The following is an 82,445-nucleotide window of genomic DNA, read 5'->3' as shown; positions in this document are numbered from 1 at the left end:
CGCTACGGCGAGCGCTGGGGCCGCTATTGGCTCGACGCCGCCGGTTACGCCGACTCGGAGGGCAAGCGCGAGCAAGACCTGCCGCGTCCGCATGCCTGGCGATATCGCGACTACGTGGTCCGCGCGTTCAACGACGACAAGCCCTACGACCGTTTCCTGCTGGAGCAGCTCGCTGGCGATGAACTGGCCGACTATGAACGCGGCGAAATCACGCCGGAGATTTACGACAACCTGGTGGCGACCGGTTTTCTGCGGATGGCGTCGGATGTCACTTGGGCGAACATCACGGGCTATCTTTCGGACCGCGTCGAAGTGATCGCCGACGAGATCGACGTGCTCGGCTCGGCAGTGATGGGGCTGACGTTGAAGTGCGCTCGCTGCCATAGCCACAAGTTCGACCCCATTCCGCAGCGCGACTATTATCGGCTGGCCGCGGTCTTCAAGGGCGCGTTCGACGAATACAACTGGCTCAAGCCCGACATTCGGTCCGGCGCCCCGCTGAGTCAAGACGTCGCCGGCCTCCGGCAGCTTCCGTTTGTCACCACGGCCGAGCGCCGCGCCTGGGAGGACCACGAGACCGCGATCGACGCGGAGCTGGCCGCGGCGAAGGCACGCTCCGTAACGGAGAACGAGCTGAAAGCGATCGAAGCCCGTCGCCGGCCCGAGCCGCAAGTCCGCGCCCTCTGGGACCGCGGCGAACCATCGCTCACCTATACCTATCGCCGCGGCGAGCCGACGAACCTCGGTCCGCTCGTCGGGCCGGGCGTCCCCTCGGTGCTGACCGACGGCCGCACGCCGTTCGTCGTCGAGCCGCCCTGGCCCGGAGCGCGGCAGACGGGCAGGCGTTTGGCCTTCGCGCGTTGGCTCACTCAGCCCGACCATCCGCTCACCGCCCGTGTGGCCGTGAATCGGATTTGGAAGCACCACTTCGGCGGCGGCATCGTGAAGACGCTGGGCAATTTCGGCAAGGCCGGCACGCCGCCGACGCACCCCGAGCTGCTCGACTGGCTGGCCCGCGAGTTCGTGCGGCAGGGCTGGAGCATGAAGGCGATGCACCGGCTGATGATGACCAGCGCCGCCTATCGGCAATCGTCGGCCGTGACGGCCCAGCATGTGCAAAACGATGCCGCGAGCGCGCTCTTCTCTCGCATGCCGCTCGTGCGGCTCGACGCCGAAGCGCTCTACGACTCGATGCTGCTCGTGGCCGGTCGGCTCGACGAGGCGCCCTTTGGTCCGGCCGACGCCGTGCAATCGCGGCCGGACGGGCTGGTGACGCCCGTCGCCACGCCGCGCGGCTGGCGGCGGCTGGTCTACGTGCAGCAGTTGCGCAAGACGCTCCCCACGCATCTCGACGCCTTCGATTACCCGCAGATGAGTCCCAACTGCCTCGAACGGCGGGAATCGATGGTCGCGCCGCAGGCGTTGCACCTGATGAACAACGGCATGGTCTTCGATCTGGCCGAGCAGTTTGCCGCCCGCATCGAGCGCGAAGTTGGGCCTGATGTAAGCAGACAGATCGAACGGCTGTATCTCATCGCGCTTGGCCGCCCGGCGAACGACGATCAGCGGCGGCTGGCGCTCGATGCCCTCGACCAGCTCGCAGCGCAGTGGGAGAAACAGCTCGCGGCGGCCGGCACACCCGATGCGGTGGCTGCTCGGCACAAGGCGCTGACGGCCGTCTGCCACGCCGTCCTCAACTCGGCCGCTTTCCTTTATGTGGATTGACTAACCATGAAGCTGTCATTGAACCGCCGCGATCTTTTCCAGCGAGTTTCCGGAGGCATATTCGGCGCGGCGCTGGCCTATCTGGCCGGCGAAGAGGCGGGCGGCGGGCGGCTGATGGCCGCCGACATCGAGGCGCCGCACGCCGATCTCAAGCCCCGCCCGCCGAACTTCGAGCCGAAGGCCAGGTCGGTTATCCACCTGTTTATGAACGGCGGTCCAAGTCAGATGGACCTTTTCGATCCGAAACCGGCCCTCGACCAGCACCACGGCGAGGCCTATTTCAACAAGATCGCCGGCGAAGTCGAAAACCCCGCCAGCGCCGGCGCGCTGATGCGCAGCCCGTTCAAGTTCGCCCGGCACGGGCAGTGCGGCATGTGGGTCTCCGACGCCCTGCCACAGCTTGCCGGGCAAGTCGACGACATCGCGCTCATTCGCTCGATGTACACGACGAACCTCACGCACGAGCCGGCCATCTATCTGATTCAAAACGGCAAGATGTCGCCGGGCCGGCCGACGCTCGGCTCGTGGGTGGTCTACGGCCTGGGAAGTGAATGCCAGGACTTGCCGGCGTATGTGGTGCTCGACGATCCGCTCGGTCTGCCGATCAACGGCGTCGAAAACTGGCAGGCCGGGTTCTTGCCGCCGGTGTTTCAGGGGACGCGGTTCCGCTCGACCGGTTCGCCGCTGTTGAACCTGCGGCCCGAGGTCGATCGGCCGGCCGGCGTCGTCGAGACCGAGCGCGTGCTGCGCGACCGGCTCGACCGGATGCACCTGAGCGAGCGGCCCGGGCAGCCGATTATCGAGGCCCGTATCGCCAGTTACGAGCTGGCCGCGCGGATGCAGTTGGCCGCCAGCGACGCGCTCGACCTGGCGCGCGAAACGCCCGCCACGCTTGACATGTACGGCGTGGGCCGCGAGCCGACCGATTCCTACGGTCGCCGCTGCCTTTTTGCCCGGCGGCTGGTGGAGCGCGGCGTGCGTTTCGTGCAGCTCTACATCAACGGCCAGATCTGGGACAATCACACCGCGCTGGCCGACGGGCTGAAGACCGCCTGCCAGCGCACCGATCAGCCGATCGCGGCCCTGCTGCGCGACCTTCGCCAGCGCGGCTTGCTCGACGGCACGCTGGTGGTCTGGGGCGGCGAGTTTGGCCGCCTGCCGATCGCCCAACTGCCGGCCGACAAAGACGAACGCAAGGCCGGCCGCGATCACAACAAAAACGCCTTCTGCGCCTGGCTCGCCGGGGCGGGCATCAAAGGCGGCACGACCTACGGCGCCACCGACGAGCTGGGACTCGCGGCCGTCGAAGATCGCGTGAGCGTGCCCGACTGGCACGCCACCCTTCTCCATCTACTCGGCCTCGATCACGAACGACTGTATGTGCTCGACAACGGCCTGAAGGAGCGGCTGACCGGCGTCGAGCAGGCCCATGTTGTCGAGGGGATTCTGGCATGATCGTCTGACAAAGAGTATCGACTCCCGCGTTGCCGGCTGCCGTCTTTGATTGACAGGAAGAACGTTTCTGTTATCCTGCATTTGCGTATCCGTTTTCTCCCTGATGGAACGATCTCCGATGAGTAGCGCGCAGCCAGTGCCTGCCGAGGTAGACACCGAGCGAAACTACTTTGAGGTTATTCGTTTTCCGTCCGATGAAGCGAGGCGGCAGGCGTACAGCGCGCTGATCGCGTCAGGCAAGAAGCTCTCTTTTTCGACGTCCGAAATCAACGTGTGGAACGTGCGGACCGAGGTAGTTAGAGCGCTTCTGGCGGCGAAGGTGCCTTTCGAGTGGCTCACCCGCGACGTGAAGTGATCGCGCCCATGCCTCCGCGTCGGCCCGTCGATCTATCGGCACTTGAAGAACATGTCAGCCTGCTGAAGTGCAAGACGGGCATCGCGCGCGACGATTCACGCAAGAAGACCGTGAGTGTGCCGAAGGACTCGCTCGTCCCGATAATTCAGGCCGAGGTCGGCAGTGTGGTGCCCGTGGATGTTGCCCGCTATCGCCTTCTCGTGCCGATTGCGCAGCTCATCGCATCAACCTCCGGCAAGGTTGAACGGGTGATGGTCGCATCGTTGAACGATTTGGATACACTCGAAAAGACGTTCGTTCGGCATCTGGTCGGTGCAACCGTCCACCTCCAGGAACCTTCTCCCATTCGCGGCGTGGGTGCCCGCGATCCGATGGACGTTGTGGGCACGGGCGAACAGAACGAACACGCGATGTTTGAAGTCTATGCCGCCCCAATCCACGCCTCTGACGAATACTTCCGCGCAGTTCGACGTGAGCTGGAGGATGCCCTCGGCGAGGGCGTAATTCTCATCGAGCGCCAGCACGTGACCCTGATCTGAGAGGCATCATCAGAGACACTGTGGCTACGCGTCGAGCCAGCCCTGCGTCTAGACTAGTCGACGTACAGGAAAGCGTTCAGGTTGAACATGGCCAGGGCGAACTCGCCGAGCGGCTGCTGCGAGAGAAACTCCGCGGCCAGCCCCGCTTCGCGATCGCTGGGCGGCCGGCCGGTCACCAGCCGATAGGCCAAGTCCACCTGGCGGCCCGGATCGCCCGCCGCCTCGCGCGCCAGCCGCTCGGCAAATGCGTCGGCCAATTCGTTCGACAGCCGCCCGTTGAGCAGCTCCAGGGCCTGCGGCGCATGTGTGCTCGATTCGCGGCGAGCGCAACTGATTTGCAGGTCGGGCTGGTCGAACACCTCCATGAACGGCAGCCGCAGGTTGCGCTTGGCCAGCAAGTAGATGCTTCGCCGGTCGTATTCGCCACGGTCGGCCGTCACTTGCCATTGCGAAGGCGCATAAAGCAACTCCACCAAATCGCTTTCGACCGGCACGATCACGCTCGGTCCGCCGGCCTTCAGGTTCAACCATCCTGCGACAGCCAGCATGGCGTCGCGGATTTCTTCGGCCTGAAGGCGGCGCCGCGGGAAGTGCCACAGCAGCCGGTTTTCGGGATCCTTGACGCTGGCGGCCGCGTCGATCGCGCGCGCCGACTGCCGATAGGTGCCGCTGGTGACGATCAGGCGGTGCAGCGACTTCAACCGCCAACCGTCCGCGATGAACCGATTGGCCAACCAGTCGAGCAGCTCCGGATGGCTGGGCTTGTCGCCGTTGACTCCCAGATCGTTGGGCGTGGCCACGATGCCGCGGCCAAAGTGATATTGCCAGACGCGATTGACGATCACCCGCCCGGTGAACGGGTTGCCGGGGTCGATCATCCATTCGGCCAGCCGGGTGCGCGGATTGGGCACATCGGCCGGCAGCTCCGGGGCGTCGTCGGGCAAAAGCACGCCCGGCACGCGCGGCCCCACCGCCGCGCCCGGCTTGTCCCAGTTGCCGCGCTCCAGCAGATGAATTGGAGTACGGCGGGCAGCGTCGTTGGCCACGGTGCAGATCGCGTCAAGCGGCGGAGGCAACTGCCGTTCGAGGTCTTTCAACCGCGATTCCAAGTCGGGCCTGGTGCCGGCCGCTGCTTTCTCCAGTTCCTGCTCGACCTGCTTGAGTTCGGCCTTCAGCTTGTCGGTGCGTTTTTTCCAGGCGGCCTGCTCGCTTTCGCTGGCCAGCGGCAGGTTATGTTCATAGGTCGCGGCCAGAAAGGCTTCCAGCCGGTAGTAGTCTTTCTGGTGGATCGGGTCGAAAAAGTGGTCGTGGCAGCGGGCACAACCAACCGTCAGCCCCAGAAAGGCCGAGCCGATTGTGTTCGTCATCTCGGTCAGCACTTCGTTGCGGCTGCCGGCGACTTCCTGATTGCCGGCGTTTCGCCGCACGGGTCCCAGCCGATGAAAGCCGGCCGCCACCGAGAGCGACCGATCGGCCGAGGCCAACTCGTCGCCCGCCACTTGTTCCAGCACGAACCGGTCGTAGGGCTTGTCGGCGTTGAGCGACTCGATGACCCAATCGCGGTAGCGCCAGGCACCGGGCAGATAGTTGTCGTACTCGAAGCCTTCGGTCTCGGCGTAGCGGACCACGTCGAGCCAGTGCCGGCCCCAGCGCTCGCCGTAGTGCGGGCTGGCCAGCAGCCGGTCGACGACGGCCTCGTAAGCCTGAGTGGATGGATCGCGAACGAATGCCTCGACTTCGTCCGGCGTCGGCGGCAGTCCGATCAGGTCGAAATAGAGCCTGCGAATCAACGTGCGCCGGTCGGCTTCGGCGGCAGGCCGCAACTGCGACGCTCGCAGTCGGGCCAGCACGAAGGCGTCGATCTCGTTGTGCGGCCAGTCGCGGTCGGCCGCTTGAGTGAAGCTAGGAGGTTGCGGCGCGCCTCGCGGTTGGAACGACCAATGGCTGCGGTCGTAGTCATCCTCTTCGGCGCGCGGGTCACCGGCGCCCCCGATGAGCAGGGCGGCGGCGAGGACGATCGAAAGCGGTCGCAAGGCAGGCTCCAAGCATGGCGTGATGAACCGCCCTCAGTCTAAACCGGCGCGTCGCGAATGGCGAGTCGTCTAATCCAGGTAGACGAACTCGTTAGCCGTCAAGAGGATGCGAGCATAGCTTGCCCAGGCCTCGCGCGCGTCGGCCGCCGCGCCGGACGCCGCCAACTGCCGCAGATACTGGTTGAGATAGGTCACTGCCCGTTCGCATTCCTCGCTGCGACAGTGCCGCCCAAAAGCCAGGCGGAAACCGAGATCGACTCGCTGGCGATCATCACCGGCCGACGCCAGCAAGCGGTCGGCCAGACGCGCGGCCTGCTCGGCGACAAACGGATCGTTCATCAGCCACAGCGCTTGCAGCGGCACGGTGGCGCTGGTCCGCACATCGGTCGAGGTGTTCGGGTCGGGACCGTCGAACAGGGCCAGATAGGGATGCCGCTGGATCCGCTGCGTCATCAGGTACAGGCTGCGATGATTCGACGGATAAACCGCCTTGAAGGGATTATGCTGCGTCCAGCCCCACTCGCCGACCGCGGGGAACGGGTGGCCATCGGGGCGCATGCGGTCGAGCGTGCCCGACACGGCCAGCATTGCGTCGCGAATGGCTTCGGCCTCCAGGCGGCGGCGGTCGTGGCGGCCATACCAGCGGTTCGCCGGATCCTTTGCCACCGCTTCCTCATCGTCGCTGACCGAAAGCTGCCACGTGTGCGAGTGCAGAATCAGCCGGTGGAGATGTTTGCCCGACCAGCCGCTCTCAATAAATCGGGCAGTGAGCCAATCGAGCAGCTCCGGGTGCGTCGGCGGTTCTCCGCGTAATCCAAAGTTCGACGGCGTGAGCACCAGCCCCTTGCCGAAATGGTGCTGCCACACGCGGTTGACCATGACCCGTGCCGTGAGCGGATGTTCGGGCCGGGTAAGCCATTGGGCAAGTTGCAGCCGACCGCTGGATCCCGCCGGCAGATCGAACGGCCGGCCGCCCAAGAAAGCGGGCGGACCGCGCGGCACCACCTCGCCGAGATTGGCCGGATCGCCGCTGCGTTGTACGCGGGTCTCGACCACCGCTCCCTCCGAGACGGCGTAAGCGCCAGGCAAGTCGGGCGGAAGTCCCGGCCGCCGCAGGTTGCGCAACTGCGTCCGCAGCGGGTTGAGCTTCGCTTGCAATTCGCCGTCCGTCTTGGAACGCTCTTTTTCCAGTGCGGCCAACTCATTGGCCGCCGTACCACTTTGACCGGCCGCGGCGAACTGCTCTTTCTTGCTTTTGATCGCCGCATCCAGTTCTGCGATTCGCACCGCGGCCGGATCTTCCTTGGCCAGCCGGTCGATCTCCGCCTCGCGCTTCCGCTGCTCCTCTTGCCACGCGGCCAGCCGCCCGGCCGCCTGCTCGGGCGGCGTCAAGGGCACGAAATGCTGCCGGAACAATCCCTTCGAGTGCAGTTCTTCCGCCCCCGCCCAGGCAAACTGCGTCGAGGCAAAGATGCCGTAGAGCGCGTAGTAGTCCTCCGTGGTGACCGGATCGAATTTGTGGTCGTGACAGCGGGCACAACGGAGCGTGAGTCCCATGAAGGCCCGGCCGGTGGTATCGATGGCGTCTTCCAGCGTCAGGTGCCACAGCTCGTAGGGCGCGGTGGCGTAACGGCGCGCGAGGGCCAGATAGCCGGTGGCCGCCACGCGCTCGGCGTAGAGCTTCGGACCGTCCTTCGCCTCCCCCGCCAGCAGGTCGCCGGCAAGCTGTTCGCGGAGGAATTGGTCGTACGGTTTGTCGCTGTTGAAGGCGTCGATGACGTAATCGCGGTAACGGCGGATTTCGGGAATGGGATAATCGGCGTTGTCGCCCGCCGTATCGGCATAGCGGACCACATCCATCCAATGTCGGCCCCAGCGCTCGCCATAGTGCGGCGACGCCAGCAGTCGCTCGACCAGCCGAAGAAAGGCGTCGGGACGCTCCTCGGCGACAAACTCCTCGACTTCTTCCGGCGTGGGCGGCAGGCCGATCAGATCGAAGTAGGCCCGGCGGACGAGCGTCAACGGGTCGGCCGGCGGCGATGGCTCGATGCGGAGCTCGCGCCATTTTGGCGCGATGAAGCGGTCGATGGGCTGATCGGACCAGCCGGTAGGATCTTCCGGGGGCGTCGCATCGCGGACCGGCAGAAACGCCCAATGCCTTGCTTGCCGCTCGCCATCGGCGATAAGCGACGTCTGTTCGGGCCACGGCGCGCCGCGGCGGACCCATTCAGTGAGAGCGTCCACCGCGTCGGCAGACAGCGGCTCATCGGGCGGCATTTTGCGCTGGCCCCGCCGAACGGCATCGATGAGCAAGCTCTTGTCGGGCTCGCCCGGCACAATAATCGCGCCATGTTTGCCGCCCCTGATCAGCGAGTCACGGCGATCGACCTTCAAGCCGCTCGACACCTTATCGCCGCCGTGGCACTTGAAACACTTGCCGACGAGCACCGGCCGGACCTTGGTCTCAAAGAACGTTTCGTCATCGTCGCGCGGCGGCGCGGTATGTCCGATGGCCGACAACGTCAGCCAAACCGCACCGAACAACGCTGCTTCAACTCGATGATCCGCCATTGGCACAACACGCTGATTGCTCGGGATTAGCTATACTGCACGGCCTGCCTCCTTGAACGTGTGCCGTCGGGATTGAGCTTACTGCGGGAGCGCACGTGGAGCAAGCAAGGCGACTGGCGGGCAGTTATGCACGTCGGGCTCCTTTACTTGGCAGTGTCGCCCCAACGGGAGGTTTCGCCCTGGCACGTCCGCCTTAGTTGCCAGTCGGTGCGATTCACTCGCTCGGCCCACGAGTTCATTCTCGTTCGGCGGCGCGCGTGACAAACACTTCAGGGGCTTTAAACATATGCCGAATCAGCGCATTCGCCGGCTTCGTCGGCAGCGAACGGCCGCCCTCCCAACGCGCGTAGGTCTTTTCTTCCACGCCTAGCAACCACCGTTGCTGCGAACTACCACCGACCTTCGCGGGCTGGTCAGGTCGCGTTTCCGGGCTCAGGTCCCAGACCAGTGCCGTGCCGTCGTTCATGCCGGTCACCAGGTATTGGGCGTCGGGCGAAAAAGCGAAGGCGGTGGCACGGCCTCGACCGGAGTCGAACGTCGCGATGCGACGCCCGGCCTTCAGATCGAAGACGCGGATGTCGCCGCAGCCGGGGTCCGTCATACGGAGCAGATCGTTGACGGCCAAGAACCGGCCGTCTTTGGAAACTTCGATCTTGCCGCCCCGGTCGGCGCCTTCGGCCGGAATCGTCAGCATCGGTTCGCCGCGGCTCACATTCCAAACGACGATCTCGCGGCCCTGCCGGGTGATCAGCGTTGCGGCACGCCGATCGAGCAACGAACCGATGCCGATTCAAAATCCCAGATCAAAATCTTGTCCTTACAGCCTGCGGCGAGCGTGCGACCGTCTTTTGACAGGGCGATTGGACCGTATCCGGCTTGTTTGTCGGGCGTCGCCAGCTCGCGCACGAGTTGTCCGCCGGCCACGTCCCAGACGCGCAGTTGAACCATGCGCACGGTCTGCGCGGGATACGGCTTGCCGAACTGCTCCCTTGGAATGGTGACATGGCCTCCGGCCACGAGCTGCTTGCCGTCGGGCGTGAATGCCAGGCCTTGCAGCTTTCCGCGGGTTTCGTCGATGAAACGAGCCGGCTGGTTGGCAACGACGTCCCAGATCACGATCTTGCCGGCCTTCGACTGAAATGGCCGCTCGTCCATACCGGCGGCCAAGAACCTGCCGTCCGGCGAGAAGCTCAACGCGGCAATCGTCGGGGGCACCGATCCAAGAAGGAGGTCGTCGGTATCTTTTGGCCGCGTAAACGTATCGAACGACAAGAGCTCGCGGCCTCCGTCGGTAGTCCAGACGCTAACGACCGCCTTCTGGCTTTGGTCAACCGCATAGAGTCGTTTCGCATCCATAGAGAACGCCATCGCAGAGACGCCCAGAAGGTTGCCGGCGATTTCGAGGCGCTTCTCGCCACTTCCAACGTCATGCACATAGCGGCGTAACGACGGATCAGTATGGAAGAACCTGGCAGCCAGGCAGGCGTGCCCGAAGACGTTCATACGCCTTGGGGCTGATTTGTCGAGGGTTAGTCAATCTGAGCACAACAAGACCGCTGAGGCGCTCTAGCGGCAGCAAGGAGGCGTCGTCGATCGCTCCCGCGTCGAGCATGAGCATCTCCAGGTTCCTCAGTCGTCCCAGCGAGGCCAGGGCTTCGTTATCCAGCCGAACATCGGACAACGTGAGCCGCCACGGAACGCGTAGATGAGCAAGGATCTCTAAATGGGCGGCCGTGACCGTCGGGCCGCGCAGCTCAAGCTCCAATCCCACGTTGCCAAGCTGTGACAACTGCCTGACGCCCTTCTCTGAAAGGTTTGGCGCCGACAGTTGCAGCGACCGCAGCCGCGGCAGAGCGGTAAGAAATCCGAGACCATCGCCCGTCAGGCTCCGACTTTGCAGTTTCAAGCTCACGAGATTCGTCATCCACGCGACATGCTTCAGGGCCCCGTCGGTAAAATCCGCTTCGATCTCGAGCCGTTCGACATCTCGAAACTGCCGAAGCGGCTCAAAATAGTCGTCGCCGCGCTCTCCACCCATGATGTGCAGCGAGATGACGCGATCGAGCGGCTTGAGCCGGCCGCCGGACAGATAGGGAATCGTGTGACGGACCGAAGCGGGAAGCCCGTATCGCACGTCAAAACTGCAGCGCAACCGCTCCAGCGCGGCGTCTTGCCAACGGTGCAGAAAAACGATCCATGCGAAGCCTGCGCCCAGAGCCAATTCTGCCACGAGCATCTCGTTGACCGTGAACTGCCACACCGTTTTTCGCCCGTGGCGACAGCGATACTCGCAAAGGGCGCCTGCCGCCAGGATGATTGCCAGAGCGATGGCCAGATCAAAGGCCAGCTCTCCGCCCCGGAATTCAACTACGCGGCCCTTGGTTCGGAAAAGCCACATTCGAGAAGTGTCGCGGTTAAGGAACTCGTGCGGCCAGCCATACACGTCGCCATACCGTTGGAGAGAACCGGGAGTCGTACCTGGGGCCGCATTCATCAGGATCAGCACGGCCGCCGCCACGATGGCCACCGCCCCCGTCGTGCGGTGCCACCTCCAGAGCGGTCGCCGCGATGGTTCGTCTCTCATTTCTCAATCTCTCATCTTTCGTCGGCGGCAGGACTCGCTCCGCTCGCTCCACCCTGCGGATCTACGAATCGTTGCTTCTCAAATAGACCCACACTTGACCGTGCGGCGCGACGATCGGCTTGGGCGGGGGCCTCGTAAGCTCGCGGCGCATGGAGCGCATCTGGTTGCCGATCACGCGCAGGCCTGCCAGCCGCTGCTCTCGCGCGGAGCCGGTCTCGTTGTCCAGCGCCCCGCGCTCGGCCGAGAATTTTTTCGACAGGGCGGAGAGCTTCTTTTCCAACGCCGCGTCGTGGGCCCGCTCCTCCTCGGAAAGCTTGACTTCCGGTGTCACTACGGATGTCCATACGCCGCCGACCAGCAGGTCGAGCCGGCCGTCGGCGTCGAAATCGCAGACGCAAGGCCGCGCGCCACGGCCGGGCTTGGGCACTTGCTCTTCTTCGTCGAAGAAGAACGGCGGCACCAACTCCTTCCCGTCCTCAACCGTTGTCGCCTGTTCCGCGCCAGCGTGGCGATAGTATGTGACGCTGCCGTCGCCGGCGCCGACGATGAGATCGAGCAGGCCATCGCCATCCCAATCGGCCATGACCGGCGCCGTGCTGCCGGACCACGTGTAGACCGGGTCGTCGTCTGCCGTGAACGCTTCGGCAGGGCCGTAGGTTGGCTGCCGGCGGCTGCCCGTGTTGCGCAACAGGCCCAAGCCTACTGGCTGGACCGGGACGACCAGATCGAGACCGCCGTCGCCGTCCCAATCGGCGGCGTGAGCTGCCGCGCCCGGCAAACCAACAATCTCCAGGCCGTCTGCTCGCTTCAAACTCTCGCCTTCGGCAAACGAGCCGTCTTTCCGGCGTCGGAAGACGACGATGGCGCCGTTGCCGGTGCAGGAAAGAACGTCGAGGAGGCCGTCGCCCTCGAAATCGACTAATTGCGGCACAAAGCCGACGGAACCACCAATCCCGCCGTCGTTGGGGCCGGGGAACACCTTCGCGGCTTCGCCCGCGGCGCCTGCCTTGAACCACTGGAAATCGTCGAACCGCGGACGTTCTCTCGTGCCCCGGTTGGGATAGATGCGCAGCTTGCCGTCGAACTGGCCGACGAAAAGGTCGGGCAAACCATCGCCGTCGAAATCACCAAAGTAGGGCGCCAGGCCGCCCTGTTCGATGTCGATGGGCGTGCCGCCGACCTCGACGGGAGTCGGCTCCGATAGTGCCGCCGCCGGCCCAGGTTCGTCGCCTCGCGCAGACAAGGTCAAGCCGGCGGCAAAAGCTCCGGCCGCGAGAAAACCGCCGTAGACGCGCCGTCGAGCGAATCCTGTTTGTTTCATGCGGGCGTCTCAGGGTTTATACTGAGGGGCGAACGACTTCTCGATCGACGTTCAGTTTAGCTTATTCGCGGCACGGCGAACACCAACATCGACATCTATTACCTATGCCAGCTTCCTACACCGGTATTGTTCGTGGCAACAGCATCCAGTTTGAGGGGGAATTGGGCTTGCCGGATGGTCAACGCGTCAGCGTTACCTTGAAGCCCGTCGGCGCGGCACGCGGTGACGCGAACGGACAACTGCAATCTGAGTTTAACCGACTGTCGGCCGAGTGGAAGAATGCGACGGGGCATCTCTCCAACATCTCTCAAAAGACCAGACATCCGGCCTACCAAGCAATCATTGCGATGGGAAAACCGGCGGTGCCTTTGATACTTCGTGATCTGGCGGCCGCCCCGTGCGACTGGTTTGCAGCGTTGGAGCAAATCACAGGCGCGGATCCGGTCCCGGAATCCTCTTATGGGGCCGTCAATAAAATGGCGAAAGCCTGGCTCGATTGGGGCAAGAGCCGGGGGTATGACTGGTAAGCGCCGGAAACGTTTGAAGACGCCGGTACGGCTGCGACCCTTGTCCGATTCTTGCCCGAAGCTGAACAGCGGCAATCACAAGGTCACCAGCCCCGCAACTTTTCGTTACAACTGCGTTGCTTGGGCCGCGGGAGTCGCCACCCAAAAATGGGGCGATCAAAAGCCCTATTTCTGGCCCAAGGAGGTGATGCGTGGCGGCGACGTCGGCTCGCTGATCAAGCTGTTCGAGTGGCTTGGATACGAGCAATGCGGCGACGGCATGTTCGAGCCGGGGTTCGAGAAAATAGCGATCTATGCGATTGGCGGCATTTGGACCCACGCAGCAAGGCAAAAGAGCAATGGTCTATGGAGCAGCAAATTGGGCGACTTCGAAGACATCGACCATGCTTCTCCCGAAGCTGTTGCCGGCGGTGATTACGGCGAGGTCGCCGCGTTCCTGAAGAGAAAGCGACCCCGCAAGAAAACTAAGTGACCCGGCAAATGAAACACTTCAAATACTCGCTGTCCAAACAGGTGGCGCTGATCGGATGGTCCGCGCCGGCGCCGCGCTGCTCGAGCACCTGTATCTCGCGGCCGCTGCGGGCCGCGACTTCTGCCAACGTATGCAGAAAATCTTCCCGCGTCACGTAGCCCGAACAACTGCACGTCACGAGCACTCCGTCGGGTTCCAACAGGTCGACCGCCAGGCGATTGAGCTTGTGATAGGCCCGCAACGCCTCTTCCACCGCCTGGCGACGCCGGGCGAATTTGGGCGGATCGAGCACGATGCCGCCGAACCGCCGCCCCTCGGCCGCCAACGATTCCAACGAGCGAAAAGCGTCGCCGCACTCGAACCGCACGTTGGCCGCCTCGTTCAATTCGGCGTTGGCCTTCGCCAAGGCAATCGCCTTCGGGCTGGAGTCGATCCCCAGCACGTCGACCGCACCCCCCAGCCGCGAGGCGCAAAGCGAAAAAGCGCCGCTGTAGCAGAACATGTCGAGCACGCGCCGGCCGCGCAGATAGCCGGCGGCCGCGCGACGGTTCTCGCGCTGGTCGAGAAAGAAGCCGGTCTTTTGCCCGGCTGAAAGATCGACGCCGTAACGCAGACCGTGCTCTTCGATGAACACCGGGCCATCGGGCGATTCACCCCAGGCCAACTCCTCGCCCACGATCGGCGGCAGCCCTTCGAGCTTGGCCACATCGGGATCGTGGCGAAGGAGAATGCCGCGCGGTTTGACAAGCTCGGCCAGGACCGAAACCAACAGCGTCAGCCGCGACGCCATGCCGAGCGCCGAGACCTGCACGACCAGGTAATCGGCGTAACGGTCGACGATCAGCCCGCTGACGCCGTCGCCTTCGCTGAACACCAGCCGCGCCGCCGTCGTGCCGGCGCCGTCGGGCAGCCCCTCGCGCAGGGCGAGCGCGGCTGCGATGCGGCGCCGCCAGAACGCTTCGTCGAGCGGCTCGTCGGCCCGCCAAGTGTAAAGCCGCACGCGAATGCGGCTCTGCCCGTTGTAAATGCCGCGGGCGATCCACTCGTCGCGGTCCGAGATCAGGTCAACCACATCGCCGTCGGCCGGCCCGCCCTCGGTCCGCTCGACCGCGGAATCGAGCACCCAAGGATGCCGGCCGAAGAAGGGACGGGCTTTGCGCGGCTTGAGCACCAGCCGGGCCGCCGTTTGGGTCGATGTCATTTGGCCCCCAGCACTTCCTCGACGTCGGTCTTGAGCGAACGCATGTACGACCGCCATTCCTGGTCCAGCCCTCCGCGGTCGGCGCCGAACGCGCGGTCGAACAGCGGGTTCAGCACGTCGGGCGTAAAGTCGATGTCGGGCGGCAGCTCGCCCAGGGCTTTATAGAACCGCATCAAGTCGTCGAAATGTTTTTCGACCAGAAAGTGCGTCAACGCCCAGGCCTGGCCATAACCGTGCAACATGGCGCCCAGCGAACGGGCGTAATCGAAAATCTGGTCGCCGACGATGAAGTTGAGATTGGAGTGCTCGCGGTCGGGTTCCAACGCGCGGTAGTATTTGAGCCGCAGTTCGTTGACCGCGCCGATGCCGCTCCAGGCCCCGTCGTTGGGCGACTCGAAATACGCGGCCAGCCCCTCGTGGACCCACTTGGGCACCCGCACCTGGTGCGGAAACAAGCCCGTGTTGGACGCCATCTGGTGCGTCGCCTCGTGGCTGACCACTTCGATGTCCTGGCTTTCCTGGTCGATGTCGATGAGCAACTCGACGGTGTTGGCCAAGCGCACGATGTTTTTGGCGCCGCGGGCCTTGGCCTTCACCGCCCGTTGTCCCGCGTCTTTGAGCGTCGTGGAAAGCTTGTCCAGCATTTTGAACTTTGCGCTGGAGCCGTGGTCGAAGAAGAAGCTGATGTTCTGTTCCGGCAGATAGAAACCGGAGGCGTTGATCAACTCGGAGCTGAGCCGGGTCGAAAAGTCCTTGTAATCGGCGTAGTTGTTGAACAGCACGACCTGCAGCCGCTGCTGGGGCACTTCCAGGTCGACGCCATGCGAATAGAACGTGAGCAGGAAGCTCTCGTAGACGCGTTCCAAAAGCTCCAGCCGCTGCTGATGGCGAGGCTTCTTGCTACGGGCATTCTTATCGGGTTTGTCGGGCGTGTCGTACAGCAGCGAAAAATGGTCGCTGGTGGCGAACTTCATTTCGTTGCGGTGGACGAACTTTCGCAGTGCTTCCGCTTCGCCGTCGCGCTGCGGCAGCGGCTTGTGCAGTTGATCGCGCAGCGCCAGGATGCGTTTGGCCTCGGCGTTCTTGGGATCGACTTCCAACGCCGCTTCCACGGCCTCGTAGTACTCCTTGATCATGCCGTGCTTCAGCGCCCAAACGCCGGCCTGGAACATCGCCGCGGCGTCTTTCTTGTTTTGGCCGGCGACAAGACGTTTCTTGTACTGCTGGTTGAGCGTGGGCACCGGGTGAATCTTGCAGTCGTGCAGATCGAAATAGAGTGTGCCCAACGGATGCTGAAGCGACATATTTCCGCCTTGCAGGCCGGTGGCCTTGCCTTGCAGCAGAACGCGGAGCGTGGTGCCCGGCAGGATGTATTCGACGAAATCCGCCCGCGCCGCGGCGGTGGACAGCAGCAGCGACAGCAACGCGACAATGACGACGGTATAGGATCGCACGGGTTTGTTTCCCCCTCGGCCTTCAATTTTGGATTTTGGATTTTGGATTTTGGATTTCGTTGCTAGTCAATCCAAAATCCAAAATCGAAAATCCAAAATCCCACTACGGCGCATGGGCCGGCAGATCGACGGTCTCGCCGCCGTGAATCGTACACAATGCCCGGAACACGGCCGGATCGATGTCTTTGGAGATCCGCCTGACCGAACCGTCGGCCAGGGCCACCACCGCGCCTCCGCCGGGGTCGCCGGCCGGGCCGAAGCCGGTGATCGGGTCGAAATAGGGCGCCCGCGCGCCGCGGACGGTGGCGCCGCCACCCGATGCCCACGGTCCCACGATCTTTCCGGCGTTGACGAGCATCAGCGTGTTGCCGGCGCCGTCGGTGATCTCTTCGGGCCGGGCGATCTGGTCGTAGCCGAAGATGCCCGCCCGCGGATCGCTGCGCGGCAGAGAGGCGGCCACCCGATTGCGAGAGTCCTCGACGCCGGCCATGCCCACATAGTGCGTGAAGGCCGGCCCGATCACGTCTTTGGCGCCGATGATCTGCATGTTGCGGTTCGGATTCGAGGGGTCGATGAACGCCGGAATGACCTGGCACGTCAGCTCAATGTTGGCCTCTTCGTGCCATCCCTTATTGAAATCGAAGCGGTTATAGAGATCGCTATGCCCCAGGTAGGGAAGCAGATCGATCATCCAACTGTAGCCGGCCACCACCGACTTCTCTTGAAATCGCTTCACGCCGGCCAGTTTGCCCCCTTGCAACCGCCATTGATTCGCCGCGGCGGACAAGGCAGACAGATCGCCGGAAGCCATCGCGCCCGAAGGGGCGTTGCCCTGGGTCAGCCGAGGCGCGACCGAACTGCCCGCTGCCGATGTGCCTGCCGGCATCGCATCGGGCACCGTGGTGGCCGGGTCCGCAGTCACAGAACTCGTTACGGCGGGGCCAGTCACCACGGGCCCCGTCCCAGCGGGGCCGTTGACTTCGGGGCCGCTGGTTACGGCACCGTTGACAACCGGCCCGGCGTGCATGGCGCCGGCAGACGCGGTCGCGGGCGGCATGGCAGTCGTTGCTGGAGCCGGGCTGGCTGCGGTGTTCGGCTGGAATACGCCCGTGCCAAGCTCGGTCACGCCGGAGCCGGCCGGCGCGGCCGCCGGGTTATTGGGCTGCGACTTGCCGCAGCCGCAAAGGATTGCCACGGCAACCGAGCCACCTACCGCAACGAGCGTGCGTGAATATGACATGAAGCCCTCGATTCGCAGAAAAAAGAAACCGCTTGCACGGGGGCGCCGCTGCCCTCAACGCGATCTTGCCTGAAGGACATGATAGCGAACTTGCTCCCCGTTTCAAATGATTTCATGGCCCCCGGCGGTAGGACCGGCCTCAGCGCCGCCTTGCCAACGGCTGGAACTTCTCCTTCGGAAAGCATATCATTGTCTAACAAGCGTGCCGGGCCGTTGTGGTCCGCGCGTGCTACCGGCCCGGCGCCGCTTCGATGGGCCTTGTCTCGGCGCACCAGAAGCGAATGTCCAAAGGCAAACTCCGGCAGCAAATCGCCTGGGAAGCTGCCCGCTTGATGTACGAGCGCGTCGAATCGGAATACTACCGGGCAAAACTCAAGGCCGCACGCCGCATGGGCGGCTGGGTGAAGCCCAAGGATCTGCCCAGCAATCGGGAGATCCGCGACGAGATCCAGGTCTTTGCCCGGCTTTATGAGGGCCAGCGGCGGCTGGAAAATCTCCGCGACATGCGGATCGCGGCCCTGAGAATGATGCGGCTTCTGCGGTCCTTCCGGCCGCGGCTGATCGGCAGCACGCTCACCGGCCACGTGCGCCGCGGCAGCGACATCGACCTGCACGTTTTTTCCGACAGCATCGAAGCGGTCGCCGCCGCGCTGGAGCGGGAAGGCTTGGGCTACACGGTCCAACGCAAACAGGTGCGCAAGCAGGGCGAAGAACGCATCTACACCCACGTACACGTCGTCGATCGTTTCAGGTTCGAGCTGACCGTCTATGCCGAGAACATGGCCCATTTCGCATTCAAAAGCTCGGTGACGGGCAAGCCGATCGAGCGTGCCAGCATCGCCGAGCTGGAGCAGTTTCTGGCCCGCGAGTATCCCGACTTGGCGCTCGACGACGCCCTGGCCGAAGCCGAGAACCAGGTCGACCGCTTCCAGATCTACCACATGCTGCTGTTGCCGCTGGAGCAAGTGAAGCAGTCGCCCAAGTATCACCCCGAAGGTGACGCGCTGTATCACAGCCTGCAGGTGTACGATCTGGCGTCGCACGAGTTGCCCTACGACGAAGAGTTCCTGCTGGCCGCCCTGCTGCACGACGTCGGCAAGGCCATCGACCCGCACGACCACGTGGCCGCCGGGCTGGAGGCCCTGGAAGGATTCATTACCGACCGCACACGCTGGTTGATTGAGCACCACATGGAAGCCCACGCTGTCCTCGACGGCAGCCTCGGGCAGCGCGCCAGAAAGCGGCTCGCCGAGCACGAGGATTACGAAACGCTCATCTTGCTGGGCCGTTGCGACCGCCACGGCCGCGCGTCGGGCGTGGCCGTGCCCGAACTCGAAGAAGCCCTCGATTACGTGCGTCAATTGTCCGACACGTGCGGCTGAACGTTTTTGCACAAGTGGCACGCAAGGGTGGCTGGGGCAGAGCTTGGCCGGGATGGCTTGGCCGTACGAGAACGCAGCGGTAGTTGGCTAAACTTAAGGTTGGCGCCCACGGCTAAACTCCGCCGTCCCTACGGGACGAATCCGCCTGGAACAAAACCGGCACAACGTCAACGATCGCGGGGGCGTGAGATTTGCGCTGCCCCATGCTATGCTGTCCCAGATGACCCGGCAAACGATCAGCTTCGAGCGCAAACGGACCGACGCCGAGCGGCGGACGAAACAGGCTGAAAAGTTCCTGCGAATGCTAAAGCTGCTGGAGTTGCTCGCCGGCCGCGGACGCCGGACGCCGCAGTCGCTGGCGCGTGAACTCGGTTGCAGCCAGCGAGAGGTGTAGGTCATCAAGCCCGTCGAGTTGCGCCGGCGGTTCGTCGAGCAATTGGAAGAAGGTTTGCGAATGAATCGTGAAGGAAAACCAAGCAGGTCAGGCCGAACTCACGCTTTCAGCGAACCGCGGAGGCCCAAGATCAACTCGACTTCGCCGATGGGGCTGCCGATGCGAGTCGCAATGGCGGGGGTCGAGAGGCCCTGGTCGGCCAAGGCGTAGATTTCGGTCTGGCGCCGCGCCGCGGAAGCGCCTGCCCGCGTTCCCGCGGCGTCGATCCGCAAAACGCTCGGCTCGACGGGCGTTTTCTTCTCGGCGGCTGCCTGCGGAGCGACGGCTGCCGCCAACTCGATGGCCGCCTCCAGCCGCTCGGCTTGCCGCGTCGCCTGGCGAATCAGCTCCTCAAGAATCCCGATCTTCGTGTCGAGCTGGGCGTTCAACTCGCGCGCCAGGCCGTGTGCCTCGACTTCCCAGCGCCGCAGGTCTTTCGGCGCGTCAAGGCGATGGGCCGGGCGCGGCTCAGACTGAGACTGCGACCAGCCCGACGGCGACGGCAGCTCCGCTTTCGGCCTCACGGCGAGTTGCCGGTGCGTGCGAAACAGCAGCACTCCGCACGTCAGCGCAAGGCCGCCCAGAAAAAGGATGGTCGTGCCTTCAATCTGGCCAAGAAGAAACATCCTTGTTTGTCCGTTGTCCGCCCACTGACCAGTGGTGAGTGGATAGTGGGTAGTGGATAGTTGGAGGAGCCGCTGCGCGGCACTAACCACTAACCACTAACCACTAACCACTAACCACTAACCACTAACCACTAACCACTAACCACTAACCACTAACCACTAACCACTCCCTACGCCCGCTTGCCACGCCCGCTGCGCGGCTTCATACACGTCCCGCAACGGCACGTCCCGTTCACGGGCAATCCGGCTGCACGACTCATATTCGGGCGAAAAACTCGGCTCCTGCCCGGCAATCCAGCCCAGCTTGCCGTCGATCGGGCCGAACTCGGTCTCGACCTGGTGCGGCTTTCGCTCCAGCTTGTGTCGGCTGGCCGGCCAGCGACGCACGCCGAGCGTGCCCGTCTCGCGAAACAAAATCCGCTCCACATTCTCCGCCAAGGACGGCTGGCAGAGCACGGTCAACGTCACTCCCGGCCGGTTCTTTTTCATCTGAATGGCGGTGGTGTATACGTCGAGCGCTCCGGCCTCCAACAGCTTGCCGGTGGCGAAACCGATGACTTCGCCCGACACGTCGTCGAGATTCGTTTCGAGCACCCACACCTGATCGGCCGCCAGGCCATCGGCCGACTCGCCGACGAACAGCCGCAGCAGGTTCGGCTGCTGTTCCAGGTCGCGCGTTCCGGCGCCGTATCCGATGCGGTCGATCGTCATCGCGGGCAGCGGGCCAAACTGATCGACGAGCGTCGCGGCGATGGCCGCGCCCGTGGGCGTGGTCAGTTCCGCCGCCACCTGCGACTCCGCCAGAGGGATGCCTTGCAGCAGCTCGGCCGTCGCCGGAGCGGGAATGCTGCACGTACCGTGGGCGATGGTCACGGTCCCGTGTCCGGTGGGAACCGGCGAGCAGGCAATGCGGTCGACGGCGAGCAGGTCCCAGCCGATCGCCGCACCGACGATGTCGGCGATGGAGTCGACCGCCCCGACCTCGTGGAAATGGACCTTGCGAATCGTCGTGCCGTGAACCTTGGCTTCCGCTTCGCCGAGCTTCGTGAAGATGCGCTTGGCCAGATCTTTCTGACGGCCGCTCAGCGTGCTGCCGTCGATCATGTCGGTGATGTGGTGCAGATGGCGATGGGCGTGTTCCGGCGGGTGTTCGACGGTGATGTGGAGGCCGCGGAAGCCCTTGCGCTTCGCCTCGTTGGCCGTCAGTTTCACGCCGGGCAGCCCCAGCGAGTCGATGCCGGCGTTGATGGCCGCCAGATCGACGCCTGCGTCGACGAGCGCGGCCAGCGTCATGTCGCCGCTGATACCGCTCAAGCAGTCGAGATAAGCAATTCTCACAGTGTCGTGTTTCGCCTTGTCCGGCTGAGTTTGGCTGCCGCCGTAGGCTGTCGAGTTTCGCGATTGCCCGCCCGTTTGTCCATAGCGAATCTCATTCGCAACAAAATCCGGCAAGATTCTATTGCCGCGGGGCGGGCGGAGGAACCGAGCGCACTTCTTCGCCGGGGGCGATGTGCAGGGTGTTCGATGCCGGCTGGCGTCGTCCGTCGAATTCGACGACGATCGAGGTCGACCACGTCCGGTCGAACCCGCTTTGTACGAAGGGCGCGCGGACGATGTGAGTCAACTGTCCCTCCTGCTGCATCGCTCCGGCGTCGTATTCCACTTCCGCGGTCTTATCGAGCACGTCGATGACCCAGATATAATGACCGCCGGCCAGAGGTCGATGCCCTTCCTCGAAGCGGTACTTTAACACCAACAGCGTGTCGCTCTCTTGCGGGACGGCTTCGGGTTCGAAGATGGTCAGCGGCTGCCAGGCCGGCGCGGTGCTCGCCGTGGGAGCCTTGGAGACCGTCGTGGCGGTTCCGGCGCCGGATGGCGGCTCGACTTTGCCCGTCGTAGGACCGGCGACCAGCGGCGGTGCCGTGGCCGGCGCTGTCGCGACCGTCGCAACGGCGCCCGACTCCTTCGACGACTCATCGACCGCCGCACCTTGCTCGGCCGATTGTGCAAAGCGATCCGGACCGATGCCGCGTCCGGCCTGAAGCGAGATGCGCGAAGCGGCGTCGACGACCTGCGCCACGAAACCGATAACCACCAGGATGCCGCCAAACAAGATCAGCATGCCACGGGCACCCTCGCGGCCCGCCGAGCGCACCCAGTTGTATTCGCGGTAGCCGTCGGAGAACAGGAACGGCCAATCGAAGATGGCTCCTCCGGCGGAAAAGCCACCCAAGACCAGCACAATCACCCCGAAAATGCCCAACATCGCATCCGGTCCTTCGATTCGAAGTATCATCCAGACAGATTATCGCAAACCGCCGGCACGCTTGCCAGTGCGTCCTCCTGGCTCTTTGTAGGGTGGGACCAGCAAGCTTGCGAGCGCCGGCCCACCGATTTGAGGCGTCAGGTTTCAGGCGTCAGACGTCAGGCGTCAGGACAAACAATCCGATGCCTAACGATGGTGGGACGGCGCTCGCAAGCTCGCTGGTTCCCACCCTACGACGCGTTTGCGCCGTCTCTCAATGGACGACTGGCAAAGCACCAGGTTGAGTTTGCCGGTCACGGTAAATTTACCATGATTCTGCTGTAGACCCTGAACGATTATGCGGGTTATGCCCAGTGCGGACTCGGTGACGTGTACGACACGTCGCATGCGGCGGCGCGTCGCAAGATCCGATAAATCCAATGGCGCCATCGAGCGCGGATGTACCGAAAAGTCAGCCAAATCAAAATGTACCACATCGGGGAAACATCATGATGCGCATCCGCCATGCTTTCTTGGCGGCGACCGCTGTCTTGTTGAGCGCCGCTGTTGCGAACGCGGGCCACTATTGCGAACACTGCGGCTGCCAGCGGAACTGCAAAAAAATCTGCCGCTTGGAGTGCGGCAAAAAGAAGGAAACCACGACCGAATACTCCACGGAATGCGAAGACTTTTGCATCCCCGGACCCAGCAAAAAACGCGGCGTCAAGGTCGAGTGCGATGGCCACGGTCATCGTCACCGCACGATTCTCTGGCAACCGACGTGTGCGAAGGTGCATTCACGGAAGAAGCTGGTGAAGACGGAGGTCACCAAGGAGGTGCCCGACTATAAGTGGGTGGTCGAGGAATACTGCTGCGTGTGCGGGCACTGTGTCAAAGTCGAGGGCAAAGACGACAAGGACGACAACGGGGGCGGATATAAGAAGTCCGAGCGTCTGCCGCTGCCCTTGGCCGCGACCGACGCTCCCGCAACGCCGCCGGCCGACGGACGGTCGGGCGACTACGACGCCTACTACCGGGGCGCCGAGAGTGAGGCCGGCGAGGAAGTGAACCTGCCGGCTTCGCTGAACGAGGACGACGACGCACCGGCGAACGAACCGGACGAGGCTTCGCCTGCGGAACCGCGGCGATTGTTTTTCGGTCTGCTCGGACGGTAACGCCGTTTCACTCGTTAATCGCATTCATGCCAACAACTACTGCACGCGTCGTGGCCGACGGGCCCTTGGCCGCCGACATTCTCGATTTGGCCGGCGAACGTGTAACCTGGCTCCCCTGGCAAGTCGCCCTTGAAGGAAGCCGCGAGACGGTCGATGCCGTTTACACCTACGGGCATCCGCGGCTCGATGGGGCCATGCTCGATCGCTTGCCCGGCGTCCGCGTGATCAGCAACTACGGAGTCGGCGTCGATCACATCGTGACGCCGTTCAATCAAAACGATGCACCGGATGACAAGCTCTCGATCGTCGATATCAAGGCGCGCGACAAAAGCGGCCGGCAGTTTTATATCGAGATGCAAATGCTGGCTACCGGCGTTTTTCGCCAGCGATCGCTCGACTATTGGGCGTGGCGGCACCAGGACCAACTGCACGAAAGCGAAGATTACGCGGCATTAAGGCCCACCATCGCCGTGTGCTTTGTCGATACACCGCTCTTTCCCGAGCTGGACGATTACCATCTCACCTTTGAGCTGCGCGAACGCCGCCATCAGACCCTCTTTACGGATCAGATGGAAATGCATATCCTGGAATTGCCGAAGTTCAACAAAGGAATCGACGAATTAACGACGCCGCTGGACCGCTGGCCTGTTCTTCTTGCGGCATGGCGAACAGCTCGACCCGCAGGCGGTGCCCGAGCCGCTGGACGCGCCGGAGGTTCGTTGGGCGTTGGAAGACCTGTTTATGATTTCGAGAACCGATCGTGAGCGTGAACTTTACCAGTCGCGGCTGAAAATGCGCCGTGATATTTCCGCCGAGGTGACCAGCGCCAAGCAGGCCGCGCAAGCCGAGGGATTGAAGCAAGGGCTTGAGCAAGGGCTTGCTGAGGGTCGGGCCTCGACGCGGCGCGCGGACATCCAATCGTTGCAGAAGTCGCTAGGCCAGAGTGTCACGCCGTTGGAGCAGTTGCAAACGCTCTCGTGGGACGAACTGGAAAGCGTCTGGGCCCGCCTGCAAGCGGACCTGCAGATGAAGCTTACAAACCATGCTTGACGGTCCGCGACGAAAATCTCCGAACTGCTAGCAGTAGGTAGGTCAGGCTTTCCCACCTTGCCCCCGCCGAGCTCGTTGCGGGTGCCTTCCTTTGAAGGATGCGGCTCTTTTTTGGCTTTTGCCGCGGCCAGTGGCTGTTGCTCCCGCGCGTCGTCTTAACCGGAAGTCAATGCCTGCACTGGATTGCCGTTTTTGAAAATCGGGATGGGGCGGCCGCTACGGGTCAAAACGGTGTGCGCCGGCGCAAACCCAAGCCGCTGGAGAATCGTCGCGCTCAGGTCGTCCGGCGAACACAAGCCGTCGGTCGGCTCAGCTCCTTCGTCATCGGTCGCGCCGTACACAAAACCTCGGCGGAATCCCCCACCGGCCACGAGCGAAGTCATGGCCCGCGCCCAATGGTCGCGTCCGCTGGCCGGGTTCACGGATGGCGTCCTGCCGAATTCGCCCGCGCAATAGACGATCGTGTCGTTCAACCGCCCGCGGTCGTCCAGATCGGTGAGCAGGGCCGCCAGCCCCTGATCGAGCTGCGGAAGCAATGTCTGCCGCAATCGCGTAAAGTTGTTGAGGTGCGTGTCCCAATCGCCAAACCCGATGGTTACGAAACGGGCCCCGGCTTCGATCAAACGCCGTGCGGCCAGCGCGTGCAGCCCGAAGCTCGTTTGTCCGTAAAGCTCGCGGACCGACTCAGGCTCGCTCTCCACGCGGAGCGCATGGTTGACCTTGTCCGACAGAAGGATGTCGGCCGCCTCCGCCTGGAAGCGATCGAGCTGCGCCGGCAGCTCCGATTTGGAATGGCCCCTGAGGCGGCCATCAATCCGCTCGCGGATCGCCATTCGCCGGGCGAGATCCTCCGATGAGAAGCCGTCGGGCAGGCCGATGGAGTCCGCCGGCCGCTCCTCCGATTGCCCCCCGACCCTCGCAATGGTGAAGGGGTCGAACGCGACGCCCAGATCGCCCGCCGACGCCGCAGGCACGTTTCCCAAGGTCGCGTAGGCAGGCATGCCCCTGTTCGAACTCGCTAGGTGCGACGTCAGCGATCCCAGTGAAGGATATGCCACCGACGGCGACGGAGCATTGCCGGTCATCACATAGCTCTGCCCTTGCGTGTGCTCCGCAATTGTGTGCGAGACGGACCGCACCAGCGTCGCTATTTTCATTGCTTGCGCGAGACGGGGAAGATGTTCGCAGATTTCAATGCCGGGCACGGACGTTTGCTGCGGCCCAAACTCTCCGCGAATGGATTCGGGGGCGCCGGGCTTCATGTCCCACATGTCAATGGTCGAAGGTCCGCCGGTGAGAAACAGCATGATCACGTTCGCCGCCCGCGGAGAGCGCGGCGAGGGTTCGTCGGCCCTGAGCCTCAGTGCCCGGCTGAGCGACAGGCCGGCCAGACTGGCTGTGCCAATTTGAAGAAAGTGGCGGCGAGAATCGGCCCGCGATTCACACGGCGTATTCGAGCGGAGCATGACAATTCCTCGATTAATGGTTGGTTGAAAACTCGCGCGTATTAACAATCGCCCACAGCACGTCGGCAAAGGCCGCGTGTCGATCCGGGGCGGTGGAAACCCGATATGCCAGGAACTCAAGCTCGTCTTCGTCGGGAAAACGAGTGAGTGTCGCGAGGTAAAGCTCCGCAATTATCGTCCGGTCGTCGCAGCCTGCGTCGAGCAGCCGAGTAAGCCGTCCGCCGGCGATTTTCTTGAGGACACTTGGATCGCTCATCAAAAAGATCGGCTGGCGGATCGAGGGTCCGGCCGCCCGGTCGCAATCGCACAGCGAGCGGCGAGCGCCGCGGCCAAGCAGCCGAAAGATTGTGTCGAGGTTGGTGCCGGACAAGCGGTTCGGTGCGACCTCGTGCGCCGTGCTGCCGGCGGGAGCGTCCGGGCCGAAATCTTCCGTGGTTTCCAGAGCGGTGTTCAACGCGTCGATCAAGGTCTCCGCCGGCAATGGGCGCACGGTGGCACGGGCAAAACTCCGCGAGTCGGCGGCGTTGTTGCCCGCCGCACGCGCCGAACGCTGGTAGGCGTTCGACGACAAGATCAGCCGCTCCAGTCGGCCGATGTCGTAGCCCGAGTGAACGAATTCCGCGGCGAGCCGTTCCAGCAGCGCGGGATGACGGGCTGGATTGGAGGCCGACATGTCGTCGACCGGCTCGACCAGGCCGGCGCCAAAATACTTCGCCCAGACGCGATTGACGAAGCTGCGCGCGAAAAAGGGATTGTCGGGCCGCGTGAGCCAAGCGGCGAACGGCTGGCGCGGATCCGACGTGTCCGCCAGAACCGGGCCACCGGGAGCGGTCGCCGGCGCGCTTGCTTCGGGCGCCGCGTCGATCAGGGGCCGTGCCGTGGCACTGACGTAAACCTCCCGCAGCCGCGGTAACGTCGGATACGTTGCACCCGAAGCACGCCTTTGCCGGCGGGCCTCGAGCTGGCGATTCATCTCGCTCCGCAACGCCGTCGAGGCGCCAAATTGCACCCGCCCGAGAATCTGCGCAAAACCGGCGAAATCGCGCTGCGACCAGCGATCGTAGGGATGATGGTGGCAGCGAGCGCAGTGCAGCCGCAGGCCCAGAAACGCCGAGGCGGTCAGCTCCGCCAGATCCTCGACGGGCGGAGGACCCTCCGCGCCGACGCGCCGCCAGTAGAGATCGAGACCAGGGCGCCGCGCATAGTCGGAGTCGAACGACGCCAGGGCTGCCGCCTCTCGCTCGGCCTCCTCCTCGATCCAGCGGTCGATCGGCTCGCCGTCCCGGCTGGTGGCGCACAGGACGCCGCGGGCCAGTTGGTCGTAGGGAACATTGTCGATGAAGCGGCGGCGGAGCCAGTCGTGCCACATTTTGGCCCGCTTGGGCCGCAGCGCCTCGGGCGGTTCCATCGTGTCGACGTTACAGGCAGTGACGTCGCACATCTTCGAGGCCCACACGGCCGCCCGCCGCGGGTGCGCCAGCAGCCGGTCGATCGCGCGGGCCCGCTTGAGCGGATCCTGGTCGGCCAGAAAATCGCGAACGGCGTCGACGGTTGGCACGGTTCCCAGCACGTCCAGCGTGGCGCGCCGCAAGAATTCCTCGTCAGACGCGGGTAGCGACGAGGCAAGCCCCAGCGCGGCGAGTCGGCGGTCGATTTCCTCATCAATCAGGTTGGCCGGTGGCAGGCGCGGCTGCGACTCCTCAGCCGGCGGATACGGGACGACGAGCGGCCCATGGGCGAATGAGCCGAGGTAAGAGGCCACGATCGAAGCGTATCCTGGTCCGACCGCTGTTACCCGGCCATGGTCATCGACCGTGGCCACGGCCTCGTCAATCGACCGAAACTCCACGAAAGCGCTAACGTCTTCGACGGTGCCATCGGCAAATTCAGCCGTGATACGCAAGCGCAAGGCGTCGCGCGGTGCCAGCTTGAACAGTGTCGTCTGTGAGTCAGGCTTTCCAGTCTGACGCCCACGCACGGACGATTCCAAGCCAGGCTGGAAAGCCTGACCTATGACAAGCCTGCGGACCTCGCCGCTTCCGGCAACGTGGCGAGCTCCGTCGGCAATCCAGCGACGAACGACCGCATATTGCCACGAATCGTCGGGCATGCGCAAACCGCCTTCGTGGTCGGCATGCCGCGACGGCTTCGCGAGAATCAGGCTCTCGTGGGGCGCTTCGGTAACGACGCGCCGCGATTCCTGCTCCGTGACCGCCAGATAATCTTTCGCCGGCGCCCCTCCGAAAAGGCTCAGCCGAAAGCCGCCTTGCCCTTCGGTCCTTCCGTGGCACGCGCCGGAATTGCAGCCAAGCCGGCTAAAAAGAGGCGCCACATGCCGCTCGAAATCGACGTTCTCCACGACCGGCGGATCGACGGTCGCCGATCCGGTCGACGGTTGTTGAGCCGGCAGGCTTTGCGCGCTTGCCAGTATTGTGGCCAGTAGGGTCAACCAATAGCGGATCGCCATTTCGTTAGTCCATCGTCGCTTCGACAACTTTCTTCAGCGTAAGCACGAGATTCTTCGTTTCCCCTTCGCCCAGCCGCACGGTTTCGCTGGCCGCTTCGTAGCCGGGCGCGCTGACGGTGAACTTCACGTCCTCGTCGGGCAGCATTTCCACCGTTCGGTAGCGGCCGTCACTCTGACGTTTGAAGGCCAAATCGGAGCGCAGCTCGCCCTCAAGGGTATAGACCTGCTTGCCCCACGGATATGCGGCGGCCACATGAAAACCTTTGACGGACTTGCCGTCATCGTCCACCACGTTGACCAGAACGATCGGTGCGCGGTAGTGGACGACCTCGAAGTCCACGTCGTCGTTCAAGGTGCCGAGCTTTGCCTGGAAAACGTGATTTTCCAAAGGTTTGCCCTTACCACGGCGGAACCGCACGGAGCCAAACTCCGTCGGGACGAATTGGACGGTCGCGTTTTGCACTCCGTGCGGAACGCGAAGTGTCGTCATTCCTTGAGCGTTTGGAAGGCACGTGTCGTGCCAGGACTCGCCGTCCAGGATTCCGGACAAGAAGAACTCGTCCTCACGTGCCGGCGCGCCTTTGCTGTCGACGAACCGCACATTGAAGAGAATGTGCGGCGATGCCTGGATTTCAAGCGGTGCTGAAGCGACACCCTCCTGAATCTTCACGCTCACTGGCATAAAGACGCCCGGGATTTCATAGCGAGTTTGGTCATCCACAATGGGGTCAAGGCGGTACTCTTCCGGGGTGACGCGGTAGTTGCCGGTCGACACGGGATCTAAGGCGAAACGGCCCTCGTCGTCGGTGAGGGCAGTACGACGGAGGAAAGTCGATGTCGCGACATTAGGGATTCCGCTGTCAGGTTCATCCCCGCCGCCCCCGTAGGTGATCGTCATCGGAATCTTCGGCAGCGGCTTTCCCTCAGCGCTTAAGACACGTCCCGACACGCGCACGCCCGGCCGCAAACGGATTTGGCCCAGGTCGGTACGTTTTTTGTCGACGACACGCGAAGTGCTGGCATATTGGGTGGGCAAGACCCAGATCATGCCCACCCCGCCCTTGACGAAGTTCAAGCGGAATCTGCCGGCCTCGTCCGTGGTGCCGTCAACCCAGTTGCCACGTTCGCGGTTTAACCGGTTGATGTCCGTGTATCCTCGCAGTTTGACGCCGCCGAGCGGCTTGCCGTCGGGAGCGACGACCGTGCCCACGACAGGCTCGGCCGGGCGCAGCTCCAGCTTTTCAAAGGGCGGACGCTGGCCAAGGCTTTCGTTCTTGCGAATGAGGGAAAGCAATGCGCCGTCGCCGTGCTCGATGTATCCGTCGTGCTCGGCGTTCGCCCAAACGTATAGCCCCGGAATGGCCAGCTCCTCCGCAGAGATCTCGAAAGAGTATTTGCCATCGCCGTCCGTCATGTATCGCGTTTCGCCGATGTCTTCCTCTTCCTGCTGGGTGTGCTTTGCTCGCCCAACCACGACCGTGGCGTCCGGTATGGGCTTGCCGGTCTCCTTGTCGAGAACCACGCCCGAGTATCGAAGCGTGGTGGACTGGGCCGCCTTTGGTTTGGCGGCTTCATCCTTTTGCTTCAGCGTCAGCACGAGATCCTTCGTTTCCCCTTCGCCCAGCCGCACGGTTTCGCTGGCCGCTTCGTAGCCCGGCGCGGTGACGGTAAACTTCACGTCCTCATCCGGCAGCATCTGGCTTGTTCGATAGCGACCGTCGTTCTGGTGCTCGAAGCTCAAATCGGAACGCTGCTCTCCTTCGAGAATGTATTCTTGCTTGCCCCACGGATAGGCCGCGGTCACGCGGAAGTCCTTGACTTGCTTTCCGTCGGGATCGGCGGCATTGACCAACACGATCGGCGCCACGTAGCGGATGATCTCGAACTCTTCCACGTCGTCGTTCAAAGTGCCCATTTCAACGCGACTTTGTTTATTCTCCAGGTCCTTGCCTTTGCCGCGGCGGAACCGCAATGCGCCGTGCTCGTTCGTCGAGAGATTGAGCTGAACGTCCATCCCGTGCGGAATGCGCATGGAGATCGTCCCTTCGGAGTTGGGACGCCCCTGCCCGAACCAGAACTGGCCGTCCATGCGGCCGAAGACGTGGACCTCGTGACCTCGCGTTTTGTTGCCTTTGCTGTCGAGATACTGCGCGTTGAACAGGACGTATGGCGAGGCCTGAATCTCGATCGGAGCGCAGGCGACGCCTTCCTGAATCGTCACCTTCATGGGCGAAAAGACCCCGGGGATTTCATAGCGGGTGCGGTCGCGGATGATCGGATCAGATCGGTGCTCTTCCGGGATAACGCGGTATTCACCAGTAGGCAGCGGATCGAACGCAAAATGGCCGTCGCGGTCCGTGATGGTACTGCGCTCGATGGAGCTATGCACGGGAAGATTGTTGACCGTTTCGTTACCGCCACCCTCGTAGTAGATGTTCACGGGAATGCCGGCGACGGGCTGGCCCTCAGTGTTCAAAAGGCGTCCTGACACGCGCACGCCCGGCCGCAGCCGGGTTTCTCCCACGTCGCCGCGCTCTTTGTCGACCGCTCGCGACGTGCTGGCATACTCCGTCGGCAACACCCAGAACACGCCCACGCCGCCCTTGACGAGAGGCAGGCGGAACTTGCCGGCGTCGTCCGTGAGAGTGTCGGTGAACGAGCCGTAATCGCGGAAGTCGGACGCGTTGGCTTTCGAATAGCCCTGAATCTTCACGCCAGCGAGAGGCTTGCCGTCGGGATCGACGACCGTGCCCGTGACGGGGTCGGAGGGTCGCAGCTCGACCTTTTCGAAGAACGGGCGTTCGCCCAGCGTTTCGTTTTTGCGGATCATCGAGAGCGCGTAGCCGAACCCCTTTTGCGCCGCGTAGTCGTCGTGCTCCACGTCCAGCTCGATGTACAGCGCGGAGACGGCAACCTGTTCCGGCGGAATCTCGAAGGAGTACTTTCCTTCGGCGTCGGTCTTGTGCCGCGTCTCTTCGATGATGGTGTTTTCCTCCGACGAGTACTTCGATCGTCGAACGACGACCGTGGCGTTGGGAATGCCTTTGCCACTGTCCTTGTCAAGCACGACGCCGGTGTAGTGCAGTGTCTCGCCCTGTTTGGGCTTCTCAGCGGCAGCTTGCTCTTGCGACGGCGTCTTGTCGGTTTTTTCTGAACTGGCGGGCTGGTCGGCATCGTCGGCGTGAACGGAGTCGAGGCGCACGGTGCTGACGAGCATAGCGCCAACGAGTAATAGGCTTCCCGCCGCCAGACAAAACAGCAGCGGCGAGCGGGACCGCAAAGCGATCGGCGAAGCGAGTAGCATTTTGACTCTGCGTGAAAGCTGGCTCGATCGGTCGAGAAGGGCGATCGCCCCGGCAACGGGCCGGCCCATTCGCTGCCGGGCAAAATCCAACAGCAGCTCCGAATACTCCACGGCGTCGCGGCCGGCGCCCGCCGCGCAATGGTCGGCGACAAAATCCTGGCACGACCGCAGCTCACGCCGCATGCGCCAGAACAGCGGTTGAAACCAGAGCGCGAATTGGCAAAGCCACGCCAGCCGCCACATGGCGACGTCACCGCTGGCCACGTGCGACCACTCGTGCGCCAGGCAGAACCGCAGGACCATCTGATCGCCGTCGGCAATCGGCTCCGGAATGACGACCGTTGGCGGCAAAAATCCATAAGTCAGCGGCGTATCGACGTCGTTCGAAACGAGCAACCGCACTGCGTCGCCGCGCCCTCCGGCGACCGACGCCCATACGGCGCGGACAGCCGGTGTGGCTGGAACAGCTCGGGCCGCCATCCGCCGCAGCCAGCGGACGCCGATCAGCCGCTCTGCAAGGAACCAAGCCGTCGCAAAACCATGCGCGATCAGCAGTCCGATCGCCATCGGAACCCAAACGTCGAACTTGCTCGGCGGTGTGCCAACCGGCGAGTCAGTATTGGAGCGGACCGGGGGCCGTAAGTCATTCGCAGCAATGCCTTCCGCGGGCCTGCTAATCTCGCTCGTCGCTGGCATTTCTGGCGGTGCCGCTAGAGCGAGAGGAAGCGACGCCGATGTTTTTGCCTGCGGCGAACGGTGCTCGGCGTCGGCCGCCACCATGATTCCCAAATGCCAGGCGGGAACTCGCGAAAGGCTGACGAGCACGGGGATGACCGCCGCCACGACGAAGCTCATCAAAATCAGCTTGATCCGGTCGGTGGGCTGCCGCAGACGTCCGACAGCGAGACGGGCCGCCAGGAGCAGCACCGCTCCCGTCGCGGCATACTCAATCCACTTGACGACGATTTGTTGTGAGCTGACCATTGTGCTACTCCTCGGAGGCTTGTTTTTCGCGGCGGGCCTTGGCGATCAGTCGTTCCAGCCCGCGCATTTCGTCGGGAGATATGTCTTCTGCCCGCAAAAGGTTGAGCACCAGTTTGTCGATGGCCCCGTCAAACACACGCTCCAGGAACCGGGAGCTGACCTGCTCTCTCGTGTGCAGGGGCGAATAGAAGAGCGTCCGCCCCTCGGTGCGCTGTTTGACGAGCCCTTTTTCGGCCATGATCCGCAAGAGCGTCTGCACGGTGGTGAAGGCGGTCTCCTTCTGTCGGCACATGGCCGCGTGGACGTCGCGGACCTTTGCTTCGCCGAGGTCCCAGAGGACCTTCAGCACATCGAGCTCGCGCTGGCTGGGATTGGGGTCGGGCATCGGATCGGCAAACCAAGGACTAAACTAATAGTTTAGTTGATTATGCCGACTGTTTGCCCTCTGTCAATAGCCAGGCCGAAAGAATTCTCACCAGCATCGTTCGCTATCGCTAAATCCGCCCGCGAAACAGTCAGCTTCGTCGATGACCAAGGCGATGGATAAGGTACAATGGGGTGATGGCCGAGAACTTGCTCACGGTTGCCGCCTTGCGAGGCACGATGGAAGCCGAGATGATCCGCAGCAAGCTCGAGGCGGCCGGCATTTCCGCCGTGCTGCTCGAGCCTGAGAAGGGTCCCGACGGGGCGCCGACGACGCGGGTGCAGGTGCAGGTCAGCCCGCCCGACTTCGAACGGGCGATGCAACTCTTGTTTCCCATTCCGCAATTGAAGCGGCCGGGCAAGGAGCAGAAACCGCCTTGGAAATGCCCCAAGTGCGGCGAGCAGGTGTTGGCGCAGTTTCCCGTGTGCTGGAAGTGCGGCACCGGCCGCGAGGGCCAGCCGACGGCCGCCATCGCCCAGCCGCTGCCGGCGGTAGGGCCGGTGCCGGACACCGCACCGCCGAGCGTGGCGCCGGCGGTTGCCTCCCCGCGCCCCGCGCCGCCGCCGGCGCCGGCAGCTCAGCTTCCGCCGGCGCAAACCATCTCGCGCATGGCGACCGCCGCCGAGGCTCCGCTGCCGGAAATCAAGATTCCACCGATTCCCATGCAGCCGCCGGCGGCCCCACCGCCCGCGAGGGCGAGCATGAACGGCGAATCCGCCGTGAAGCCAGTCGCGTTGGCGCCGCTCCGGGCGCGGACGGCGGAAGACGAGGCGCTGAAGATCGTCGTTCCGCCATGGGATCCGGCAGCGGGCAGAAAGAAGGTCGCCGCGGGTGAAGCGAACGAAGACAACGCCAAGCGCACGGAAGCCGACGACCGCGCCGCCCGCCGCGCCTGGTATACGGCCGTGTTCGGCATCGTTTGCCCGCCGCTTTTGCTCTACTCGATGTGGGTCGTGTTAGTCCTGGGACTGACGAACCGTCCGCTCAGTGGCCGCGGGCACCGGTTCTTCTACGGGGCGCTGCTGGTGAACGCCGTCCTCATCGCGGCGTTTTTCGCCTGGTTCGGCCGGCAGCAATAACTCCCACCATTGGCGAACTGACAGATTCTGTCAGTTGAGGCCGTAACGCGGGGCCAGACCCGGCGCGCCCGGACGAGCGGCGAACCACCATCGTCAGGCGTGGGGTGGGACCAGCGAGCTTGCGAGCGCCGGCCCACCATCAAAGGGTTCAGGGTTCAGAAATATCTGAATTGACGTTTGCCTGACGCCTTACCCTTCAAACACGGTGGGCCGGCGCTCGCAAGCTCGCTGGCCCCACCTTACGATTTGTCGACTGAAATGCTTGCGTCATCCGGCGGAAAGTCGTTATTCTAAGGGCAATACATGCTGCGTTGTCAGAAGCCGTTTCGCGCTTCGCTTGCCTGTTGCCCGGAGATCGCCATGTCTCGTAGCCGCCCTTCGTACCTGCTGCGCCATTTCCCACGTTTATTCCGTCGCGGATTGCACAACGTCGAGCCTCTGGAAGCTCGCCAGTTGCTTTCGGCGGCCGGTTTGGCGTCGGGCCTCGACAACGTCCTGGCGGTGCCGGCCGCGCACGGCGCGCCAACGATCACCAATACCGTTCCCAGCGGATACTCTCCGCAACAAATGAGTCGGGCCTATGGATTCAACCAGCTTTCGTTGACCGGCGCCGGCGAGACCATCGCCATCGTCGACGCCTATGGCGATTCGAAGGTCGCCAGCGACCTGCACGCCTTCGATCACCAATTCGGCCTTTCCGACCCCAGTTTGACGGTCGTGAATCAAAACGGCGGCACGAGGCTGCCCAAGAACAACAGCGGCTGGGCCTTGGAAACTTCGCTCGATGTCGAGTGGGCGCACGCCATGGCGCCGGGGGCGAATTTGTTGTTGGTGGAGGCGAACGACAGCAGCCTGGGCAATCTGTTGGCAGCCGTCGACGTTGCGAGAAACCATCCCGGAGTCGTGGCCGTCTCGATGAGCTGGGGCGCCGGCGAGTTCGCCAGCGAGAGTTCCTACGATTACCACTTCACGACGCCGGGCGTCACGTTTGTCGCCGCGTCGGGCGACAGCGGCGGCCAGGTGATCTGGCCCGCCGCATCGCCCAACGTCCTTTCGGTCGGCGGAACGACGTTGAACCTTGACTTGCCTTCGGGCACCTATGTCAGTGAAAGCGGCTGGAGCGGCAGCGGCGGCGGACTGAGCGCCTATGAGCCCGAACCGACGTATCAATCGGGCGTGGTGCCCACCACCCTGGATTCCAGCGGAAAACGCGCCACGCCCGACGTGGCCTATAACGCCAACCCGAACACCGGCGTGCCCGTCTACGATTCGATCAGCTACAGCGGCCAGTCGGGTTGGTTCCAAGTGGGCGGCACCAGTGCCGGCGCACCGCAATGGTCGGGCTTGGTCGCCGTCGCCGATCAGGCCCGGCAAAACGCGGGCCAGAGTTCCTTGGCGAATGCGCAGGCAGACCTTTACAGCGTGGCCAGCACGTCCACCACCGATTTCCATGACGTGACCTCCGGCAGCGCCGGCGGCAACACCGCAACTTCAGGCTATGATCTCGTGACCGGCCTCGGCACGCCGGTAGCCAACAACCTCGTGCAGAGCCTGGCCTCGGCCACGGCGACGCCGACCGTCATCTCGGCCGCCTCGACCACCGCGACCAGCCCCAATGCTTCTTCCAGCACGTCCAGCGAAACCGATACCGATCCGCCGTTGGTGCTGATCGAATTCATCCTCTTCACCACGCCGCACATTGAAAGCGGCGTGCCCGTCGTGCCATTGATCGTGACGCCGGCTACAAGCCACCCCGCACCGGCGGAGTCGGTAGCCCTGCCCGCCGACACCCCCGTCCGCTTTGCGACTAACAGCATCCTGGTCGACGACCCGCTCGAGGTGCCCTTGAAGCCGGCGAAACGGCGTGCCACGGATTCCACCCCGCCTGGCGACGAGGCGCCTGAGTCGGGCGATGCGGTTTCGCCGGCCGATGTTTTCCGCGTTTGGCAGTCGGGATCGCTCAACGACGAGGATTGGATCGCCAACGTGCTTGCGGAAACGGATCACGCGGACACAACTGCCAACGTTGCTGAGGCCGCCGACGCTTGCTTCGCCGAAGAGCCACTCTTCACTCTGGCGATTGAGTCGGACGATATAGCCGTTGCCAGCGCGGGGCTTGTGGACGGACGAGCCGGTCAGTTTCTGGGTTTGACGGGCATGTTCCTGGTCGCCGTTCTCGCCGACCAGCGCCGCGGTTCGACGACGAGCGACGATCCTTCTCGTCGCACGTGGCTGAGCCGCAAGCGGTAGGGTTACGCTAAAAGCGGTTTGATCACTCGTCCGGCGACGTCGGTCAGCCGGAAGTTGCGGCCGGCGTAGCGGAAGGTGAGCGCCTCGTGGTTCAGGCCCAGCAGGTGCAACAGCGTGGCGTGCAGATCGCGAATGTGGACCTTGTCGGCGATCGCCTCGTGACCGAACTCGTCGGTGCCGCCGAAAGCGAAGCCCGGCTTCACGCCACCGCCCGCCAGCCACATAGTGAAACCGCCGGGGTTGTGGTCGCGGCCGGTGCCGTTCTTCTCGGCGTACGGCGTGCGGCCGAATTCCCCGCCCCACCAGACCAGCGTGTCGTCGAGTAGTCCGCGTCGCTTCAGGTCCGCCAGCAGTCCGGCAATCGGCCGATCGACGGCACGGGCATGCTCGGCGTGCTTGGGCAGGTTCGAGTGTTGGTCCCAGGCGGGGTTGGCGGTGTTGTCGCCGTAGGTCACTTGGACGTAGCGCACGCCTGCCTCGCACAGCCGGCGGGCCAGCAGGCACTTTCGGCCGAAATCGTCGGTGGGCATCTCGCCGATGCCGTACAAGTCGAGCGTTTCGGCCGGTTCCTGGCCCAGGTCGAGCACGGCGGGAGCGTGCGTCTGCATTCGCCAGGCCAGCTCATAAGACTGAATGACGGCCTCCAGCTCGCTTTCGCCCGGCTTCTGCCTGAGCTGCTCGCCGTTGAGCTGCGAGAGCAAGTCGAGCTGCCGCCGCTGGTCGTCGAACGTCAGGCTGGCATTGGTCAGGTTGTCGAACGTGGCGGCCCGTGCGCTGGCGGCCCGTGCGCTGGCGGCCGCGTTGCCCAGCGGTATGCCTTGATAGACGGCGGGCAAAAAGGCGTTGCCGTAATTGCGCGGTCCGCCGTTGCCCGACGAGGGGGCGATCGACACGAAGGCCGGCAAGTCTTCGTTTTCGCTCCCCAGGCCATAGACCACCCAGCAGCCGGTGGAGGGCCGCACCAGGTTCGCGGCGCCGCAGTGCAAAAAGAGCGTGGCGGGGCCGTGAGCCACGCCTTCGGTGTGCAGCGAATGGACGAAGCAAAGATCGTCGGCGTGAGCCGCGGTGTGCGCAAAAAGTTCCGACGACCAGCGGCCGCACTCGCCATATCGGGCAAACTTCCACGGCGACGCCATGACCCGTTGCGACGACTGCCGCTGTCCGCGGTTGGCGATCAGCCGCGCGTCGGCGAACGAGAGCTGCTTGCCGTCCCGCTCGGCCAGCAGCGGCTTATAGTCGAACGTGTCAACCTGGCTCGGACCTCCCTGCATGAAGAGGAAGATCACGCGTTTGGCGCGCGGCGCAAAGTGCGGCGGTTTGGCCGCCAAGGGATTCGCCGCGGCACGGGCCTGCTCGCCCAGCAGTCCGGCCAGCGCCACGCCACCAAATCCGCAGGCGGCCTGTTGCAGCACTTGCCGCCGCGTGGAGACGGGTGGAACAGGAAACTGGCAATCACAGTCGTGCATGACGCGGAGCAAAGATGCCAACGGCGACGATTTTGTGAGTCATCACGCTTTCTCGCGTTTGGCTTCCCAGTCGCGCGACCGCGTTTGTCCGTCGCGTTCGATCTCGCTGGTGCCTTTGATGGTGTCGCCGCTCACCTTGCCTTTGTACTTGACGGTGAACTTTTGCCCGTTTCGCTCGCGCGTGACCGCAAACGCCACCTCGCCGTCTTTGTAGCTGCCGTTTTCGATCGCGGTTTCTTGATTGTTCGGTCCAAGCATGGCGCCGGTGAGCTTGTCGCCCTCCAGTTTGAGCTTGAGCGTGAAATCGCGGGTCTGGTTGTTGAACGTCGCAGACCATTTCCAGGTGCCGGTCGGACCGGTGCCGTCGTCGGCCCGCGAGAGACCGGAAAGACAGATGGCCGTGATCGCCAGGGTCGCCGCCGCAAGAGTCAGGCTTCGCATCGAAATCGCCTCCGTAAAAAGGGGTTGAACGAGGTTGGCAGAACATCCGCCACCGCCATGATAGGCCGGCCGGGCCGGCATGCAAGCGGGTCAGAGCGATTATCCGGTTCGGCAATAGAATCATCGAGTGCATCACGGCCGCCGACACACTCGCGTTCGCGGACGCCGACTGGTAACTTGAAGTCCTAACCGGCGAAAACTGGCAGGCCGGCGGGACACCTGCCGCAAACCCGCAGGCGGGACGCCTGCACCACAAATCGGCAGGCGGGAAGCCTGCGCCACAACGAGATCGGCAAAACACGCGCACCCTAAAACTATGCTTCGGATTAAAGGCGGCAAAGTTTACGACCCGGCGAACGGCATCGACGGCGTCGTGCAGGACATCGCGATCGCCGACGGGCGGATCGTCGCGGCGGTCGAGGGCGGACGCACCATCGACGCGACGGGGATGATCGTCTTTCCCGGCGGCGTCGATGTTCACACGCACGTGGCCGGCGGGGCCATCAACTTCGCGCGGGCCATGACGCCCGAAGACCATCGCCGCACCACCGCCTTCATCCGCTCGCGAACGACCCGCGCCGGCCTGGGAGGCATGACGCCCACGACCTTTGCCACCGGCTATCTTTACGCCGGCATGGGTTGGACCACCGTCAATGAAGCCGCCGTTCCCATCCTCTCGGCCAAGCACACGCACGAAGAGCTGCGCGATGTGCCGATCGTCGACAAGAGCTGCCTGGTGCTGATGGCCAATAACGAGATCGTGCTCGATCTACTGGAAGCGGGCGAAGTCGAGCGTGCCCGGCAGGTGGTGGCCTGGCAAATCTGGGCCTCGAAGGCCTACGGCGTGAAGGCGGTCAACCCCGGCGGCGTGGCGGCCTGGAAATGGGGCAAGGACGCCAAACAACTCGACTCGCCGATCGAGGGTTACAGCAAGCTCACGCCCGGCACAATCGTCTCTGGGCTGGCGCAGATCGTCGACGAACTCGGCTTGCCGCATCCGCTGCACCTGCACTGCAACAACCTGGGCGTGCCGGGCAACATCACCACGACCATCGAAACGATGAAGCGTCTCGAAGGGCACCGCGCCCACCTGGCCCACCTCCAGTATCACGCCTACGGCGGCGACGATTGGGGTTCGATGCGTTCGGAAACCGTCGCCATGGCGGAATACTTCAATGCCCATCCGACGTTCACCACCGATGCGGGCGCGGTGTTGTTCGGCGACACCGTGACGATCACCGCCGATGGCCCGTGGCAGCACCTGCTCTACAAGCTCACCGGGCGAAAATGGGGCAACCTCGACGTCGAGAACGAGACCGGCTGCGGCATCGTGCCCTATACCTATCGGCCCAACAGCCTGGTCAACGCCGTGCAATGGGCGGCCGGCCTGGAGCTGCTGCTGTTGATCGACGATCCCTGGCGCGTTTACCTGACGACCGACCATCCCAACGGCGCGTGCTTCTGGCGGTATCCGGAGATCATCCAGCTTTTGATGTCGGCCGATTTCCGCCGCGAGTGCCTGGCCAAGCTGTCGGATCATGCCAAAGGGCGGATCCACCTGCCCCAGCTCGACCGCGAGTACACGTTGGGCGAGATCGCCACGATCACCTCGGCGGGGCCGGCCCGGGCCTTGGGCCTCTCGCAGAAGGGGCAGCTTGGCGTCGGGGCCGACGCCGACCTGGTCATCTACGACGAAGACCCGGATATTGCCCGCATGTTCGGCCATCCGCGGTATGTGATCAAAGGCGGCGAGGTCGTGGTGGAAGAGGGCGAGATCCGGGCCACGCCGCATGGCCGCGAGTTTCTGGTGAAGCCCGAATACGACCAGGCGATCGAAGGTTATCTGCAGCCGTTGTTCGAAAGCTATTACACGATGGCTTTCGAAAATTATCCGGTCGAGATGGAGCGGATCGAGCAGCCGGAGATTCGGGACTGCATCTCGTCATAACCAAGTTGTCAAAGACCCGGCGCGACGCTTGAGCGTCGTGCTGCCCGACTCGTCACCCGCGGCGGCGGGCCGCCGTTTTCGGTTTCTCATGTCCGCCCGGCGGTGCGTTTTCGGCAGCCGAACGGCTGGCGGTCCGGCGGAATTGCCGCCCGCGAATTACCGTTGCGGAAAAACAATTACCGTTGTCAAAAATAAAACTCGCATCAGGTTGAATACTTGTTCTAAAGCCAGTGCCTCAAACAGGTTGCGGCAATTCCGATCCGGCCTTCAAAACCGCTGCCGCAACGGTAAATCTGGGGGGTACGGGGTGATTTGGGTTTCGATTTTCGATTTTGGATTCACGACCATCGCCGCTCATTTTTCTGTCTGTAAGCTTTCTGTCATTCCTCTCGTTCTACCGCGCGGTTGGCTTGGCATGGATCCGTGGAGGGCGCTGCCCCGCATCGTTCCCGATGTTCTACCGCGCCGCTGGCTTGGGACCGGATCTTTTCGACTTCTCACCGCAGCTCGACGAAGGCCGGCGGGCTGGTTTGCCGCACGAACAATAGAAGTGCTCAAAGAACAGGCAGCCAGATGACCACTATGCACCTCATTTGAGCAGCCGCTAAAAAACCCTCTATCAGGTCAATCGAGGGCAAAAACCTCGTGTTTCATCGGCTGGCGCAAATTTGCGGCAGCCGTGCGCGGCGAGGTTCGAGTAGACCGCCAGGTTGGCCTTGCTGCTCAATTCTTCAGCACGCTCAGAGGCCATGTCCTCAGTAGCCGCTTTCTTTCGCGCTATAAGGCAATACGCTTTTGTCGTCCCAACTTTTCCACCCCGCACGAAAAAATTTCGTCGGCCAGTCGCTTCGGCCAACCACGGGCTCCCTTCGTCATGGGTGCTTGCCCGTTCCCGCTGTTCTACCTGCTGACTGGCTTGGGATGGATCTACGCAAAACCTACCTGTGCGCTGCGCAGCAATTGGCCAGGGCCTCCGGAAACGCGGCAGCCCGGGACCGCGATACGCAAAAATCCCGTGTTTCATCGGCTTACGCAAATTTGCGGAAGCCGATCGGCACCGGCGGCCGCGTGGCGGCATTGCTCAATGTTTCAGCACGCCCGGTGGCCAGGGCCTCGTGCGTGTTGGCGTTGTGGATGTCGGCCCCGTCCGACGCTGCTCGACGCCGCGGGGGATGAGAACCGTGTCGCTCTGGCCGAGCGTCCCATGCACGACCTCCTCAGGTGTTACGGCTACGCGAAGCGCTCGCAACTCGGCCCCGGATGGGGCCGGCGGACGCGCATCGCCTCTTCTGCAAGCCATGCGAGAGGGGCGATCCGGCGCTGGGCAAGCACCCTGTAAAAAATTTATGGACGTAATGGTTGACAAGGCGCTCGAATAGGGTAAAAAGGAGTCGTTACGGCTGACTTGTTTGCTGTTAGCGAGGTCTATACGATGTCTATTGCAATCGGCGGTTGGGACCGCCAAGCCATGCGCGAGCTTTATCGTGACGATTCGGCAGCGAGGCACGTTTTAGACGAACTGGCTGCTCGCCATAAGAATCCAAATCGGGGGGAAACTTCCGTAGACAGCCTCGGCGCCAGCGGCATCGATCGTCGCACGGCCATCAACGTTTTGCGGGCTTTTGCCGACAACGGCTGCGGTGAGTTCCGCGTCGGTCGGCGCGGACAGCCGTCGCGGCTGATCTGGCTTCATCCCGCCATCGACGTGGCGCGCGAGGCCGCCGGCGGGGCGGCGTCGCCGACGCAAAACAACTCCCATCCGCAATTGCCGGCGATCATTCCGCACCGCACTTCCGCTGAGGCGAGCGAGGTGGTACGGATGATCGAGCAGCGTGTTCGCGTGCGGCCGGGCGTCGAAGCCGTGATTCGGATACCCGAAGATTTGACACAGGCCGAAGCGGAAAAACTGGCGGGGATTGTGACCAACCTCTGGTTGTAGATAATGACGGCTGCGCGGGGGACGCTCAATGTTCGAAATGGATTCCTTTCTCAGCGGTGTGCAGCTTCGGCCGGTGACGCTTCCGGCCGGGACCGCATTTCAGCCGCTCGGCTTGGCGCTGGGCGAGCATTTCGCGCGGCTCGACAAGCTCGACGACGACACGGCCGCCGAGCAGCTTTTCGACTTCCGCGTGGCCGACATCGCCATGGGGAGCGGCCATTTCTTGGTGGCCGCGGTCGACCATATCGAGCGGGCCATGTCGCAATATCTGGCCCGCCGGCCGCTGCCGGGCGTGCGCCAAGAGCTGGCTCAGCTTTATAACGCGGCCCGCCAGGCGCTGGGCCCGTTGGCCGATTCCGTCGAGATCGAAGACACGCAGCTCGTGCGGCGTTTGATCGCCCGGCGCTCGCTGTACGGGGTCGATCTCAACCCGGTCTCAGTGCAGCTTGCGCGGCTGTCGATCTGGATTCACACGTTTGTGCCCGGCCTGCCGCTGTCGCTGTTGGACCACAACCTGGTATGCGGCAATTCGCTGGTGGGCATTGCGCGCGTGGAAGAGATCGTCGATTTCGCCGCCGACGAGAAGCGCACGCTGTTCCGCATGAATACCGAATCGCTGGTGGGCGAAGCGTTGGAGCCGCTCAAGCGGTTGGCGCGGATCGCCGACGCGACACGGGCCGACTTGCGCAAGGCCCGCAAGGCGTACGAAGATGCCCGCGAGGCGGTCAAACCGGCCGAGGCGTTGTGCGACATCGTAACGGCGTGCCGGATGTCGAACGAAGCGCTCACGATCGACCTGGAGCATTGGGACGAAGTGAAAGCGACCGTCGTCGGCTCGCGCCAGCAGCGCGCGGCGGTCAAGGCGTTGGCGGGGCTGAACGCGCTGCACTTCCCGGTCGCCTTTCCCGAGGTCTTCTTGCGCGAGCGGGCCGGCTTCGATGTGATTTTGGGCAATCCGCCTTGGGAAGAAGCGACGCTGGAGGAACATGCTTTTTGGGCGCGTCACGAGCCGGGCTTGCGCGGGCTGACGCAGCGCGAGCAGGAGCGGCTCAAGGCGCAGTTGCGCGAAGCACGCCCCGATCTGGTTGAGTTCTACGAGAAGGAGCTCGCGCAGGCCAACGCGATGCGCGCGGCGCTTTTGAGCGGGCCGTATCCCGGCATGGGCACGGGCGATCCGGATCTCTACAAGGCGTTTTGCTGGCGATTCTGGCAGCTTGTGGCCAACGGCGGCGGCCGCATCGGGGTCGTTCTGCCGCGCTCGGCCTGGAACGCGAAAGGGTCGAAGGAGTTTCGGGAGGATCCCTTCAAGTCGGCCAGCGCTGTTGACCTCGACATGCTCCTCAACACGCAGGGCTGGGTGTTTGACGAGGCCGAGCCGCGGTACACGATCGCGCTGGCGCGGATTTGTCGAGGTGCGCAAAGTAGCAGGCACACTCCGTGTGCCGTAGCCGAATCTGAGAAGACGCCGAACTCGTCTGTGGACGCCGCTGCGGCTCAAAGCGACGGCACACGGAGTGTGCCTGCTACTGTAGTGCGGTTGCGCGGGCCCTTTCCCAGCTTCGAACGCTTCCAGTTCGGCGTTAGGCGTGCTCCCGCCGAATTCAGCGGTCAGGAGGTCGCGACGTGGACCGACACGTCGTCGCTGCCGCTGTTGCCGTCCGACGAATCGCTGGAAGTCTTTGCGCGGCTCCGCGCGGCGCCGCGGCTCGACATGAATGGAAACGGTTCGTGGCGGTCTCGCCCACACAGCGAGTTGCACGCGACCAACGACAAACCCCTAATGGATCTTAACTCCGAAACGCGGCCGAAGGGTTATTGGCCGGTGTTCAAAGGCGAGTCGTTCGATCTTTGGCAGCCCGACACGGGCCGTTACTACGCCTGGGCCGACCCTGAGGCTGTGGTCGAACACTTACAGGCGAAGCGGCGGCGCGGCCGCAAGCTGTCGTCGTCGCCGTATTTCGAGTTCCAGCACGAGGGTACACGCGCGGAGGGTTGGTGGAGCGGAGCGAAGACGCTGCCGTGTTATCAACCGAGGATCGCGTTTCGCGATATCACGAACCGCACCAATCAACGAACCGTTGTTACCGCCCTCGTGCCGCCTAAGTTATTCATCACGAATAAGGGTCCCTATTTCCTGTGGCCGCGTGGCGACGAGCGCGACCAGGCATACCTGCTCGGTGTGCTATCATCGTTGCCGCTCGATTGGTATGCGCGTCGGTTCGTCGAAACGTCGATGAATTTCTTCGTGCTCAACCCTTTCCCGATCCCGCGGCCCGATCGCGACAATCCCCTTTGGCGGCGAGTGGTGACGTTAGCCGGGCGGTTGGCGGCGGTCGATAAGCGTTACGACGGCTGGGCCGCGGCGGTCGGCGTCGACTTCGGGCCGTTGGAAGCCGACGAAAAGCTTGGCATGATCTCGGAGCTCGACGCCGTGGTGGCTCATCTCTACGGCCTTGAAGAGCGGCATCTCACGCACATCTTCGAGACGTTTCACGAATCGTGGCGGCCGGGCACCATCGCCGATCATCCCACGCTCGGCGACTACGACCGCCGCCTGGCCGCCACGCTGGCCCACTTCCGCGCCACAGGAGGACGGGCTTCCTAGCCCGTCAGGTAGCCATGCGCAAGGCAATCTCTCCGCCCACCGACTCGAAGTGCCAGCGCGGCATGTTTGCCACCAGCTTTAGAGATTGTCCCGCTTTTTTCTTGGGAGCTTGTCGCATTTCCGACCCCGAAGGGGTCATACTCCATAGCCCAGGGCGCAGCCCTGGGTTTACGAAGCGAATCACGCTCGTAGCCCTGAAAGGGCGTTACTCCGTGAGGCGGTCCACCGGGAGTCGCGCCCTTTCAGGGCTATTCGGCTACGTTGTAACGCTACCCAGGGCTGCGCCCTGGGCTATGGACTCACGCACCTTCGGTGCTACGGCGGCCGTCGGCCTTATCTTTCTTTCCAGAAAGCAGGACGATCCCTCTAGCCGTGCCGTTGCACCGCTCCACCGCAAGCCGGCTAAAGCCGGCTCAAGAGTTGTATTATCTCGGTTCGCCAACCACCAGCTAAAGCTGGTGGCAAACAGGCGGATGGGGTCTGCTACAACGAACATGTCGGCGGAGGCGAATTTAAAACCGGTGGGTGAACACTAACTTCTGATTGCATTCATGGCTGATCTAGAACTAGGAATCCGCGAGCTCACCATCGAGAATTTTCGCGGCACAGATCACTTGCAGCTCTCGTTCATCGGGCCGCGTGATTTTCCCACGCCCATTGCGGTGCTGGGTGGGCCAAACGGATGCGGCAAGACGACCGTCCTGGAAGCCTGCCTGCTGGCTACGGGAAACGCGCGCCAGATTCGCGGTAGGTCCGGACCATCCGCGATTCATCTCGGTGCGGACGACTATCAGATCCGTGTCGTCGTGCAGACGCGTGAGGACAACTTTACCTTCCACTGCAACAGCACGCAGATCGAAGGTGAGCGATCCATTTACGCCGAATACTATTCGTCCTGGCGAGCGCCGGCGCTGCCGGGGCCGCAGCAGGTCAGCACGCCCAAGACCGGCGCGGCGCGGTTGGAGAAGAACCGTTTGAAGAACATCAAGCAGTTCCTGGTAAATGCGCGCAACTACGATTTTTACGTCGCCGCGCGTCACGGCGACGCCGGTCGTCCCTCAAAATACGGGACCGTCATCGACCAGCTCAATTCGGTCTGGCAAATGTTCTACCCCGGCCAATCGTTCACGGTAGAACCGATCGACGAAAGCCCCGACTTCCAACTCGAGGTGTTTTGCCAACTATCGAATGGGCAGCGACTGGCCGTCGACGCTCTCAGCTCGGGACAAATCGAGTTGTTTTGTTTCGCCGCTGGAATGCTCACCGAGCCGGCGCCTGCCGGCCTGGTGTTCATCGACGAGCCCGAATTGCATCTCGACCCGCAGTGGCACGCGACCCTGCTGCGCGCGTTTCGCAAGCTCAAACCAGGATCGCAATTGATTATCGGCACGCATTCGCCTGATATCTATGCGTCGGTCTATTCATTCGAGCGTCACTTCTTGCTGCCGGCTGATGACCCACGCGCAAAGGCTGGGTCCATCAGGCAGCCTGTACTCAAATGATCTGCTTCCAACGCTTCGAAGAAAGCATTAACCGCCATGAAACTGCTGAAACTTGAAGTCGAAGCGGGGTCGGGCATGGTCAAGGGGCGCCGTCGCGGGCACTTTTTCTGCGCCGCCGTGGGCGACCGGCGCTATTTGCGGTTCGTTCCCTTCGAGGGCGGACCGATCGCCAGCGAAATCGGCACCTGCCTGCGTCTGATCGAGTGCTCGGAGAAAACGCCGCTCGTCATTCCGCTTGATTTGAAACAGACGGCCTTCTCGGCCTGGGAGCGTGCGCGGCAGGACATTTTCAGGTCTTGGATGCACGAGACCGACCCGGCCAACTTGCAGCCGCGGGTTGCCAAGTTCAACCGCGAGCTGGCTCAATTCTTGCGAAACTATCCGCCCGCCGACGTTGCGCAACCGCGATTTGAGCGGGCCCTCGACGCAATCGAAAGCCCGTGTTCGCGGCGCGACGAGTTGGCCTTGCGCGAGGTTTATTCGCGAGAGATGGAAAGCGACGAGGCAAAATCGAAGGCCCTTGTCGACGAAGTCGAGCGGTTGGGTTTGGAGCCCTTCCAGGCTTCTGCGCCGCTGCCGCCCATCTCACCCGCGGAGATCCACCTCATCTGTTGGATGGCGCTCGAACAAAACATCGATAAGTGAGGTTACGATTCCACGCGGTTCAACAATTCGTCGGCACGCTTCAACAAGGCCAGGCCGGAATCCGAAAGCGAACTGGCCGGGCTTTCGGGGTCGCAGGCCACGAACCGGCCGTGGCAATGCTGACAAGCCACCTGCCGGCCCAAATACTCGACGCGCACCCGCAAACTACGGCCGCACGTCGGGCAAGGTTGAATAAAATGCGTTCGTTGAATCATCTCGATTGCTCTCCTGTGCAATACGCCGCCCCAATATCGAGCGTAAACGCCTTTTGCACCAGATCGGCCTCGCCCACTTGATGGGCTTCCAGCCGCTGGCGGAAATTCTCGAACGTCATCTCGGCCATTTTCCAGCATTGCGGCCAGCGATGCCGCTCGACGTCGAGGTCGCATTGGTCGATCAGATGGCTCAGTTCCGTGAACAAAGCACGGTGGTCGCTCTTCAGTTCGTCGGCACAGCGGCACAACGAAGGGGTCGCTTCCAGCACGTCGCCGAAATAGCCGTCGCTCTCCTTCAACGCAAACACCATCCCTAAATGCTCGCTCAACTCGTCCAGCGCTTCGAGCAAGCGCAGCGCGCCGCTGGCCGTCGACACGCGGGATTCGCGAAACAAATGCTCAATCTGCGCCAAGTGCCGATCGAGCTCGTGTTGTTCGTCGCGCACCTCTTTGCTGACAATCGCAAGTATTGCTCCGGCAGTCATCGAAGCACCTTTCTCCTGTACACGGGACCCCGCGGCACTTGCGGCCTGGCAATACGAATGCCAAGCTTGTGGCACGCCCGCGACGCGAGCGAGGGCCGTGGCGATCCTCCCTGGCTAAAGCCCCTGGCACTACTTTGCCTCACGAGCAACGCGTCGCCCGGCGCTTGGCAAGACCCTGACGGGCAGCAAGCCGGCGAACCGCGCCGCGTTCTCTGGCCCATGATGTCTGCCGGTGCTTCGCAAGAATGCCACCGGCACCAACTCCTACTTCTCGAAGCTGCTTCTCGATGCTGAATCGACGTTGAATTGAATCTATCGCCCTTCAATAGATCAGCAGGTTACTGTAGGAGCTTGGCGCGGGGCGCGTCAACAACCCAATTTGCGTGCCAAAACTTTTCTTGATTTTACATTCGTGTGACCAAACCGCCCATGGCCGTGCAGCTTGACGTAATCCTAGACACCCTATGCCTTTGCGTCGTGGCCACCGTGGCCGGCGCGGTGAATTCCGTGGCCGGCGGCGGCACGCTGTTGACTTTTCCCGCCCTGATCGCCGTGCTGGGCCAGGATGCCACCGCCGCCGTCGTCGCCAATGCAACCAGCACGGTGGCGCTCTTTCCCGGATCGTTGGCCGGGATGGCGGGCTACCGCGGCGAGCTAGGCCAGGTGCATTGGTGGGCGCGACGCTTGTTCGCGCCCAGCTTGCTGGGCGGACTCATCGGCTCGCTGTTGCTGATGCGGATGCCGGCCGAATCGTTCAAGGCGTTGGTGCCGTGGCTCATCCTGGCAGCGGCGCTGCTGTTCTGGTTGCAACCCCGCATCGCGCGTTGGATTGGCCTGGGGACGATCGGCGAGACCTCGCAGCCACGGCACGTCGGTCTGGTGATCGTGTTTCAATTCGGCATCGCCATCTACGGCGGGTATTTTGGTGCGGGCATCGGCATACTCATGCTGGCCGCATTGGCGCTGATGGGCCTGCACGACATTCACGAGATGAACGGCCTGAAGACGTTGCTGGGTTCGTCCATCAACGGCGTGGCGGTCGTGGTCTTCATCGCCTCGGGCAAGGTCGACTGGGCGTTCGCCTTGGCGATGGCGGCGGCGGCCATCCTGGGCGGCTACGGCGGGGCGCGCGTCGCCCGGCGTCTCGACCGCAACTTTGTGCGGCGCGTGGTCGTGTTCATCGGCTTCAGCCTGGCCGGCTATTATTTTTACCGGGCAGCGTGATCACGGCTTCCCAAACCGAGGCGACGCTAAGTAAAACCTCATTCGCCGGTTCGCGGATCGCATCCTCGAATCGCTTCGGCAACCGAGCATCGGCACTCACGTACCAAAGAAACACATGCGTGTCGAGGAGGAGCCTCATCCGCCCTCGAAGAGCTTGAAGCGGCAATCGCCCCAGCAATTGCCGGAGTCGCTAAAGCCACTAGAAGCCAGAGAATAGGCTGCTAGAATTGCGTCGTTGAACTTCATCGCAGTCCAAAGAAAATCAACTCAATGACAAACCAATCTCTCCTTTTCGCCATGCTGATCTTCGCAACCAACTTCTCCGCCGCGCGGGCCGACGAGGGCATGTGGCTCTTCAATCATCCGCCCCGCGAGCAGCTAAAGCAGAAATACGGCTTCAATCCCAGCGACGCGTGGCTGGAACACCTGCAACGGGCCAGCGTGCGGTTCAACAGCGGCGGGTCCGGCTCGTTCATCTCGGCCGACGGACTGGTGATGACCAACCACCACGTCGGCGCCGACGCCTTGCAAAAGCTGAGCGACGCCGAACACGACTATGTGGAAGACGGCTTTTACGCCGCCTCGCGGCAAGGCGAAAAAAAATGCCTCGACCTGGAGCTGAACGTCTTGATGAGCATCGAAGACGTGACCGACCGCGTGAATCAGGCCGTAGCGGGGCTTTCGGCCGCCGAAGCCCGGACCGCGCGGCAGGCCGCCATGAACACCATCGAGGAAGAATCGTTCCAGAAAACCGGCCTCCGCAGCGACGTGATCACACTCTATCAAGGCGGGCAGTTCCATCTCTATCGCTACAAGAAATACACCGATGTCCGGCTGGTGTTTGCCCCGGAAAAGTCGATCGCCTTTTTCGGGGGCGACCCCGACAACTTCGAGTTTCCCCGCTACGATCTCGACGTCTGTTTCTTTCGGGCCTACGAAGACGACCAGCCGGCCAAGATCGAACACTATCTCGCTTGGAGCGAGTCGGGAGCCGGCGACGACGAGCTGGTGTTCGTTTCCGGAAATCCGGGACGCACCAACCGGCTGAACACCGTGGCCCACCTGCGGTTCTTGCGCGACCGGGTATTTCCGCTTTCGCTCAATGTGCTCAGGCGCCGCGAAGTGATGCTGCGAACTTATAGCGACCGCAGCCGTGAAAATGCCCGTCGCGCCCAGGACGAGTTGTTCGGCTATCAGAACTCGCGCAAGGCCCGGCTGGGCGGTCTGGCCGGCCTGCAAGATCCGGCGATCATGGGCGACAAGCAGCAATCGGAGAACAAGCTCCGCAAAGCCGTCGCCGGCGATGCCAAGTTGAAGCAATCGTACGGCGACGCCTGGAAACAGGTTGACGACGCCCTGGCCACTTGGGGCAACATCTACGACAACTGGTATCTCCTCGAGGGCGGGCAGGCGCTGAACACCGATCTGTTCCGTATTGCCCGCATGATCGTGCGGTTGACCGCCGAGACCGAAAAGCCCAATGCCGACCGGCTGCGGGAATACGCCGAAGCGGGTCTCGACTCGCTCAAGCAGCAGCTATACTCCGAAGCGCCGATCTATAACGACTTGGAGATCGTGAAGCTGGCCGATTCGCTGGGCATGTACGAAGAGCTGGCCGGGGCCGACAACGAGCTGGTGCGGAAAGTGCTCGATCAAAAGTCGCCGGTGCGGCGGGCCACGGAATTGATCGAAGGCAGCCGTCTGGCCGACGTGGCGCTGCGCCGCAAGCTGGTCGAGGCGGGGAGCAAGGCGGTCGAGGCGTCGGACGATCCGATGATCGAGCTGGCGCGGCTCGTCGACGGTCCGGCCAGGCAGGTGCGCAAGACCTATGAAGAAGAAGTCCAGGAGCCGTTCCAGCAAGCCTACGGCAAACTGGCCAAGGCGCAGTTCGCTTTATACGGGGGCGACAACTATCCCGACGCCACCTTCACGTTGCGGCTGGCGTTCGGCGTGGTGAAGGGCTTTGAAGAGCGGGGCGAGCAAGTGCCGCCCTGGACGACGATGGGCGGCATTTACGGCCATGCCCGCGAGCACGGCGACGTGCCGCCCTTTCAGTTGCCCGAACGATGGCTGAAACGCCGCCAGGCCGTCCGGGCGGAAACGCCGTTCAACTTCGTATGTACGGCCGACATCATCGGCGGCAATTCGGGCAGTCCGGTCGTGAACCGCCGCGGCGAGCTGGTGGGCATCATCTTCGACGGCAACATTCAATCGCTGGTGCTCGACTTCGTCTACAGCGACACGCAGGCCCGTGCGGTCTCGGTCCACTCCGCCGCGATTCTCGAAGCGCTGGACAAGATTTACGGGGCGAAGCGCGTGGTGGCGGAGCTGAGACCGTAGAGAACAGCCTGGCGACGACCGACTAACCAAGGTCAACGCCGTAGTTTTCGCTTTCGTGCCGCTAACTCATCGGCAGCCGGAATGGTTGCGTTGCCGCGATTTTTTCTGAAAGACGAGACGGAGGTGTTGGTATTCAGCAAGGGCGAACCAACCTAAGTTCAAGGAGATTGTGTCATGTCCAAGAAACTCGCCGGCAAAGTAGCCGTTGTCACGGGCGCCTCGAAAGGCATCGGCGCCGAAATCGCCAGGCAGTTCGCCGCTGAAGGGGCGGCGGTCGTCGTCAATTACGCCTCCAGCAAAGCAGGGGCGGACCGCGTGGTGGCCGAAATCGTGCGCGGCGACGGAAAGGCGGTGGCGGTGCAGGCCGATATGACCAGGCCCGACCAGATCGAACGCTTGTTCGCCGAGGCGAAACAGGCCTTCGACAGGCTCGATGTGCTGGTCAACAACGCCGGCATCTACGAGTTTGCCCCGCTCGAAGACGTGACCGCCGAGCACTTTCACAAGCAGTTCGACCTCAACGTGCTGGGGCTATTGCTCGCGACCAAGGAAGCGGCCAAGCATTTCGGTCCCGAAGGGGGCAGCGTGATCAACATTAGCTCAGTGGTCGCCACGCTCGCGTTTCCAAGCGCCTCTGTTTATAGCGGTACCAAGGCCGCGGTGAACGCGGTCACCCGCTCGCTTGCCAAGGAGTTGGGGCCGCGGCAGATCCGTGTCAACTCGATCAATCCGGGCATGGTCGAAACCGAAGGTCTGCAGGCCGCTGGAATCGCCGAAGGCGAGTTCCGTTCACAGACCGAAGCGCAAACGCCGCTGGGCCGCATCGGGCAGCCCCAGGACATCGCCCCGGCCGCCGTGTTCCTGGCGTCGGCCGATTCCCGTTGGATCACGGGCGAAAGTTTTTATATCTCAGGCGGCCTGCGCTGAGCGGACCCTCGGTGGGGGTCTGAATTCCGCCGCAAGCTTTCGCGTGTCCGGCGAACGTCCGCGACGATCGGGTCTTGCCACACCATAACGAAAACGACGACTTTTTCCGCCTGATGGGGAAAAGCTGAGCGCTTTGGAAACGCGACGTCGACGCCCCTGACCGAGATTGCCAATGGGACGGGCGAGCGATTAGACTGGGGCCTGCGGAGGGTCGAGTTGAACGGAACCCATTACCCAATCAAAGGAGCCATGTATGGTGCAATCAGTGAGTTATGTCGGCTTGCTTGCGGCGGCGCTGGCCGCGGGTGCGCTCAAGAGCGGCCCGCAGGTCGGCGATTTCGTCGAAGCGTTTCAGGTTGTCAAGTGCGCGGGCGCCGAAAACGACGGCGTGCCCGTGGGCCGAGAGTTGTGCTATCGCTGAAAGTACGGCGGCAGCCCCGTCGTCATGATTTTCGCCAGAAAGTCAGACGCGGCCTTGGCCAGTTTGGTCAAGAAGCTGGATGAAATCATCGAACAGCACAAAGACGAGAAGCTCAAGGCTTTCGTCAATCTGTTGGGCGACGACCGCGACAAGCTGGAAGCTCAAGCAGCCAAGCTTGTCGAAGATCGGAAGATCAAGAACATCCCGGTCGTCGTTCCCGTCGAATTCGAAAACGGTCCGGCCAATTACGGCCTGAATCCCGATGCCGGGCTGACCGCTCTCTTCTATCGCGGCATGGAGGTGAAATCGAGCCGCGCCTACGGCGCCGACGATTTCACCAAGGGCCAAGTGTCGAAGCTCTTGGAAGACGTCTCGAAGATCGTCAAGTCGCCCTAAACGCGCCGCCCTGGCGCCACACTACTCGACCGCCGCACCGGCCGGGCCTGGAAGCAATCCGTGCCCGGCCGGTTTGCTTGCGTTGCGGTTGCGACTATACTCCACGATGTCGAGCTGATCGATGTCGAATGAAACCATCTCGCGGAGGACTGCCGATGCGCTTAAACCACTCGCTCGTCCTGACCTTGCTTCTAGGGACCTTTCTCGCGACTGGCGAATGGGCGCCGGCGGACGAACCGGCACAGGCGCCCGACGTGATCGCCCGGCCGGACGCTTTCGAGACGCTGATCCATCCGAACTGTTCTCATTGCCGCGTGGAGGCAAACCGCCGCCAGGCGGCTCTGCGCGATGACGACCGAGTTCTCTGCTGGGTGCAGGTTCAAACCGACAACTACGTCAACGACGGCGTCATACCGATCCGGTTTTTCCTCAACGCCTATCGAGTGCTCAGCGACAGTTGGGGCATCTTCGTCCACGATCCCGACGCGGGCTTCGCGCGGGGCTTCGCGCCCGACGACGGTCCGTTCCGTTTCTACGGTTGGCGCAAAGGCGTCATGGTCATGAAGAGCGATCAGGACGGCACGCTTTATTCCTGCCTGACCGGCGTTGCCTTCGACGGTCCCAAGAAAGGGCACCGGCTGGAACCGAGACCCACGCTGGTCACCGACTGGGGCTTCTGGCAAAAGCGCTATCCGCAGTCCGTCGCTTACTTCATGTACGACAAGTACCAACCGGTCGACCTGCCCGGCCAGGTGAATGGCGATTCACGCAAGAGCCGGCCGCCTGTGGACGGGCGTCTGCCGGCCGACACGATGGTGCTGGGCGTCTGGGACGGCAAGCAGGCAAGGGCCTATCCGCTGGACGCCTTGGAGAAGGCCGGCGTGATTCATGACACGGCTGACGGGCGGCCGCGCATCGTGTTCTGGTATGGCCCGACGCGGACCGCGGCGGCCTATCATCAGCCCTGGGGCACGTCGGGCCTGCAAGGAGATGCCGGCTGGATCTTCCGCGTCGATGAAACGCTGAAGGAAGCGCCGTTCACCAATCAACGCATTGGCTTGCACTGGGACATCACCGGCCGGGCCGTCGAAGGAGGGCCACGGCTGATCGGAATGGACAGCGTCCAGGTCAAATGGTTCGCCTGGGCGGCCGAATACCCGGAGACCTCGATCTACGGGCAAGAGGTCGCCGCTGGCGACTCCAAGCCGTTCCAGGATTCAAGCCACGAGACGGCCAAACCGCATGGCAATCTCGACATCGCGTCCCGGCGCTTTGCCCTGGTGCAAGGCGTGGACGTGCCGCGCGAGCGAGTCACGCTGCTCATCGACGGCGAAACAGAACCCAAGCAATGGCCGCTCCGACCCGACGCAGAGATATGGCACGATGGCTGGTGGGGCCGGCTGGACCAGTTCGCCGAGGGCCAACGGGTCTGGGTCTGGTTCGACACGGACGACGCCAAGCGGTTTGTGGCGGTCTCGCTCCTGGCCGACGAGTTAAGCCAGCAGGCGTTTTATGCGCCGCCCGAGTTCGACGAGGCATTCAAGAAGCGACGGGCTGCGCAACAGGCGCTGCTCCGCCGACGCTGGGCCGATGAGGGCCTGCCCGGCACGCTGATCTTTTTGCACCCGGACCGCCGCCAAGTCGAGTTGATCCTCGACCACGAGGCGCTCCCCTGGGCGCGATCGCTTCAGGCCGGCGAACAGGTAACGATCCGAGCAGCCGACGATGCTCCGGCCGTGGTGCGACAGGTCCGTCCGTGGCGCGAGCGGACCCAGCTTTTATTGGAGATCGATGCCTCTTCGATGGCAGCCTTGACCGTGGGCGAGCGCGTGAAGCTGCGTTCAACTGTCCCGCGGGCAGAGAGTGACGAAGACTTGCCGCCTGGTCTCGGCAAGTCGCAAAACAAAGCCGACCGCCTGGAGTGGCTGATGTCGGCGGTCTATTGCACCTGTGGCATGCACGACGGTTGTGCCGGGCACTTCTTTACGCTCGCCGCGTGCGATGCCGGTCAAGACAAACCATGCGGTCTGGCGAAACGCACGCGCGAAGAGCTGGGCGTGATGATCGACAAAGGCTATACGGACCGGGCGATCCTCGATGAGCTTCTGTCGCAGCGCGGCGGAAACTTGCTGCGGCCGCACATGTTGCCATGAGCTAGCGGAACAGAATGAATTGACCGCCTTTGCTTACCACACCTGCCGCACCGGTGCCCGCGCTGGCAGCCGAAGCGGCATGGTCCGACGGCCGGCCCTGCTTGTCGTAAAGTTGCCAGCCCAACTGACCGTCTTTTTTCCAGGCGACGAGCGTGTTGCCGCCGGCGGCGTTCAAGGCCAGCACGCCCGTGCGCATGCCCGACAGGCCCGGCGTCTTCACCTCCTCCGCCGAGAGCGCTGATCCGTCCTTGTCGAGTTGGGCGAAATAGATCTCACCGCGAGTCGGCCAAACGGCTAAAAAACCGTAGGGCGTTGCCGAGACCGAATAGTACGTCATCGGGCAAGCGTCGACTTTCCATGACGTGCCGCCCACGCGGGTGCGCGTCACCTGCTTGCGGTCCTGGTCCCACAGAACGAGATACATGTCGCGGTCGTCGTTCGTCTCCTCGCGATACAAGATAGCCAGCCTTCCGTCGGCTCCGTAGGCGCAGCTTGTCGTGCAACAGTTGCAGGGATTGAAGCTCGGATCGATTTCAACGTTCGAACCGAACGATGCTCCGCCGTCGTGGGAGACGTTGGCGTACAGCTTGTCGGAGAGCCAACAGGCGGTCACGTTGCCGTGACCGTCGGCCGCCAGAGAATAGCCCTCGCTCGGCTTGCGATTGATGTTCCGCAGGGGCGAGAACGCCTTCGCGCCGGAATCGAGACGAGCATAATAATATCCCCATTGTTCCTGGGGCGATTTCAACTTCCACGCATTCGTGCCAAGCGCCACGTGGACGGCGCCGTCCGGCGCCACCGCCATATCCCAAGCACTGAACTCCAATCCCGGCTTGCGTGATTCGCGGTCGACAACCGCAGTCGCATGGCTAAATGTCTGGCCGTCGTCGGTGGAGCGAACATACTGCGGACCATCCGGCGAATCGTACAGCAGATGAATGACACCGTTTGCGTCGGTTTTGGCGGCCACGGCTTTGCCCCCGTGCGGTACGTCTACCGTAGCGACCTTCATCGCGCGTTCGGCGGCATTCGCCGGCGAAAGCGAGGGGACGAAAAGACTGAAGAGCACCAGCGCGCTCGTCGAATGCGTGTGAATCACAGGAATCACCTTTGAAGTTTGTGCCTGGGCGGTCCGCAAAGCGATCATCATACGCCGAACGTTTCGCGGACGCTAGCATACCGAGAATCAAGAAGCCGTTGTCTTTCGTGGCATGCCACGCAAGTTACGCATGCCCGCGCAGCTGAGCCGTCGGCAAAGCGATCGCGTCGACCGCCGCGTTTCGACCGTGCAGTACAAATCCGGAGGGAGCGGCCTCTGTGCTAAAGAGATGGCCTCGAATAAGCTCGACGATTTCCGCCCCGTCGTCGCCACCAAGCCAGCGCAGCAGTGACTCAGCAGCAGAACCGAAGTCATCAAGATGGGCCGAGAGGACCAACTCTTCACCGTGTACCAGAAACAGTTCCCAATGTTTTCCGCGACAGCCACGATAGATAATCTCCGCGGCCCGGCCCTCACTGGTGGCCCCAAAACTCTCGGAAGCGAACATGTAGGGCTTGTACCCTGCCTGAAATGCCGTTTCAAGGAAGTGAATCACTCGCCGGTCGTCCTCCGACCGCTGTTCGGGGGACAAAACATCGAACGGCCAGTAACGGTTTTCGGTGGTATCCAGCATGACTAATCTCCAAATCGAGTCGCGACGATGTCCCAAGTCGTGCTTTGGGGCCGACGCATTACATCAACGCGCCACTGTCCTCCGAGCGTTCGAGCAAGCTCCAATGCCGCCTCGTGGGGGCTGAACCGACCTAGCCCAATGCGTGCTTGAAGACGATCGCTTGCCATGCCTCTGATCCGCGTAAAGCCACCTGGGCCTCCAGCAAGCTCTTGAACCTTCGCGAGCCGGTTGACAAGGGCTCGCCGGCCGAGGCTGGCTGTCCAAGTAACGACAAGTGTATCGCTACGGTCCATAAGCCGAGCCGAGAACAACTCCGGAGTCGACCGGCCTGGCACGACAAAATCACGCCCAGTTGCACCACTTCCTTTAAGCCGGACTGGCTCAACCTGCATTCGTCCGGGACGCGCCATCGTCTCCTTTCTCCGACCAAACGCCTGAGCGACAAATGCAAGAGCGGGGTAGCCACGTTCACTTTACCTTCGCAGCCCTCTAAGTCAAGCTCGTGATGATTGGTGATTGGCCGCCCCCGGTCAATGCCCGCGCAACTCGGGCAGCGATAGCGCGCTCACATCGACCGTGCCGTGCTTCATTTCATAGCGCCATTTCCAGATGGCATAGATGCAGGGATACACCAACAGCTCCAGCGCGAAACTCGTCACCAGGCCGCCGATCATCGGCGCGGCGATGCGCTTCATCATGTCGGCCCCCGTGCCCAGCGACCACATGATCGGCAGCAGGCCCATCATGGCCGCCGCGACGGTCATCATTTTGGGCCGCACACGCTTCACCGCCCCGTGAATGATCGCCGCGCGAAGATCCTCGTAGGTCCGCATCTTCCCTTGTCGCACGGCGTCGTAGTACGACAAGTCGAGGAACAACAGCATGAACACGCCCGTCTCCGCATCGAGTCCCATCAACGCGATCATGCCCACCCAAACGGCGATCGACATGTGATACCCCAGCAGCCAGAGATACCAGACGGCGCCCACGAGCGAGAACGGCACCGCCAGCATGACGATCAGCGCCTTGACGGTTGACTTCGTATTCATGTAAAGCAGCACGAAGATCAGAAACAGCGTGAGCGGCACCACCGTTTTGAGCCGCTCCTCCACGCGGATCATGTTCTCGTATTGCCCGCTCCAAGCCAGCGTATAGCCGGTGGGAAGCTGAAGTTGCTCCTCCACCGCCTGTTTGGCTTCTTTGACATAGCCGCCCACGTCGCGGTCGGCCAGATCGACGTACACATAACCGGTGAGCAGGGCGTTCTCATCGCGGATCATGGCCGGGCCGGCCACCAGCTCGATGTCCGCCAGCTCGGCCAGCGGGATGTGCGCGCCGGTCGTTGTCGGCACCAGCACATAACGCAGCTTGTCGACATTGTCGCGCAGCTCGCGGGCATAACGCACGTTGACGCTGTACCGTTCGCGGCCTTCGATCGTGGTGGTGATAGCCTCGCCGCCCACCGCCGCAACGATCACCATCTCCGCTTCCTTGATCGTCAGGCCGTAGCGGGCGAGCGCCTCGCGCTTGAGCACGAAATCGACAAAATAGCCGCCGCCGGTCCGCTCGGCGAAGACGCTGCGCGTGCCGCGGATGGGCTTCAGGATCATCTCCAGATGCTCTCCCAGACGCTGGATCTCGTTCAAGTCGCCGCCCATGATCTTGATGCCGATGGGCGTGCGCACGCCGGTGGAGAGCATGTCGACGCGGGCCTTGATCGGCATCGTCCAGGCGTTGCTGATCCCCGGGAACTGCATCTTCTCGTCCAGCTCGGCCTCCAACTGGTCGGGCGTGATCCGGTCGTTCCAGAGATGCCGCAGCGGCACTTGCAGCCACTCCGGCCAGTTCGAGTACCAGCGATCGACTTTCCGCCACTCGGAGGTCGGCTTGAGCACGATGGTGGTCTCCATCATCGAAAAGGGGGCGGGGTCGAGCGACGTGCCGAACCGCCCCGCCTTGCCGAACACCCGCTCGACCTCCGGCGTGTCCATCAAAATCTGGTCCATCGTCTGCATCAGTTCCTGCGCTTCGGTGACCGAGATGCCCGGCAGGGTGACGGGCATGTAGAGCAGGTCGCCCTCGTACAACGGCGGCATGAACTCCGAGCCGAGCTGGAAATAGACGGGCACGGTGGTGAGCATCAGCAGTACGGCCGACAGAATCGTCAGGGCTTTGTGCCGCAGCGCGAAATTGCAGACCGGCTCGTACGCCCAAAACAGCCAGCGGCTGATCGGGTGCCGCTCTTCGGGATAATAGCGACCAACCAGCGCCGTGTTGGCCAGCCAGGCCAACCACCGCGGCCGGAACTCCCAGTGGTCCATCCGCGTGAACAGCATGCGGATGGCCGGGTCGAGCGTGACGGCCAGCACCGCCGCAATCGCCATCGCCAGGTTCTTGGTGTAGGCCAGCGGCTTGAACAGCCGGCCTTCCTGGTCGACCAGCGTAAAGACCGGCATGAACGCCACGGCGATCACCAGCAGCGAAAAGAAGACGGACGGCCCCACCTCTTTCAACGCCCGCAGCCGCACTTCGTGAAAGTCGCCTTGCCGGCCCCTTTCGATCCACTGCTCCAGCCGCTTGTAGGCGTTTTCGACTTCCACGATCGCCCCATCCACGAGCACGCCGATCGAAATGGCCATGCCGGTCAGCGACATGATGTTCGAGGTCAGACCCATAAAGTACATCGGAATGAAGGCCAGCACGACCGAGACGGGAATGGTCAAGATCGGGATAATGGCCGAAGGGATGTGCCACAAGAACACCAGGATCACGATGCTGACGATGGTGATTTCCATCAGCAGCTCTTCCTTCAGGGTGTCGATGGAATGAACGATCAGCTCCGAACGGTCGTAGGTGGGAATGACTTCGGCGCCCTTGGGCATCGAGGGCTTGAGCTCTTCGAGCTTGGCCTTGACGCGCTCGATCACTTTCAGGGCGTTTTCGTTTGCCCGCATGACGACGACGCCGCCCACGGTGTCTCCCTCGCCGTCGAGGTCAACGATGCCGCGGCGAATGTCGGGCCCCAGCGTGACCGTGCCCAGGTTTTTGACGAGCACCGGCGTGCCCTGCGAGTCGACGCCGACGACGATGTTCTCGATCTCGCCGACGCTCCGCGCGTAGCCGCGGCCCCGCACCATGTACTCGGCGCCGCTGAACTCCACCAGACGGCCACCGGTGTCGTTGTTGCCATCGCGAATGGCCTGCACCACCGTGGCCAGCGGAATGTTGAACGCCAAGATCGCGTTGGGGTCGACGTTGACCTGGTACTGCTTCTGGAAGCCGCCGACGGAGGCGACTTCGGACACGCCCGGCACCGCCTGAAGCTGATAGCGCAAATACCAGTCCTGGTAGGTGCGCAGCTCGGCCAGGTCGTTTTGCCCCGTCTTATCGACCAAGGCGTACTCATAGACCCAGCCCACGCTGGTCGCGTCGGGCCCCATTTCCGTCCGCACCCCTTCGGGCAAGTACGGCAGGATCTTCGACAGGTACTCCAACGTGCGGCTGCGGGCCCAATAGATATCGGTGCCGTCCTGAAAGATGACGTAGACATAGGAGAAACCAAAATCGGAGAAGCCGCGGATGGCCTTGATCTTCGGCGCGCCGAGCAGCGCCGTGACGATCGGATAGGTCACCTGGTCTTCGATAATGTCGGGGCTGCGGTCCCAACGGGAAAAAACGACGACTTGCGTATCCGACAAGTCGGGGATGGCGTCCATCGGAATGGCACGCATCGCCTGGACCGCCGCGGCCACGGCCACGCCGGTGAACACGATCACCAGAAACTTGTTCCTGGCGGAAAAGTCGATGATGCGTTCGATCAATGATGATGCCCCCCGCCACCCGACGAGGCCCGCATCTGCGACTCGGAGTCGATCAAGTAGACGGCCGACGTCAGAATCTTCTCACCCTCGGACAAACCCGAGCGCACCTCAAGCCGCTGGCCGAAGCGTCCGCCGAGCGTGACTTCCACGGGCTCGAACCAGCCGCCCTCCAACGCCCGGAAGGCAACGCCGCGCTCGCCCGTCTGCAGCACCGCCGTATCCGGGATCAACAGCCCCCGGCCCATGTCGTGGTCGATCTTCAGGTCGGCGTACATACCCGGCTTGAGACGCTCGTCTTCGTTCGGTATTTCCACGCGAACTTTGATGGTGCGCGTCTTCTCTTGCACGATCGGTTCGACGAACGATACCTTTCCTTGAAACGTGGTGGTCGAATCGGACAGCAGCGTGACGGTCACCGGCTGCCCCAGCTCGATGTGCGGCAATTCATATTCGTAGATCTTCGCCTGCAGCCACACCACCGACAGGTCGGCGATGCGGTAAAGGTCGGTGGAAGGCTCCACATAGTTGCCTTCCAGCACGTTGCGCTCCAAGACGACGCCGTTGATCGGCGCGCGAAGCATCAGCGTGTCGCGGGGCTTTTTGGTCTTGGCGAGCTTTTCGATTTCGTCTGCGGGCACGCCCAGCAGCTCCAACCTACGGCGCGCGGATCGCACCAGCAGGGGCTCGCCCTCTCCGCGCACGCGCGGCTCCTGCGCCACGGCCACCAGGTATTCTTCCTGAGTCGAGAGCAGGTTCGGACTGTAGACCTCCAAGAGCGGATCGTCTTGTTTCACGTCCTGGCCGACATAATTGACGAACACCTTGGTGACCCAGCCGCTGATGCGCGTCTGCACCCGTTTCAGCCGCGTCTGGTCGGGCTCGATGATGCCCACGGCGCGCACCGACATCCGCAGCCGGTCGCGCTCGACGCGGCCGATCTTCACGCCGATCAATTGCTGCCGCGCCTCGCTGAACTGGACCATCACATGGCCCGGCACGGCCTCCTTCGCCGCCTTGTGCTGCGAGTGGTCCGTGCCTGGCATGCTCATACCGGGCATGCCCGGCATGTTCATGCCCGACATGCCTCCGCCCGAGGCGTCATCGCCCGACATCTCCATGCCGGGCATATCGGCCTGCTCGCCCATCTTAGGGCCGGCGTGTTCTGGCGAGGCGGCCCCGGTCGAGGCGGCCAACGAATGCCAGCCGAGCTTGTGATAGAGTGGCGTCAATCGCCCGGTAAAATGGGCGGTCACGAGGCCACCGCCCAAGACGACCCCCAGCAGCATGCCGAGAACCAAACGCAACGTCGTTTTCATGGAGCGGCTGGTCGTCGACTAGCGGGATGAATCGTCCGGGAACACCACGCGATTATATCCCACTTCCGCCGCGCCAGTGGGGGAGACTGCGACGTTCGACCCATAAGATACACGACAGCGCCGGACCCCGCTACTCGACAACCTCGATTTGGTCGTCAACTTCGATGACGCCCGCAACCCGTCGCGACCGTTCGACCGCGATCTGGCGTTCGTAAAACGTGCGAACGCGGCCTGAAAGAACGATGGTGTCTCCGGCCACGTCCACGCGGAGTCGCCGCAAGCCGGGCATGCCGGCGGTCGACAGGAACAATGCCACTCGCCGCGTCACGTCGCCGCCGGCCGCACGTGCAACGGGTTGCTGGCCGCTGGCGAGCGGACCCCGGCCAGCCTAGCGGCGATCGCCGTGGTGCGCAGGGAATCTTGTTGCAAGGGCGTCGTGTACATCGCTGGTCGTTTTCTTCTGTTTCGCGTCGAATGCACTGTTGTCCGCGGCCAAGCGAGGGCAATTCGCGTGCCAACACGCTATTGGACCGTTCGCGTCGAGACCGTCCAGACCGTCCTGCTTTTTTCACCGCGTTTCACATCGTTCCGACCCCTGGGCTATGGAATCACGCCGCTTCGCGGCTACGGCGGCCTTCGGCCGTTTATCTATCTTTCCTGAAAGCAGGACGATCTCTAAAGCTGGTGGCAGACAAGGCGCGCGGCTGAGCGCGCTATGAGCGGCACGGCGCGCGCGCAAGCACAGCGACGGGACGGCCACGGCGCTCGGAAACCGGCTGAAAAGTGCGACGCGCGGCCGTGGCCCAGCGATTGCCTTCAGAAAAGTCGCACAACCAGACGGCGACCACGTCGCCACGGTAGACACAGGGACCACAAGCCATGAAACGTTTATTTCGGCCGCCGCGGCGACTACGAGAACGCTATCTACGCGCCGTTCCGAGGCCCCTACCGCGAACCGGCGTCGCGCCGTACTGCTGCGCGAACGCGGAACAAGACCGCGATCAACTGAAAAAGGAGTCATTTGATGTCGAACGCCGTAACCGATCCCGTGTGTGGGATGATCGTCGCAGAAGCGCAAGGCCTGTCGGAGACCTACGCGGGACAGCAGTACAGCTTTTGCTCGGAATTACTACCAGGACCGTGATCGCTGGATCGACGTCATGCGGCATGCCGTCGCCGTGAACGCTTCGTACTTCAACACACATGGTGCAGCAGTACGTGACCAACGCCTACCTATGACGCCGCGTTGAGCGTGGGAATCCCGCTCAGCCGTCCTGTCAGTCTTGATTTCTGACGGCAGCGTACGAATATCGGCGGTAAAGTCGGTCGAATGCCGCGCGAGGAAGCTGCCGAGCAGCGGTCGGCTTGGTGCTTGCTAACCACTCTTAGGGGTTGAAAAGGGGTCGCCAACGTCGCCCAGCAGGAGCCTGCCAGCGGCGTTGAGATGGGGAATCACGTGGTACAGGAATCCCAACACGACGTTGGACGCGGTCTCATCGGTCTCTTGGTCAGGATCGCCAAAGAGCTCCGCTAGCTGTTCCAGGTCGCCGATCCAGTCGGTCATATGGAACACGAAATCGTGCTTCCTCTTCTCGTACTCCTCGAGATCAAGCTCGGCCCTGAGGCCCTCGCTGACGCCGTCGAATACGCGGCCCAATAGATGTTCAAGTCTGGATACCGCAACGTTCATTCTAGCTCTCCAGTCTCGCCTTCCACTCGGCGATGCGAGCTCGCCATTTCTCCGCCGTCTTGCCTCCCACTGCAGGAAGCAAAGCTTCCATTTGTCGAATCCAATTCCTGATCTCGCCGGTCCAATGCGGCCGATCCCGGCTGGTCGGATTGGCGGCAAGCCTCTCCAAATGGTCGTCAACCCGTGGCGCCAGCCCAGTCAGTCTCTTCAGTGCGTCCTTGCGAGTCATCGCTTGGTGTTGTTTTCGGGCGAAAGTGCCTGACTGTGGCGCGAAGTACCAAGGCGTGAGGTAGGAGGTCGTCGGCAACTTTATTCTCGTTCTCCATGCATGACGAGTCAAGCTCGTAAATCAGCGTAAAACCAGCACGGCTCTTGTGCTCGGTTTAGCGGTGGCGCCAGGCTTTATCCGGTCGTGCTCGCACCACTGTTGCTTCACCAACATCCCTCAGCCGCCAGCCGAATAGAGACCCGTCGAAAGATACCGTTCCCCCGTGTCCGCCAAAGGGGCGACAATCAGCTTGCCGGCGTGCTCCGGCTGGCGCGCGAGCTTCAGCGCCGCCCAAACAGCGGCGCCTGAGCTGGGGCCGCACAGCGCGCCTTCAAGCCGTGCAAGGCGGCGGGCCGTTTCAAAAGCGTCCTCGTCCGTGACTTGGACGACCTCGTCAATGACGTCGAGATTCAGCACCTTCGGAATAAAGCCGGCGCCGATGCCTTCAATAGCATGCTTGCCTGGCCTGAGCGGCTGGCCGGCTCGCTTTTGCGTGAGGACTGGACTCTTTGCCGGCTCGACGGCCACCACGCGCAGCCCCGGTTTGTGCCTCTTGATGCCCTCGCCGACACCGGTAATCGTGCCACCCGTGCCGACGCCCGACACAAAAATGTCGATCGCCCCCCGCGTGTCGCGCCAGATTTCCTCGGCGGTTGTTTTTCGATGGATTTCGGGGTTGGCCGGATTATTGAACTGTTGCGGCATGAAGTGGTTTTTGTTGCTCGCGACGATCCCTTCGGCCTTCCGCACCGCGCCGGCCATCCCTTCGGCGGCCGGTGTCAGGATGACTTCGGCGCCCAGCGCTTTGAGCAGTTGGCGACGTTCAATCGACATGCTTTCGGGCATGGTCACCTTCAGCTTGTAACCGCGAGCGGCACAGACATAAGCCAGTGCAATGCCCGTGTTGCCACTCGTCGGCTCGACGATCACGGTTCCGTCGCTGATTTTGCCGTCCCGCTCGGCGGCGTCGATCATGGCGGGGGCGATGCGGTCTTTGGCGCTTCCCAGCGGATTCATGCTTTCCACTTTCGCCGCGATGCCGGCCACGCAGCCCCGGCCGATGCGGTCGAGCCGCACCAGCGGAGTGTTGCCGGTGCAGCGGCTCATGTCGTCGTGGATCCCTTCGGTGGATACGGAAACCCGCTTTGCGCCGGCTTGTGCAAAACCCCTCTTGTCCATGAGGGCCAGCGCAAACGCCGACATGCCGGCGGCCCCGAATTGGCGTCGTCCTATCATAAGGTTCCTTTCGCTAGCAGCGTCGGATGAGCATCAGATCTTGATCGCACGAGAACGCGAAGCCGCCATCTCGTGAAAAGTGCGTGGCAATATGGTCTTTCACGGACTTTGATGGAATGCAGTCCGCGGGCCAACCTGCGGCCGGAAGCGCCTGTTCGCCGCCGGTGATCGGTGCTTATCACGTTCACCACTTGAACTTACGCACAAGCGAGGAAACCAAAACATCTTGGAGGAATGGCAGCCTCGAACGGGGGAAACCTGTGAGACTGTGCGTTTTAACGAGCGAATCCGCACGCCGGCCGCGGTTGATCACCGTCGGCGGCGCGAACGCGCGACCACTTTTTGCCGTCAAAAGCATGGCGCAACACCGCTTCGACGCCGGACGCGATCGGCGCGGCGCGAAACTTGCAAAAGGGATTATTTCGTCACGAGATTCAGGTGAAAAAATGATAAAAGAGCTAGTGTTAGTTACGTCGGCGCTCTTGACCTACACCACGGCCGCCTGGCCGAACGGGGCCCTGGCGCAGCGGCCCGCGGCAACGCGCGTCGCGCAAGCCGCGCCGCGCGGCGGACAGCCCGAAAACCGTTGGCGGTATCAGTGGCACAACGACCGCTGGTGGTATTGGTCGCACGAGCGGCATTGGAGTTACTTCAATGGCCGGCGATGGGTCCGGTACGATGCACGCCGTCCGCCTTCGGGGGCCCTGGCTGGCGGGTATCGCAAGGCCCCCGCCTTCGACTCTCCGCCCGCCGCGCCTCCGGAGCCGCCGCGCACCTGGTCGGCCGCGGGAGATATGGAACGAGAAACGGGGTTGACCAACTCCTTCTACTTGGAAGGCGCCGGGCGCGGCCTGCCCTTGGGCGAGCCGCTTCCAGTGCTTGGCGGGCCAAGTCCGCTTGGAACCGGCTTGGGCCCGCACGCCGGGCCCAGCGGTCTAAGTGAAGGAATGTCGCCTTCCATGCGCGGCCCAAGCCAGACCGGTGGAGGTTCCTTTGGCGGGCCGACCGGCCGGTCGCTCGGCGCCGGCAGCGCCGCCGGCGGGGCAAGTACGCCGCATTAGCGGGCGCTTGCCAAGGCTGCCGACAACTGAACGAACCTAACGCGAAGGCGACCAAAGGCATGAGACAGATCACGCTGAACCACTCCCTGGTGGAGCATAGCGCAAGCGATGCACCAACCCGAAACCAATCACCAGCGCGACAAACACGGAACGAAATGACATGCTTTCAACTCTCCGCCCATGCTCCGGCGTTGTCGCCAAGCAATTTAGGGTTTCCTTGCCGTAATCGTTGCCCCCTCGGTACAGGACGACGTGTGGTAACCGGTCCACGCGTGAAGTTTTGCCTCCGCGAACCCCGCGTCGGCGAGCATTTGCAGGAGCGACCGCCCCCACACGGCACCGCCAATTCAGTCGGACCAACTACCTTTGCGGGCCACTTCTTCCTCCGTCACGTCGTCGTGCAGCAGGATGTCGGCCATTTGCAGGCGGCCACCGGGGCGCAGAACGCGGAACACTTCGGCCAAAACCTTCGGCTTGTTGAGACAGAGGTTGAACAGCCCATTGGAGATCACCATGTCAACCGAGCCGTCTTCCAGCGGAATTGCGTCGGCATTTCCCTGTCGAAAATCGGTGTTGCTCACTCCGACCGCCGCCGCGTTGCGCACGGCTTTCTCGACCATCTCGACGGCGAAATCGACGCCGATCACCTTGCCCGTAGGGAAAACGCGGCGGGCGGCGAGGATGCTGTCGAGGCCCGCCCCGCAGCCGAGGTCGAGCACCGTTTCACCGGGGCGGAGTTCTCCAAGAGCAAACGGGTCGCCGACGCCGGCGAACGACTCCGTGACCGAGTTTGGCAGCGCGTCGATCTCAACAGGGTCGTAGCCCAGTCGCTTCGCACTGGCGGGGCCAACGGGAAACTTCTTTTCTTCCGTTGGGCAGAGTGCGAGTTTCACAAATCGCTGCTTGATGTCGGCCCTGATCTTGTCTGACGTCTCGTGCATGGCGAGTAACCTTGGCAAAGAGAGCCTTATGATCGGCTCACGATCTCGCACATCTCCTCGGCCTTGGCATGGTGCTCTTGAATGGCTTTCAAGTGGGCTTCGACGTGCTTGTTGCCCTTGGCCTCTTTGTCGAGCTTGGCGTACTCCTTCTTCGCCGCGTTCAGGTTGCGGCGAATTTCGGCGGCGTGTTCTTTGGCGGTCTCGGCGGGAATCTGGCTGTAGCGTCGGCCGTAGTAGTCCAACGCCTCAGCGTGGCTGATGGCGCCTCGCTGATACGTCGAGGCCGTGTTCGGCCGGAAATACTGGCCGGTGATCTTGCGATCGGCGCGGCTGGAAAGTTCCTGCCCGGCGGGCAACTGCTGCACAAACATCAGCGCGCCGAGCGCCCCGGCAAGGAACAAGGTAGGTTTCGACATCGACTTTTCTCCTCTCGAATGGCTGAACGACAGGCGACGCCACATGGTCGTCGCGCCGTCATGTTAGGCCGACCGCGGTGATGCTCGTTGCTATCGAAAATCCGCGGTCGGCAGGCTGGGCGTGCGTTGGATCGTCCTCATCTGCCCGACTTGGTTAGTAGCCCATAACTTTGCGGTCGGCCCGCCAATACGAACTGCCGTAGGGAGTCTCGCCCATGACGAACGGCTGCGTATAAGTCGGCTGACCGAAGTAGGGGCCTTGGTAGACCGGGGCCGGTTGATACGAATAGCTGCGGCGGACGCCCTGCCGCAGGGCCTGGTATTGCCGCGGCGTCGCGAGCTGCTTGTTCCAGAGCCAGCCGCCGATCTTCGTACCGTTGACCGTGACGGTGGTTCCCACCCAAGCTCCCTCCACCTTCAGAACTCGCAACGTTTGGCCTTCGGCCAGTGTCGCCAAGGTGGAATAGCCCCGCATCAGCGGCGTGCCGCTGGCGGTCGCGACGATTTCGTCGCCAGGCTTGAAAGGATTCGCCGGCGCCGCAACCGCTTCGCGAGCGAAGGCGTTAGAAACGAATCCGACGCCGCACAGCGCGGCGAGCACCAAATGTTTTCTTGTAAACATGGGTCACCTCATCGAAGAAAGTGCGTTGTTACTTATTATCCGTGGGCGCACTTAGGCAGTTTATGTGCCGCTATCCACCGAGCGAGTCAGGGTTGCTGTCACAACATGTCGCAAGTGCATAGCCCCGCACGCCTTTAGAGCAAGCGACCGTCGGCGGCGTTTTCTCTCGGCAGCCAACCGTGCGATTCGACAAGTCGGTGGCTGTGCGGCAGGCGGGCACGAACTGGGCGAATCCGCACGCACCGCTCGGCGCTTTGCTATTGCCGATAGTATCTTTGACACAGCGTGCGGTATAATTCAGTCGCGGGGCGGTAACTTGTTCCGGAAGGACTGCGAAACGATGAAATTCCTCAGCATTTTTGTCGCGTTGATCGTCGCCACCGTGGTCAGCCGGCCCAATGACGCGGCGGCACAAAGGACAGCTCGAAGTGGTTTGGCGCGGTCCGCGCCACGCGGCGGTCAATCGCAAAACCGCTGGCGCTACGCCTGGCATAATGGCCGTTGGTGGTACTGGACGACGGGCGGAAGTTGGAGTGTGTTCGATGGCCGACGCTGGCTGAGATATGATCCGCGCCGGCCCGCCGCGGGCTCGCTGGCCGCCGGCTACCGCAAGGCCCCGGCGTTTGAATCACCGCCCGCCGCGGCTCCGCAGCCGCCGCGGAGTTGGTCCGCTGAGGGAGTGGAACGAGAAACGGGACTGGCCAACTCCTATTATCTGCAAGGCGGGGCGACGGCGGTCGGTGCCCTGCCGATGGGAGGCGAGCCGCTGCCCGTGCTAGGCGGCCCGACCACGACGCCCGGCGGCGTCCGCTCCTCGGAGAGCGCGGGAACCGCGGCGATGAAGGGCCCTCCAAGCGCGGGCGGCGGCGCGTTCGGCGGGCCAAAGGGCGGCTCGCTCGGGGCCGGCAGCGCCGCCGGCGGGGCCAGCACGCCGCAGTAGACAAGAGAGTTTGCCGCGCCGCACACGGTTGACAGCCAACCCCTTCGCAGATAGCTTAGTATCTAAGCTAATAACGAAGCAAATGCAATCCGAACGGCAAGCATGAGCAAATCGCATCTGATCGACGACATCGTCGGCCGTCTCGTCCGCCGGCACAGCACCGCGGTCGTGTTGTTTCACCAAGCGGTGGCAGAGCGTCTGGGGATCGGCCCCGCCGATCATAAGTGCCTCGATTTGTTGCGCGAGCGCGGGCCGATGACCGGAAGCGAGTTGGCCGCACTCACGGGCCTGACGACCGGCGCCATCACCGGCGTGGTCGCCAGGTTGGAGCGGGCAGGGTACTTGTCTCGCAAATCAGACGCGCGCGATCGGCGCAAGCAGATTCTTTGTCAGTCGGGCGAGCGAATGCCAGACATCCACCACGTGTTCGAGCCAATACGAAACGACGTGACCGCTCTTCTAAAGCGGTTCGACGGCGACCAACTCAGGGCGATTGCCGAGTTCCTCGCGCAGAGTACGGACTTGGCCTATCGCCACACGGCCCTGCTGCGTTCAGACACTCTGCACCACGAGCAACGACCATGACGCCTGGCATCCGTAAGGTCGCACTGACCGCCCACATCACTTCCTCGGTCGGCTGGCTCGGTGCGGTGGCTGCCTTCGAAGGTCTCGCCGTTACCGGTCTGGCCAGCCAGGACGCCCTGATGGTGCGTGCCGCTTACCTTGCGATGGATCTCACCGCCTGGTTCGTTATCGTGCCGTTGTCCTTCGCCTCGCTGCTGACCGGACTTGTCATGTCGCTGGGCACCCCATGGGGCTTGTTCAGGCACTACTGGATCCTGGCGAAATTCCTGATCAACACATTTGCGATCGTCCTCTTGCTCGTTCACACGCGGCTCATCAGTTTCGTGGCGAGCGCGGCGGCAGAGAGCACCTTGTCCGCCGCGGATCTGCGCGGGCTGAGAATTCGACTGGTGGCCGTCGCCGGCGCCGCTCTGCTGGCGTTGCTCACAGCCACGACGCTGGCAATCTACAAGCCACGCGGCATGACCGCCTACGGACGGCGCAAGCAGCGCCACCGGCGTGAAACGCCAAGGGCCGCGCCCGCCCGGCAAATGCGCGCCGATCCGACGAACGGGGCGACCGGCGCGGGCCGCCGTTCAGGAGTCAAGGTCGTTGTCGCCGCGATCGGTGTAATTGTCTTGGTGGCGGTCGTGCTGCATCTGGTCGGCGGTGGTCATGGGAACCACAGTCACTGATTCTTCCCAAGGGATCGGCCGCCGGCCGCGGCGCGCGGAATGTGCGCGCTATTTGCCGGCCCGGCGGTATCTCCTCCGCTGCCTGTCCGTTTGGAAGCGGCTGGCCCACCACCCGCTCCAGTTCCACGCGCCGCCGATGGTAATCGGCGATCGACTCCTGATAGCGCTCTTGCAAACTGATGAGCTGCCGTTGCGCGGCCACCAGCCGCAAAAAGTCGCCGCCGCTCGTCTCGTAGGCGGCGAACGCGGAATCGACGTTTTTCCGCGCGGCGGGCAGAATCTGATCGGTATACAGCCCGACCGTCTGCTGCGCTTCGTCGAACCGCTCGTAGGCCGTTTGCACTTCACGGTTGATGTCGTCGATCCGCTGTTCGTATTCCGCCCGGCGCTGGCTCAAGCGCCACTGCGCTTCGCGCACCGCGGCGTAACGCTTGTCGCGATACAGCGGCACGTTCATGTTCAGGCCCACTTGCCCGCGCTGCGAAGCCTGAGTCCAGAAGTTATCGTAGCGGCCAAAGACCTCGAAATCGGGCATGAATTCCTTGTTGGCCAACTGCAAGCGGGCCTGCTCGGCGCGAATCTTGGCCGCCAGCGAGGCCAGATCGGGCCGCCGCGTGACCGCCGTCGCCCGCAACTCGGCCGCGGAGAGCGCCAGCAACGGTGCTTGCAGGCTGGCCGGCGCCGCCGGCACATAGGCGTCGGGCATGCGGTGCATCAAGGTGTTGATGCGGGCGATGGCGATCCGTTCCAACCGCTCCAACTCGATCTGCCGACGGGCCAGCTCGGCCAGCTCCACCTCGGCCTGCAACATATCTTGCTGTGGCGCCAGGTTCGCTTCGTATTTGCGCGCCGCGATGTCGTGGAACTCGCGCAGTTTGGCGGTATTCTCGACGTTCAGCGCCAGATCCTGCCTCACAAGATAGTAGTCGTAATAGGCCAGGCCCGCGGCCTCGATGATTTGCAGCCGCGCGTCGTCGACGTCCCAGCGGGCCGCCCGGCTTTCCGCCAGTGCCGCGTCGCCGCGCAACTGCAGCTTGCCGAACCAGGGGAGCTTCTGCGCGCCGCCCACCACGTAGCCCGCCACGTTTCCAGGCACGCTGGTCACGGCGGAGCTCAGCGACGCGGGGGCGGCCATACCGGTGAACACGGGGTCGTCGAGCGCCCGCGCCTGGGGATAGCGCTCGGCGGCGGAGAGCCACGCGGCGCGCATCGCCGCCAGCGTCTGGTTGCGGGCCAGCACTTCACCGAGAAGCCGCGGAAGCTGCAGCTCCGGCTGACCCGCAAAGGGATCGTCGACGCCGACGGGTTGTTGAACGAGGTGCAGGCTGGCCAGGCGAGCGGGCGGCGTCGGCTTCTCGTTTGTGGTGCGGGCGTCCCGCCTGCTGCTTGCGGCCGAAGCCGTGGTGGCAGGGCGTGGAAACGCGCTTGCCTGGCTGGTCGTTCCACTTCTGTAGGGAACGACTTCCGTCGCGTTCCGCGAGCCCTCCGCGGCCTTCGGCGAGCCACTGTGCGCAGCAACAGCGGCTTGAGAACCAGCCGGCCGCGGCGTCCGGCAGCCCGTGGTGGCGGCGAGCCAGATCAACGCCAGATACCCGCCGGACCAAAGCCGTTGCCTCAGGAACATATCGCCTCCGTGCAAATCGGTAGCGCAACCACGGCGGCCGGCGGGTTAGCAGGAGGGCCACGACAGGACGTACTGTAAGGCAAAATCGGCCGATCGCGAGCAATCCCTTCACTCGGGAATCCCGCGCCCCGCAGACTTTACCCAAAACCCTGTGGCCGCTCAAATATAGTACTCGAGCACCGCTTCTTCGCGTACGCGAAAGCGGCTGTCGTCTCCGTCGGGCATTTCGTCGGCCAGCAACACGCGGGCCAATTGCATGGCCTGTCCGCGAAGCTCGGGCACGGCGGTCGTCTCCCAGAGCGTTCCTTTCAGCAAGGGGCCCAAGGCAAACAGGCAACCGCTCGTGAGCCCATCGCGGCCAATCACGGCTAGCTGGTCGTCGACGTCGAGGCCCATGTCGAGCGGATCGGGCCTGGCCAGGCCGCGCTCGAGCAAGTTTTGAAAAAGGGGAACGTTGGTCGCCGAAAACTGGGCCTGCGGGCCGGTACAGTTGATCGCCAGCGCCGCCGTGACCGAGTCGCGTCCGGCGTCGGTCGCCAACAACACCCGCACGCCGCCAGCGCAGCCTTCGACGCCGTCGACCGTGCCGCGCACCACGCGCAGACGCCCCTCCTCCAGCGCCTTCGTCATACGCTCGTGAATCGGCTGCGCAATCCGGTGGCGAATGATGTTCCAGCGCGCCGCGTAACGGCACAGAAATTCTTGCTTCTCGGCGAGAGAAAAATTCTTCCAGATGCGTTGCGTGTGCGGGCGCAACCGATCGATGGCAATGCCCGGATTCGCACCTCGCTGCCGCAACAGGCCACAATGCTCCTCGACCGATTCCAGGAGCGCCCTCAGCCCAAGCTCCTCGGGAGCGGACGGCGGAAAGTCGTGGTACTCGATCCCGCGGAAGTGGGCCAGCGGCAGCATGCCGTTGCGCGAGACGGCGATGATCTTTCCTTGCCAGTCGCGCGACAGGAGCGTGACCAGCGTATCGACCATCGTCAGTCCCGTGCCCAGCAGCACGACGTCGAGCATCGAGTCGGAAAGCCGCGCTTCCCAGTCGCTCCAGGGGTCGGCCACATAGCACGGATGGGCAAACCCTTCCGGCAATCCGGCCAGCGGCGCGGGAGGCTGGTTGCCCGTGGCCAGCACGACGTGGTCGGTTTCGAGCAGCTCGCCGCTGGCCAGCGATACCAGCAGACCACCGCCGTGGTGCGATTCGACGTCGACCGCTTCGTCTTCGTAGGCCTCGATGACCACGCGCCCGCGCTCGTCGAGGGGGTGCAGATAGCCAAACGCGAGGCTGCGCAGGTAATCGCCGTAGATCCGCCGCGGCGCGAAGGTCTCGCGCAGCTCGGCTTCGGGCAGGTCGCCGTATTCGCCGCGGCAGCGCAGCCAGTTGACGAAGTGATCGGCTTGGTCGGCCACGGCGGACATGTTCCGCGCGGCGACGTTCAACAGATGATCGGGGTGCCGCGTGCCGTAGGCGGTCCCGCGTCCGAGCGGCCGGCGATGGTTGACAATCACCACCCGCGCCGGCTGCCGTGCGAAGCGGGCTAAATTGACGGCGGTCATGGTGCCGCTAAAACCGCCTCCGATAATGACGATCGTTTTCATCGCGATGCCTCGTGAGCGAACGTGTTCACACTGGTGTCTCAGGATTGAAGCAGGAGCGATTGTCGCACAAGGTTTTGCAGCGCGTCAATCAGCAGGCAGGCGCGTTCAGACCTGGCTCATCTCCGAGTCGAACCGCAGTGACGTGCGATCGCTCGTAGAGCCCTGTCAACGACACCAAGTGCGGTGTACAATGACGATCTGGCAGCAAGGCGAAACGGAGGAAATGGCGATGACGCGGGTGACGGTTGATGCCCAATTACGCAGTAAGCTGCTGGATTTCAGCCGGCCGCAACATCACGAGGACCAGCGATGAGCATTCAACTGCCGGATGATCTTGTGCCGTTCGTCGCACAGCGAGTGACGACGGGGGCTTACCCGAGCCAAGACGACGTTATTCGTGCCGCCTTCAGCCTATTGGAAGAGCGTGAGCGACTGGTCCAACAAATTGAGGCTGGCTTCGAGCAAATCAAGGCCGGGCAGTGCATTGAATATCTTCCTGATTCGTTGCCGAAATTCCTCGCGAATATTCGTGCCAAGAGCGACGAGATACTTAGGGCGGCCCGCGCCCAATGAAACGATTTGTCGTTTCCCTGTTGGCGGAGGCGGATCTCGCCGAGATTCATGCGTATATCGCGGCCGATCGCCCACGAGCCGCCGACCGCCTCATTGCGAGGTTCTTCCGGGCCTTCGGAACACTCGCTACTCAACCGCAGATGGGCGAGCGCCGGGACGAGCTACTCCCCGGCCTGCGGACCTTCTCCGTTAAAAGCTATGTGGTCTGCTATGCCGCGATCGACGACGGGATCGAGGTTGCACGTGTGCTGCACGGAGCTCGGGACATCGCGGCAATCTTTAGGGGCCCATAGCAGATTTGACCGCGTAGCCATCGACCTCGATCTGGTCGGCACGGCGGCCATGGGAACCACGGTCACTGATTCGTCTCGGCAAAATACCTTGATTGACCGGCCGCCCGCGGGCCGATAAAGTAAAGCGAGAAACGCGATCTTGGCGATCGGGCCGATCATGCCGAAAATCCTGCTCATCAACGCACTTGTGGCGATGCAGCTCCTTTCATGGAGTGGCCGGTCGCTCTATTTGTGCCTCTGCGGAACCTCGGCGTGCTTCGATTTTGGCCCTGCGAACTGCCATTGTTGCCAAGGGGACCGCGGCGGCTTGCACCGTGACTGCGATCACGGACCGCAAGAGAATGGCTTGGTTTTGCATCAGAAAGCCGGCTACTTGCACCCAACTGGCGATTCTTGCGACTGCACACACCTCCGGATTTCCGTGGCGACGATGCCGAGGGTCGTCGGTGAGCCCTGGCCCGCGCTCTCCAAGCCCTGCGAATTGGCCTTCGCCGACGCGCCGCTTAACGCCTTTGGTCCAGGCATTTTTTCCGCCCTGGGTCTCGCCACAAGCTCATTATGGCTGTCTTACGACGCCACCTTCCTGAGCGCGCTGTCGACCATCGTGCTGCGCTGTTAAGCCGCCTCTAGCACGTCGATTTCCCCCTTAGCGGCGCCGGGCACCGCGCTTTCGCGGTGATCTTTCGCTATCGCGTCCCGCGGCTGCGGTCGCGGCTTATCGAGCAATTCATCTGCCTGAGGCTTCTTCATGCACACAACGACAACGACGCCACAACGGCGGGCGCGTCAACCGCGCGGAAGCGAGGCGGTGCGCGCCGAGAATCGCCCCTCGCGCTGGACCTCCCTGATCGGCGCGGTCCCGAACGTGATCGTGTTCGCAATCCTGGGAGCCGTGCTCTACGTTGGCCACCACACCGGATGGAAGATGCCGAAGGTTTCCGAACTCTTTGGGACCGCGGTCAAGCAACGCGATGACTGGTGCTCGGAACACCTGGTGCCGAGCTCGCAATGCGTCGAATGCTCTTCGGAGCTGCTGCCCAAATTGCCTGAATTCGGGTTCTGTCGCAAACATGGCGTGGCGGAGTGCGTGCTCGATCATCCGGAGCTGGCGCAGGTGCAAGGCGGACCGCAGCTTCCCAAGTACGACACCGTGCGGGCACTGGCACGCATGGCCCGGCCGGAGAACAACAGCAAGAACATGCTGCACAAGCAGCGGGTGCAGTTTTCCTCCGCCGAAAGCGCAGCGAGGTTCGGTATCGACGTCGATGTGGTCCAAGAGCGCCCCATGTCTGACGTGGTGACGGCAAACGGCGAGTTGACGTTCGATCCGACGCGCCTGGCTCATCTCGCATCGCGGGTCCAGGGGACGGTGGCGGCGATGCTGAAGACCATGGGCGACGAAGTGCGTTCGGGCGATGTTTTGCTGCTCGTCGACGCGGCACGGGTGGGCGAGGCGAAGGCGCGATGCTTGCAAAGCGTCGTGCAACTCGACTTGCGGCGGACCACGGCCGAGCGTCTGCGCGTTCTGGCCAAAGACAAACTGGTGACGGCCAAGGCACTGAACGAGGCGGAAGCCGCTTTGCAAGAAGCGGAAATCAACCTCGTCTCCGCCCGTCAATCGCTGGTCAATCTCGGTTTCGACGTGCCTGACGAAATGGAGAAGGAGGGCATCGAACGTCTGGAAGAAGAGCTTCACTTTCTGGACATTCCCGCAAACTGCCTGTCGGCGCTTCCCGCCGGCGCGAAGACCACGAACCTGATTCCGCTTCGCGCGCCCTATGACGGCGTCGTGCTTAGTTCCGACGTGGTGGCGGGAGAGGTCGTGGAAACCACCAAGGTGCTGCTGACAGTGGCCGATCCCCGCCGGCTATGGCTCTTGCTCAACGTTCGCCAAGAGGATGCCAGATACGTTACCTCGGGGCTGATCGTGCGGTTTGATGCCGACGATGGCTCGCAAAGGGCCGAAGGGCATATCTCTTGGATCAGTCCGACCGTCGACGCACATACCCGGACGCTGCAAGTCCGCGTGCTATTGAACAACGCGGACGGCCGGCTCCGCGGACAAACGTTCGGTTCCGGCACGATTGTAGTGAGAGAGGAGCCGAACGCCGTCGTCGTGCCCGCCGAGGCGGTGCAATCGACCGGCGACGCTCGGTTTATCTTCGTTCGCGACAAAGATTACTTGCGAGAGGGTTCTTACAAGCTGTTTCACGTTCGGCAAGTGCGCACCGGAGCGCGCGACGGCGAGTACGTCGAATTGCTCGCCGGCGCTTTGCCCGGCGAGGTACTGGCCACCCAGGGAAGCGCCGCGATCCTGGCTCAATTGCTGAGAAGCAATCTGGGGGCGGGCTGCGATTGTCACAACTGATGGATCTGCTCAACTGCATTATCGACTTCTCGCTGCGCAACCGGCTGCTCGTGCTGCTGGGCGTGCTGGCGGCCGTCGTCGCCGGCGGAATGTCGCTGGCGCGTCTCGATGTCGACGCCTTCCCAGACACCACGCCGGTGCAAGTGCAAGTCAACACCGTGGCCCCGGCGCTGGGGCCTGAAGACATCGAGCGGCTGATTACCTTTCCGATCGAACAGGCGCTGAGCGGGTTGCCGGGTATCGAACAACTTCGCTCGATCTCCAAGTTCGGGCTGTCGCAGGTGGTCGTGGTGTTCGCCGACGGCACCGATCTTTATTTTGCGCGGCAGCAGATAAACGAACGCCTGGGCACGGTCGCCATGCCGGCCGGCATCGGCCGGCCGAAGATGGGACCGGTCGCCACGGGTCTCGGCGAGGTGTTTCATTACATCGTCACGGGTAAGGGAACCGGTGTCACCGATCTTCGCACCATTCACGATTGGGTGATTCGGCCCACGATGCGAACGGTGCCTGGCGCGGCCGAGATCAACACCTGGGGCGGTTTCGAGAAGCAGTATCAGATCCGCCTCGATCCCGAGCGGCTCATCAAGCACCAACTCACGTTCTCGGAGGCCGTCGCCGCGGTCGAACAGAATAACTTCAACGTCGGCGGCGGGAACATCAGCGAGCCGAGCGGAATGTTGCTGGTGCAGGGCGTGGGCCGCACCACCAGCCTCGACGAGTTGCGGAGGATTGTGATCAGGGCCGAAGGTGGCGTGCCGGTCCGCGTGGCTGACGTGGCCGACGTGGAGATCGGCCACGAGATTCGCCGCGGCGCCGTCACGGCCGACGGGAAGGGCGAAGTGGTCCTCGGCCTGGGCTTCATGCTCATGGGCGAAAACAGTCACCAAGTCACGTGGGCGATGAAGGACAAGCTCGCCGCCATCCAAAAGAACCTTCCGCCCAACGTCGGCGTCGTGCCGGTCTACGACCGCACCGAGTTGGTCGACTTCGTGATCGACACGGTGCGAAAAAACCTGTTCGAGGGAGGGCTGTTCGTCGTCGCCGTGCTGTTTGCCTTTCTCGGCAATCTGCGGGCAGCCTTGATCGTGGCCTCGGCCATCCCGCTTTCGATGCTGTTCGCCTTCTGCGGCATGTTGGAGTTTGGCGTCGCCGCCAGCCTGCTGAGCTTGGGGGCGATCGATTTTGGCATGGTCGTCGACAGTTCGATCGTGATGGTCGAAAACTGCGTGCGGCGCTTGTCGCGCGCCTCGCCCGGCAAAAGCCGCCTGGAAATCGTTCGCGCCGCCGCCGTCGAGGTCCGCAAACCGACGATGTTCGGCGAGCTGATCATCATGATCGTCTACCTGCCGGTCCTGACGTTGGAAGGCATCGAAGGGAAAATGTTTCGCCCCATGGCGCTGACGGTGATCTTCGCCCTGCTGGGCTCGATGGTCTTGTCGCTGACCTGGATGCCCGTGCTGGCGAGTTTCTTCTTGCCCAGAACGATCGAGGAGCGCGAGCCGCTGTTGATGCGCCTGGCCCACACGATTCACTACCCGGTGCTGCGTTTTGCCCTGCGCCACAAACTGGCGGTGATGGGGCTGGCCGCCAGTGTTTTGCTGGTGGCGTTCGGCATGATCGCCCCCAACCTCGGTTCGGAATTCGTGCCGAAGCTTTCGGAAGGGGCGATCGCCGTCGGCGTCGTGCGGCTGGCGGGCACCGATCTGGCCGAGTCGGTGCGCTCGAACACGCAAATGGAAAAGGCGATTCTGGCCGCGTTTCCACGTGAAGTGGAGCACGTTTGGAGCCGCATCGGCACGGCCGAGGTGGCCACCGACCCGATGGGCGTCGAATTGACCGATATTTTCATCACGCTCAAGCCACGCGCGCAATGGACGCAAGCCGCCAGCCAGGCCGAGCTGACCGAGAAGCTCGACCACTTGTTGCGCGACTTTCCCGGCACGAAGCTCAGCTTTGCCCAACCGATCGAGATGCGGATGAATGAAATCGTCTCGGGCGTGCGGGCCGACCTCGGGGTGAAGTTGTTCGGCGACGATTTCGACGTGCTCGTCGAAAAGGCGAAAGAGATCGAAGCGGTGCTGCGCTCGATTGAGGGTGTGGCGGATCTGAACGTCGAACAGATCACCGGCCAGCCGGTGCTGCAAATCAAGGTCAAGCAGCAAGAACTAGCCCGCTATGGCGTTCCCGCCAAGACGGTGCTGGAGGTCGTCGAGGCAATCGGCAGCAAGCCGTTGGGCGAAATTGTCGAAGGGCAGTTGCGCTTTCCCTTGGTCGCCCGCTTGCCCGAGCGGTTGCGGGCCAGCCCCGCGGCGATCGGCGAGATGCTGGTGGCGACGCCGGCGGGCGAGCGAATTCCGCTGGCGCGGCTGGCCACGATCGAAACCGTCGAGGGGCCGTCGACCATCACGCGCGAATGGGGGCAACGCCGCATCACGGTGACGGCCAACGTGCGGGGCCGCGACCTGGGCAGCTTTGTGGCCGAAGCGCGTCGGAAGATCGCCGAGCAGATAGCCCTGCCGACCGGCCGCTATCGCATCGAGTTCGGCGGCCAATTCGAGAATCTCCAGCGCGCCGAAACCCGGCTGTCGATCGTGGTGCCCCTCTCCCTGCTGCTGGTGTTTGTGCTGCTCTATCTGACCTACCACAGTGTCGTCGATGCGCTGCGCGTGTTTACGGGCATCCCCTTCGCCTGGGTCGGGGGCATCTTTGCCCTCTGGCTGCGCGACATGCCGTTTTCGATTTCGGCGGGCGTGGGGTTCATCGCCATGTCGGGCGTGGCGGTGCTCGACGACATGATTCTCGTTTCGTACATCCGGCAGCTTCGCGAGCGAGGGGTTCCGCTCGATGAAGCCGTCACCCAGGCGGCCGTGACCCGTCTTCGCCCGGTGCTGATGACAACGTTGGTCGCCAGTTTGGGCTTTTTGCCCATGGCGCTGAGCGACGGCATGGGGGCCGAGGTCCAGCGTCCGCTCGCCACCGTCGTGATCGGCGGCGTGATTGGGGCGATGGTCATGTCCCTGTTGGTGTTGCGTGTGCTGTATTTGATTTTCAATCGGCCGCTGGCCAGGCCTGCGTCGGCCGAGTCGGTGGACGGCCCGATTGCCGGACCGGAGTTGGCGTCGGCTTCTTGATCCGCTGTACTTGGAAAGGACGGAACGATGAACGCGTTTTCTAAAACATCGGTTGCACTTTTGCCTTCGTTTTTACTTGTTCTTGGGTGTGGACATTCTGGTGCTACGCCACCAGGGGCCGGCCAGCCGTCGCAATCGGCCGCGCAGGACTCGGGCCATCACCGCCACGAAGGTTGGTGGTGCGACGAGCACGGAGTTCCCGAAGAGCAGTGCGGGCAGTGTAACTCTCAAGTTGCCGCTGATTTCCAGAAGAAAGGCGATTGGTGCGCCGACCACGACCGCCCTGATTCTCAGTGCTTTGTCTGCCATCCGGAACTGGAGGCAAAGTTCGCGGCCCGATATGAAGCCAAGTACGGCAAAAAGCCTCCTAGGCTATAGTTCTGCTAGGCAAGATGGCCTCGAAGGCGCTCGCGACCGCGGCCCCTTCGCCGCGCAGGTTCTACTGCTCGTAGGCAGGAGCAACTCGTGCCTCTTCCAAGAGGCTCAGTAGCTTCGCTTTCGCGGCCTCTAAATTGTCGAAACCGAAGCGATAGCCCGTGTCGAACGCCTCGTCGCCGGCCAATTCGTCCACGCAGAACCGCGATTCCGTTGGAAAATAGTCCAAGTCGAACGATCGGCTTCCGGTGCGAACGCGCATCGACAATGCACCGGAAGGGAAAAAGCTTATTTCACTCAAACATTCATAAGGGCTTTTTCTTAATTGGTCCGCAAAGCGAGCAAAATCTTCAGCGAATCCCATCTCAATTCCCCGCGTTAGGCTGGTGAAATTCGATCTCCCCTGTCTGCCTGCTCCTGATCGTAATGCTTCCCTGGCTGCCGATGGAGATATCGTGGCCACGAGTCCGCGCCGTGATACTGCCGTCGCGGTGCCGAACGATTCTATCCGCTTGAGGTGGATACATCCGACCGTCGGGCAGGTTCATCGGCGGCGGTGGCTCACTTTTCGGTATCCCACTGTGGGCATCTTCGACTTCCTCGAGCGTCCGAACGATCCTCGTCAGTGCTTCCTCAGCGGTTTGCGAGGCCGGCTGGCCGCCAAGCCGATGAAAATACTCCCTAAGTCGCTCCTCCCGGCTTAGCGGAGTACTCATAGCGGGCGTCTCTAAGGGCGGTTCCGACGCCTTCTCCGCGCGTTCCAGCTTGATTCCTTGTGCCGTGCCGCACCATCCGCACAGCTACATTGTAGTCACCGCATTTAACGGAAAACAGGCCATCGGGCCTGAAAGCGCCAAAGCACTCGGCTACGACGCCGCCGAGATCAACGCTTTACCCCATTCGCTCACGGAGTCATTCGCCGGTGTGGGCAACCCGCGGGCCCTCGGTGAATTCCGGGCCGGCGACACCGTGCTGGATCTCGGTTGTGGCGCCGGGATGGACAGCATCCCGGCCGCTCGCCAAGTTGGGCCCTCGGGCAGAGTGATTGGCGTGGACATGACCGAGCAGATGGTTCATGGCTGGACCGGCTACCGAACCTCGGGCTGCACGCAGGGAGGACCCGTGACGGCGCGCAAACCGCTCGAAAGGCGATTGGTGCGCCGACCACGACCGCCCTGATTCTCAGTGTTTTGTCTGCCATCCGGAACTGGAGGCAAAGTTCGCGGCCCGATATGAAGCCAAGTACGGCAAAAAGCCTCCCAGGCTATAATTCTGCTAGGCAAGATGGCCTCGAAGACGCTGGTGATCGCGGCCCCTTCGCCGCCCCGGTTCTACCGCCGCTTTGCGGCACCGCCCCTTGTTCCGCACGCCGGAATGTGTAAAGTCATGTTGTTTCACGAGCGCTGGCGGTGCTGACATCGCTCGAATCGCAACAACCGCTCACGCGATGAAAGGAGCCGCTTCATGGTCAAGTCTGCCATGCGCCGTTTTCCAAATCTCGTCTCGCTCGTCCTGCTATTTCCGATAACCGCGATGGCCCAAGGTTCGGGCAGCAGCCGTCTGAGTCCGCCTCGTCAGGCGCGGCCGCAAACGCCGGCGGAGTTTCAGCAATCGTTTTGGAAGCACATCACCATGACGGCGCCCTACCGCGATTGGTCGCGCTTGGCCGCCGACGAGCAAGATCCACGTCCGGCCCCAAAGCCGCACGGTCCGTGGGTGAAGAGCTATCTTAATACCGTCGCCGCCAAAGACCCCGCGCGGCTCGAATATGGCTCGGTGATCGTGAATGAGGAATACGACGAAGACAAGGAAACGCTCAAGGCCGTGAGCGTCATGTATTGCTCCAAAGGCGCCGATCCGGCGCACTACGACTGGTATTGGATCAAGTACACGCCCGACGGCAAGGTGATGCGAGCGCCGGCTGACCAGCGCGGCAAGGCGCTGGCCGGCAAGGTGCAAAGCTGCATTGAATGCCATCAAAAGGCCAAGGCGGATCTCGTGTTCTCCAACGACGACTTGCAGGCGGCTGGTCGGTCGGAGTCATCGCCGCAAGATTAACGGCCCCGCCATGCCCATCGAGTCCACCGCGGCGACCGCCGGCGCGGCGGAAGACGCCGCCGCGAAGCGGGCCGGCGTTTATGTCGTCATTCCCGCGCTCAACGAA

71 protein-coding genes (1 of these 71 only partly in view) are annotated in these 82,445 nt (G+C 63.0%); 38 read left to right on the top strand and 33 right to left on the bottom strand.

The features are described 5' to 3' along the window. The 4 genes from VNH11_25365 to VNH11_25350 all read left to right on the top strand — a co-directional run. Positions 1–1,725: DUF1549 and DUF1553 domain-containing protein (locus VNH11_25365; protein ID HVA49721.1), on the top strand; the 1,725-nt coding region annotated here is incomplete at its 5' end. A 6-nt stretch (positions 1,726–1,731) separates the two neighbouring features. Next, entirely contained in the window at positions 1,732–3,180 is a 1,449-nt protein-coding gene (locus VNH11_25360) for a DUF1501 domain-containing protein (GenBank protein ID HVA49720.1), read from the top strand. A gap of 118 nt (positions 3,181–3,298) precedes the next feature. Further along, positions 3,299–3,535: a hypothetical protein gene (locus VNH11_25355; protein HVA49719.1), complete on the top strand. Its 237-nt coding sequence runs from the start codon at positions 3,299–3,301 to the stop codon at positions 3,533–3,535. An 8-nt stretch (positions 3,536–3,543) separates the two neighbouring features. Further along, a complete protein-coding gene (locus VNH11_25350; GenBank protein HVA49718.1) occupies positions 3,544–4,074 on the top strand; it encodes a hypothetical protein in 531 nt (176 codons plus the stop codon). 53 nt (positions 4,075–4,127) lie between these two features. On the opposite strand, the gene VNH11_25345 is transcribed toward VNH11_25350, so the two are convergent. The 6 genes from VNH11_25345 to VNH11_25320 all read right to left on the bottom strand — a co-directional run bounded on the left by VNH11_25345 (position 4,128) and on the right by VNH11_25320 (position 12,583). Further along, positions 4,128–6,107, bottom strand: coding sequence for a DUF1549 and DUF1553 domain-containing protein (locus VNH11_25345; protein ID HVA49717.1), 1,980 nt, complete (start codon positions 6,105–6,107; stop codon positions 4,128–4,130). Positions 6,108–6,176: 69 nt separating this feature from the next. Further along, the gene (locus VNH11_25340) at positions 6,177–8,651 is read right to left on the bottom strand and encodes a DUF1553 domain-containing protein (GenBank protein HVA49716.1); all 2,475 of its coding nucleotides are present in this window, start codon (positions 8,649–8,651) and stop codon (positions 6,177–6,179) included. 262 nt (positions 8,652–8,913) lie between these two features. Then, positions 8,914–9,453: a hypothetical protein gene (locus VNH11_25335; protein HVA49715.1), complete on the bottom strand. Its 540-nt coding sequence runs from the start codon at positions 9,451–9,453 to the stop codon at positions 8,914–8,916. Next, a complete protein-coding gene (locus VNH11_25330) occupies positions 9,426–10,034 on the bottom strand; it encodes a hypothetical protein (protein ID HVA49714.1) in 609 nt (202 codons plus the stop codon). Before VNH11_25330 ends, VNH11_25335 begins: the two co-directional genes overlap by 28 nt. A gap of 97 nt (positions 10,035–10,131) precedes the next feature. Further along, positions 10,132–11,262: a hypothetical protein gene (locus VNH11_25325; GenBank protein HVA49713.1), complete on the bottom strand. Its 1,131-nt coding sequence runs from the start codon at positions 11,260–11,262 to the stop codon at positions 10,132–10,134. Positions 11,263–11,323: 61 nt separating this feature from the next. Beyond that, a complete protein-coding gene (locus tag VNH11_25320) occupies positions 11,324–12,583 on the bottom strand; it encodes a VCBS repeat-containing protein (GenBank protein HVA49712.1) in 1,260 nt (419 codons plus the stop codon). 104 nt (positions 12,584–12,687) lie between these two features. Here VNH11_25320 and VNH11_25315 point away from each other — a divergent pair, with 104 nt between their 5' ends. Then, positions 12,688–13,110: a hypothetical protein gene (locus VNH11_25315; protein HVA49711.1), complete on the top strand. Its 423-nt coding sequence runs from the start codon at positions 12,688–12,690 to the stop codon at positions 13,108–13,110. Beyond that, positions 13,100–13,582: a hypothetical protein gene (locus tag VNH11_25310; GenBank protein HVA49710.1), complete on the top strand. Its 483-nt coding sequence runs from the start codon at positions 13,100–13,102 to the stop codon at positions 13,580–13,582. The genes VNH11_25315 and VNH11_25310 overlap by 11 nt, the downstream gene beginning before the upstream one ends. On the opposite strand, the gene VNH11_25305 is transcribed toward VNH11_25310, so the two are convergent. The 3 genes from VNH11_25305 to VNH11_25295 all read right to left on the bottom strand — a co-directional run bounded on the left by VNH11_25305 (position 13,575) and on the right by VNH11_25295 (position 17,477). Then, positions 13,575–14,783 carry a class I SAM-dependent rRNA methyltransferase gene (locus VNH11_25305; protein HVA49709.1) on the bottom strand — a complete coding sequence of 403 codons (1,209 nt, stop codon included), beginning with the start codon at positions 14,781–14,783 and terminating at the stop codon, positions 13,575–13,577. The two genes, VNH11_25310 and VNH11_25305, sit on opposite strands and share 8 nt — an antisense overlap. After that, positions 14,780–16,237, bottom strand: a complete 1,458-nt coding sequence (locus VNH11_25300; protein HVA49708.1) for a DUF1570 domain-containing protein — start codon at positions 16,235–16,237, stop codon at positions 14,780–14,782. The genes VNH11_25305 and VNH11_25300 overlap by 4 nt, the downstream gene beginning before the upstream one ends. A gap of 103 nt (positions 16,238–16,340) precedes the next feature. After that, complete coding sequence (locus VNH11_25295) at positions 16,341–17,477, bottom strand: DUF1559 domain-containing protein (GenBank protein HVA49707.1); 1,137 nt, start codon at positions 17,475–17,477, stop codon at positions 16,341–16,343. Positions 17,478–17,758: 281 nt separating this feature from the next. Between VNH11_25295 and VNH11_25290 the strand changes: the two genes are divergently transcribed. Both VNH11_25290 and VNH11_25285 read left to right on the top strand, forming a co-directional pair. Next, a complete protein-coding gene (locus tag VNH11_25290; GenBank protein HVA49706.1) occupies positions 17,759–18,859 on the top strand; it encodes an HD domain-containing protein in 1,101 nt (366 codons plus the stop codon). A gap of 220 nt (positions 18,860–19,079) precedes the next feature. After that, positions 19,080–19,253, top strand: coding sequence for a hypothetical protein (locus VNH11_25285; GenBank protein ID HVA49705.1), 174 nt, complete (start codon positions 19,080–19,082; stop codon positions 19,251–19,253). Positions 19,254–19,351: 98 nt separating this feature from the next. On the opposite strand, the gene VNH11_25280 is transcribed toward VNH11_25285, so the two are convergent. From VNH11_25280 to VNH11_25270, 3 genes are all read right to left on the bottom strand, one after another. Beyond that, a complete protein-coding gene (locus VNH11_25280) occupies positions 19,352–19,918 on the bottom strand; it encodes a hypothetical protein (protein ID HVA49704.1) in 567 nt (188 codons plus the stop codon). Positions 19,919–20,077: 159 nt separating this feature from the next. Continuing rightward, positions 20,078–21,370 (bottom strand): nickel pincer cofactor biosynthesis protein LarC, encoded by a 1,293-nt coding sequence (gene larC / locus VNH11_25275; GenBank protein ID HVA49703.1) that lies wholly within the window; start codon positions 21,368–21,370, stop codon positions 20,078–20,080. Between the two features lie 4 nt (positions 21,371–21,374). Continuing rightward, the gene (locus tag VNH11_25270) at positions 21,375–22,214 is read right to left on the bottom strand and encodes an immunity 17 family protein (GenBank protein ID HVA49702.1); all 840 of its coding nucleotides are present in this window, start codon (positions 22,212–22,214) and stop codon (positions 21,375–21,377) included. 458 nt (positions 22,215–22,672) lie between these two features. Between VNH11_25270 and VNH11_25265 the strand changes: the two genes are divergently transcribed. The 3 genes from VNH11_25265 to VNH11_25255 are packed head-to-tail and all read left to right on the top strand — an operon-like array spanning position 22,673 to position 24,388. Continuing rightward, the gene (locus VNH11_25265; GenBank protein ID HVA49701.1) at positions 22,673–23,338 is read left to right on the top strand and encodes a hypothetical protein; all 666 of its coding nucleotides are present in this window, start codon (positions 22,673–22,675) and stop codon (positions 23,336–23,338) included. 26 nt (positions 23,339–23,364) lie between these two features. Beyond that, positions 23,365–24,102: an Rpn family recombination-promoting nuclease/putative transposase gene (locus VNH11_25260; GenBank protein HVA49700.1), complete on the top strand. Its 738-nt coding sequence runs from the start codon at positions 23,365–23,367 to the stop codon at positions 24,100–24,102. Beyond that, entirely contained in the window at positions 24,080–24,388 is a 309-nt protein-coding gene (locus tag VNH11_25255) for a hypothetical protein (protein ID HVA49699.1), read from the top strand. Before VNH11_25260 ends, VNH11_25255 begins: the two co-directional genes overlap by 23 nt. A 155-nt stretch (positions 24,389–24,543) precedes the next feature. Here the strand turns inward: VNH11_25255 and VNH11_25250 are convergent, their stop codons facing one another. The 4 genes from VNH11_25250 to VNH11_25235 are packed head-to-tail and all read right to left on the bottom strand — an operon-like array spanning position 24,544 to position 32,994. Further along, entirely contained in the window at positions 24,544–25,854 is a 1,311-nt protein-coding gene (locus tag VNH11_25250; protein ID HVA49698.1) for a DUF1501 domain-containing protein, read from the bottom strand. A 13-nt stretch (positions 25,855–25,867) separates the two neighbouring features. Further along, the gene (locus tag VNH11_25245) at positions 25,868–28,321 is read right to left on the bottom strand and encodes a DUF1549 and DUF1553 domain-containing protein (protein HVA49697.1); all 2,454 of its coding nucleotides are present in this window, start codon (positions 28,319–28,321) and stop codon (positions 25,868–25,870) included. A 4-nt stretch (positions 28,322–28,325) separates the two neighbouring features. Beyond that, entirely contained in the window at positions 28,326–32,609 is a 4,284-nt protein-coding gene (locus tag VNH11_25240) for a M56 family metallopeptidase (protein ID HVA49696.1), read from the bottom strand. A 4-nt stretch (positions 32,610–32,613) separates the two neighbouring features. After that, a complete protein-coding gene (locus VNH11_25235) occupies positions 32,614–32,994 on the bottom strand; it encodes a BlaI/MecI/CopY family transcriptional regulator (GenBank protein HVA49695.1) in 381 nt (126 codons plus the stop codon). Between the two features lie 176 nt (positions 32,995–33,170). Here VNH11_25235 and VNH11_25230 point away from each other — a divergent pair, with 176 nt between their 5' ends. Then, entirely contained in the window at positions 33,171–34,112 is a 942-nt protein-coding gene (locus tag VNH11_25230; protein ID HVA49694.1) for a hypothetical protein, read from the top strand. Positions 34,113–34,472: 360 nt separating this feature from the next. Next, entirely contained in the window at positions 34,473–36,362 is a 1,890-nt protein-coding gene (locus tag VNH11_25225; GenBank protein HVA49693.1) for a S53 family peptidase, read from the top strand. Between the two features lie 2 nt (positions 36,363–36,364). Here VNH11_25225 and VNH11_25220 read toward each other — a convergent pair whose 3' ends face one another. Both VNH11_25220 and VNH11_25215 read right to left on the bottom strand, forming a co-directional pair. Then, entirely contained in the window at positions 36,365–37,828 is a 1,464-nt protein-coding gene (locus VNH11_25220) for a DUF1501 domain-containing protein (protein ID HVA49692.1), read from the bottom strand. A 42-nt stretch (positions 37,829–37,870) separates the two neighbouring features. After that, the gene (locus tag VNH11_25215) at positions 37,871–38,269 is read right to left on the bottom strand and encodes a hypothetical protein (protein HVA49691.1); all 399 of its coding nucleotides are present in this window, start codon (positions 38,267–38,269) and stop codon (positions 37,871–37,873) included. A 316-nt stretch (positions 38,270–38,585) separates the two neighbouring features. Here VNH11_25215 and VNH11_25210 point away from each other — a divergent pair, with 316 nt between their 5' ends. The 5 genes from VNH11_25210 to VNH11_25190 all read left to right on the top strand — a co-directional run bounded on the left by VNH11_25210 (position 38,586) and on the right by VNH11_25190 (position 46,908). Continuing rightward, on the top strand, positions 38,586–40,217 hold the full coding sequence (locus VNH11_25210) for a formylmethanofuran dehydrogenase subunit A (protein HVA49690.1): 1,632 nt from the start codon (positions 38,586–38,588) through the stop codon (positions 40,215–40,217). A 1,432-nt stretch (positions 40,218–41,649) separates the two neighbouring features. Beyond that, positions 41,650–42,156 carry a hypothetical protein gene (locus VNH11_25205; GenBank protein HVA49689.1) on the top strand — a complete coding sequence of 169 codons (507 nt, stop codon included), beginning with the start codon at positions 41,650–41,652 and terminating at the stop codon, positions 42,154–42,156. A gap of 37 nt (positions 42,157–42,193) precedes the next feature. Then, entirely contained in the window at positions 42,194–44,761 is a 2,568-nt protein-coding gene (locus VNH11_25200) for a hypothetical protein (GenBank protein ID HVA49688.1), read from the top strand. A gap of 551 nt (positions 44,762–45,312) precedes the next feature. Continuing rightward, positions 45,313–46,263 carry an AAA family ATPase gene (locus VNH11_25195; GenBank protein ID HVA49687.1) on the top strand — a complete coding sequence of 317 codons (951 nt, stop codon included), beginning with the start codon at positions 45,313–45,315 and terminating at the stop codon, positions 46,261–46,263. A gap of 36 nt (positions 46,264–46,299) precedes the next feature. Continuing rightward, positions 46,300–46,908, top strand: a complete 609-nt coding sequence (locus VNH11_25190) for a hypothetical protein (GenBank protein ID HVA49686.1) — start codon at positions 46,300–46,302, stop codon at positions 46,906–46,908. 2 nt (positions 46,909–46,910) lie between these two features. Here VNH11_25190 and VNH11_25185 read toward each other — a convergent pair whose 3' ends face one another. Both VNH11_25185 and VNH11_25180 read right to left on the bottom strand, forming a co-directional pair. Continuing rightward, positions 46,911–47,123: a response regulator gene (locus tag VNH11_25185; protein ID HVA49685.1), complete on the bottom strand. Its 213-nt coding sequence runs from the start codon at positions 47,121–47,123 to the stop codon at positions 46,911–46,913. Beyond that, complete coding sequence (locus VNH11_25180) at positions 47,120–47,608, bottom strand: hypothetical protein (GenBank protein HVA49684.1); 489 nt, start codon at positions 47,606–47,608, stop codon at positions 47,120–47,122. Before VNH11_25180 ends, VNH11_25185 begins: the two co-directional genes overlap by 4 nt. 429 nt (positions 47,609–48,037) lie before the next feature. Here VNH11_25180 and VNH11_25175 point away from each other — a divergent pair, with 429 nt between their 5' ends. The 6 genes from VNH11_25175 to VNH11_25150 all read left to right on the top strand — a co-directional run bounded on the left by VNH11_25175 (position 48,038) and on the right by VNH11_25150 (position 55,069). Next, positions 48,038–48,832 carry a sulfite exporter TauE/SafE family protein gene (locus tag VNH11_25175; GenBank protein HVA49683.1) on the top strand — a complete coding sequence of 265 codons (795 nt, stop codon included), beginning with the start codon at positions 48,038–48,040 and terminating at the stop codon, positions 48,830–48,832. Positions 48,833–49,102: 270 nt separating this feature from the next. Beyond that, complete coding sequence (locus VNH11_25170; GenBank protein ID HVA49682.1) at positions 49,103–51,172, top strand: S46 family peptidase; 2,070 nt, start codon at positions 49,103–49,105, stop codon at positions 51,170–51,172. A 174-nt stretch (positions 51,173–51,346) separates the two neighbouring features. Further along, positions 51,347–52,099, top strand: coding sequence for a glucose 1-dehydrogenase (locus tag VNH11_25165; GenBank protein HVA49681.1), 753 nt, complete (start codon positions 51,347–51,349; stop codon positions 52,097–52,099). A 253-nt stretch (positions 52,100–52,352) separates the two neighbouring features. Beyond that, positions 52,353–52,520: a hypothetical protein gene (locus VNH11_25160; protein ID HVA49680.1), complete on the top strand. Its 168-nt coding sequence runs from the start codon at positions 52,353–52,355 to the stop codon at positions 52,518–52,520. Between the two features lie 54 nt (positions 52,521–52,574). Continuing rightward, positions 52,575–52,916 carry a hypothetical protein gene (locus tag VNH11_25155; GenBank protein ID HVA49679.1) on the top strand — a complete coding sequence of 114 codons (342 nt, stop codon included), beginning with the start codon at positions 52,575–52,577 and terminating at the stop codon, positions 52,914–52,916. A gap of 155 nt (positions 52,917–53,071) precedes the next feature. Further along, positions 53,072–55,069, top strand: a complete 1,998-nt coding sequence (locus VNH11_25150; GenBank protein ID HVA49678.1) for a DUF3179 domain-containing (seleno)protein — start codon at positions 53,072–53,074, stop codon at positions 55,067–55,069. A 1-nt stretch (position 55,070) separates the two neighbouring features. Here VNH11_25150 and VNH11_25145 read toward each other — a convergent pair whose 3' ends face one another. From VNH11_25145 to cysK, 7 genes are all read right to left on the bottom strand, one after another. After that, the gene (locus tag VNH11_25145; protein ID HVA49677.1) at positions 55,071–56,168 is read right to left on the bottom strand and encodes a hypothetical protein; all 1,098 of its coding nucleotides are present in this window, start codon (positions 56,166–56,168) and stop codon (positions 55,071–55,073) included. Between the two features lie 124 nt (positions 56,169–56,292). Beyond that, positions 56,293–56,742, bottom strand: coding sequence for a hypothetical protein (locus VNH11_25140; protein ID HVA49676.1), 450 nt, complete (start codon positions 56,740–56,742; stop codon positions 56,293–56,295). Positions 56,743–57,272: 530 nt separating this feature from the next. Next, positions 57,273–60,563, bottom strand: coding sequence for a CusA/CzcA family heavy metal efflux RND transporter (locus VNH11_25135; protein ID HVA49675.1), 3,291 nt, complete (start codon positions 60,561–60,563; stop codon positions 57,273–57,275). After that, on the bottom strand, positions 60,560–61,879 hold the full coding sequence (locus tag VNH11_25130) for an efflux RND transporter periplasmic adaptor subunit (protein ID HVA49674.1): 1,320 nt from the start codon (positions 61,877–61,879) through the stop codon (positions 60,560–60,562). Before VNH11_25130 ends, VNH11_25135 begins: the two co-directional genes overlap by 4 nt. A gap of 130 nt (positions 61,880–62,009) precedes the next feature. Continuing rightward, entirely contained in the window at positions 62,010–62,195 is a 186-nt protein-coding gene (locus VNH11_25125; GenBank protein HVA49673.1) for a BON domain-containing protein, read from the bottom strand. Between the two features lie 1,059 nt (positions 62,196–63,254). Beyond that, entirely contained in the window at positions 63,255–63,569 is a 315-nt protein-coding gene (locus tag VNH11_25120; protein ID HVA49672.1) for a hypothetical protein, read from the bottom strand. Between the two features lie 445 nt (positions 63,570–64,014). Next, on the bottom strand, positions 64,015–65,073 hold the full coding sequence (gene cysK, locus VNH11_25115; GenBank protein HVA49671.1) for a cysteine synthase A: 1,059 nt from the start codon (positions 65,071–65,073) through the stop codon (positions 64,015–64,017). A 446-nt stretch (positions 65,074–65,519) separates the two neighbouring features. On the opposite strand from cysK, the gene VNH11_25110 reads away from it, so the two are divergent. Beyond that, complete coding sequence (locus VNH11_25110) at positions 65,520–66,134, top strand: hypothetical protein (protein ID HVA49670.1); 615 nt, start codon at positions 65,520–65,522, stop codon at positions 66,132–66,134. Between the two features lie 347 nt (positions 66,135–66,481). On the opposite strand, the gene VNH11_25105 is transcribed toward VNH11_25110, so the two are convergent. From VNH11_25105 to VNH11_25095, 3 genes are all read right to left on the bottom strand, one after another. Then, positions 66,482–67,075 carry a methyltransferase domain-containing protein gene (locus tag VNH11_25105; protein ID HVA49669.1) on the bottom strand — a complete coding sequence of 198 codons (594 nt, stop codon included), beginning with the start codon at positions 67,073–67,075 and terminating at the stop codon, positions 66,482–66,484. A gap of 26 nt (positions 67,076–67,101) precedes the next feature. Next, the gene (locus tag VNH11_25100) at positions 67,102–67,491 is read right to left on the bottom strand and encodes a hypothetical protein (protein ID HVA49668.1); all 390 of its coding nucleotides are present in this window, start codon (positions 67,489–67,491) and stop codon (positions 67,102–67,104) included. A 154-nt stretch (positions 67,492–67,645) separates the two neighbouring features. Beyond that, complete coding sequence (locus tag VNH11_25095) at positions 67,646–68,113, bottom strand: hypothetical protein (protein ID HVA49667.1); 468 nt, start codon at positions 68,111–68,113, stop codon at positions 67,646–67,648. A gap of 340 nt (positions 68,114–68,453) precedes the next feature. On the opposite strand from VNH11_25095, the gene VNH11_25090 reads away from it, so the two are divergent. The 3 genes from VNH11_25090 to VNH11_25080 all read left to right on the top strand — a co-directional run bounded on the left by VNH11_25090 (position 68,454) and on the right by VNH11_25080 (position 70,312). Then, positions 68,454–69,053 carry a hypothetical protein gene (locus tag VNH11_25090; GenBank protein HVA49666.1) on the top strand — a complete coding sequence of 200 codons (600 nt, stop codon included), beginning with the start codon at positions 68,454–68,456 and terminating at the stop codon, positions 69,051–69,053. A gap of 102 nt (positions 69,054–69,155) precedes the next feature. Continuing rightward, on the top strand, positions 69,156–69,638 hold the full coding sequence (locus tag VNH11_25085; protein ID HVA49665.1) for a MarR family transcriptional regulator: 483 nt from the start codon (positions 69,156–69,158) through the stop codon (positions 69,636–69,638). Continuing rightward, positions 69,635–70,312: a hypothetical protein gene (locus tag VNH11_25080; protein HVA49664.1), complete on the top strand. Its 678-nt coding sequence runs from the start codon at positions 69,635–69,637 to the stop codon at positions 70,310–70,312. The genes VNH11_25085 and VNH11_25080 overlap by 4 nt, the downstream gene beginning before the upstream one ends. On the opposite strand, the gene VNH11_25075 is transcribed toward VNH11_25080, so the two are convergent. Beyond that, on the bottom strand, positions 70,221–71,936 hold the full coding sequence (locus VNH11_25075) for a TolC family protein (GenBank protein ID HVA49663.1): 1,716 nt from the start codon (positions 71,934–71,936) through the stop codon (positions 70,221–70,223). The two genes, VNH11_25080 and VNH11_25075, sit on opposite strands and share 92 nt — an antisense overlap. A 159-nt stretch (positions 71,937–72,095) precedes the next feature. Further along, positions 72,096–73,538: an FAD/NAD(P)-binding protein gene (locus tag VNH11_25070; GenBank protein ID HVA49662.1), complete on the bottom strand. Its 1,443-nt coding sequence runs from the start codon at positions 73,536–73,538 to the stop codon at positions 72,096–72,098. Between the two features lie 190 nt (positions 73,539–73,728). Here VNH11_25070 and VNH11_25065 point away from each other — a divergent pair, with 190 nt between their 5' ends. The 7 genes from VNH11_25065 (at position 73,729) to VNH11_25035 (ending at position 80,284) form a co-directional block, all read left to right on the top strand. Next, positions 73,729–73,851: a hypothetical protein gene (locus tag VNH11_25065; protein ID HVA49661.1), complete on the top strand. Its 123-nt coding sequence runs from the start codon at positions 73,729–73,731 to the stop codon at positions 73,849–73,851. Beyond that, positions 73,848–74,111 carry a type II toxin-antitoxin system ParD family antitoxin gene (locus tag VNH11_25060; GenBank protein HVA49660.1) on the top strand — a complete coding sequence of 88 codons (264 nt, stop codon included), beginning with the start codon at positions 73,848–73,850 and terminating at the stop codon, positions 74,109–74,111. Before VNH11_25065 ends, VNH11_25060 begins: the two co-directional genes overlap by 4 nt. Then, positions 74,108–74,404: a type II toxin-antitoxin system RelE/ParE family toxin gene (locus VNH11_25055; protein HVA49659.1), complete on the top strand. Its 297-nt coding sequence runs from the start codon at positions 74,108–74,110 to the stop codon at positions 74,402–74,404. Before VNH11_25060 ends, VNH11_25055 begins: the two co-directional genes overlap by 4 nt. A gap of 421 nt (positions 74,405–74,825) precedes the next feature. Then, positions 74,826–75,023: a hypothetical protein gene (locus VNH11_25050; protein ID HVA49658.1), complete on the top strand. Its 198-nt coding sequence runs from the start codon at positions 74,826–74,828 to the stop codon at positions 75,021–75,023. A 129-nt stretch (positions 75,024–75,152) separates the two neighbouring features. Further along, positions 75,153–76,772: an efflux RND transporter periplasmic adaptor subunit gene (locus VNH11_25045; GenBank protein ID HVA49657.1), complete on the top strand. Its 1,620-nt coding sequence runs from the start codon at positions 75,153–75,155 to the stop codon at positions 76,770–76,772. Continuing rightward, the gene (locus VNH11_25040; protein ID HVA49656.1) at positions 76,760–79,906 is read left to right on the top strand and encodes a CusA/CzcA family heavy metal efflux RND transporter; all 3,147 of its coding nucleotides are present in this window, start codon (positions 76,760–76,762) and stop codon (positions 79,904–79,906) included. Before VNH11_25045 ends, VNH11_25040 begins: the two co-directional genes overlap by 13 nt. Before the next feature lie 27 nt (positions 79,907–79,933). Further along, positions 79,934–80,284, top strand: a complete 351-nt coding sequence (locus VNH11_25035; GenBank protein ID HVA49655.1) for an RND transporter — start codon at positions 79,934–79,936, stop codon at positions 80,282–80,284. Between the two features lie 61 nt (positions 80,285–80,345). Here the strand turns inward: VNH11_25035 and VNH11_25030 are convergent, their stop codons facing one another. After that, positions 80,346–80,645, bottom strand: a complete 300-nt coding sequence (locus VNH11_25030; GenBank protein ID HVA49654.1) for a hypothetical protein — start codon at positions 80,643–80,645, stop codon at positions 80,346–80,348. Positions 80,646–81,061: 416 nt separating this feature from the next. On the opposite strand from VNH11_25030, the gene VNH11_25025 reads away from it, so the two are divergent. The 3 genes from VNH11_25025 to VNH11_25015 form a co-directional block, all read left to right on the top strand. Then, the gene (locus VNH11_25025; GenBank protein HVA49653.1) at positions 81,062–81,460 is read left to right on the top strand and encodes a methyltransferase domain-containing protein; all 399 of its coding nucleotides are present in this window, start codon (positions 81,062–81,064) and stop codon (positions 81,458–81,460) included. Between the two features lie 285 nt (positions 81,461–81,745). Then, entirely contained in the window at positions 81,746–82,339 is a 594-nt protein-coding gene (locus VNH11_25020; GenBank protein ID HVA49652.1) for a cytochrome P460 family protein, read from the top strand. Between the two features lie 10 nt (positions 82,340–82,349). Next, on the top strand, positions 82,350–82,445 hold the beginning of the coding sequence (locus tag VNH11_25015) for a glycosyltransferase family 2 protein (protein ID HVA49651.1). The gene runs 672 nt beyond the window's last position; the window shows 96 of its 768 coding nt (coding positions 1–96); its start codon is at positions 82,350–82,352; its stop codon lies beyond the right edge, outside the window.

This window comes from Pirellulales bacterium (assembly GCA_035533075.1).
GTDB lineage: Bacteria > Planctomycetota > Planctomycetia > Pirellulales > JAICIG01 > DASSFG01.
This window is presented reverse-complemented; position numbering and strand designations above follow the sequence as displayed.

Coding starts and splice junctions, on each gene's coding strand:
- VNH11_25360 (HVA49720.1), top strand. CDS start 1,732: ATGAAGCTGTCATTGAACCGCCGCGATCTTTTCCAGCGAGTTTCCGGA.
- VNH11_25355 (HVA49719.1), top strand. CDS start 3,299: ATGAGTAGCGCGCAGCCAGTGCCTGCCGAGGTAGACACCGAGCGAAAC.
- VNH11_25350 (HVA49718.1), top strand. CDS start 3,544: ATGCCTCCGCGTCGGCCCGTCGATCTATCGGCACTTGAAGAACATGTC.
- VNH11_25330 (HVA49714.1), bottom strand. CDS start 10,034: ATGGATGCGAAACGACTCTATGCGGTTGACCAAAGCCAGAAGGCGGTC.
- VNH11_25325 (HVA49713.1), bottom strand. CDS start 11,262: ATGAGAGACGAACCATCGCGGCGACCGCTCTGGAGGTGGCACCGCACG.
- VNH11_25320 (HVA49712.1), bottom strand. CDS start 12,583: ATGAAACAAACAGGATTCGCTCGACGGCGCGTCTACGGCGGTTTTCTC.
- VNH11_25315 (HVA49711.1), top strand. CDS start 12,688: ATGCCAGCTTCCTACACCGGTATTGTTCGTGGCAACAGCATCCAGTTT.
- VNH11_25310 (HVA49710.1), top strand. CDS start 13,100: ATGACTGGTAAGCGCCGGAAACGTTTGAAGACGCCGGTACGGCTGCGA.
- VNH11_25305 (HVA49709.1), bottom strand. CDS start 14,783: ATGACATCGACCCAAACGGCGGCCCGGCTGGTGCTCAAGCCGCGCAAA.
- VNH11_25295 (HVA49707.1), bottom strand. CDS start 17,477: ATGTCATATTCACGCACGCTCGTTGCGGTAGGTGGCTCGGTTGCCGTG.
- VNH11_25290 (HVA49706.1), top strand. CDS start 17,759: ATGTCCAAAGGCAAACTCCGGCAGCAAATCGCCTGGGAAGCTGCCCGC.
- VNH11_25285 (HVA49705.1), top strand. CDS start 19,080: ATGACCCGGCAAACGATCAGCTTCGAGCGCAAACGGACCGACGCCGAG.
- VNH11_25280 (HVA49704.1), bottom strand. CDS start 19,918: ATGTTTCTTCTTGGCCAGATTGAAGGCACGACCATCCTTTTTCTGGGC.
- VNH11_25270 (HVA49702.1), bottom strand. CDS start 22,214: ATGATACTTCGAATCGAAGGACCGGATGCGATGTTGGGCATTTTCGGG.
- VNH11_25265 (HVA49701.1), top strand. CDS start 22,673: ATGATGCGCATCCGCCATGCTTTCTTGGCGGCGACCGCTGTCTTGTTG.
- VNH11_25260 (HVA49700.1), top strand. CDS start 23,365: ATGCCAACAACTACTGCACGCGTCGTGGCCGACGGGCCCTTGGCCGCC.
- VNH11_25255 (HVA49699.1), top strand. CDS start 24,080: ATGATTTCGAGAACCGATCGTGAGCGTGAACTTTACCAGTCGCGGCTG.
- VNH11_25250 (HVA49698.1), bottom strand. CDS start 25,854: ATGCTCCGCTCGAATACGCCGTGTGAATCGCGGGCCGATTCTCGCCGC.
- VNH11_25245 (HVA49697.1), bottom strand. CDS start 28,321: ATGGCGATCCGCTATTGGTTGACCCTACTGGCCACAATACTGGCAAGC.
- VNH11_25240 (HVA49696.1), bottom strand. CDS start 32,609: ATGGTCAGCTCACAACAAATCGTCGTCAAGTGGATTGAGTATGCCGCG.
- VNH11_25235 (HVA49695.1), bottom strand. CDS start 32,994: ATGCCCGACCCCAATCCCAGCCAGCGCGAGCTCGATGTGCTGAAGGTC.
- VNH11_25230 (HVA49694.1), top strand. CDS start 33,171: ATGGCCGAGAACTTGCTCACGGTTGCCGCCTTGCGAGGCACGATGGAA.
- VNH11_25225 (HVA49693.1), top strand. CDS start 34,473: ATGTCTCGTAGCCGCCCTTCGTACCTGCTGCGCCATTTCCCACGTTTA.
- VNH11_25220 (HVA49692.1), bottom strand. CDS start 37,828: ATGCACGACTGTGATTGCCAGTTTCCTGTTCCACCCGTCTCCACGCGG.
- VNH11_25215 (HVA49691.1), bottom strand. CDS start 38,269: ATGCGAAGCCTGACTCTTGCGGCGGCGACCCTGGCGATCACGGCCATC.
- VNH11_25210 (HVA49690.1), top strand. CDS start 38,586: ATGCTTCGGATTAAAGGCGGCAAAGTTTACGACCCGGCGAACGGCATC.
- VNH11_25205 (HVA49689.1), top strand. CDS start 41,650: ATGTCTATTGCAATCGGCGGTTGGGACCGCCAAGCCATGCGCGAGCTT.
- VNH11_25200 (HVA49688.1), top strand. CDS start 42,194: ATGGATTCCTTTCTCAGCGGTGTGCAGCTTCGGCCGGTGACGCTTCCG.
- VNH11_25195 (HVA49687.1), top strand. CDS start 45,313: ATGGCTGATCTAGAACTAGGAATCCGCGAGCTCACCATCGAGAATTTT.
- VNH11_25190 (HVA49686.1), top strand. CDS start 46,300: ATGAAACTGCTGAAACTTGAAGTCGAAGCGGGGTCGGGCATGGTCAAG.
- VNH11_25185 (HVA49685.1), bottom strand. CDS start 47,123: ATGATTCAACGAACGCATTTTATTCAACCTTGCCCGACGTGCGGCCGT.
- VNH11_25180 (HVA49684.1), bottom strand. CDS start 47,608: ATGACTGCCGGAGCAATACTTGCGATTGTCAGCAAAGAGGTGCGCGAC.
- VNH11_25175 (HVA49683.1), top strand. CDS start 48,038: ATGGCCGTGCAGCTTGACGTAATCCTAGACACCCTATGCCTTTGCGTC.
- VNH11_25170 (HVA49682.1), top strand. CDS start 49,103: ATGACAAACCAATCTCTCCTTTTCGCCATGCTGATCTTCGCAACCAAC.
- VNH11_25165 (HVA49681.1), top strand. CDS start 51,347: ATGTCCAAGAAACTCGCCGGCAAAGTAGCCGTTGTCACGGGCGCCTCG.
- VNH11_25160 (HVA49680.1), top strand. CDS start 52,353: ATGGTGCAATCAGTGAGTTATGTCGGCTTGCTTGCGGCGGCGCTGGCC.
- VNH11_25150 (HVA49678.1), top strand. CDS start 53,072: ATGCGCTTAAACCACTCGCTCGTCCTGACCTTGCTTCTAGGGACCTTT.
- VNH11_25140 (HVA49676.1), bottom strand. CDS start 56,742: ATGCTGGATACCACCGAAAACCGTTACTGGCCGTTCGATGTTTTGTCC.
- VNH11_25130 (HVA49674.1), bottom strand. CDS start 61,879: ATGAAAACGACGTTGCGTTTGGTTCTCGGCATGCTGCTGGGGGTCGTC.
- VNH11_25120 (HVA49672.1), bottom strand. CDS start 63,569: ATGAACGTTGCGGTATCCAGACTTGAACATCTATTGGGCCGCGTATTC.
- cysK (HVA49671.1), bottom strand. CDS start 65,073: ATGATAGGACGACGCCAATTCGGGGCCGCCGGCATGTCGGCGTTTGCG.
- VNH11_25110 (HVA49670.1), top strand. CDS start 65,520: ATGATAAAAGAGCTAGTGTTAGTTACGTCGGCGCTCTTGACCTACACC.
- VNH11_25105 (HVA49669.1), bottom strand. CDS start 67,075: ATGCACGAGACGTCAGACAAGATCAGGGCCGACATCAAGCAGCGATTT.
- VNH11_25100 (HVA49668.1), bottom strand. CDS start 67,491: ATGTCGAAACCTACCTTGTTCCTTGCCGGGGCGCTCGGCGCGCTGATG.
- VNH11_25095 (HVA49667.1), bottom strand. CDS start 68,113: ATGTTTACAAGAAAACATTTGGTGCTCGCCGCGCTGTGCGGCGTCGGA.
- VNH11_25090 (HVA49666.1), top strand. CDS start 68,454: ATGAAATTCCTCAGCATTTTTGTCGCGTTGATCGTCGCCACCGTGGTC.
- VNH11_25085 (HVA49665.1), top strand. CDS start 69,156: ATGAGCAAATCGCATCTGATCGACGACATCGTCGGCCGTCTCGTCCGC.
- VNH11_25080 (HVA49664.1), top strand. CDS start 69,635: ATGACGCCTGGCATCCGTAAGGTCGCACTGACCGCCCACATCACTTCC.
- VNH11_25075 (HVA49663.1), bottom strand. CDS start 71,936: ATGTTCCTGAGGCAACGGCTTTGGTCCGGCGGGTATCTGGCGTTGATC.
- VNH11_25070 (HVA49662.1), bottom strand. CDS start 73,538: ATGAAAACGATCGTCATTATCGGAGGCGGTTTTAGCGGCACCATGACC.
- VNH11_25065 (HVA49661.1), top strand. CDS start 73,729: ATGACGATCTGGCAGCAAGGCGAAACGGAGGAAATGGCGATGACGCGG.
- VNH11_25060 (HVA49660.1), top strand. CDS start 73,848: ATGAGCATTCAACTGCCGGATGATCTTGTGCCGTTCGTCGCACAGCGA.
- VNH11_25055 (HVA49659.1), top strand. CDS start 74,108: ATGAAACGATTTGTCGTTTCCCTGTTGGCGGAGGCGGATCTCGCCGAG.
- VNH11_25045 (HVA49657.1), top strand. CDS start 75,153: ATGCACACAACGACAACGACGCCACAACGGCGGGCGCGTCAACCGCGC.
- VNH11_25035 (HVA49655.1), top strand. CDS start 79,934: ATGAACGCGTTTTCTAAAACATCGGTTGCACTTTTGCCTTCGTTTTTA.
- VNH11_25030 (HVA49654.1), bottom strand. CDS start 80,645: ATGGGATTCGCTGAAGATTTTGCTCGCTTTGCGGACCAATTAAGAAAA.
- VNH11_25020 (HVA49652.1), top strand. CDS start 81,746: ATGGTCAAGTCTGCCATGCGCCGTTTTCCAAATCTCGTCTCGCTCGTC.